Annotated in this window: 103 protein-coding genes and 2 pseudogenes (2 of these 105 only partly in view); 46 read left to right on the top strand and 59 right to left on the bottom strand. The window is 65.0% G+C overall.

What is annotated here, in order from left to right; translation table 11 throughout:
• Positions 1-902 carry the 3' portion of an MFS transporter gene (locus JY500_RS20500; protein ID WP_246479706.1) on the top strand. 466 nt of this gene lie to the left of the window's left edge, so 902 of the gene's 1,368 nt are visible here — the last part of the coding sequence; its start codon lies beyond the left edge, outside the window; its stop codon occupies positions 900-902.
• Positions 902-1,426: a single-stranded DNA-binding protein gene (gene ssb / locus JY500_RS20495; protein ID WP_172202429.1), complete on the top strand. Its 525-nt coding sequence runs from the start codon at positions 902-904 to the stop codon at positions 1,424-1,426. Before JY500_RS20500 ends, ssb begins: the two co-directional genes overlap by 1 nt.
• A gap of 105 nt (positions 1,427-1,531) precedes the next feature.
• On the opposite strand, the gene JY500_RS20490 is transcribed toward ssb, so the two are convergent.
• From JY500_RS20490 to JY500_RS20475, 4 genes are all read right to left on the bottom strand, one after another.
• Positions 1,532-2,185 (bottom strand): PEP-CTERM sorting domain-containing protein, encoded by a 654-nt coding sequence (locus JY500_RS20490; protein WP_172202430.1) that lies wholly within the window; start codon positions 2,183-2,185, stop codon positions 1,532-1,534.
• Between the two features lie 370 nt (positions 2,186-2,555).
• Positions 2,556-2,855 carry an HU family DNA-binding protein gene (locus JY500_RS20485; RefSeq protein ID WP_281391266.1) on the bottom strand — a complete coding sequence of 100 codons (300 nt, stop codon included), beginning with the start codon at positions 2,853-2,855 and terminating at the stop codon, positions 2,556-2,558.
• Positions 2,856-2,958: 103 nt separating this feature from the next.
• A complete protein-coding gene (locus JY500_RS20480) occupies positions 2,959-3,186 on the bottom strand; it encodes a hypothetical protein (protein WP_172202432.1) in 228 nt (75 codons plus the stop codon).
• Positions 3,187-3,317: 131 nt separating this feature from the next.
• Entirely contained in the window at positions 3,318-4,907 is a 1,590-nt protein-coding gene (locus JY500_RS20475) for a response regulator (protein WP_206254407.1), read from the bottom strand.
• Between the two features lie 155 nt (positions 4,908-5,062).
• Between JY500_RS20475 and rapZ the strand changes: the two genes are divergently transcribed.
• The 4 genes from rapZ to mgtE all read left to right on the top strand — a co-directional run bounded on the left by rapZ (position 5,063) and on the right by mgtE (position 8,384).
• A complete protein-coding gene (gene rapZ / locus JY500_RS20470) occupies positions 5,063-5,905 on the top strand; it encodes an RNase adapter RapZ (RefSeq protein WP_172202434.1) in 843 nt (280 codons plus the stop codon).
• Between the two features lie 15 nt (positions 5,906-5,920).
• Complete coding sequence (locus tag JY500_RS20465) at positions 5,921-6,310, top strand: NusG domain II-containing protein (RefSeq protein ID WP_172202435.1); 390 nt, start codon at positions 5,921-5,923, stop codon at positions 6,308-6,310.
• Positions 6,291-6,824 carry a Gx transporter family protein gene (locus JY500_RS20460; RefSeq protein WP_206254406.1) on the top strand — a complete coding sequence of 178 codons (534 nt, stop codon included), beginning with the start codon at positions 6,291-6,293 and terminating at the stop codon, positions 6,822-6,824. The genes JY500_RS20465 and JY500_RS20460 overlap by 20 nt, the downstream gene beginning before the upstream one ends.
• A 114-nt stretch (positions 6,825-6,938) precedes the next feature.
• A complete protein-coding gene (gene mgtE / locus JY500_RS20455) occupies positions 6,939-8,384 on the top strand; it encodes a magnesium transporter (RefSeq protein WP_172202437.1) in 1,446 nt (481 codons plus the stop codon).
• A gap of 24 nt (positions 8,385-8,408) precedes the next feature.
• Here mgtE and JY500_RS20450 read toward each other — a convergent pair whose 3' ends face one another.
• From JY500_RS20450 to thiD, 5 genes are all read right to left on the bottom strand, one after another.
• Entirely contained in the window at positions 8,409-9,173 is a 765-nt protein-coding gene (locus JY500_RS20450) for a substrate-binding periplasmic protein (RefSeq protein ID WP_206254405.1), read from the bottom strand.
• Positions 9,174-9,242: 69 nt separating this feature from the next.
• Positions 9,243-10,466: an MFS transporter gene (locus JY500_RS20445; protein ID WP_206254404.1), complete on the bottom strand. Its 1,224-nt coding sequence runs from the start codon at positions 10,464-10,466 to the stop codon at positions 9,243-9,245.
• Between the two features lie 100 nt (positions 10,467-10,566).
• On the bottom strand, positions 10,567-11,850 hold the full coding sequence (hemL, locus tag JY500_RS20440; protein ID WP_206254403.1) for a glutamate-1-semialdehyde 2,1-aminomutase: 1,284 nt from the start codon (positions 11,848-11,850) through the stop codon (positions 10,567-10,569).
• A gap of 71 nt (positions 11,851-11,921) precedes the next feature.
• Positions 11,922-12,545: a thiamine phosphate synthase gene (gene thiE, locus JY500_RS20435; protein WP_206254402.1), complete on the bottom strand. Its 624-nt coding sequence runs from the start codon at positions 12,543-12,545 to the stop codon at positions 11,922-11,924.
• A complete protein-coding gene (thiD, locus tag JY500_RS20430; RefSeq protein ID WP_206254401.1) occupies positions 12,542-13,366 on the bottom strand; it encodes a bifunctional hydroxymethylpyrimidine kinase/phosphomethylpyrimidine kinase in 825 nt (274 codons plus the stop codon). The genes thiE and thiD overlap by 4 nt, the downstream gene beginning before the upstream one ends.
• A 104-nt stretch (positions 13,367-13,470) precedes the next feature.
• Between thiD and JY500_RS20425 the strand changes: the two genes are divergently transcribed.
• The 6 genes from JY500_RS20425 (at position 13,471) to JY500_RS20400 (ending at position 23,823) form a co-directional block, all read left to right on the top strand.
• Complete coding sequence (locus JY500_RS20425; protein WP_206256560.1) at positions 13,471-13,623, top strand: rubredoxin; 153 nt, start codon at positions 13,471-13,473, stop codon at positions 13,621-13,623.
• Positions 13,624-13,784: 161 nt separating this feature from the next.
• Positions 13,785-14,141, top strand: coding sequence for a response regulator (locus JY500_RS20420; RefSeq protein ID WP_172202666.1), 357 nt, complete (start codon positions 13,785-13,787; stop codon positions 14,139-14,141).
• A 26-nt stretch (positions 14,142-14,167) separates the two neighbouring features.
• The gene (locus tag JY500_RS20415; protein ID WP_172202444.1) at positions 14,168-14,533 is read left to right on the top strand and encodes a response regulator transcription factor; all 366 of its coding nucleotides are present in this window, start codon (positions 14,168-14,170) and stop codon (positions 14,531-14,533) included.
• A gap of 16 nt (positions 14,534-14,549) precedes the next feature.
• Positions 14,550-15,071 (top strand): chemotaxis protein CheW, encoded by a 522-nt coding sequence (locus tag JY500_RS20410; protein WP_172202445.1) that lies wholly within the window; start codon positions 14,550-14,552, stop codon positions 15,069-15,071.
• Positions 15,072-15,135: 64 nt separating this feature from the next.
• Positions 15,136-17,289, top strand: coding sequence for a methyl-accepting chemotaxis protein (locus JY500_RS20405; protein WP_172202446.1), 2,154 nt, complete (start codon positions 15,136-15,138; stop codon positions 17,287-17,289).
• A 24-nt stretch (positions 17,290-17,313) separates the two neighbouring features.
• Positions 17,314-23,823 (top strand): hybrid sensor histidine kinase/response regulator, encoded by a 6,510-nt coding sequence (locus JY500_RS20400; protein ID WP_206254400.1) that lies wholly within the window; start codon positions 17,314-17,316, stop codon positions 23,821-23,823.
• An 80-nt stretch (positions 23,824-23,903) separates the two neighbouring features.
• Here JY500_RS20400 and JY500_RS20395 read toward each other — a convergent pair whose 3' ends face one another.
• From JY500_RS20395 to JY500_RS20370, 6 genes are all read right to left on the bottom strand, one after another.
• A complete protein-coding gene (locus JY500_RS20395) occupies positions 23,904-25,343 on the bottom strand; it encodes a cryptochrome/photolyase family protein (RefSeq protein WP_206254399.1) in 1,440 nt (479 codons plus the stop codon).
• An 83-nt stretch (positions 25,344-25,426) separates the two neighbouring features.
• Positions 25,427-27,499, bottom strand: coding sequence for a transglycosylase domain-containing protein (locus JY500_RS20390; RefSeq protein WP_206254398.1), 2,073 nt, complete (start codon positions 27,497-27,499; stop codon positions 25,427-25,429).
• 3 nt (positions 27,500-27,502) lie between these two features.
• The gene (locus tag JY500_RS20385) at positions 27,503-28,594 is read right to left on the bottom strand and encodes a tRNA nucleotidyltransferase/poly(A) polymerase-related protein (RefSeq protein WP_206254397.1); all 1,092 of its coding nucleotides are present in this window, start codon (positions 28,592-28,594) and stop codon (positions 27,503-27,505) included.
• On the bottom strand, positions 28,594-29,238 hold the full coding sequence (locus JY500_RS20380; RefSeq protein WP_172202451.1) for a glutathione S-transferase family protein: 645 nt from the start codon (positions 29,236-29,238) through the stop codon (positions 28,594-28,596). The genes JY500_RS20385 and JY500_RS20380 overlap by 1 nt, the downstream gene beginning before the upstream one ends.
• A 15-nt stretch (positions 29,239-29,253) precedes the next feature.
• Positions 29,254-30,216, bottom strand: a complete 963-nt coding sequence (locus JY500_RS20375) for a complex I NDUFA9 subunit family protein (protein ID WP_206254396.1) — start codon at positions 30,214-30,216, stop codon at positions 29,254-29,256.
• Between the two features lie 14 nt (positions 30,217-30,230).
• The gene (locus tag JY500_RS20370; RefSeq protein WP_206254395.1) at positions 30,231-32,186 is read right to left on the bottom strand and encodes a lytic transglycosylase domain-containing protein; all 1,956 of its coding nucleotides are present in this window, start codon (positions 32,184-32,186) and stop codon (positions 30,231-30,233) included.
• 119 nt (positions 32,187-32,305) lie between these two features.
• Between JY500_RS20370 and JY500_RS20365 the strand changes: the two genes are divergently transcribed.
• The 3 genes from JY500_RS20365 (at position 32,306) to JY500_RS20355 (ending at position 34,632) form a co-directional block, all read left to right on the top strand.
• A complete protein-coding gene (locus JY500_RS20365) occupies positions 32,306-32,941 on the top strand; it encodes a 5-formyltetrahydrofolate cyclo-ligase (protein WP_246479704.1) in 636 nt (211 codons plus the stop codon).
• A 66-nt stretch (positions 32,942-33,007) separates the two neighbouring features.
• Positions 33,008-33,640: a lysophospholipid acyltransferase family protein gene (locus tag JY500_RS20360; RefSeq protein ID WP_172202454.1), complete on the top strand. Its 633-nt coding sequence runs from the start codon at positions 33,008-33,010 to the stop codon at positions 33,638-33,640.
• Positions 33,637-34,632, top strand: coding sequence for a phosphatidate cytidylyltransferase (locus JY500_RS20355; protein ID WP_246479702.1), 996 nt, complete (start codon positions 33,637-33,639; stop codon positions 34,630-34,632). Before JY500_RS20360 ends, JY500_RS20355 begins: the two co-directional genes overlap by 4 nt.
• Positions 34,633-34,696: 64 nt before the next feature.
• On the opposite strand, the gene JY500_RS20350 is transcribed toward JY500_RS20355, so the two are convergent.
• A complete protein-coding gene (locus tag JY500_RS20350) occupies positions 34,697-35,872 on the bottom strand; it encodes an NAD(P)H-dependent flavin oxidoreductase (protein WP_246479701.1) in 1,176 nt (391 codons plus the stop codon).
• A gap of 169 nt (positions 35,873-36,041) precedes the next feature.
• On the bottom strand, positions 36,042-36,227 hold the full coding sequence (lptM, locus tag JY500_RS20345) for an LPS translocon maturation chaperone LptM (protein WP_206254394.1): 186 nt from the start codon (positions 36,225-36,227) through the stop codon (positions 36,042-36,044).
• A gap of 95 nt (positions 36,228-36,322) precedes the next feature.
• On the opposite strand from lptM, the gene cyaY reads away from it, so the two are divergent.
• On the top strand, positions 36,323-36,643 hold the full coding sequence (gene cyaY / locus JY500_RS20340; RefSeq protein ID WP_172202456.1) for an iron donor protein CyaY: 321 nt from the start codon (positions 36,323-36,325) through the stop codon (positions 36,641-36,643).
• A 38-nt stretch (positions 36,644-36,681) separates the two neighbouring features.
• A complete protein-coding gene (locus JY500_RS20335) occupies positions 36,682-38,130 on the top strand; it encodes a cobyric acid synthase (protein ID WP_206256557.1) in 1,449 nt (482 codons plus the stop codon).
• On the opposite strand, the gene JY500_RS20330 is transcribed toward JY500_RS20335, so the two are convergent.
• Positions 38,120-40,489, bottom strand: coding sequence for a penicillin-binding protein 1A (locus tag JY500_RS20330; protein WP_172202457.1), 2,370 nt, complete (start codon positions 40,487-40,489; stop codon positions 38,120-38,122). The two genes, JY500_RS20335 and JY500_RS20330, sit on opposite strands and share 11 nt — an antisense overlap.
• A gap of 170 nt (positions 40,490-40,659) precedes the next feature.
• Here JY500_RS20330 and JY500_RS20325 point away from each other — a divergent pair, with 170 nt between their 5' ends.
• From JY500_RS20325 to JY500_RS20270, 12 genes are all read left to right on the top strand, one after another.
• On the top strand, positions 40,660-41,739 hold the full coding sequence (locus tag JY500_RS20325) for a pilus assembly protein PilM (RefSeq protein WP_206254393.1): 1,080 nt from the start codon (positions 40,660-40,662) through the stop codon (positions 41,737-41,739).
• The gene (locus JY500_RS20320) at positions 41,736-42,359 is read left to right on the top strand and encodes a PilN domain-containing protein (RefSeq protein WP_206254392.1); all 624 of its coding nucleotides are present in this window, start codon (positions 41,736-41,738) and stop codon (positions 42,357-42,359) included. Before JY500_RS20325 ends, JY500_RS20320 begins: the two co-directional genes overlap by 4 nt.
• A 2-nt stretch (positions 42,360-42,361) precedes the next feature.
• Positions 42,362-43,036, top strand: coding sequence for a type IV pilus inner membrane component PilO (locus JY500_RS20315; protein WP_206256556.1), 675 nt, complete (start codon positions 42,362-42,364; stop codon positions 43,034-43,036).
• Positions 43,036-43,554 carry a pilus assembly protein PilP gene (locus JY500_RS20310; RefSeq protein ID WP_206254391.1) on the top strand — a complete coding sequence of 173 codons (519 nt, stop codon included), beginning with the start codon at positions 43,036-43,038 and terminating at the stop codon, positions 43,552-43,554. Before JY500_RS20315 ends, JY500_RS20310 begins: the two co-directional genes overlap by 1 nt.
• On the top strand, positions 43,551-45,680 hold the full coding sequence (locus JY500_RS20305; RefSeq protein ID WP_206254390.1) for a type IV pilus secretin PilQ: 2,130 nt from the start codon (positions 43,551-43,553) through the stop codon (positions 45,678-45,680). The genes JY500_RS20310 and JY500_RS20305 overlap by 4 nt, the downstream gene beginning before the upstream one ends.
• Before the next feature lie 69 nt (positions 45,681-45,749).
• Entirely contained in the window at positions 45,750-47,135 is a 1,386-nt protein-coding gene (locus JY500_RS20300) for an Ig-like domain-containing protein (protein ID WP_206254389.1), read from the top strand.
• An 81-nt stretch (positions 47,136-47,216) separates the two neighbouring features.
• The gene (locus JY500_RS20295) at positions 47,217-47,741 is read left to right on the top strand and encodes a shikimate kinase (protein WP_206254388.1); all 525 of its coding nucleotides are present in this window, start codon (positions 47,217-47,219) and stop codon (positions 47,739-47,741) included.
• Positions 47,711-48,805 carry a 3-dehydroquinate synthase gene (aroB, locus tag JY500_RS20290; protein ID WP_206254387.1) on the top strand — a complete coding sequence of 365 codons (1,095 nt, stop codon included), beginning with the start codon at positions 47,711-47,713 and terminating at the stop codon, positions 48,803-48,805. Before JY500_RS20295 ends, aroB begins: the two co-directional genes overlap by 31 nt.
• Positions 48,802-49,923, top strand: coding sequence for a deoxyguanosinetriphosphate triphosphohydrolase (locus tag JY500_RS20285; protein WP_206256555.1), 1,122 nt, complete (start codon positions 48,802-48,804; stop codon positions 49,921-49,923). Before aroB ends, JY500_RS20285 begins: the two co-directional genes overlap by 4 nt.
• Positions 49,924-49,932: 9 nt before the next feature.
• Positions 49,933-50,628 (top strand): transposase, encoded by a 696-nt coding sequence (locus tag JY500_RS20280; protein WP_206254386.1) that lies wholly within the window; start codon positions 49,933-49,935, stop codon positions 50,626-50,628.
• A 200-nt stretch (positions 50,629-50,828) separates the two neighbouring features.
• A complete protein-coding gene (locus JY500_RS20275) occupies positions 50,829-55,511 on the top strand; it encodes a glutamate synthase-related protein (protein WP_172202462.1) in 4,683 nt (1,560 codons plus the stop codon).
• A 22-nt stretch (positions 55,512-55,533) separates the two neighbouring features.
• On the top strand, positions 55,534-57,018 hold the full coding sequence (locus JY500_RS20270; protein ID WP_206254385.1) for a glutamate synthase subunit beta: 1,485 nt from the start codon (positions 55,534-55,536) through the stop codon (positions 57,016-57,018).
• 83 nt (positions 57,019-57,101) lie between these two features.
• Here JY500_RS20270 and JY500_RS20265 read toward each other — a convergent pair whose 3' ends face one another.
• On the bottom strand, positions 57,102-57,974 hold the full coding sequence (locus JY500_RS20265) for an AraC family transcriptional regulator (protein ID WP_206254384.1): 873 nt from the start codon (positions 57,972-57,974) through the stop codon (positions 57,102-57,104).
• 144 nt (positions 57,975-58,118) lie between these two features.
• Here JY500_RS20265 and JY500_RS20260 point away from each other — a divergent pair, with 144 nt between their 5' ends.
• From JY500_RS20260 to JY500_RS20245, 4 genes are all read left to right on the top strand, one after another.
• The gene (locus JY500_RS20260) at positions 58,119-58,772 is read left to right on the top strand and encodes a protoglobin domain-containing protein (RefSeq protein WP_206254383.1); all 654 of its coding nucleotides are present in this window, start codon (positions 58,119-58,121) and stop codon (positions 58,770-58,772) included.
• Between the two features lie 55 nt (positions 58,773-58,827).
• Complete coding sequence (locus JY500_RS20255; RefSeq protein WP_206254382.1) at positions 58,828-59,373, top strand: carboxymuconolactone decarboxylase family protein; 546 nt, start codon at positions 58,828-58,830, stop codon at positions 59,371-59,373.
• A gap of 54 nt (positions 59,374-59,427) precedes the next feature.
• On the top strand, positions 59,428-59,991 hold the full coding sequence (locus tag JY500_RS20250) for a peroxiredoxin family protein (protein WP_206254381.1): 564 nt from the start codon (positions 59,428-59,430) through the stop codon (positions 59,989-59,991).
• Positions 59,992-60,151: 160 nt separating this feature from the next.
• Positions 60,152-61,585, top strand: a complete 1,434-nt coding sequence (locus tag JY500_RS20245) for a M48 family metalloprotease (protein ID WP_206254380.1) — start codon at positions 60,152-60,154, stop codon at positions 61,583-61,585.
• A 9-nt stretch (positions 61,586-61,594) separates the two neighbouring features.
• Here the strand turns inward: JY500_RS20245 and JY500_RS20240 are convergent, their stop codons facing one another.
• The gene (locus JY500_RS20240) at positions 61,595-64,531 is read right to left on the bottom strand and encodes a bifunctional diguanylate cyclase/phosphodiesterase (RefSeq protein WP_206254379.1); all 2,937 of its coding nucleotides are present in this window, start codon (positions 64,529-64,531) and stop codon (positions 61,595-61,597) included.
• A gap of 92 nt (positions 64,532-64,623) precedes the next feature.
• Positions 64,624-65,025: a DUF488 domain-containing protein gene (locus JY500_RS20235; RefSeq protein ID WP_206254378.1), complete on the bottom strand. Its 402-nt coding sequence runs from the start codon at positions 65,023-65,025 to the stop codon at positions 64,624-64,626.
• Between the two features lie 264 nt (positions 65,026-65,289).
• Here JY500_RS20235 and JY500_RS20230 point away from each other — a divergent pair, with 264 nt between their 5' ends.
• The gene (locus tag JY500_RS20230) at positions 65,290-65,904 is read left to right on the top strand and encodes an MliC family protein (protein ID WP_206254377.1); all 615 of its coding nucleotides are present in this window, start codon (positions 65,290-65,292) and stop codon (positions 65,902-65,904) included.
• 52 nt (positions 65,905-65,956) lie between these two features.
• On the opposite strand, the gene JY500_RS20225 is transcribed toward JY500_RS20230, so the two are convergent.
• A complete protein-coding gene (locus JY500_RS20225; RefSeq protein ID WP_206254376.1) occupies positions 65,957-66,997 on the bottom strand; it encodes a S66 family peptidase in 1,041 nt (346 codons plus the stop codon).
• 136 nt (positions 66,998-67,133) lie between these two features.
• Between JY500_RS20225 and JY500_RS20220 the strand changes: the two genes are divergently transcribed.
• Entirely contained in the window at positions 67,134-68,141 is a 1,008-nt protein-coding gene (locus JY500_RS20220) for a sensor domain-containing diguanylate cyclase (RefSeq protein ID WP_206254375.1), read from the top strand.
• 11 nt (positions 68,142-68,152) lie between these two features.
• Here JY500_RS20220 and JY500_RS20215 read toward each other — a convergent pair whose 3' ends face one another.
• The 3 genes from JY500_RS20215 to JY500_RS20205 are packed head-to-tail and all read right to left on the bottom strand — an operon-like array spanning position 68,153 to position 69,806.
• On the bottom strand, positions 68,153-68,410 hold the full coding sequence (locus JY500_RS20215; protein ID WP_206254374.1) for a YkgJ family cysteine cluster protein: 258 nt from the start codon (positions 68,408-68,410) through the stop codon (positions 68,153-68,155).
• Positions 68,410-69,144 (bottom strand): hypothetical protein, encoded by a 735-nt coding sequence (locus JY500_RS20210; RefSeq protein WP_206254373.1) that lies wholly within the window; start codon positions 69,142-69,144, stop codon positions 68,410-68,412. The genes JY500_RS20215 and JY500_RS20210 overlap by 1 nt, the downstream gene beginning before the upstream one ends.
• Positions 69,141-69,806 carry a YceH family protein gene (locus JY500_RS20205; RefSeq protein ID WP_206254372.1) on the bottom strand — a complete coding sequence of 222 codons (666 nt, stop codon included), beginning with the start codon at positions 69,804-69,806 and terminating at the stop codon, positions 69,141-69,143. The genes JY500_RS20210 and JY500_RS20205 overlap by 4 nt, the downstream gene beginning before the upstream one ends.
• Before the next feature lie 248 nt (positions 69,807-70,054).
• On the opposite strand from JY500_RS20205, the gene JY500_RS20200 reads away from it, so the two are divergent.
• Positions 70,055-71,668 carry a methyl-accepting chemotaxis protein gene (locus JY500_RS20200; RefSeq protein WP_206254371.1) on the top strand — a complete coding sequence of 538 codons (1,614 nt, stop codon included), beginning with the start codon at positions 70,055-70,057 and terminating at the stop codon, positions 71,666-71,668.
• A 90-nt stretch (positions 71,669-71,758) separates the two neighbouring features.
• Here JY500_RS20200 and JY500_RS20195 read toward each other — a convergent pair whose 3' ends face one another.
• The 13 genes from JY500_RS20195 to JY500_RS20135 all read right to left on the bottom strand — a co-directional run bounded on the left by JY500_RS20195 (position 71,759) and on the right by JY500_RS20135 (position 85,670).
• A complete protein-coding gene (locus JY500_RS20195; protein ID WP_172202478.1) occupies positions 71,759-72,169 on the bottom strand; it encodes a phosphate ABC transporter substrate-binding protein in 411 nt (136 codons plus the stop codon).
• A 10-nt stretch (positions 72,170-72,179) separates the two neighbouring features.
• Positions 72,180-73,424, bottom strand: a complete 1,245-nt coding sequence (locus JY500_RS20190) for a hypothetical protein (protein ID WP_206254370.1) — start codon at positions 73,422-73,424, stop codon at positions 72,180-72,182.
• A 160-nt stretch (positions 73,425-73,584) separates the two neighbouring features.
• Complete coding sequence (locus tag JY500_RS20185) at positions 73,585-75,015, bottom strand: diguanylate cyclase domain-containing protein (RefSeq protein WP_206254369.1); 1,431 nt, start codon at positions 75,013-75,015, stop codon at positions 73,585-73,587.
• 109 nt (positions 75,016-75,124) lie between these two features.
• Positions 75,125-76,324, bottom strand: coding sequence for an ABC transporter permease (locus JY500_RS20180; RefSeq protein WP_206254368.1), 1,200 nt, complete (start codon positions 76,322-76,324; stop codon positions 75,125-75,127).
• A gap of 13 nt (positions 76,325-76,337) precedes the next feature.
• The gene (locus JY500_RS20175) at positions 76,338-77,558 is read right to left on the bottom strand and encodes an ABC transporter permease (RefSeq protein ID WP_206254367.1); all 1,221 of its coding nucleotides are present in this window, start codon (positions 77,556-77,558) and stop codon (positions 76,338-76,340) included.
• Positions 77,559-77,710: 152 nt separating this feature from the next.
• On the bottom strand, positions 77,711-78,403 hold the full coding sequence (locus JY500_RS20170) for an ABC transporter ATP-binding protein (RefSeq protein ID WP_281391241.1): 693 nt from the start codon (positions 78,401-78,403) through the stop codon (positions 77,711-77,713).
• A 17-nt stretch (positions 78,404-78,420) separates the two neighbouring features.
• On the bottom strand, positions 78,421-79,212 hold the full coding sequence (locus tag JY500_RS20165; RefSeq protein ID WP_206254366.1) for a nucleotidyltransferase domain-containing protein: 792 nt from the start codon (positions 79,210-79,212) through the stop codon (positions 78,421-78,423).
• A 170-nt stretch (positions 79,213-79,382) separates the two neighbouring features.
• Positions 79,383-80,474 carry an efflux RND transporter periplasmic adaptor subunit gene (locus tag JY500_RS20160; protein WP_246479700.1) on the bottom strand — a complete coding sequence of 364 codons (1,092 nt, stop codon included), beginning with the start codon at positions 80,472-80,474 and terminating at the stop codon, positions 79,383-79,385.
• A 350-nt stretch (positions 80,475-80,824) separates the two neighbouring features.
• Positions 80,825-82,030: a PQQ-dependent sugar dehydrogenase gene (locus JY500_RS20155; protein WP_206254364.1), complete on the bottom strand. Its 1,206-nt coding sequence runs from the start codon at positions 82,028-82,030 to the stop codon at positions 80,825-80,827.
• Between the two features lie 81 nt (positions 82,031-82,111).
• Positions 82,112-82,864, bottom strand: a complete 753-nt coding sequence (locus tag JY500_RS20150) for a LytR/AlgR family response regulator transcription factor (RefSeq protein ID WP_206254363.1) — start codon at positions 82,862-82,864, stop codon at positions 82,112-82,114.
• Between the two features lie 57 nt (positions 82,865-82,921).
• Positions 82,922-83,419, bottom strand: a complete 498-nt coding sequence (locus tag JY500_RS20145; RefSeq protein ID WP_206254362.1) for a GNAT family N-acetyltransferase — start codon at positions 83,417-83,419, stop codon at positions 82,922-82,924.
• Positions 83,420-83,464: 45 nt separating this feature from the next.
• Positions 83,465-85,495, bottom strand: a complete 2,031-nt coding sequence (locus JY500_RS20140; RefSeq protein ID WP_206254361.1) for a sensor histidine kinase — start codon at positions 85,493-85,495, stop codon at positions 83,465-83,467.
• 19 nt (positions 85,496-85,514) lie between these two features.
• On the bottom strand, positions 85,515-85,670 hold the full coding sequence (locus tag JY500_RS20135; protein ID WP_206254360.1) for a hypothetical protein: 156 nt from the start codon (positions 85,668-85,670) through the stop codon (positions 85,515-85,517).
• A 224-nt stretch (positions 85,671-85,894) separates the two neighbouring features.
• Between JY500_RS20135 and JY500_RS20130 the strand changes: the two genes are divergently transcribed.
• The 4 genes from JY500_RS20130 (at position 85,895) to rlmF (ending at position 89,848) form a co-directional block, all read left to right on the top strand.
• Positions 85,895-86,350: a c-type cytochrome gene (locus JY500_RS20130; protein ID WP_172202490.1), complete on the top strand. Its 456-nt coding sequence runs from the start codon at positions 85,895-85,897 to the stop codon at positions 86,348-86,350.
• 33 nt (positions 86,351-86,383) lie between these two features.
• Entirely contained in the window at positions 86,384-88,231 is a 1,848-nt protein-coding gene (locus tag JY500_RS20125; protein ID WP_206254359.1) for a glycoside hydrolase family 31 protein, read from the top strand.
• A complete protein-coding gene (locus JY500_RS20120) occupies positions 88,228-88,806 on the top strand; it encodes a hypothetical protein (protein WP_206254358.1) in 579 nt (192 codons plus the stop codon). Before JY500_RS20125 ends, JY500_RS20120 begins: the two co-directional genes overlap by 4 nt.
• 82 nt (positions 88,807-88,888) lie before the next feature.
• Complete coding sequence (gene rlmF / locus JY500_RS20115) at positions 88,889-89,848, top strand: 23S rRNA (adenine(1618)-N(6))-methyltransferase RlmF (protein WP_206254357.1); 960 nt, start codon at positions 88,889-88,891, stop codon at positions 89,846-89,848.
• 9 nt (positions 89,849-89,857) lie between these two features.
• Here rlmF and JY500_RS20110 read toward each other — a convergent pair whose 3' ends face one another.
• Both JY500_RS20110 and JY500_RS20105 read right to left on the bottom strand, forming a co-directional pair.
• Positions 89,858-90,943 carry a threonine aldolase family protein gene (locus JY500_RS20110; protein ID WP_206254356.1) on the bottom strand — a complete coding sequence of 362 codons (1,086 nt, stop codon included), beginning with the start codon at positions 90,941-90,943 and terminating at the stop codon, positions 89,858-89,860.
• Positions 90,944-90,997: 54 nt separating this feature from the next.
• A complete protein-coding gene (locus JY500_RS20105) occupies positions 90,998-91,894 on the bottom strand; it encodes a LysR family transcriptional regulator (RefSeq protein WP_206254355.1) in 897 nt (298 codons plus the stop codon).
• A gap of 134 nt (positions 91,895-92,028) precedes the next feature.
• On the opposite strand from JY500_RS20105, the gene JY500_RS20100 reads away from it, so the two are divergent.
• A complete protein-coding gene (locus tag JY500_RS20100) occupies positions 92,029-92,490 on the top strand; it encodes a TerB family tellurite resistance protein (protein WP_172202495.1) in 462 nt (153 codons plus the stop codon).
• Between the two features lie 24 nt (positions 92,491-92,514).
• On the top strand, positions 92,515-92,772 hold the full coding sequence (locus JY500_RS20095; protein WP_206254354.1) for a hypothetical protein: 258 nt from the start codon (positions 92,515-92,517) through the stop codon (positions 92,770-92,772).
• A 9-nt stretch (positions 92,773-92,781) separates the two neighbouring features.
• Here JY500_RS20095 and JY500_RS20090 read toward each other — a convergent pair whose 3' ends face one another.
• A complete protein-coding gene (locus JY500_RS20090; RefSeq protein ID WP_206254353.1) occupies positions 92,782-94,881 on the bottom strand; it encodes a C1 family peptidase in 2,100 nt (699 codons plus the stop codon).
• 274 nt (positions 94,882-95,155) lie between these two features.
• Between JY500_RS20090 and JY500_RS20085 the strand changes: the two genes are divergently transcribed.
• Positions 95,156-96,790, top strand: a complete 1,635-nt coding sequence (locus JY500_RS20085; protein WP_206254352.1) for a methyl-accepting chemotaxis protein — start codon at positions 95,156-95,158, stop codon at positions 96,788-96,790.
• Between the two features lie 41 nt (positions 96,791-96,831).
• Here JY500_RS20085 and JY500_RS22470 read toward each other — a convergent pair whose 3' ends face one another.
• The 4 genes and pseudogenes from JY500_RS22470 to JY500_RS20070 form a co-directional block, all read right to left on the bottom strand.
• Entirely contained in the window at positions 96,832-97,137 is a 306-nt protein-coding gene (locus tag JY500_RS22470; RefSeq protein WP_425493212.1) for a glutathione binding-like protein, read from the bottom strand.
• 162 nt (positions 97,138-97,299) lie between these two features.
• Positions 97,300-97,521: pseudogene (locus JY500_RS22465) on the bottom strand (glutathione S-transferase N-terminal domain-containing protein); the annotation flags it as partial.
• Positions 97,522-97,559: 38 nt separating this feature from the next.
• Positions 97,560-97,811: a hypothetical protein gene (locus tag JY500_RS20075; RefSeq protein ID WP_206254350.1), complete on the bottom strand. Its 252-nt coding sequence runs from the start codon at positions 97,809-97,811 to the stop codon at positions 97,560-97,562.
• Between the two features lie 20 nt (positions 97,812-97,831).
• Positions 97,832-98,170 (bottom strand): hypothetical protein, encoded by a 339-nt coding sequence (locus tag JY500_RS20070; protein WP_172202501.1) that lies wholly within the window; start codon positions 98,168-98,170, stop codon positions 97,832-97,834.
• 166 nt (positions 98,171-98,336) lie between these two features.
• Here JY500_RS20070 and JY500_RS20065 point away from each other — a divergent pair, with 166 nt between their 5' ends.
• Together JY500_RS20065 and JY500_RS20060 are read left to right on the top strand one after the other, a co-directional pair.
• Complete coding sequence (locus tag JY500_RS20065) at positions 98,337-98,954, top strand: outer membrane beta-barrel protein (protein ID WP_206254349.1); 618 nt, start codon at positions 98,337-98,339, stop codon at positions 98,952-98,954.
• 6 nt (positions 98,955-98,960) lie between these two features.
• Complete coding sequence (locus JY500_RS20060) at positions 98,961-99,404, top strand: Lcl C-terminal domain-containing protein (RefSeq protein ID WP_206254348.1); 444 nt, start codon at positions 98,961-98,963, stop codon at positions 99,402-99,404.
• A 214-nt stretch (positions 99,405-99,618) separates the two neighbouring features.
• On the opposite strand, the gene JY500_RS20055 is transcribed toward JY500_RS20060, so the two are convergent.
• The 14 genes and pseudogenes from JY500_RS20055 to ilvA all read right to left on the bottom strand — a co-directional run.
• Positions 99,619-100,191, bottom strand: a complete 573-nt coding sequence (locus tag JY500_RS20055) for an imm11 family protein (RefSeq protein WP_206254347.1) — start codon at positions 100,189-100,191, stop codon at positions 99,619-99,621.
• 35 nt (positions 100,192-100,226) lie between these two features.
• Positions 100,227-101,012 carry an AHH domain-containing protein gene (locus JY500_RS20050; protein WP_206254346.1) on the bottom strand — a complete coding sequence of 262 codons (786 nt, stop codon included), beginning with the start codon at positions 101,010-101,012 and terminating at the stop codon, positions 100,227-100,229.
• A 152-nt stretch (positions 101,013-101,164) separates the two neighbouring features.
• Entirely contained in the window at positions 101,165-102,385 is a 1,221-nt protein-coding gene (locus tag JY500_RS20045; RefSeq protein ID WP_206254345.1) for a hypothetical protein, read from the bottom strand.
• The gene (locus JY500_RS20040; RefSeq protein ID WP_206254344.1) at positions 102,382-103,131 is read right to left on the bottom strand and encodes an outer membrane lipoprotein-sorting protein; all 750 of its coding nucleotides are present in this window, start codon (positions 103,129-103,131) and stop codon (positions 102,382-102,384) included. The genes JY500_RS20045 and JY500_RS20040 overlap by 4 nt, the downstream gene beginning before the upstream one ends.
• Positions 103,124-104,353 (bottom strand): ABC transporter permease, encoded by a 1,230-nt coding sequence (locus JY500_RS20035; RefSeq protein WP_216661883.1) that lies wholly within the window; start codon positions 104,351-104,353, stop codon positions 103,124-103,126. The genes JY500_RS20040 and JY500_RS20035 overlap by 8 nt, the downstream gene beginning before the upstream one ends.
• The gene (locus JY500_RS20030; protein WP_172202507.1) at positions 104,350-105,042 is read right to left on the bottom strand and encodes an ABC transporter ATP-binding protein; all 693 of its coding nucleotides are present in this window, start codon (positions 105,040-105,042) and stop codon (positions 104,350-104,352) included. The genes JY500_RS20035 and JY500_RS20030 overlap by 4 nt, the downstream gene beginning before the upstream one ends.
• The gene (locus tag JY500_RS20025; protein ID WP_172202508.1) at positions 105,039-105,581 is read right to left on the bottom strand and encodes a hypothetical protein; all 543 of its coding nucleotides are present in this window, start codon (positions 105,579-105,581) and stop codon (positions 105,039-105,041) included. The genes JY500_RS20030 and JY500_RS20025 overlap by 4 nt, the downstream gene beginning before the upstream one ends.
• Positions 105,582-105,853: 272 nt before the next feature.
• Complete coding sequence (locus tag JY500_RS20020) at positions 105,854-106,537, bottom strand: laminin B domain-containing protein (protein WP_206256552.1); 684 nt, start codon at positions 106,535-106,537, stop codon at positions 105,854-105,856.
• 109 nt (positions 106,538-106,646) lie between these two features.
• A complete protein-coding gene (locus tag JY500_RS20015; RefSeq protein WP_206254343.1) occupies positions 106,647-107,453 on the bottom strand; it encodes a glycoside hydrolase family 16 protein in 807 nt (268 codons plus the stop codon).
• A 4-nt stretch (positions 107,454-107,457) separates the two neighbouring features.
• Positions 107,458-109,041 carry a maltose ABC transporter permease MalF gene (gene malF / locus JY500_RS20010; RefSeq protein WP_206254342.1) on the bottom strand — a complete coding sequence of 528 codons (1,584 nt, stop codon included), beginning with the start codon at positions 109,039-109,041 and terminating at the stop codon, positions 107,458-107,460.
• Between the two features lie 4 nt (positions 109,042-109,045).
• Complete coding sequence (locus tag JY500_RS20005) at positions 109,046-109,963, bottom strand: ABC transporter permease subunit (protein ID WP_206254341.1); 918 nt, start codon at positions 109,961-109,963, stop codon at positions 109,046-109,048.
• Between the two features lie 192 nt (positions 109,964-110,155).
• Positions 110,156-110,596, bottom strand: coding sequence for a GNAT family N-acetyltransferase (locus tag JY500_RS20000; protein ID WP_206254340.1), 441 nt, complete (start codon positions 110,594-110,596; stop codon positions 110,156-110,158).
• Positions 110,597-110,681: 85 nt separating this feature from the next.
• Positions 110,682-111,104: an ion channel gene (locus JY500_RS19995; protein WP_172202514.1), complete on the bottom strand. Its 423-nt coding sequence runs from the start codon at positions 111,102-111,104 to the stop codon at positions 110,682-110,684.
• Positions 111,105-111,109: 5 nt separating this feature from the next.
• Positions 111,110-112,624 (bottom strand): annotated as a pseudogene (gene ilvA, locus JY500_RS19990) (threonine ammonia-lyase, biosynthetic); the annotation flags it as partial.
• Between the two features lie 105 nt (positions 112,625-112,729).
• Here ilvA and JY500_RS19985 point away from each other — a divergent pair.
• Positions 112,730-113,348 carry the start of a bifunctional glycoside hydrolase/polysaccharide deacetylase family protein gene (locus JY500_RS19985; RefSeq protein ID WP_172202516.1) on the top strand. It continues 2,273 nt past the right edge of the window, so only the first 619 of its 2,892 coding nucleotides appear in the window; its start codon is at positions 112,730-112,732; its stop codon lies beyond the right edge, outside the window.

Raw genomic sequence — 113,348 nt, 5'->3', positions numbered from 1 at the left:
TGGTCGCTTCGCCGGCGCTGTACCAGTGGATCGGCATGCACGGCATGTTCCTGCTGACCGGGGCCTTGTCGCTGCTGGCGATCCCGGTGTTGCTGCGCGCGGTGCCGACGCCGCCGCGCATCGAGACCGCGATGCCGCGGGTGCCGCTTGCCACGGTGCTGACCGAACGGCAGCTGATGCCGCTTCATTTTGGCGTGTTCGCGATCCACATGATCCAGATGGGCATGTTCCTGATCGTGCCGCGCATCCTGGTCGAGTCCGAACACCTGCCGCTGGCCGAGCACTGGAAGATCTACCTGCCGGTGGTGCTGGCTAGTTTCGTACTGATGGTGCCGGCGATCATTTACGCCGAGCGCAAACGCCAGATGCGGCGCGTACTGTTGGCGTCGATTGCGCTGCTGGCAGCCACGCAACTCGGTTTTCTGTTGGTGCAGGATACGTTCTGGCCGATCGTTGGCCTGCTGTTCCTGTTCTTTGTCGCCTTCAACATTGTTGAGGCGTCGCTGCCCTCGCTGGTGTCGCGCATCGCGCCGCCGCAGGCCAAAGGGGCGGCGCTGGGCGTCTACAACACCTCGCAGTCGATCGGCGCGGCGCTGGGCGGCGCGGCGGGCGGGGCGGTGGCCGCCCACTTCGGGCCGCATGCGGTGTTTGCCGGCACCACGCTGTTGGCCTTGATCTGGTGGCTGTGGGCGCGCAGCATGCGCAACCCGCCGCAGCTGACCGAACGCGAGATCGCGATTGATCCGCATATCGAGATCGCCAGCTTCCGCCACGAACTGCTCGCGCTGCCCGGCGTGCGCGAGGCCATCGTCATCCCCGAGCGGCGGATGGCATACTTGAAGATTAATCTTGAGCGCTGGGATGAAGCATCCCTGCGCCGTCTTACTGGAGGGAAAGCCTGATGGCTTCTGTGAACAAGGTGATCCTCGTCGGTAACCTCGGTGCCGACCCGGAGACCCGCTACGCCCCGAGCGGCGACGCGATCTGCAATATCCGTATCGCGACCACCGACACCTGGCGCGACAAGGCCACCGGCGAGAAGAAGGAAGCGACCGAATGGCACCGCGTTGTGTTCTTCGGCAAGGTCGCGGAAATCGCCGGCCAGTACCTGAAGAAGGGCTCGTCGGTCTATATCGAAGGCCGCCTGCAGACCCGCAAGTGGCAGGACAAGGAAGGTCGTGACCAGTACACGACCGAGATCCGCGCCGACCAGATGCAGATGCTCGGCGGCCGCCCCGGTGGTGAGGGCGGCGGCTCGCGCGGCGGCTACAACAGCGGCGGCGACGACTACAACCAGGCACCGGCTCCGCGCGGCGGCAATCAGGGCGGCGGCAATGCACGCCCGCAATCGCGCCCGGCCCCGGCGCCACAGGCCCCGGCCGGCGGAAACAACTTCGGCGATTTCGACGACGACATTCCATTCTGATACGCGTCCGCCGATTCGTCGCCCGAAAAGAAAAAGCCCTGAGAAATCAGGGCTTTTTGCTGTGTGGCGTCCGAGCGCCAGACTCGGCGGCCGGTTGATGAGGTATCAGCCGGTCTTGCGGCGGCGCGATGCGGCGAGTCCGACGAGCCCGAGACCGGTCAACAGCAGCGTGGCGGGTTCCGGCACCGCTGCCGATTCGGTGTCGAGCGTGAGACGGAAATCGCGGTTGAAGAACACCCAGTGATTGGCGTCCGCCCGCGCATCCGCGGTCAACGCAATGGTCAGCGTGTTGTCGGCGAGGTCGCTGCTGAAGTCGGCGGCCGAAAGATCCCAGCTGTAGGGGCCATATCCCGCCGCCGATTCGGAGCCGAGAAACGCGTTGAAACCGTGGAAGCCGTTGTAGGTCAGCGCGGGGTAGGTGTGGCCGCCCAGCGTGTCGTCGTCGACGTGGTAGGCCTTGATCAAGGAATCGCCGGCAAACGAATTGGCCGTGGCGCTCAGCTTCACGCTGCGCAGACTGGTCGAATCTGCCACGCCGCTCAGATCGAAGCGCAGATACGTCACCAGGAAGTCGGTGCCGTAGCCGTAGATCCCGGACCACAGACCCCCATAGCTGTAATGCGAGATATCGCCCATGCCGCGATGGACGCTGGTGCTGTCAGTCGCGCTCAATGTGTAGATGACACCCGCGCTGGCCGTGCCGATCCCTGCCAAAGCCAGCGCCAGCGCGAGGCTTGTCTTGCCGATCATGTGCCGCATACCACTCTCCCTTGTGACGTAGTCCAAACAAAAACGGAATTCATCCGGTCTGGAAGCAACCCAGGTGATACGGGCGTTCCGATCGTGGGCCACGTTCTGATGCGCGGCACTGCCGTCGGGAGCGATGCGTCCGCCGGAATGGTTCGGACGCGCAGTCGGAATCGCGATTCTCGCGAGGCGGTCGCGGTACGGAATTGATCTGGCGTGGGGGTGGGGCGCTGCGCGGCGGAAATATGTCACACAGATAGGCGGATTTCCCTTGTGCCGGCTTCGCAAGCGGAAACTCCGGCGGGAGCCCAAAAGAAAACGCCCCGCAGGGGCGGGGCGTTCATCCGCTCGGCCAGCGGTGGCTGGCCGATGCGACGGTCAATTACTTGTTGACCGCGGCCTTCAGCTTGGCACCGGCGCTGAACGTCGGGGCCTTCGATGCGGCGATCTGGATCGCTTCGCCGGTCTTCGGGTTGCGGCCGGTACGGGCGGCACGCTTGCTGACCGAGAAGGAGCCGAAGCCAACCAGGGAGATTTCGTCGCCGGCGGCGAGGGTTTCGGTCACGACATCCAGCAGGCCGTCGAGGGCTTTGGCGGAGTCGGTCTTGGTGAAGCCGGTCTTGGCGGCCAGCGCGTCGATGAGTTCGGATTTGTTCATGATTCGGGTTCTTTTCCGGGTTATGTGAAAAGCGTGTGGCCACGCCGGAAGGGGATGTTATCCCATGACGGCGCGGAATGGCGTTGCAAAGCTTGAAAACCTTGGGTTTGGCACGAAAAAAAGCGTGTCAACCGTTTGCCGGGCGGGCCAGCCCGCGCCAGCGGCGAATCCCTCGCACGCTCCGACGCAAGTCTATGCCAAATACGCGGCGGAACTGCCACCAGCCGCGATCGCCGCCCAACACTGCCCATTGTGCCATTTGCTGCTCGCCATCTTCGGTCTGGACCTCGTACCAGCCGTCACGCACCGGTGCGGTGTTGGCGGGGAACCATCCGGTCAGTCTGGGCTTGCGCATACATGCCTCCATGGGGCTTGCCAGCACTTGGATTCGGTTATCCAAGCGTATTTGCCGCTGCGGGCGGCTCGCAGCCGCATTTCTAGCATAGCGCCAGGCTGCGGGCGCGTGCATGAGCCCGCCATGCCAGTTCAGCTGGTGTCTGAGACGATCGCCTTGCGGGTCGTTGGCTTGTGGCGGTCGCCGCCGTTGCGCACCGCAATCCGGTCGTAGCGGATATGTGCCTGAATCACCTCGCGCTCGCGCGGTGCGGCGCTGAAGGCATCGATCAACAGTTCACGGCACGCCGTCGCGCGATCGGCATCCCAGGCGCTGTCCAGCGCATCGAGTGCCGCGGCGAGCGCTTGCAACAGCCGTGCGGTGGCCTCCGGATCCGCTTCGGTACCCGGCGGGGGCATCGCCATCGGCGGCGCTGCATCCGCGGGCGGTGCGGCGGGTTTGATGCGCCCGAGGCGGCGCCTGAGGCTCGCGTCGAGCTTTTCCGGGTCTCCCTCGATGCGCTCGGCAACCTTCAATGCATCTTCGTTGCGACCACTCTCGATGCAGACTTCCGCGAGGTCGACTGAGATTGAGGCCGCAATCTGCGGCGTCGCCGCGTGGACCGACAGCGCCCGGTCGATCGCGGCGCTCGCGGCCTCCAGCTGGCCTTCGTCGCGCCGCAACCGTGCTTCGGCGACATCGCTGGCGATGAGCCCGTCGGCCGTCTCCGCGTGGGCCTGGCGCATGGCCTTGAGGCGTTCGTCGGCTTCCTTGCGGGTGCTTTCGCCGACCAGATTCTTCAACAAGGTCAAATGGTCGTCGATCTTGGTACGTGCGCTCTTTTGCGTTCGGTCGACCACCTTGCGCATCGCGCTGGCGGCGCGTTCGCGGTCGCCCGTTTCCGAGGCGAGTTTGCCCAGGTGGCGCAGCCGTTCAAGGTTGGCGGGCGAGAGCGCGTCGGCACGCTCCAGGTAGTCCATCGCCGCGGCCAGGTCGCCGCGCTGCTCATGCGTGCGGGCGAGAAAGTCGTACACCGAGAGGTACTCAGGGCATTCGAGGTTGAGCTTCGCCGCTTCGTCAGCGGCTTCGTCAAGCTGGCCGCGCTTCTGCAGCACCATCGCGTAGCCCATGCGCGCCCAGGGCACGGCGCGCTGGGTGGATACGCTGGTGTAGATCTCGGCGGCTTCATCGATGCGATCAAGCGTGAGCAAGGCTTCGGCCTTGATCCGTTGCGCATCCAGCGTGTGGTGGCCCTTGCCCGAGATCACCTTGTCGCAGGCGGCCACCACGCCCGCGTAATCATGCTCCGCCAGCTTCGCGAAGACGTCCTTCAGGATCTTCTTCTTCATCAGCGCAGCCATCACCCGGTGGCTCAGGTCATTGGCCGAGAAGGGCTTGATCAGGTAGTCGTCGGGTGCGAACTCCACTGCCGAGATCACGCGTTTGTAGGTGCGCTCGCCGGTGACGATGAGAAACACGGACGATAGGGGCAGCAGGCTTTGGTAGCGCAGGTCTTCAAGCAGCTCCACGCCGTCTTTCTGATTGTCCAAGTGGTGGTCGCACAGCACCACGTCGAAGCTGCCGTTGCGGCACTGGCGCAGCAGGTCGGTGGCATTGGCTGCCATGCTTGCCTGCTGGATGCCGATCAGCGCCAGTTGCGTGCGTAGCCAGGTACGCACCGAGCCTTGCTGATCGGCGATCAGCACTCGAATCTGCGAGAGGTCGAGATTGGGCAACTGCAAGTGATGAGCTCCCTGTGTCGTGCCGGCGTGGGTGTGCGAAGACGCCCTCACGCCGGATAACGGCAGTTTTGCCCCAATGCTTAATCGCGACGCGCCTGACAGGCTGCCAGGCTTCCGTTATGCTCGGGACACCCCCGTGCCGACCCCCCGACACCATGCAACTGATTCTGATCTCCGGCCTCTCCGGTTCCGGCAAGAGTATCGCGCTCGCGGTGCTTGAAGATGCTGGTTACTACTGCGTCGACAACCTGCCGGCACCGCTGCTGCCTGGGCTGGTTGCCCACCTGCGCGGCGCGGGCTACGAGCGCGTCGGTGTTGCCGTGGATGTGCGCGGCGGCGCCAGCCTGCAGGCGTTGCCCGAGACCATGGCTGCGCTGCGCGGCGAGGTCGAGGACGTCCGCTTCGTTTTTCTTGAAGCACGCAACACCACGCTGATCGCCCGCTTTTCGGAAACCCGTCGCCGCCACCCGCTTGCGGACGACGGCGTGACACTGCTCGAAGCGATCGAGCGTGAGCGCGACGCGCTGGAAGCCGTTGGCGAGCTGGGCCAGCGTATCGATACCAGCGATCTGCATCCGAATACGCTGCGGGTGTGGCTGAAAGACCTGATCCAGGCTTCGCCAGCGCAGGGCTTGACGCTGTTGGTGGAATCCTTCGGCTTCAAGCACGGCATTCCGCTCGACGCCGATCTGGTGTTCGATGTGCGCTGCCTGCCCAATCCTTTCTACGACCCCGCGCTGCGGCCGCTGACCGGGCGTGACCAGCCGGTGATCGACTTCCTCTGCGCCCACGAAGACGTCGGCCGCATGGTGCAGGACATCGGCAACTGGCTCGCGAACTGGCTGCCCTCCTACATGCGAGACAGCCGCGCCTACCTGACGCTGGCGATCGGTTGCACCGGTGGCCAGCACCGCAGCGTCTACATCGCCGAAACGATTGCCGCGCGTTTCCAGGATCAGGTGCGGGTGCTGCTGCGGCACCGCGCACTCAAGTCCTGAGCCGGGCTGGCGCCGATGCGGCTCGCGGCGCGCGACTGGCTGGCCCTGATCCGGCCGGGCGACTACCTCGTGCTGCTGCTCGCCGCAGTGCTGGTCGGCATGCTCGGGCGGCATTTCTGGCGTGGCGGCGAGGCGGATCGTGCGGAAATCCGCGCCGCCGGCAAGCTGTTTGCGACGGTGCCCTTATCTGCGCCGCAGGTGATTACGGTGCCGGGCCCGCTCGGCCTGACGAAGATCGAAGTCGACATCGGCCGTGCGCGCGTTGCGAGCGATCCGGGGCCGCGCCAGTACTGTGTGCGGCAGGGCTGGCTCAGCACCGCTGGCGCAGTCGCGATCTGCGCGCCCAACGAGGTCACGCTTGCCTTGCTGGCGCGCCAACCTGCCTATGACTCGCTCGGTTATTGAACTACGGCCCGATGCGTCGGACATCCGCGTGGCGCGTTTTGCCACCGCGGCGATCGTGCTGTCGCTGGCCGAAGCGGCGATCCCGCTGCCGCTGCCGGGCGTTAAGCCGGGCCTGGGCAACATCGTCGTGCTGATCGTGCTGTGGCGTTGGGGCTGGCGCGATGCGGCTTGGGTCGCGCTGCTTCGGGTGTTTGCCGCAAGCCTGCTGCTCGGCCAGTTTCTCGCGCCTGGATTCTTCCTTGGCCTCAGCGGCGCCCTGGCAAGCCTTTGCGCACTGGGTGGTGCGGTGCATCTGCCGCGCCGCTGGTTCGGCCCGGTCACCGCGAGCCTGCTCGCCGCATTTGCACACATCGGCGCGCAACTGGTGGTGGCGCGGCTGTGGCTCGTGCCGCACGACGGCGTGTTTGCGCTGGCGCCGATCTTTGCGCTGGCGGCGCTCGTCTTTGGCCTGATCAATGGTCTCGTCGCCGCCCGCATGTTGGCCGAGCTGGAGGCCACCGGCGCGCCGACCTGAGCCGGCGCAGGCGCTCACCATACCGCTTTGCTTGCGCGGCGCCGCTAATCGTTCGCGGTTGTCACACGATTCCCGTACACTCCGCAGTCCCTCCAGCCTGCCGGCGTAGTGAAGATGGCAGAAGTCCACGAAACCCCGCATCACAGCGACGACGTACAGCAGCACCTCCGTGAGGTGCAGGCGGCGCTCGCACGTCACAAGGTTGTCGAGGAGCTGGTGCATCGGCAGGAAATGCCCAAGCACGAGCTCGTCGAGAACCTGGTGCACAAGCAGCACCTTGCCGAGCTCGCAACGCGTCTCGACAAGCTCCATCCGGCGGACATCGCCTACATCCTCGAAGCGCTGCCGCTCGACGAACGTCTCGAAGTCTGGGATCTGGTCAAGGCCGAGCGCGACGGCGAGATCCTGCTCGAAGTCTCGGATGCGGTTCGTGAATCGCTGATCGAGACGATGGACCAGGCCGAGCTGGTGGCTGCGGCCGAACAGCTCGATGCCGACGAACTCGCCGACCTTGCGCCTGACCTGCCCAAGCAGGTCATGGAGGATGTCTATCTCGGCCTCGATGCCGAGGCGCGCGAGCAGTTGCGTGCTGCGATGTCCTACCCGGAGGATTCGGTCGGCGCGCTGATGGACTTCGACATGGTCACCGTGCGCGAAGACGTCAGCCTCGAAGCGGTGCTGCGCTACCTGCGCCGCTTCGACGAACTGCCTGATCACACTGATCTGCTCTTCGTGATCGACCGCAAGGAGCGCCTGCGCGGCGTGCTGCCGGTGGGGCGCCTGCTGATCAACGATCCGGACGTCGTCGTCAGCGACATCATGCTGACCGAGCACCTCACGCTGGAGCCGGGCGACTCGGCCGACGAGGCGGCGATGGCCTTCGAACGTTACGACCTGGTGTCGGCGCCGGTGGTCGACTCGCACCACCGCCTGCTCGGCCGCCTCACCGTGGCTTCGGTGCTCGATTTCGTGCGCGAGTCGTCGGAAGCCGAGCTGCTCGGGCAGGCCGGCCTGAAAGAAGAAGAAGACATCTTTGCGCCGATCGTCGACTCGGTGAAAAACCGCTGGCGCTGGCTGGCGATCAACCTGGTCACCGCCTTCATCGCCTCGCGCGTGATCGGCGCCTTCGAAGGCTCGATCCAGAAGCTCGTCGCGCTGGCCGCGCTGATGCCGATCGTCGCCGGTATCGGGGGTAACTCGGGCAACCAGACGATCACGATGATCGTGCGCGCCATCGCGATGGGGCAGGTTGCGGCGGAACACGGCAAGCGCCTCTTCCGCAAGGAAATCGGCGTCGCGCTGTTCAACGGCATCGTGTGGGGTGGGCTGCTCGGCCTCGCGGCAATCCTGCTCTATCGCGATATCAAGCTGGGCATGGTGCTGACCGCGGCGATGACGCTCAACCTGCTGCTCGCTGCATTCATGGGCGTCGCGATCCCGATGACCCTGATGCGCTTCGGCAAGGATCCGGCGGTGGGCTCTTCGGTGCTGATCACGGCTGTGACCGACTCGGGCGGCTTTCTGATCTTCCTCGGGCTGGCGACGCTGATTCTGCTGTAGCCCTGTGGCCTACGCGTCGCTGCCTCAATCGCGCGGTGGCGCTTGCTTGAGGATGCGCTGGTAGCTGCCGTTCTCGACCAGGCGTGCCCAGGCGCTGCGCAGCTTGTCCAGCGTTTCGCGTGGGGTGGCCGGGTTGGCGGCCAGGTAGAGCGTGAGCTTCATGCCGAGCGCCACGGTCGGCTCGAACTGGCTGCAATCCAGTTGCTCGGCGCGGCAGTAGGCTTCCAGGCTGCCCGTGGCGATCGGTGCGTAGTCGACACGGCCCAGGCTGAGCAGCCGCATGGCCTGCCGGTTGTCGGTGGTTTCGATCAGTTCGGTCTGGGGCGCGAAGCCCTGTTGCTGCAGATAGATTTGACGCGCATCGCGCGGCACCACGGCGATCGTGTGTCCGCGCAGATCCGCCAGCACTTGCGGATGCAGATCGGTGCGGCGCTTGAGTTTGTAGAGTCTGTGCTCGAGCGTGCCAAGCGGTCCGATCCATTGAAACGCCGCCTCGCGCTCGGCGGTGCGCCCGATCGGATAGACCAGTACGGCATTCTGCGTGGCGGCGGTCTGCATCACTGCGTTCCAGGCGCGCAGATCGAGCCGGTATTCGAGCCCGGCCTCCTTCAGCAAGGCTTCGATGAATTCGGTCGAGCTGCCAACCACGCGGCCGTCGCGCAGGCTGCTATGCGGTTGAAGTTCCTCGGTCATCACCAGCAGTTCGCCGGCAAGGGCGCGCGTAGCCGATAGCGTGGCGACAAGCGATGCGGCGGCGACAAGCATTCGGACAAAGGCTTTGGCAGGCATGGCCACTCCGGCAGTCTGTTGGGCTTGAGTCTAGGCCCAGTCGCAAAATCCGGCGAGAGGCAGCGACAGTCAGGCCGCAGCGGTGCGCAGCACCGGCGCCTCGCGGATCGGCAGGTTCACCAGCGCCGCTGCGCCCGCCAGCGCGATATCGGCGTACCACATCGCGTCGTAACTGCCGAGGCGGGTAATCGCAATGCCACCTAGCCATGCGCCGAGAAAGCCGCCGATCTGGTGCGACAGCAAGGTCAAGCCGAACAGCGTGGCCAGATAGCGGTGGCCGAACAGCTTGCCGACCACCGCGGCGGTGGGTGGTACGGTCGCGAGCCAGGTCAGGCCCAGCCCGGCGGCGAACAGGTAGAAGGTCAGCGGCGTTTTCGGCGCGATCAGATAGAGCGCGACCAGCAGCGCGCGCGAGCCGTACATCCAGAACAGCACGTATTTGCTGCGCATGCGCTGCACTGCCCAGCCAGCGGCAAGGCTGCCGAAGATGTTGGCCAGCCCGATGATCGCCAGCGACCAGCTCGCCACATTGCCCGGCAGGCCGCACAGCTGCACTTCACCCGGCAGGTGGGTGACGAGGAAGGCGATGTGGAAGCCGCAGGTGAAGAAGCCGGCGTGCAGCAGCAGGTAGCTGCGGTCGCCCATCGCATCGCCAATCGCCGCGCGCAGGCCGCGGTCGGCTGGTGCGTGCGGTGCGGCAGGCTGTTGCGGCGCATTGCGATCGCCGACCAGAGGCCGGATCAGCGGCAGCGCCGCGAGCGAGATCAGCGCGAGCGAGAACATCGCGCCCATCCAGCCAAAGCCGCCGATCAGGCGCTGCACCAGCGGCGCGAACACGAACTGGCCGAAGGAGCCGCCGGCGTTGATGATGCCGGAGGCCATGCCGCGTTTCTCCATCGGCAGCTTGCGGGCGGCGGCGCCGATCAGCACCGAGAAGCTGCCCGCACCGGCGCCTGCGGCCGTCAGCACACCGATCGCGAGCGACAGCCCGAAGGCGGACTGCATCAAGGGTGTCAGTGCGAGTCCGACGGCCATCAGGAAGGTGCCGCCGACCAGCACGCGGCCCGGTCCCCAGCGGTCTGCGATGGCGCCCGCAACCGGCTGCGCCGCACCCCACATGAACTGGCCAATCGCCATGGCGAAGCTGATCGTGACGACACCCAGGCCGGTCGCGCTGTTGATCGGCGACACGAAGAGCCCCATCGACTGCCGTGCGCCCATCGTGATCATCAGGATCGCGGCCGCGGCGAGGGTGACGGTCCACCAGGTGCGTGCTTGGGTCGGGGTCAGCATGGCGGCTCCGTTCAGGGAAGGCGGCGATTATCGGGGCCGCGCCGTGCGGCCGCCATCCGTACCGATACGGAGGCGACAATGCCGCCCCCGTTCGCGTCGATCAGCCGAGTGTGGCGAACACCGCGTCAGCAGCGGCGATCGTTGCCGCAACGTCGGCTTCGGTATGCGCCGCCGACACGAAACCGGCTTCGAACGAGGCCGGCGCGAAGTAGTGGCCGGCATCCAGCATGCCGTGGAAGAAGCGGTTGAAACGCGCTTTGTCGCAGGCCATCACCTGATCATAGGTGCTCGGCCGCGCGTCGGTGAAGTAGAGGCCGAACATGCCGCCGACCGCCTGGGCACAGAAGGCGACACCGTGCTGCTTCGCCGCCGCGGCAAGGCCGTCGGTGAGCTGCTTCGTGCGCGCCGCGAGGTTCTCGTAAAAGCCCGGCGCGCTGATCAGGCGCAGGGTTTCGAGGCCCGCAGCCACCGCCACCGGGCTGCCTGACAAGGTGCCCGCCTGATACACCGCGCCAAGCGGTGAAATCTTTTCCATGATCTCGCGCCGGCCGCCGAAGGCGCCCACCGGCATGCCGCCGCCGATCACCTTGCCCAGCGTCACCAGATCCGCATCGATGCCGAACAGGCCTTGCGCGCCCTTCGGGCCGACGCGGAAGCCAGTCATCACCTCGTCGAAGATCAGGATGCTGCCGTGCTTGGTGCACAGCGCGCGCAGCGCGTCGAGGAAGGCGCGGCTGGGCATCACGAGGTTCATGTTGCCGACCACCGGTTCGAGGATCACGGTGGCGATCTCGCCGCCGCGGCTGGCGAACACTTCTTCCAGTGCGGCGACGTCGTTGTAGGGCAGCACGATGGTGTGCTTGGCGAAATCCGCCGGCACGCCGCCCGAGGACGGGTTGCCGAAGGTCAGCAGGCCCGAGCCGGCCTTCACCAGCAGGCTGTCAGCGTGGCCGTGGTAGCAGCCTTCGAACTTCACGATCGCGTCGCGACCGGTGAAACCGCGCGCGAGCCGGATCGCGCTCATCGTTGCCTCGGTGCCCGACGACACCAGCCGCACCATGTCGAGGTTGGGCACCAGGCGGCACAGGGTTTCCGCCATCTCGACCTCGATCTCGGTCGGTGCGCCGAACGAGAGCCCCAGCGCTGCCTTCTCCTGCACCGCGCGGATCACGTCCGGGTGGGCGTGGCCGAGGATCGCCGGGCCCCAGGAGCCGACATAGTCGATGTACTCCTTGCCGTTGGCGTCCCACAGCCGGCTGCCCTGGGCGCGGGCAAAGAAACGCGGCGTGCCGCCGACGTTGCGGAAGGCGCGAACGGGCGAATTGACGCCGCCGGGGATGCTGCGTTGGGCGCGGTCGAAGAGCTCTTGATTGCGATCGGTCATGGTTGGGACTCGGGAATGCGATTTCGAGGCCGGCGATTGTCTCACCGCCGGGCGCTCGCGTCCCGTGCCGATCAGTGGCTGGCGAACAGTGCGGTGTACGCTGCAGCGCGCTCGCGCGGCGCGGCGGATTCGTAAAGATCGCTGATTACCGCGAGCAGGTCGGCGCCCGCGGCGACCAGCGCGCCGGCGTTCTTTGCGGTGATGCCGCCAATGCAGGCCACCGGCTTGCCGAACGCACGCGCTGCGCCGAGCAGCGACATCGGTGCGGGCGGCGCATGGGGTTTGGTTGGCGACGCGAACATCGCGCCGAAGGCGACGTAGTCGGCGCCGCCCTCCGCCGCATCGCGCGCACGGTCGAGATCGGCATAGCACGACACGCCGATGATCGCGGTGGCACCAAGCCGGGCGCGCGCGGCGGCCAGTTCGCCATCGTCGCGGCCGATGTGGGCGCCGTCCGCGCCAATTGCGGCAGCAAGTGCCACATCGTCGTTGATCAGCAGCGGCACGGTGTAGCGCTGGCACAGCGCCAGCAGCGCGGTGGCCTGCGCGAGTGCGAGCGCCGAGTCGGCGAGCTTGTTGCGGTACTGCAGAAGCACCGCGCCGCCAGCGAGAATGGATTCGGTTGTCGCCAGCAGGCGAGCCGTATCGGTCCAGTCCGGCGTGATCGCGTATAGCCCGCGGCGCAAACGAGTCATGGCTGGCCCCCGAGCGGGCGATGCGGAATCCGCCGCCCCATGCCGAGCTGCTGTGCATTGGCGAGCGTCTGCCAGACATAGGCCTGCGCGCTCCGCGCGGCATCGGACAAGGCCTCGCCGCGCGCCAACCTTGCCGCAATGGCCGCCGAGAGGGTGATGCCGGCGCCGAGGTAACTCCCCGGCAGGCGTTCCCATGCATCGGTCCGCACCACGCCTCGGATGCCGTAGAGCGTGTTGATGACTTGCGCGGTGGGCTCGTGACTGCCGGTGATCAGCACATGCTCACAGCCCGAATCGAGCAGGATCTGCGCACATTCGGCGAGCGAGCGGCCGGCTGGCCCGTCGCTTTCCTGTTCGTCGGCCAGCAAACGCGCTTCGATGCTGTTGGGAATGAACAGCGCGCACTGCGGCAACAAAAGTTCACAAAGTGCGCCGATCAGGTCTTCATCGATCTGGCCATCATCGCGGCCACCGTAAAGGTCCGGGTCCAGCACGACCGGCACACTCGGATAGTCGGCCACCAGCGCCGCGACCATCGCGGCGGTTCGCGCGTCCGCCAGCGTGCCGACGTGGAAGGCCGAAACCGGCAGATCTTCAAGCACGGCGCGCGCTTGCTCGTCGATCAGCTCGGCCTCGACCGGCCAGAAACGCTCCACGTTGCGTGTGTCGCGCACGCTCAAACCGGTCGTTACGCAAGCGGCATGCGCGCCGGCTGCCGCGATCGAAAGCGCAGCACCAACGTTGCCGCCACCCCCGGAAGGGTCGCTGCAAGCGAGGCTCAACACGACTGGAAGTGCCGTGGCGTGGGGCGGGGAGGGCATTGGGGGACGGCGGGCGGGGCCGCGAAATGCGGTAAGATCGTGAAATCTTAAATGAATTTCATAAAGAAATGAGTTTGTCAGCCGATACCCCGATGCGTACCTGGATGTGCCTGATTTGCGGCTTCATCTACGACGAAGCGCAGGGCCTGCCCGACGAGGGCATTGCACCGGGCACGCGCTGGGAAGATGTCCCGCCGAACTGGACCTGCCCCGAATGCGAAGCGCGCAAGGATGATTTTGAACTCGTCGAAATCTGAGCAAGAAACAGCGCCGAAGCCGGCGCTGCTGGCGTTTTGCGGTGCCGCGCGGGTAATTTCAGTTATATTCACGCGTCACATCGACAATTCCAACAATACGGGCATGAACTGCGGAGGTATGCGTCTTGGCTGATGCTTCGACCCTCAACGGCGTGAAGGTGATGGTCATCGACGACTCGAACACCATCCGGCGCAGCGCAGAGATCTTCCTCGCCCAAGCCGGCTGTCACGTGCTGCTCGCCGAAGACGGCTTTGATGCCCTGGCGAAGATCGCCGACCATCATCCCGACATCGTCTTTGTTGACATCATGATGCCGCGGCTCGATGGCTATCAGACCTGCGCGCTGATCAAGAAGAACCCCAAGTTTTCCGGTACCCCGGTGATCATGCTGTCGTCCAAGGACGGTCTGTTTGACCGTGCGCGTGGCCGCATGGTCGGGTCCAACGAGTATTTAACGAAACCCTTTACCAAGGACAGCCTGCTCAAGGCGGTAGCCGCACACGCCGGCCGCGCCTGACCCCGCTGAGCAAACAAGGAGCACCCATGCCGATCAAAAAGATTCTCATCGTTGATGATTCGCCCACCGACCGTTTTGCCTTGATGGAGTACCTCGTCAAGCAAGGCTACAACGTCGTCACCGCTGAAGATGGCGCCGATGGCGTGCAGAAGGCGAAGGCTGAACTCCCCGATCTGATCCTGATGGACGTCGTGATGCCTGGCATCAACGGCTACCAGGCCACTCGTACGATCTCGCGCGAAGATACGACGCGCCATATCCCGATCTTCATGTGCACCTCGAAGGATCAGGAAACCGACAAGATCTGGGGCATGCGCCAGGGTGCCAACGATTACCTGACCAAACCGCTCGATCTCGATCTGCTGCTCGAAAAGATCAAGGCCCTGGGCTGAAAGCGGAGCGGCGAGCATGGCCAAGCGCATCAGTCTGAGAGAGTTCCAGCAGGATCTTTCGAACCGTCTCGCCGGCACCAAGAACGCACCGGCCAAGCCCGCCCTGCTGGCGGTGCTCGCCGGCGGCGAGGGCTGGCTGGTCGATCTTGCCGATACTGGCGAAATCCTGGCCGTTCCACCGATCGCGCCTGTTCCGCTGACGCAGGACTGGTTCCGCGGGTTGGCCAACGTTCGCGGCAATCTTTTCAGCGTCGTCGATTTCCCGGCGTTCCTCGGTTTGTCCCAGGTCGTAACCGGCAGCGAATCGCGTTTACTGCTGGTGGGCTCACGGCTCGGTGTGAATACCGCCTTGCTCGTCTCCCGCGCGATCGGTCTGCGCAACCCTGACGATTTCGATGTCGACCCGCGCTTCCACGACCCCCGTCCTTGGGTCGCGGGCGGGCTGCGTGATAGCCAGGATCGCCTCTGGAAGCGCCTGTCGGTGCGGCAACTACTCGCCGAACCGCGCTTCCTTGATGCGGCCAACGTGAATCACTGACCGCACAGCCCCTGAATACCCAAACGCTCACAACAACATAACGTCCGCACCTCGGAGTACCTGCATGGCCCTCAAACTGTTCGGCCGCACTCTCGGCCAGAAGCGCCCCGGCGCAGAGCTGTCCGGCGACAGCACGATCATGGAAGACACAGTGATGGAGGCCAAGGCAGGCGCTGCCGCGGCCTCTGGACTGTCCCGACTGCCGCTGCTTGGCGGCAAGACGGTCGCCGAGCAGCTGCGTCTGCTGGGCATCCTGTTCGGTCTCTTCACGCTGATCGCGGTGGGCCTCACGGCATGGCAGCTGCGTAGCGCCGGATTCGGCACCGCCTACGTGTCGGCGGCTGGTCAGATGCGCACCCTGTCGCAGCGTCTCGCGAAAGCGGCGCAGCAGGCACTGCAAGGTAACCCGGGCGCCTTCACGGAATTGAAGGACAGCCGTGAGCGTTTCGAGCAACTGCTTGGCGCGGTGAGCAATGGCGGTTCGGTCGACGGCACTTCGGTACCGGCCAGCGGCCGCAGCGTGCGTGAAGAGCTCGACGGCGTGACCAAGCTCTGGGAAAAGACCAACAAGGACGCCCAACAGCTGATCAGCCAGCAAAAGAACCTCTCCACCCTCGGTGCGGCGGTGACGACGATCAACTCGGAAAACCCGAAGCTGCTCGACTTGTCCGAGCAGGTCGCCGCATTGAAGCTGCAGACCGGCGCGAATGCGCGCGAGATCGCGACCGCGAACCAGGTCGTGATGCTGACGCAGCGTATGGCGAAGAACGCCAACGCGCTGCTCGTTGCTGACGCGATCGACCCGGAAGTGGCCTTCCTGCTGGGCAAGGACGCCAACACTTTCCGCGAGCTGGTCGAGATTCTTGAGAACATGACGCCGGACTCCGACCGCGACATGAAGAACAAGATCGGCGCGTTGCGCGAAGCGGGCGAAGAACACCTGCAGGGTGTTCAAAGCATCCTTGGCAACATCCAGCTGCTGGTGCAGGCGAAGCGTGCCGGTAGCCAGATCTTCAACGATTCGTCCAAGCTGCTGACCGCCACCGACGCGCTGGCGACCGGCTACAACAAGGCCTACGTCGGATTCACCGCGCTGACCGCGCTGATCATCCTGTTCGCGGCGCTGGCGCTGGTGACCCTCGCGCTGCTCGCGAAGGTCTACAACGACGACCTGAAGATGCGCCAGACCGAAGCGGAGCGTCAGCGTGCGCAGGCGGAAGGCGAAAAGAACGCCACCCAGCAGGCCATTCTGCGTCTGATGAACGAGATGGGCGACTTGGCGGATGGTGACTTGACGGTGCGTGCGACGGTTACCGAAGACATCACCGGCGCGATTGCGGACTCGGTTAACTACACGATTGAAGAACTCTCGGTTCTGGTACGCCGCCTGAACGACGCAGCAGGCCGCGTGACGGCAGCAACCGAATCCGCGAAGCAAACCTCGGATGAGCTGATCGACGCCGCTGAAAAGCAGTCGCGCGAGATTCAGCAGGCCGGCTCGCAGGTGACGGAGATGGCGCGCCAGATGACCGACGTGTCGGGCAACGCGCTGCAATCCGCCCAGGTTGCCCGCCGCTCGCTGGATGCAGCGCGTAAGGGTCAGGACGCGGTGCAGAACACGATCAAGGGTATGAACGAAATCCGTGAGCAGATCCAGGAAACTTCGAAGCGGATCAAGCGCCTTGGCGAAAGCTCGCAGGAGATCGGTGAAATCGTGGAACTGATTTCGGACATTACCGAACAGACCAACGTGCTCGCGCTGAACGCCGCAATTCAGGCTGCATCAGCCGGTGAAGCCGGTCGCGGCTTCACGGTGGTTGCGGAAGAAGTGCAGCGCCTCGCGGAACGTTCCGCGGAAGCAACCAAGCAGATCGCGGCGATCGTGAAGACGATTCAGACCGATACGCAGGATGCTGTGGCCGCTATGGAAAACTCGACCCGTGGTGTGGTCGATGGGGCCAAGCTGTCCGACGCCGCAGGTCAGGCGCTGTCCGAGATCGGTGACGTGTCGGTAGAAGTGGCCTCGCTGGTTGAAAAGATCTCGTCCGACACGCAGAAACAGGCAAACGTCGCGACCGAGGTGGCAGGCACCATGCGCGACATTCAGAGCCTGAACGAACAAACCACCCGCGGTACGCAACAGACCGCCGTCTCGATTGGCCAGCTCGCCGACCTCGCGGTCGAACTCAAGGGCTCGGTTTCCGGCTTCAAGGTGTAAGACCCGCAGGGAAAGACGCTGACGATGAATTCCGAGATGGAACTCGACATCGCCCCGCTGACTTGGGTCCGGGGCGAGATCGACGCTGCCCTGGCCCGGGCACAGGATGCTTTGACCAAGGTGGAAGCGGGCGAGGACCGCAGCGAACAGCTGCGCTTTGCCCAGAACCATGTCCACCAGGTCCAGGGGGCGCTCTCCGTCGTCGGTCTCGACGGCGTGACACAGTTTGCCGAGGCGCTCGATGCGCTGCTGGCCTCGCTCGCGGGGGGGCAGATCGAATTTGGCGATACGCATGCGCCGCTGCTGCGCCGTGCGCTGATCGCACTCGGCAACTATCTTGCGGAGCTGCAGGACGGCGCGCCGCATCAGCCGCTGCGCCTCTACCCGCTCTACGCGGAGATCGCCGAGGCCCGCGGCATCGAGGTCCCGGGACAGAGCGAACTGTTCTTCCCGAATCTGGCCGTGCGGCCATCGCAGGATTCGCACGTCAACCTAGATCCGGTGATCGCAGCCAAAGAGTTGCGCACGGCCCGCGCGCGTTTCGAGAAAGGCCTGCTGTCCTGGCTGCGCGAACCCGCGTCGGACAGCGGCCCGCGCCTGATGCTTGTTGCGATCCAGCGGATTGCAGAAATCAATCCGGCTCCTGGTGCGCAGGGCTTCTGGTGGGCATCGATTGCGTTCTTCGAGGGCTTGGCCCAGCGCGCGATCGCCGCAGACCGCGATGCGCAGCGCCTGTGCCGGCGAATCGACACGCAGATGCGCCGCCTGCTCGAAGGCTCGCATGTTGTGGCCGAGCGTCTTGTGCGCGACGTGCTGTTCCATGTGGCCAACGCGAGCATCAATACCGAGCATGCGCGTGCGGTGCGCAGCGCGTTCCGTCTTGATGCCTTGCTGCCCGCCGCAGCTGACGCGCGCATCGCAGAAACGCCCTTGGCGCCGGTGCAGCGCGCATTGCGCGAAGCGATCGAGAACGCCAAGGAGTCGTGGAACAAATTCGCGGCAGGGTCCGCCGTTGGTCTGCCGCAGTTGCAGGAGAACCTGGCCGCCGCGCGCGCGCCGTTGCAGACCCTGCATCAGCCCGCTGTTGCGCGGCTGGTTGAGGCGCTGCATGGCACCGCAGCGTGGTTGCGCAAGGATCCGCTGAAGTCGAACGACGACCTGTCGATGGATGTCGCGACGGCTTTGCTGATCGCCGAGCAGGCGGTTGATGCCGCCTCTGCGCCCAGCCAGGATCTGCTGCAACGCCAGGTCGATGCGCTGGTTGCGCGCCTTGCCGCGCGAGAGGCCGGCCGCGATCCGGGCGAACTCGACGAACAGCTGTTCGGCGATAGCTCGCGACGTGCGCAGGAGCGCTTGTTCTTCAACCAGCTGGCGCGTGAGATTCAGACCAGCTTGGGCCAGGTCGAGCAGACGCTGGACACGTATTTCCGCAATCCGTCTAACAGCGCCGCGCTGGCCGCGCTGTCGGCCCCGCTCAAGCAGGTCGAGGGTGCATTCTCGATGCTTGGCGAGACCGACGCCGCCAAGCTGGTCGCAGAGAACGCCGCGCGTGTTGCGGCGCTCGGTGGCGAAGAGCCGGTTGCCCCCGAAGTTTGCGAACAGATCGCGCATGAGTTCTCTGCGCTGGGCTTCTTTGTCGAGGCCCTGCGTTTCGGCCCGGCGCGGCTTGAGAAATTCCTCGCCCCGCAGGGTGGGGCTGTAGCGCCCGAAGCACCGGCTACGATCGAAGCGGAAGTGCGCCAGCAAAGCCGCGAGACGCAGCAGCTGATCCAGCAATTGGCGGAAGCGCCTGCCGATCAGAAGGTGCGCGAGGAACTCAAGCAGAACCTCGAAACCCTGCGCGAAGACGCAGCGTTGCTGGCCGACACCAAGCTCGAACAGCAGGCTCGGGAAGCGCTCGCGGCGTTGAAGACGGGCGATGACTCTGCGAAGGTGCAGGAAGTTGTCGCCGCTATCGCCCCGGCTGCGGCACCGGAGCCTTCGGCCGATGCGGCTCGCCTGATCTCCGCCAGCGAAGACGAGGTCGACGCCGAACTGCTCGCGATCTTCCTGGAAGAAGCGCACGAGGTGCTGGAGACGATCCGCTCGCACCGCGAGGCGGCCTCGCTTGATCCGCACAACCACGAAAACATCGTCACGATTCGCCGCGGCTTCCATACCCTCAAGGGTTCGAGCCGGATGGTCGGCCTCAACGACTTCTCCGACGCGGCCAAGGCGGTGGAATTTTCGCTCAACCGCTGGTTGCAGCAGGAGCGTGACGCGACTCAGCCCTTCCTTGATCTCGTCGCCAACGCCCATGTGCTCTTCGGCGCCTGGGTGACGCAACTGGAAGCGGGTGGCAGCACATGGCGTGACGCAAGTGCTTTGGTCGCCCAGACCGAGGCGCTTGATGCGCTGATGGAAGGCGTCTCGCCCGAAGTCTCGACCGCCGCCCCTGTGGCGCCGGTGGAAGTACCTGCGGCGGCGCCCGCGCCCGCTGCGCCCGAGGCCGACCTGGATCTCGAGCTTGAGTTCGACAGTGCCGAGCCCGAGATTGATCTTGCCTCGACCTTGCTCGCCCCGGTGCAGGACTCGGTTGCCGAAGAAGAGCCGGAAACCGTTGATCTGACCGCCACCCTGCTCGCACCGTTCGACGATGCAGTCAGTGCCGCCGAGCCCGCGAAGCCATTGATGGCTGAGCTGGATGAACTCAAGGCGGAGGCGGTTGAGCAAGAAGAAGTCTTCGATCTCACCGCCAGCCTGACCGGACCGGAAGATCTCGCGTCGCTGAGTTTCGAGTCCGAGCCGGAAGAGCTCGTCGAGCCGCCAATGATGGCGCCGATTGCGCCGTCGCCCGCGCCGACGAGCGAAGCGACGCTCGATTTCGATCTGGCCGAAGTGTCGCTGACCGACGAAGAGGCACTGCCTTCCCACTCCGGCGAGGAAGAAGTCGATCTGACGGCGACGCTGCTCGCGCCGCTGGAAATGCGCGAGGCTTTCCTTAACGCGCATGACGAACCTGCGCCTGCCGAGGAAGTGCCGAGCCTGCCGACGCTCGACCTCGATCTGGAACCGGAGCCCGAACCCGAAGAGGTGCTTGAGGCTCAAGCGCCGGTTGAGCTCGCCCCGGAACCAGAACCCGCGGCCGCCGCACCGATCGAGATTCCGGAGATCGTGTCAGTCGAGCCGCTCGAGGCGGATCTGGCGCTCGAGTCGCTGCAGGATGTCGTGCTTGAGCCGGTTCCTGAGCTCGTGCCCGACGCCGAGCTGGTTGAAACCGCTGCTCCGGTGGAATTTGCGGCGGCCGATGAGGCTGCCCCAATCGAACTCGAAATGCCGGAGCTGCTGCCGGTCGAGGAAGGCACGGACGAGGCCAGCCTTGCAGAGCTTGAAGCGCTCGACGCCGTCGCCGAGATTGAAGAGGTGGTCGACACCGCTGTGCCGGCCGAGCTGATCGAGCCGGTTGATCTCGCGCTTGAGCCCACCGGGTCCGACGCGCAAGAGCTGGACGAGCTGGATGCCATCGATGACGCCGTCGCGTCGGGCGATCTGACCCTGGAAGAGCCCGAGGCGCCGCCGCCCGAGCCGGACACCGTGCGGATCGGCGACACCGAGATTTCGCGCCAGCTCTTCGAGCTCTACATCGCCGAGGCGCACCAGCACGTCGCTACGTTGCGCGAAGAACTGCCGCGCTTCCAGCACAACCCGGTGCTGGTGCCGCAAGAGCCTGTGATTCGTGCAGCACACACGCTGGGTGGCATTTCCGGCACTGCCCGCATCGATTCGATCCGCACGCTGGCCAAGGCGCTCGAACACGCGCTTGCTCGTCTGCATCTCGCCGAACAGGCGCCGACGCCGGATCAGGCCGATCTATTCCGCTTGAGCGGCGAACGCCTGCAGGCCATGGTGGCCGAGGTGGACGCGCGGCAGATGCCGCTCGCAACGCCCGAACTGGACGATGCGCTGGAGCGTGTCGTGGCGCATGCCGAGCCGGAGGTCGTGGAAGAGACGCTTGAGGCGGTGGATCTCGCCACGCTGACCGAGACTGAAGAGCCGACCGTCGATGCCGAACACGAGGCCTCGTTCGACGAGACCCTGGTGCCGGCCGAAGCCGCTGCGCTCGAAGAGCCGGTCACCGTGGCCGAGGAGGCGCCGCTTGCTGCGCTGCCCGAAGCGCACGAAGCGGTGTTCGAGGCTGAAGAGGCCCCGATCGTTGCGGCCGTCGAGGCGCCCGAGCCCGAACGCGCGGTGGTGCACGACGATCTCGACGAACAGCTGTTGCCGATCTTCTTCGAAGAAGCCGAAGAATTGATGCGCGACCTCGCCACCGAGGCCCGCAAGCTGCATAACCCGGCTGAAGCCGAAGAGGGCGCTCAGGCGTTTGCACGCCTGTTGCATACCCTCAAGGGCAGCGCCCGGATGGCCGGCGCGATGACGCTCGGCGAGTTCGTGCATGGCATCGAGAACCGCTTGCTGCACGCACGCGCTGCCGGTGTGGACGGCACGCAGCTCGCCGACGACATGGAAAGCGGCCTCGACGCAGTGGGTCACATGGTTCAGCGCATGCAGCGCGGCGAACCTGCGCAGGCGCCAGTCCACGCTGCCGTGAGCGCCGCACCTGCGGCAGACGCCCAGGCGCCGGATACGACGGTCGCCACGGCTGCGCCCGCAGCGCCGAAGCCGGCCGCGCCCGCGATGGTCAGCGTGGAGGAGGCGGAAGCGCAGGCTGGGCCGCGTGCAACGCTGCGTGTGCGCTCCGACATGGTCGACCGCTTCGTCAACGAGGCCGGCGAAATCTCGATTGCACGTACACGTATCGAAGGCGAACTGCGCACGCTGCGCCGCTCGCTGCTGGATCTGACGGAAAACGTGATTCGTCTGCGCAACCAGCTGCGCGAAGTTGAAATCGCGGCCGAAACGCAGATGCAGGCGCGCGTTGCGCAGGCCGAACATCAGCATGCCGACTTCGATCCGCTCGAATTCGACCGCTTCACCCGCTTCCAGGAACTGACGCGGATGATGGCCGAGTCGGTCGGTGACGTGACGACGATCCAGCAGAACTTGCTGAAGAACCTCGACGCCGCCGATACCGCGCTGCATGCGCAGGGCCGCTTGTCGCGTGACCTTCAGCAAGCGCTGATGGGCGTGCGAATGGTGCCGTTCGACGAACTCTCCGATCGCCTCTACCGCGTCGTGCGGCAGACCGCGAAGGAACTCGGCAAGCGCGCCAACCTCGACATCCGCGGCGGCACCATCGAAATCGACCGTGGTGTGCTGGACAAGATGACGGCCCCGATCGAGCACTTGCTGCGCAACGCGGTGGCGCACGGTCTGGAAACGCCGGAACAGCGTCGCGCTGCGAACAAGCCGGAAATCGGCCAGATCACGCTGACGATCACCCAGCGCAGCAACGAAGTTGCGATCGAGCTGGCGGACGACGGACGTGGTCTGGACTTTGACGGTATTCGCCGACGCGCCGAGTCGAAGGGCTTCCTCACCGCGGGTGAGAACGCCTCCGACGCGCGACTGACCCAATTCATCTTTGAGCCGGGTTTCACCACCGCCGAGAAGGTGTCCGAGGTTGCGGGCCGCGGCGTCGGCATGGACGTGGTGAAGAGCGAAACCACCGGTGTTGGCGGCCGTATCGACGTTGGCTCAGTCGCTGGCCAGGGGGCACGCTTCCTGATCCACTTGCCGCTGACGCTCGCCGTGACGCAAGCCTTGCTGGTGCGTTCGGGCGAACGCACCTACGCGATCCCGTCGAACATGGTCGAGCAGGTGCTTGAGCTCAAGCAGGACGCGCTGGACGAACTGCGCACCAATGGTTTCGCGACCTGGAAGGATCAGCGTTATCCGTTCTTCTATCTCCCGCGCGTGTTGGGCGATCGCAAGTCGCAACCGGCTGCCGGCCGCTTCCACTGGGTGCTGCTGCTGCGAGTCGGTACCGACGCAATCGCGCTGTATATCGACGAACTGCGTGGCAACCAGGAAGTTGTGGTCAAGAACGCCGGGCCGCAGTTCACGCGTCTGCAGGGCTTCTCGGGCGCTACGGTGCTGGCCGACGGCGAGATCTCGCTGATCATCAACCCGGTGGTGCTGGCCGACCTGCTGCAATCCGCGACGGCGCATGCCGAGGCGGCCGCCGCTGCGGGCGAACCGGTGGCGCCGCCGCCGGTCGATACGTCCTACGTGCCGACGGTGATGGTGGTCGACGATTCGCTGACGGTGCGCAAGATCACCAGCCGCCTGCTCGAACGCGAAGGCTATCGCGTCGTGACGGCGAAGGATGGTGTCGATGCGCTGGAGCAGTTGGTCGAGACGATGCCGGACGTGATGCTGCTCGATATCGAGATGCCGCGTATGGATGGCTACGATCTGACGCGCAACATCCGCGCCGACGATCGCCTGCGTCCGCTGCCGATCATCATGATCACGTCGCGCATGGCGGACAAGCATCGCAACTACGCGTTCGAGATCGGGGTGAATCACTACCTCGGCAAGCCGTACAACGAAGAAGAGCTGCTCGGCCTGATCAAGGATTTCGTCAAGCGCTGAACGCCGCAGTCCTGAAACGAGAAACCCCGCTACGGCGGGGTTTCTTTTTTCTGACTGACGAGGGATCGCGCGATGCGCGCCTAGTCGGTTTCGCTCGTCTTGACGAGCTTGAAGCGCTGCAGCGTGCGCTCTCGCGCTTGAGCGTGATCGACCAGCGGTGGCGGATAGTCACGTCCGATGACGCATGCGTGCGCAGCCTGTTCGAGCGGGCTCATCAACCAGGGCGCATGGATCCAGCGCGTCGGCACATCTGCGAGTTCAGGCAGATAGCGCCGAATGAAGCGCCCGTCCGGATCGAAGCGTTCCGACTGGGTCACCGGGTTGAAGATGCGGAACCAGGGCTGTGCGTCGCAGCCTGTTGAGGCGGCCCATTGCCAGCCACCGTTGTTGGCTGCGAGGTCGTAGTCATTGAGCTTCTCGGCAAAGTAGCGTTCGCCACGCAGCCAGTGAATGCCGAGGTCCTTCGTCAGGAAGCTTGCGACCACCATGCGCAGCCGATTGTGCATCCAGCCCGTCTGGTTCAACTGACGCATCGCGGCGTCGACCAGTGGATAGCCGGTGCGCGCCTCGCACCATGCCTCGAACATGCGTTCGGCGTCGGGGCCTTCTTCCCAGCGCACCGCGTCGAATTCAGGGCGGAAGCTGCGCGCCACGACGTCCGGCCGGTGCCATAGCACCTGCTGATAGAAGTCCCGCCAGATCAGTTCGTTAAGCCAGGTTTCGGCACCCTTGCCTGGTGTATCGAATGCCGCGCGCGCGAGTTCGCGGATCGAGATCGTGCCAAATCTCAGGTGTGTCGAGAGGTAGGACACGCCCTTCACGGCCGGGAAGTCGCGCGCCCGGTCGTAGTCGCCCATGCGTGAGCGAAAGTCCTGCCACAGCGCGCGGGCGCCGGACATGCCACAGGGCATCGCGAGTTGAGCCAGGTTGCTGGGCTCAAACCCGAGCTCCACGAGGCTGGGAATTCGCCTGTCGTCCTTGGGCGCGCGCAGCTTAGCGGCGTAGCGTTCGACCGGGTACGCCTGCAGGAAGAACGGCGTCAGCTGGCGTCGCCACGCGTTGCGGTACGGTGTGAATACCGAGAATGGGCGTCCGGCGCCGGTCAGCACCTCGCTCTTCTCGAATATCACCTGATCCTTGAAGGTGTGGAACGCCACGCCGGCCGCGCCGAGCGCACCGCGGACCGCGTCGTCGCGTGCGAGGGCCGCGGGTTCGTAATCGTGGTTGGCGTACACCGCGCTCGCCCCGAGTTGCAGCGCGAGCGCCGGCAACGCCTCGCGCGCGGAGCCATGCAGCACGATCAAACCGCCGCCGCGCGCGCGCAGTGCGGTATCGAGCTCGACAACGCTGGCGTGGATGAACTCGACCCGGCGATCCTGGCGACACGGCAAGGCATCGAGAATCTCGCGATCGAACACGAAGCTGCAGTACACCTGTGTATGCGCCTTGAGGGCGTGGTAGAGCGCAGCGTGATCGTTGTCGCGCAGATCGCGACGGAACCAGACGAGGGCGATGGACATGGTGGCCAGCGGAGCGAACGGATGAGAATGACAGCTGCCCGGTGCGCAAGTTCAGTGCGCACCGCAGCGCCTGCGCATGAAGCCTAGCGCGGCGCCCGCACCGGCGCGCGCGGTTCCGATTGGGATGCGCCGCCGCCGGGTGCGTGCTCGCGCGTTGTGTCGTCGTCCGGGTAGCTCAGTGTGAACTCGCGGCGATCCCACACCACCCCTTCGGGCGAGCGCAACTCAAGGCGGTAGTGCCCGGCCGGCGGCGCCCACAGGATCGTTGCCCCCTCGCCGATCAGCTCGTCGTCGGCCCACCAGCGCGCGTCCGGCGTGGCTGGCGCGCTCTCCAGTACAAGCGCTTCGCCGCTGCGCAAGAGCGCGCCGGTGCTGGTGCCCTCGGGCGTCACGATCTTGTGCGCGAGCGTGCTGTCGCGGCCGGGCGCCACCGACAGCGACACTTCCGTGCCGCGCAGGAACCATTCCCGACGCGCCGGTTCCACCGGCGGATCAAAAGCGACAACACCGAGGACGACGCCGGAGGGTGTTCGCGGCGCGCGCGACGGCGGATTGCCCAGATGGTGCTGGATCGCCGCGATGGCTCGTGCCGCCAGTCGGGCGGGCTGCTCGGCGCCACTGCCGCTGCCGGCGACTTGCACCGCGATCAAATACCGCTCGCCGGCATGCATCGCAATCGCGATGTCGCGCGTGGGATCGCTCATCCGCCACACCGCCTGCCAGCCACCGTCCGGCCGCTGCAGCTCACTGGCAGCCCCTTTCTGCGTCGGATCGGCCAGCCAGTCCGCGATAATGTAGGCGGTGTCATTGCGCCACAGCCGGCGTGCAGCCGCCGCCGTGCTGTCCGCCTGCCAGCGCGCCGCCTGCCAGTTGCCGCCCGCGACGAAGGGCCGGAAGGCTTGCGCGGCCTGCAACAGGGTCAGTTCGGGAGACGCCGCGCTGTCCTTGGGCAGTTCCAGGCCTGCCTGCCGCAGTCGCTCTGCGGGAGGCTCCGCCATCGCGAGCATCGCCGCTTGGCTGCCGGATTCGGGCTGCTGCAGCGCCACGCGCATGCTGCGCCAGGGCGATTCCCCTTCGCTGCTGTTCGGGAGCAGGCTGGCCCCGGTGACCAAACGCCGTTCGATCAGATTCGCTGCGCTGAACGGGAGCCAGAGTGCCGATTGCACGCTGCGCACCGTGGTGACGGCATCGGGACTGAGCGGATCCAGGCCGCCGACCCATGCGCGCACGCTTGCGTCATTTACGTCGAGGACGAGTACCGCAGCACTGCTGACGCGTTGCGCGGCGCCTTGCAGTGCGTCACGCAGGCCGCTGCTGGCGGCTTGCTGGGCCGCGGCGTCCAGCGTTGTGGTGACGCGTTCGCCGCCTGCATGAAGTACCCGGCGCGCCAGATGCGGCGCCAGCGTGAAGCGCGGCCGATTGCGTGGCGTGTCGAGCCGCGGCGCGAGCTCGTACAGCCTAGGGCACAGGTTGCCGACGCCCATCTTCTTCGCGCGGGCGCAGGCCCGGCGAGCGGTGCGTTCGGCGCGCCCGTTCGGGCTCGGCAGCAGCGCGGTGATCAGCAGGGCTTCCGGCCGATCCAGCGCCGCGGGTGATTTGCCGAACAGCACGGCGCTGGCGGCATGCACGCCTTCAAGATCGCCCCGGAATGGCGCGAGGTTCAGATAAGCCTCAAGGATCTGTGCCTTGCTCCAGTGGGCTTCCAGTTCCTGGGCTGCGAGTCCCTGGTCCCACTTCTGGCCGACGCTTCGACGCGCGCCGGGCGCCGCGGGAATCGCGATGGCCGGGTCGAGCAGACCGGCGAGCTGCATCGTCAGCGTTGAGCCACCGCGCTTGTTGTCATGCAGCAGGTTGTGCCACAGCGAGCCGACGAAGGCGCGCCAGTCGACGCCCTCGTGTTCGTAGAAGCGGTGGTCTTCGGCGGCAATCAGGGCTTCGCGCAGCGCGGGTGAGAACTGCGCCAGTGGCACCCAGTCGAAGCGCCGGCGTGTCAGGTCGAAGCGGATGTCGGCGAGCGGTTCGCCATTCCGATCCAGCAAGAGCGCGTCGGAGGGGTGGTAGGCCGCACGCACCTGCTCAAAGCTTGGCAGTTGAGCGGCGGCGCTGCCGCTTGCCAAAGCGGCAGCCAGGACAACGCGGCGCAGCGCTTGCAACATGCCCTAGTCGAGATCCTTTGCGACGGCCGCGATGCGCGCCTCACGCACGCGGCGGGGGATCTCGCTCTTCTCCTGGCACTGCTTGGCCACCGCACCGGCATCAACCGCACGCGCACGCTCCAGCGCAGCGGCGATGCGCCCCAATTGCACCTTGGGCACCAGATGTGCGGCGCAGGCGAGCAGGTCGGCAAATCGCCGCGGGCGCCGCCAGGCGTCACAGCGGTCGAACAGCGCGATCAAGGTCGCCGCATCGAGCGTTGCGGTCTTCTCGAACACCTGCTGTTCGCACCACAGCAATTCGGCCAGCTCGCGCGGATCCGTCGGTACGCGCAAATCGATGCACAGGGCTTCGAGTGATGCCACGCTGTCGAGCGCAGCAGCGAGCAGCGCGAATCGGGCATCGAGGCCAAGTTCGCCGGCATGGTCTAGGCGCCGTCCGATCAGGCGCCGTTCCGCCTCCCAGGCGTGGTTGAGGGCAGGAGCCAAACGCGCGAGCGCGCCGCAGTCGTGCAGCAGCGCGAACATGCGCGAGGGGGCGGTCGCCAAGAGGCCGCGTGAGATCTCCTGCCATACGCGCTCGGCGACCAGGTGGTCGACTTCGCCGGCCTCCACCATCTCGCGCATCAGCGCCAGGGTCTCGTCCGCCACCGTGAAATCCGGGAAGCGCGCCGCGAAGCGTGCAATCCGCAGGATGCGCACAGGGTCTTCCGCGAAGGCGGGGCTGACATGGCGTAGCACTCGGGCGGCAAGGTCGCGCTGGCCGCCGCAGGGGTCGATCAGTGTGCCGTCCTCATCGCGTGCCATCGCGTTGATCGTGAGGTCGCGGCGTTTCAGATCCTCTTCCAGCGAGACATCGGGCGAGGCATGGAAGACGAAGCCGTGGTAGCCGGGCGCGGTCTTCCGCTCGGTGCGCGCGAGCGCATATTCTTCCTGCGTCTTCGGATGCAGGAACACCGGGAAATCCTTGCCCACCGGTCGGAAGCCCTGCGCGAGCATCTCGTCGGGCGTGGCGCCAACCACCACCCAGTCACGGTCAGCCCCCGGCAGCCCGAGCAGGGCGTCGCGCACTGCGCCACCGACCACGTAGGCGCGCATCAGTCCGGCAACTCGTCGGCAGGCACGACCTCGCTCTCGGCCAGCGCCGCGGCCTGCCACTCGCGCATCGCGGGGTGCGCCAGCATCGTTGCGAGGTAGGCGCCGGCTTCGCCGCTGGGCTCCACGCCGTAGCTCTGGAAGCGGAAGCAGACTGGCGCGAACATCGCGTCGGCGGCGGTGAAGCTGCCGAACAGGTAAGGGCCGTTGCGGCCATAGCGCTTGCGGCAATCGAGCCAGATCGCAATCACGCGTGCGATGTCGGCCTCTGACGCCGGTGTGCGGCCACGCCCCGGCAGCTGGCGGCGGATATTCATCGGCATCTGGCTGCGCAGCGCCGGGAAGCCCGAATGCATCTCGGCGGACACGGCTCGGGCGTGGGCGCGTGCGGCGGCGGTGGCCGGCCACAGCTGCGGAAAACGCTCGGCGAGGGTTTCGATGATGGCCAAGGAATCCCACACCGTAAGCGTGTCGTCGATCAGGCAGGGCACGCGGCCCGAGGGCGAGTGCTCGAGGATGCGCTCTCGGGTGTCGGGCTGATCCAGCAGCACGCGCACTTCCTCAAAGGGTTGGCCGACGGCACGTAGAGCCAGCCAGGCGCGCAGCGACCAGGACGAGTAGTTCTTGTTGGCGATGACCAGTTTCATAGGGCGAACTCCGGATTACGGGGCGCGACGGGGCTGGGTGCGCAGGCGTGCATAGCGCCCGCGTTGCGTGCGTTTGCCGAGCCAGGCCGGCGCTACAGCGTCGAGTGCGGTGGGCGTCAAGCCAAAGGGCTGTGCGGCGCCGCTTGCCACGTTGTCGCGATCCATCGAGCGAACGTTGTCTGGGCTCATCAGCCCGCCCGGCAGCCACGACAGTACGGTCGCCTGAAGCATCGCAAGGCTGCGCGGCAGCGGCACGATCAACGGGCGATGGCCGCCGAGGCGCGCGGCGTAGTCCACAAGCTGGGCGAGCGTCCAGACATCCGGCCCGGCGATTTCGTAGGTGCCGCCAATGCCGAAATCCTGATCGATCGCTGCCAGAATCGCGCGGCTGACATCGCCCACGTACACCGGCTGGAAGCGCGCGCCCGCGCCGCCGAGCGGAATCACCGGGAAGCTGCTGGCGAGCCCGGCAAAGAGGTTCAGGAAGCGATCTTCCGGCCCGAACACGACCGAGGGGCGGAAGATCGTCCAGCGCAGCGCGTCGCCCGCATCGCGGATCGCGGCCTCGCCGTCCGCCTTGGAGCGCAGGTACTCGGACGGGCCGTCGTGCGCAGCGCCAAGTGCGCTGACATGGATCAGGCGTTGCACGCCCGCTTCCCGGGCGGCGGCGACGATGCGCCGTGGTAATTCCACATGCGCCTGCGCAAAGGCCGCACCATAGGGCTTGCCCGACGGCGAGTGCAGCACGCCGACCAGATTCACCACCGCGTCGACATCGCGCATCAGGCGTCGCAGCGTCTCTGCATCAAACACATCCGCCGACACCACTTCCGATGAAGGCAGCACCAGCAACGGGCCACAGGGGGCCAGACGCCGTGTTGGCACCCGCACCGCGATGCCGCGCGCTGCGAGTCGGTTGGCGAGATGGCGGCCGAGGAAACCCGTGCCGCCGATGATCAGTACACGTTTGGGTTGCATGAGGTCCGATCGGGTCAGTTGCCGCCGTCGCCGGCCGGCATTTCGTTGAGTTCCGGAACATCCGCGCCTGCGGTGCCGTTAGGCTGCACCGTGCCGAGGCGCTGTTTGAGGGATTGCGGTTTGCCGGTCAGCACCGCCGCATAGGCGACCGTGTTGGCGAGCACCTTCTTCACATAGTCGCGGGTCTCCGAGATCGGGATCGTCTCGGCAAACACCGCACCTTCGAGCGGTTCGGCCGCCTTCCAGCGCGGTATGCGGCCGGGCCCGGCGTTGTACGCGGCCGAGGCGAGCGCCGGATGGCCGTCCAGGCGGTCGAGCACCATCTTGAGATAGGCAGTGCCGAGCATCACGTTGGTATCGAGGTCGATCACCTGGCCCTTGGTGTAGGGCATGCCGATCTTCTTCGCGACGTAGCTGGCGGTGCCGGGCATCACCTGCATCAGGCCCTGCGCGCCAACCGACGAACGCGCCGCGGTGACGAAGCGGCTTTCCTGCCGCATCAGGCCATAGACCCAGTACACGTCCAGCCCCCAGCGCCGGCTGGCGGGCTCCACCTTGTCGTAGTACGGAACGAGGTAGCGCATGCCGAAGTCGTGTTCGGCCTGGGTGCGCTCGGCGCTGTAGATCGCGCGGTCGTAGAGCTGTTCGCGGCGTGCGATTTCGGCCGCCGCGAGCAGAAAGCGGTCGTCCGCGGCGCGCATGGCCCAGTTCCATTCACGTACGCCGTCCAGCCGCCCTTCCAGGCGGAACAAGGCCAAGGCACGCCGTACCGATACGTCGGATTCAACACGGGCGATCTCGGCGCGGCTCGGCGGCTTGGCACCTTTGGGCGCAACAAACGGACGCCCCAGCTCCTCGCCGGCCAGCATGCCGTAGAAGGTCGGCGCGCCCGCGATCCGTTCGAGTTCTTCGCGGCCCTGTGCCGTGCGGTTGGTCTCGATCAGCGCGCGGCCGTACCAGTAAACCCATTCCGGCTGGCTGCGTTGTGCCGGCGGCATGGCTTCCACCGCGCGACGCACCTCGCCCCAGGCACGCGCCCGCAAGGCGGCTCGCACCTGCCATGCGCGCGATTCTTCCGATAGCGGCGCGCTGCCCGCGGCGCGATACCACGCCAGCGCTTCCGGCTGATTGCCGCGTGCCGCTTGCCAGCCCAGCACGCCTGAGAGCCACGCGCGGTCGCTCGGCGAGAGTGCCGTGCCGAGGGCTTCCACCCGCGCTGCGGCGCCGCGGTAATCGGTCTGCGCCAAGCGCGAGAGCGCTAGCACGGTGATCTCTCGCTGCGTGCGACTGACTGGCGTTGGATTCTTCGCAAGCCAGCGCAGCGGATTGTCGAGCGCCTCGGCCACCGCGGTGCCGGAAACGGCGTTACCCGGCAGTGCCTCCAGGGTGGCGCGGGCAGCGCCGTAGCGGCGCGCATCCACGAGTCGCCGTGCGCGTTGCCAGTGGGTGTCTTCGGACTTGCTGGCACTTAGCGCCGCGATCACCGGCGTGCAGGCCTCACCGGGCTCCGCCGTGCTCTCCCACTGCGGTTCGGCATCCTTGAGGGCCTGCGGGTCGCCGGTGTTCAAGCGCGCCTGCAGCACCCAGCAGTTCATCTCCTGTTCGGGCTGACGCAGCATCGCGCCTTCGCGCAAGACCACATCCCAACGCTGCGCGCGCGCGGCGGCGCGGATCCAGTCTCCGCGAGCACGTTCGGCCAGCAGGGTGCCTTCCTCCCGCGCGGTGAAGCTGGCCAGGTCGCCATCCACGTCGTCCTTGCGCGCAAGGCGAATCGAAAGCGCCCAGTAATCGATATAGGCATCGAGTGGGTCGCCGCCGCGCTGTGCGGCGAGCTGGTTGATGCGCGCGAGATCGCCATTGCGTGCGGCGTCGCGTGCGGCGAGAAAGCGCTCCTCGCCTCCGGCTGCGTAGGCGCCGGTACCCAAAGACACGGCACCAATCGCGAGCGCCACGCACAATACCTGCTTCATTCCCTAAACTCCTCAAGGCCGCGCTCGTTGCGGCGGCACGGCACCGACCCGGTACCCTCCGTGCTGCGACAGCGGCTTTGCCAGCAAGTTGCCGCGTGCCGAATGGATACGGACCATTTATGAAGGATAGCACTTTGTCGTCCCCCTCCACCGTGCCGGAAGCCGCGCCGGACAAGGCTTTGCGGCAGGAAATGCGACGCTCCGCCATCGCCGCGCGCGAGTCCCTTGCGGCGGCCGAGCGAGAGCGCCTGAGCGGGCTGCTGTGCGAGCAGTTGCGCCCGCTGCTGGCGCGTCTCTCACCGCGCAATCTGGGGTTCTGCTGGCCTTACCGTGGCGAGCCTGATCTGACCGCGTTTGTCACCGATTGGCTGGCAGCGGAAGCGGCCCGCGTGGCCGCGCTGCCGGTGGTGGTGGCTGCGGATGCGCCGCTGGCGTTCTCAGCCTGGCGGCCCGGCGCCGAACTGGCTGCCGACGCGTTCGGCATTCCGGTGCCGTCGCAGTTCGAATCGGTGGATCCGGATGTGGTGCTGGTGCCGCTCAACGCCTTCGACGCGGCGGGCTACCGGCTCGGCTATGGTGGGGGATTCTTCGATCGCACGCTGGCGGCGCGAAGCCCGGCGCCGATCTCCGTCGGGGTGGGGTTCGAGTTGGGGCGTGTCGATAGCATCCGGCCCGAGCCACACGATATGCCGCTCGATTGGATCGTGACAGAAAGCGGCACGTTCGGGCCGTTTCGCGGCAAGAACGGTATTTGATCTGGCAGCTTGCGCTAAACATCGGCGCGGTACACCATTCGCGCCTTCCAAAATGCCGTACTGCTGATGTCTCTAGCGTCTTTCGTTGCCTGGGTGATTTGCGGTTTCGCCCGCATGCTGACCGGTGTCCAGGCTCGCTGGCTCGGATGCGCGCCTGCGCCCGTCCAGCGCATCTACTTCGCCAACCACTCCAGCCACGTCGATTTTGTGCTGATCTGGGCGAGTTTGCCCAAGTCGCTGCGCCGTCGTACGCGCCCGGTGGCGGGCTCCGATTACTGGGAAAAGTCGGCCGTCCGCCGCTTCCTGATCCATCAGGTGTTCCGTGCCGTGCTGGTCGACCGTGCGCGCAGTGGCGGTTGCGATCCGTTGGAGGTGATGCGGGCCGCGTTGGACGCGGGCGACTCCTTGATCATCTTCCCGGAAGGCACGCGCAACCTCGGTGATGAGCTGTTGCCCTTCAAGGGCGGCTTGTTCCACTTGGCCGAGAGTCATCCGAAGGTGGAGCTGGTGCCGGTGTGGCTGGCCAACCTCAACCGCGTGCTGCCCAAGGGCCAGATTCTGCCGGTGCCGCTGATCTGTACCGTAGGCTTTGGCGAGCCGATCGGGCTGGCGCAGGACGAGGATCGCGACGACTTCCTTCACCGCGCGCGCAGCGTGCTGCAATCCTGGGCGCCGAAGGGTGAGGAGCCGCTCGAATGATGTCGATCGACCTCTCCAAGCTGCCGGTACCACCGTGGACCGGGCCAACGCTCGGCCCCCGCACGACCACGGCGCTGCTGTTCGCCGGCGTGTTTCTGGTGTTGATTCTCGCCACGCTGTTCGGGCGCTATCTTCGTCGCCGCGTGCGTGGCCGCCGTGTCGGCGTGATCGAGAGCTACGTTGCGCGCGTGCGCGGCTGGTGGATCATGGTGGCGTGGATCGGCGTCGCCTTCCTCGCCGGTCGAAAGGGGGTGGCGCTGCTGTTCGCCTTTGCGTCGTTCGGCACGCTGCGTGAGTTCATCACGCTGTCTCCAACGCGCCTGGGCGACCACTGGACGCTGCTGGCGGCCTTCTTCCTCGTGCTGCCGCTGCACTACCTTGGCGTGTGGCACGGCTGGCTGACCTTTACCGAGCTCTGGGTGCCGGTTTTCGCCTTCCTTTTCCTGCCTATCATTTCGGCGCTGCGCGGCGACGCCAAACGCTTCATGGATCGCGCAGCCAACGTGCAGTGGGGGCTGATGATCTGCGTCTACTGCCTCTCCAACGTACCGCAACTGCTGGGCCTTCGCATCAACGGCTATGCCGGCCGCAACCTGCTGCTGATCGCCTTCCTGGTGCTGGTGGTGCAGAGCGGCGATGTGCTGCAGAAGTTCTTCTCGGCCCGACTCGGGCGCACGCCTGCAGCGCCAGGCGTGTCGCTCACCCGGACTTGGGAAGGCCTGGTGCTGGGTGGTTTCGGCGCTGCGCTGCTGGGTGCACTGCTGGCCTGGATCACGCCCTTCGGGGTGTGGGCGGCGTTTGGCATCGCGTTGGCCGCGACCTGGATGGGCTTCCTCGGCAGCCTGGTGATGACGGCCATCAAGCGCGATCGCGGCGTGCGTTACTGGGGGCATTCGATCGTCGGCCACGGCGGCATGCTGGACCGCGTGGCGCCGGTGGCCTTCGCAGCACCGATCTACTTCCATCTGGTGCGCTACTTCTACGCCAGCTGAGGCAGAGCGCGCCCAAGAAAAAAGCCGGCGTCGCGCCGGCTTTTTTCTTGCTAAGGTGGCTTGATCAGACGGCCAGCGGACGGCGGTCGGCGAGCAGATACTCGACAAGTTCGCGGACCGAGCGCATCTCGGTGCCGAAGGGCAGGGTGCCCTTGCCGCGGAAGAACAGGCCCTTGGCGATATCGCCCTTCACCGCGTGTGCGAGCTGGTTGTCGATACAGAACTGGCCGAACTTCGCGAGCTTGTCGCGCAGGCCGCACTGGAGCAGGCAGTCCCACTTGAGCGTGCACTGGCGTTCGCCACCTTCACGCGCGGCGGCGCCTTGCAGCTTTTCCTCGCGTTTGAGGTAGTTGCTCAGCCACGGGGTCGCAACGGCGCGCGCCGGCAGGCCGGCACAGCTGGTGAATTCGACGATGTCCTCGGCGCTCGCGCCCATCAACACACGCTTGAAGGCGTCCGCCGCGTCGCCTTCTGCAGTCACTGCAAACGCGGTGCCCACCTGAACGGCAGAGCCGCCCAATTCCATCATGCGTCGCACCTTGTCGTGCGTGTCGATGCCGCCCGCGGGAATCAGCGGGATCTGCTCCGAGGCAAGCCCAAGGCCCCGAATCGCTTCAAGGCATTCCGGTACGACTTTCTCGAAATCGAAGCGCTGGTCCGTGGTGCCGGCGACGTTCGCCGCACCAAGGTGCCCACCCGCCCAACCCGGGTGTTCCAGCACGATCGCATCCGGCAGACGGTTCTTCTTCATCCAGCGCTTGAGGACAACACTGACGCCCCGCGCATCGGACAGGATCGGGATCAGCGCGATATCCGGGTGGTCGGCCGTCAGTTCCGGCAGATCCAGCGGCAGGCCGGCACCCATTACGATCGCATCTGCACCGCTGCGGCAGGCTTGGCGAACAAGGTCGGCGTACTGGCTGACCGCACGCATCACGTTCACCGCGACCACGCCCATCCCCTTGGCGATTTCTCGCGCCGCGGCGATTTCGCGATCGAGCGCGGTCAGGTTGGCTGCCTCGATCGCCGCCTTGTCGCGGCAACGCGCGGTCGCCTCTTCCAGATCCGGATGCATGCGCCGAAGATCGACGCTGGCGATGGTGCCGACGCCGCCAAGTGCTGCCACGGCACCCGCGAGGCGGTGAGCCGACACGCCGACCCCCATGCCGCCCTGCACGATCGGCAGAAGTTGCTTGCCGCGCAGGACGAGCGGTTTGAAGGCATGCTGGATCATCGACATCGGCGTGTTCCCTGAAGGCAAAGGCTTTGACTCTTGCATTGCCTGCGCAGGGGGGCCTTGATGCGACGCAAACGCGGCCGGACTATTGCAGTTGCGTGGCGGCGCTATCGGCGGCCAGGCAACAGCCCGCCGCACGGCGCGCGTGCGCCGCTCCGGTGGAGGGGCTAACTCAGGGGGCTATCGGTGCGGGGCTTTTGCTACCATCCGCGGCCGGTTGCACCGGTGCGGACTGCGTCGCTGGCGGTGGCGCCGGTTGTGCGACCGGCGCGGGGAGATACAGGGGGCCCTTGATGCCGCAGGCTGCCAGCAGCAATACGGCGGAACAAAGCAGGGCGCGGTGCAGTCGGTAGAGCATTCGGGTTCCAGGTTGCGGCATCGATGCCGGACCGCCCTGCGCCAATCAAAGCAGTGTCGTCCGGCTGGGCCGGATGCTAGCAGACAGGAACGACGATGGACGAGAAGCTCTTCAACCCGCTCGCCGAACAGGAGCTCGATCGCATCGAGCGCGCGTTCGAGGCCGCGGGCATCGACGTCGAGGTGCAGCCGGGTGGTGTGCTGCAGATCGAATTCGATGATGGTAGCCAGATGATCATCAATCGCCACAGCGCGGCGCGCGAGATCTGGGTGGCGGCGAAGCTGGGCGGATTTCACTTCCGCCCGGATGCTGGGCAGTGGATTGGTACCCGCGATGGTGTGGAACTGTGGGCGGCACTCAACCGGCTAGCGAGCGCTCAGGCTGGCGAGACAGTCACGCTGGTTCGCCCGGCGTGACGAGTGGGCCGCCGGCGCGCACACGCGCCGCGAGCCTGATGGTGCAGGGCACGACATCGGACGCCGGCAAGAGCACGCTGGTGGCGGGCCTTTGCCGCGTACTGGTGCGCCGGGGTGTGCGTGTCGCCCCATTCAAGCCGCAGAACATGGCGCTCAATGCCGCGGTGACAACCGATGGCGGCGAAATCGGGCGGGCCCAGGCGGTGCAAGCGGCCGCTTGCCGCATCGCACCGCATAGCGATATGAACCCGGTGCTGCTCAAGCCGACCACCGACGTTGGCGCACAGGTCATCGTGCAAGGTCGGGTGCTTGGCAACTATGCGGCGCAGGCCTACCACGCGCTCAAGCCGGCTCTGCGCGAAGCGGTGCTGGAATCCTGGCAGCGCCTTGGCGCGCAGTACGACGCGGTGATCGTGGAGGGCGCGGGCAGCCCCGCCGAAATCAATCTGCGCGAAGGCGACATCGCGAACATGGGCTTCGCGGAGGCGGCCGATTGCCCGGTCATCATCGTTGCCGATATCGATCGCGGCGGCGTCTTCGCGCATCTGGTCGGTACGCTCGATTTGCTGGCACCGAGCGAACAGGCGCGGGTGATCGGGTTTGTCATCAACCGTTTCCGCGGCGATATCGCTCTGCTGCAGCCGGGCCTCGACTGGCTCGAACAGCGCACCGGCCGGCCGGTACTCGGTGTGCTGCCCTACCTTCAAGGCCTGACACTTGACGCCGAAGACGCGTTGCCCGCTGCGACCGCGCCCGCCGAGGGCGCATTCCGCGTTGTCGTGCCAGCGCTGCCGCGGATTTCCAACCATACCGATTTCGACGCACTGCGTTTGACGCCGGGCGTTGCGCTTGAGTTTGTACCGGCAGGCCGTGCATTGCCCCCGGCCGACCTCATCATCCTGCCGGGCAGCAAGAACACTCGCGCAGACCTGGCATGGCTGCGCGAACAGGGCTGGGACGCAGCGATCCGCCGACACCTGCGCTATGGCGGCAAGGTGCTTGGCGTGTGCGGCGGCTTCCAGATGCTGGGAGAGGCGGTGTGCGACCCGCGAGGCGTTGAAGGCGCGCCGGGCGACACGGAAGGCCTTGGCTTGCTTTCGATGCGCACCGAGCTGTGCGCCGAAAAACAGCTACGTCGGGTGGCCGGGCGCCTGACGCTGGGGGGTGAGTGTCTGACAGGCTACGAGATCCACGCCGGCGAATCGTCGGGAACAGCCCTTGGCCGCCCCTTATGCTCGCTCGACGACGGTCGCGCAGACGGTTCGATCAGCGCGGACGGCTGTGTCGCCGGTACCTATGTGCACGGCCTCTTCGATCAACCTGAAGCATGTCGCGCGTTGCTGGCGTGGGCTGGACTGATCGCCGCCGAAACCCCCGCGATGGACGTGCTGCGGGAGACCGCGCTGGACCGGCTTGCGGATGCGATCGAGGCGCACCTGGACTTGGCGCGCCTCAATCGGATGACTGGCGTGGGTTTCAGCCGTTGACTTCGTTGTGCTGTTGCTGTGGCGGGCGCGGCACCGGCGTGGGCTGGGGTTGCGCCGGCAGCAGCGGTGCAGGCGAGGGTGTCGGAGCGCTTTGCTGAGCAGGCGCTTCGCCATCTGCTGGCACCTCGGTTTCCGGTGGCGGCGTACCGAGACGCTCTTCGTAGACGAAGTCCTCCTTGCCGTCGGCCGTCGTGATCGTCAGCAGGCCCTGCGGTATCTCCATGAGCTTCTCCGGTACACCCTGCAGTGCCTTGGCCATGAAGTTAACCCATACCGGCAATGCTGCTGCGCCACCCGTTTCGCCAGAGCCGAGCTTGCGTGGCGTGTCGTAGCCGATCCACGCAATGCCGACGAGTGTCGGCTGGTAGCCGCAGAACCATGCGTCCACATATTCGTTGGTGGTGCCGGTCTTGCCGGCCAGGTCGCCCCGCTTGAGGGCGAGCGCCTTGGTCGCCGTGCCGCGGCGCACGACGTCCTTCATCATGCTGTCCATCATCCAGGCGTTGCGCGGGTCGATGACACGCGGCGCACCGTCACCCGCACTGGTTGTCTGCGTACGCGCCAGCACGCGGCCCTGACTGTCCTGCATTTCCTTGACGATGAACGGCTGCACCCGATAGCCGCCGTTCGCGAACACCGAGTAGGCCTGCGCCATCTGCCACGGGGTCACGGAGCCTGCACCGAGCGCCATGGTCAGGTAGGCCGGATGCTTCTCCGGGTCAAAGCCGAAGCGGGCTGCGTAGTCTTGCGCGTACTGCGGGCCGATCGAGTTGAGCAGGCGGATCGACACCATGTTCTTGGACTTCGCCAGCGCGGTCCGAATCGACATCGGGCCGTCGTATTTGCCGTCGTAGTTCTTGGGCTCCCAGGCCTGGCTACCGGTCTGACCGGAAGAGAAGGAGAGCGGCGCGTCGTCAACGATGCTGCTCGGGCTGTAACCCTTCTCCAGTGCGGCGGAGTAAATGAACGGTTTGAAGCTCGATCCGGGCTGACGCCAAGCCTGAGTCACATGATTGAACTTGTTGCGGTTGAAGTCGAAGCCGCCCGCGAGCGCGCGCACGGCGCCTGTCGCCGGTTCGACGGCGACAAATGCCCCCTCGACCTCGGGCACCTGGACGATCTCCCAGCCCTTCGCGCCCTCGGCGACGCGCACGACCGCGCCACGGCGTAGGCGCTTGGCCGGCGCTGCATTGTCGGCCAGCATCGGCGCCACAAACCGCAGTGCCGGTCCTGTGAATTCCAGCACCTCACCACCGCGGCGGTAGGCGCGAATGCGCTTGGCGTTCGCTTCCAGCAAAATCGCCGGCACCATCTCGCCGTTGTCGGGAAAATCCTCCAACAACACATCGAGCTGCTCGTCGCTGTCCGAACGCACGGCGGACATATCGACGTATGCCTCCGCACCACGATAGGCATGGCGGCGCTCGTAGTCGAGCAGGCCGCGGCGAAGCGAGTTGTAGGCCGCCTCCTGATCTGCGGCCTTGATTGTCGTGATCACTCGGATGCCGGCGGTGTAGGCGGCATCCTTGAATTGCTCGACCGCCATCTGGCGCGCCATCTCGGCGACGTACTCGCCATGCACCGGGTAGCTTTCTGCGCCGCCGCGAACCACCTTGAGCGGCGTCTTCAAGGCCTGCTCATACTGCGCTGCGTCGATGTAGTTCAGCTCGCGCATGCGGCGTAGCACGTAATGCTGACGCTGCGTGGCGCGCGTCGGATTGCTGATCGGGTTGTAAGCAGAAGGCGCCTTGGGCAGGCCCGCCAGCATCGCAGCCTCAGCAACATTCAACTGTGCGAGATTTTTGCCGTAATAAATCTGCGCGGCCGCCGCGAAGCCGTAGGCGCGTTGGCCAAGGTAGATCTGATTGAAATACAGCTCGAGGATCTGATCCTTGCTGAGATTCTTCTCGATCTTGATCGACAGCAGGATCTCGTAAAGCTTGCGGCTATAGCTCTTTTCCCGCGTCAAGAAGAAGTTTCGTGCAACCTGCATCGTGATCGTGCTGGCGCCTTGGCGCTTGCCCCCCGACGTCAGATTGGCCACTGCCGCGCGCGCGAAACCGGCTACGTCGATCCCGCCGTGCTCGTAGAACCGGTCGTCTTCCGCCGCGAGGATGGCGTTCTTCATGTACGCCGGCACTTCCTGGATCTTCGCGAATGTGCGGCGCTCCTCGCCGAATTCGCCGATCAGCTGGCCATCGGAAGTGAAGACGCGGAGCGGGATGCGGGGTCGGTAGTCGGTCAGCGCCTCGAGTGTCGGCAGCTTCGGCCAGGCGAAGGCGACGGCCAGCCCGACGGTGGCGGCAGCCAGCAGGAGTAGTCCGACAAAAATCGCGAATATGTAGGTTGCGATGCGCATGGATCGGAAGGTGGGATGGGATGCGGGATTATAGGCGAGCCAAGGCCTGCGGCCCGCCGAACATTCCTAATTCATACTTTTGTCTTTACATACGCTGAAAGATGCTGCTAGGATTTCAAGTAAATTGTGGCAATTGTGCCTAATTTGTTGATTGAAAAGGGAATTTTCCCGTGATCGACTTCTCTTCGATCTTCGCCGGAAAAGCGCGCCCGTTGATCGGTCTGGACATATCCTCGTCCGCCGTCAAACTGGTCGAGTTGTCCGACGTAAACGGCCGCCAAAGGCGCCTGGAACGCTACGCCATCGAGCCTTTGCCTCGTGACGCAGTGAGTGACGGCAACATCGCCCAGCTCGACGTGGTTGCGGATGCGGTACGACGAGCGTGGAAACGGATGTCGACCACCACCCGGAACGTTGGTATGGCGTTGCCTGCGGGCGCCGTCATCACCAAGAAGATCATCCTGCCGGCCGGGTTGCGCGAGACCGACATGGAAGTTCAGGTCGAGTCCGAAGCCAATCAATACATTCCCTTTGCTATTGAAGAGGTCAACCTCGACTTTCAGGTCCTTGGCCCTGCGCCCGGGGGTGAAGAGGAAGTCGAAGTCCTGATCGCCGCGTCGCGCAAAGAGAAAGTCGAAGACCGAGTCGCCGTCGCCGAAGCCGCGGGCCTGAAGCCGCTGGTGATGGACGTCGAATCTTTTGCGTCGCAAAGCGCGCTGGATCTGATCCGTGCCCAGCTGCCCGAAGGCGGCAAAAACCGGATCGTCGCACTCGTCGATGCCGGCGCGAATATGCTGAAGACGACCGTATTCCGTAATGAGCAACAACTCTATACGCGGGAGCAGGCGTTCGGCGGTAACCAATTGTCGCAAGACATTGCCCGCCAATACGGCATGAATGCCGACGAAGCCGAGTCAGCAAAGCGGACCGGCAGCCTTCCAGAGAATTACGAAGTCGAATTACTGCGGCCGTTCATGGACAGCCTTGCCTTGGAAGTCTCGCGAGCGCTGCAGTTCTTCTTCACGTCAACGACATTCAACCAGGTCGACCACGTCATCCTCGCCGGAGGCTGTGCCGTCATACCGGGTCTTGATCAAGTAGTAGCGGCACGTACTCAAATTCCCGCGACTATCGCAAACCCGTTCTCCGGAATGGCGCTCGCTCAGCGGATTCGGCCGAAGACTCTTGCCGCGGATGCTCCGGCCTTAATGGTCGCCTGCGGCCTCGCCCTTCGGAGGTTTGACGAATGATCAGAATCAACCTCCTGCCTCACCGCGAAGAGGCGCGCAAGCTCCGTCGCCAGCAGTTCTACGCTTTCGCGGTTGCGTCGATCGTTTTGGGCGGACTAATCGCGCTCCTCGTTCATTCTTTCAACGAGTCTCGTATTCAAGCACAACAAGCAGACAACGATTTTCTCAAGAGCGAAATCGCCAAACTCGACAAAGACATCGCTGAGATTCAGCGTCTGAGAGAGCAGACACAAGCCCTGCTTTCTCGAAAACAAGTGATTGAGCTTTTGCAGAGTCATCGAGCTGAAACGGTTCATGTCTTCAACGAGCTTGCGCGACTTGTGCCGGATGGCGTCTATCTTGGGTGCGCCAAGCCCGACGGCAATTGCAAAGCGCTGAAGCAGACTGGGATGAAGATCACGCTGACTGGAGTAACTCAGTCAAACGCCCGAGTTTCGACCCTCATGCGCAATCTCGATGCATCGCCAATCTTCGAGCGCCCCCAATTAATCGAGATTAAGGCAGTAGAGACCGGGAAGAGGAGGGCTTCGGAATTCACGCTTGACGTATTCATTGAGCGCGAGAAATCGGATCCCGATAACGTCAAATCGCTGCCTTCCGCTCCGGAGAAGAAATCGTGAAGATGAAGGCCCTTCGGGAAATCCGGAACATTCGGCCGGAGCAATTGGCTCAGGATTTCAAGAACCTTGACCCCAATGATCCTGGGCTGTGGCCCTTGTTGCCCCGGGTCTCTGCCCTGCTAGGCATCTTGGCGGCTATTCTTGTTCTTGCGTGGTGGTTTGACTGGAAAAACCAAAGCGAAGACTTTGATCAACGAGTCATGCAGCAGGCTCAGCTAAAGGATGAGTGGCTATCAAAGAAGCGGCAAGCGGTGAACTTGGATGAGTATAAGCGGCAGTTGACTGAGATCGACCGGCAGTTCGGTGCCCTTCTGAAACAGTTGCCGAGTAAGACGGAGATGGAGAATCTGTTGATTGATGTCAATCAGGCGGGGCTTGGGCGAGGTTTGCAGTTCGAGCTCTGGAAGCCCAACTCCGAGTCGCCCAAGGATTTCTATGCAGAGCTGCCCATTGCAATTCGTTTGACGGGCACATACCACGATCTCGGAAACTTCGTCGGTGACATCGCGAAGCTGCCGCGCATCGTCACTTTAAACGACATCGCAATTGAAGTGGCGAAAGACGGCAATCTGAAAATGGACGCATTGGCAGTCACCTATCGATATCTTGACGAACAAGAGATTGCCAAGCAGAAGAAAGAAAAAGCAGCGAAAGCCAAAGCGGGCGGGGGGAAGTGATGCAACACTACGATCCTCGATGGTTGCTAATAGTGCTCATGTTAGCGGGATGCTCTGGGGATGAGCACTCAGGCGTTAAGCAGTGGATGGCTGAGTCGTCTCGGGACCTACGCGGCCGAGTCCCGCCTTTACCCACTATCAAGACATTCCCAGTCGTTGCGTACGAAGCCGGTGCGTTGGTTGACCCGTTTCGGCCATCAAAGCTCGAGGCTGCAAAAGGCGGTGGCGGAGGCGGCCTGCGGCCAGACATGAATCGCCGACGTGAACCACTGGAATCGTTCCCTCTTGAAAGCTTGCGGATGGTAGGAACGCTCACCATGAAAGGGCGGCCACTAGCCATCATTAACGCGGACCGTACCCTGTACCAAGTCGGCGTTGGTAACTATATGGGCCAGAATTTCGGCGTTATTACGCAAGTTACAGAGAGCGAAGTGACGCTCAAAGAATTAATCGAAGACACCAACGGCGACTGGGTCGAGCGTGTCAATACGCTGCAGTTGCAGGAGGCGACAAAATGAGAATCACGGTTCGGCTGGCGGCAGCCGCTTTCTTTACCGTCTTGGCTTGCGCGCCGATTCTCGCGGGTGCGCAGACGAGTGCCGATACATCGAACAGTATTGAAGCGATTGCTGTAGCTAAGCAAGGCGATCGTATCTTGGTGAAAATCACCTTGAAGAAACCGATCCCGGCAGTGCCGGGCAGCTTTTCGGTCGCCAGCCCCGCGCGCATTGCGCTTGACTTCCCGGGAACCGGAAATGCAACAGGTCGCAACGCGCAGATTCTCAATGAAGGAGACCTGCGCTCTGCAAATATCGTCCAGGCGGGGGATAGAACTCGCATAGTGCTCAACCTTCTACGCCCACTAGCCTACGAGGCACGCGTGGAAGACCGAAATGTTTTCGTCTCGCTGTCTGCCTTAACGGTGCAGTCGTCGAGTCCGCAAACGGCGCGGTTCTCGGACGCTCAAATGTCGGCGGGAGCGCACGCGATACGCGACATCAACTTCAGACGCGGAAAAGACGGCGAGGGGCGGATTGTCGTCGATTTATCTGACCCTGGCGTTGGAATTGACATTCGGAATCAGGGCAGTAATTTGGTTGTGGAGTTCGCAAAATCTACGTTGCCGGACCAGCTAAGAAAAAAGTTGGATGTTACGGACTTTGCGACGCCGGTCACTACCATTGCGACGTCGGTGCAAGGGCAAAACGTAAGGATGGTGATCTCTCCTAAGGGCAACTGGGAGCACAACGCGTATCAAAGTGAGAGTCAGTTCGTCATTGAGGTTAAGCAAGCTCCGGAGGATTCCAAGAAGCTCGCCGACGGTAGGCCGAAATTCTCAGGTGACAAGCTGTCTCTCAATTTCCAGAATATCGACGTTCGATCTGTGCTTCAGGTAATAGCAGATTTCACGAACTTCAACATCATTACAAGCGACTCCGTTACGGGTTCGCTGACGCTGAGACTCAAAGATGTGCCGTGGGATCAAGCGTTGGACATCATCCTCCAGGCTAAAGGCTTGGATATGCGTAAAAATGGCAACGTGATATGGATTGCTCCGCGAGATGAACTCGCAACTCGCGAGAAGCTGGAGTTTGAGGCCAAGCAGGCCATCACGGAACTTGAACCTCTGCGTACTGAGACCTTCCAAATCAATTACCACCGCGCGACAGCTGTCGCAGCGTTCTTGAAGAATCGCGATCAGACGATTTTGTCGAAACGGGGCAGCGTGGTTGTGGATGACCGTACAAATAAGCTATTTGTCTCTGACATTGGCTCGCGCCTTGAAGATATCCGGCGTGTTGTTGGTGAGATTGACGTTCCCGTTAGGCAGGTGTTGATAGAGGCTCAGATTGTTGAGGCCGCTGACACTTTCACAAGAAATCTCGGTGTGCGCCTTGGCTTCGGAGGAAGCGCTGGGGGCGTGGTCGGGACAACGGCCGATGGGCGTGCCGTCGGGCGAACCACTTACGGTGGTGGGATTGCCCAAACTGGCTATCAGGGCGGACTCATTGAGACGAAACCGGACTCGTTAGCGCAGGCGCTGGGTGTAAATCTACCTGCAGGATCCATCGCCGGATCCGCTGCTGGGGCGCTATCGTTTGTTCTTTGGAACAGCAATGCGACGCGGTTCTTGGCGCTAGAGATTTCTGCGTTGGAGGCTGACGGCAAAGGCAAGGTGATATCCCGTCCGCGTGTGATGACGGCCGATCAGATTGAGGCGCTCATTGAGCAGGGGGTGGAAATCCCATATCAGCAAGCGACCAGTTCGGGGGCAACGAGTGTATCGTTCAAGAAGGCAAATCTGTCGCTAAAGGTTAAGCCGCAGATTACCCCGGACGGAAAAATCTTGATGAGTCTTGATGTAAACAAAGACACGCCGAATACCCAGATATCCAGCAGTAGCGGCATTGCAATTGACACCAAGCACGTGAGAACGGAGGTTCTCGTTGAGAACGGGGGTACTGTCGTTATCGGCGGAATCTACACTCAAGAAACGACGAACCGTACGAACAAGATTCCGTTGCTTGGTGATATTCCGATCGCTGGATATCTGTTTCGCGACAACTCGAGAGTCGACAATAAGACAGAGTTGTTGGTGTTCATAACGCCGAAGATCGTTTCGGAGCAAACGGCCAGCAGATGACCTTAGTGCTGCGTCGCGTTGAGTTTGTGGTGTCTGTTTCCGGAGTTTCTAATGTTTAGACGAATTGCAATGCTGATCGCCGGCGCGGCGCTGTCGGTTTTCATTGGTGGGTGCGGTGGTGGGGGTGGCGCCTGTCAGTTGTCCGATTGCGGTACGGCGCAGTCAACCCCGCAGAATACGGACGCCTACGTCCTGACGTTTGAGGCGCAGCGTTCGGCTAACGCCACCCCTTACAATCAGATCAACGACGCCCTAATCTTTGGTGATGGAGGGGTGAAGGTTACACTTACCCTGAAAAGCCAAGCCGGCGTGGTTCAACCGGGCGTTGTCGTGACGACAAAAGTCAGCGATACAGCCTTGGCGACCCTGAGTACGAGCGGTGCTGTCTTGACCGACTCAAAAGGACAAGCGTCGGTTATCGTAAATTCGGCATCTCCCTCTGCTTCGGGAGCGGTTACCTTGAACGTAGAAGCGACCATTGCGAACGGCAGCTCGGCGTACACGGCTGTAGGGCAGTTGCCGTTCCGTATTAATGAGAAGATCATAACCACCAAGCCAGGAACTCCGGCGTACTTGAAGTACGTGAGTGCGACACCGACCCGAATCTTCGTGTCTGGGGGGTCTGCCGGTGCATCAAACGCGGCGGAAGAGTCCGTAGTTACGTTTAAGGTGCTCGATTCGACTAATGCAGCTGTTCCGGGTGCGACAGTCGTATTTGGTGTGACGCAGTGGACCGGTGGAATCGTGCTCAAGAAGGACCGTAGTGATCCTGGCGTTACCGGGCAGCCGGTCTCTGTAGTTGCGAATGCTGACGGGGTTGCGAGTATTACAGTGCGTTCGGGTACGGAGCCACTGAGCGTCAATGTGACGGCTTACGCTACCTATGACGGGGGGCGGACCGAACCCACACAGCTTTCCGAAGATCAGATAATCATTTCCGGGAAAAAGCCCGATCAGATGAAGTTCTTTATGTTGTGGGACCCGAGCGCGACGTGCGGAAAGAGTGCCGAGCGCGTGTACCCTTGTAAGTTTACCGTTTTCGTCGGCGACGAGAAGGGCGACCCCGTCGCTGATGGGACTGTTGTGAACCTTGTGAGTGATACAGGGCTCGTCGTTGCAAGCAAACAAGCTGGACAGCCATCAGGGGCGTGCTTAACAGTAAATAGCGCGTGTAGCGGCGACTATACTGGCAAAGACCTCACGCGCGGTAAGCACCATGTGATTGCCTATTCGGTTGGTAACTACACAGCAAGCCCCGCGGCGGCGACCAAGGGCTATACCAGTAAGCCAGTAACGTTCGATGGGAGCTGGGTGAATGTCGGTGGATTTGTAGCGGCTGGCGGTAACGTAATCATCGACTCGCCCGAGTCTGATACGTATGTTCGTAATTGTTTGCGGGACGCGCCAGCCGACGCCGATAATCCGGTTTCCAATACGTGCATGCCGGTGAACTAACGTCTGTTGCTTTGTAGCTTGCGGACTGCTCTAAACGGGGGGCTACCTTGGTAGCCCCCTTACCATGTTGGTCTTTGCCTCGTGAAGAATGTCGTTCTGGTTGGGTTGATGGGGTCTGGCAAGACGACGATTGGCCGTTTGCTCGCGCGACGGCTCTTGTTGCCTTTTGTTGACTCGGATCACGAGGTTGAACTTCGGACCGGGGTAAGGATTCCGACGATCTTCGATGTCGAAGGGGAAGCTGGGTTTCGGCGGCGCGAGGCCCTGACCATTGCTGCCTTAATGGAGGCTCCCGGAATAGTGCTGGCCACCGGTGGCGGCGCTGTGCTTGATGCTGGCAACAGGAATACGATGAAGCGCAACGGCTGGGTTGTATATCTGGACGTTCCAGTTAGGCAGCTTTATGAGCGCACCCGCAACGACCCCAATCGACCGTTGTTGCGCGTCCCAGATCCGTTAGGCAGGCTTGAGGAGCTGCGACGGCAGCGCGACCCGCTCTACCGTGAAGTGGCGGACTTCATTTTGGACGGCTCGCGGTACCATTCGTCTTCGGCTGTTAACAGGATTCTGAAGGAATGGGAGAAGCAGTCCGCGTCCTCGACGTAGCGCTCGGCGAGCGCAGTTATCCGATTTGTATTGGGTCGGGTTTGCTCGACGAGCCGTCGCACCTGATCCGTGGACTCGGCCGGAAGCGCGCGGTCGTGGTGACCAACGAAACGGTAGCGCCGCTTTACCTTGAGCGTGTTCTGGCAGGGCTGCGCGCCAACGGTGTTGAGGTGTCCGAGGTGGTTTTGCCGGATGGCGAAGCCTACAAGGACTGGCCGACACTCAATCGGATCTTCGATGCCCTCCTCGCGAAAATGGCGGAGCGGTCGACGACGCTGATCGCCCTTGGCGGTGGTGTGGTCGGCGATATGACGGGTTTTGCCGCTGCGACTTATCAGCGCGGCGTTCCGTTCATCCAGATTCCGACGACGCTCCTCTCCCAAGTGGATTCGTCCGTCGGTGGCAAGACCGCGATCAATCACCCTCTTGGCAAGAACATGATCGGAGCCTTCTACCAGCCCAAGCTGGTACTGGCCGATATCTCGACCTTGAATTCCTTGCCCGATCGGGAGCTGAAAGCTGGGCTCGCCGAGGTCATCAAATATGGACTGATTCGGGATTTGCCCTTCTTTGAATGGTTGGAGGGCAACCTGGACCGATTGCTCGCACGGGAGCCAGAAGCCCTTGCGGATGCGGTCGAGCGCTCATGCCGCAACAAGGCCGAGGTGGTTGCTGCGGATGAGACCGAGCAGGGCGAGCGGGCGACGCTGAATCTGGGGCACACCTTCGGGCATGCGATCGAAACTGGGCTGGGCTACGGCGTTTGGTTGCACGGTGAAGCCGTCGCGGCTGGAACCATCATGGCTGCCGAGCTTTCGCGCATATTAGGTTGGCTGACAGAGGACGATGTCGCGCGAATCCAGCGCTTGTTCGTCCGCGCCGGGTTGCCCGTCCGTGGCGCCCCTTTGGGTGCAGACCGTTACCTTAGCCTGATGCGACACGACAAGAAGGTTGCAGACGGGCAGCTACGTTTGGTGCTCTTGAAGGCCATCGGGCGGGCCACGATCTCGGCGGAGGCGGATGAAGCTCAGATTCGCGCTGCGATTGAGCGCTGCGGGGGCTGACGATGTTGGCACCGTACGCCGTAACGGAGATCAATTCGAAGGGGCGTCGGGTTGCCGAGCCGGCGCCGCAGGGCAGGGGCGAGTTTCAGCGCGACCGAGACCGCATCGTTCACTCGACGGCATTCCGCCGGCTTGAATACAAGACACAGGTCTTCGTCAATCACGAAGGGGATCTGTTCCGCACGCGCCTGACCCACAGCATCGAGGTCGCGCAGATCGCGCGGTCGATCGCGCGTGTGCTGCACCTGAATGAGGATCTCTCGGAGGCCATCGCGTACGCTCATGACCTTGGGCATACGCCGTTTGGGCACGCCGGGCAGGACGCGCTCAACGACTGCATGCGTGAACACGGCGGTTTTGAGCACAACCTCCAGTCGCTGCGCACCGTCGAGGTGCTTGAGGAGCATTACGCAGACTTTGACGGCCTCAATCTCGTGTACGAAACACGCGAGGGCATCCTCAAGCATTGCTCGCTTCGGAACGCTCAACAGCTTGGCGAGCTTGGGCGGCGCTTCATTGAAAAGCGCCAGCCATCGCTCGAGGCGCAGTTGAATAATTACGCCGACGAGATCGCCTACAACAACCATGACATCGACGACGGGCTTCGATCGGGCCTGATTTCGCTTGCTCAGCTTGAGGACGTGGCGCTCGTGGCTAAGCATCTCGCCGCCGTGCGTGCCGCATACCCGGGACTGGGTGAGCGCCGCTTGATTCATGAGACGGTCAGGCGTTTGATCAATGAACAAACGTTGGATCTGTTGCGCACGACCGAGGCGGCGATCGCATCAAGCGGCGTCGCCAGCCTGGATGACGTGCGTACGGCGGGCCGGCTTGTCGGCTTCAGTGAGCAGATGCACGCGGCCCTGCAGCCGTTGCGCAAGTTCTTGCGGGAAAACCTCTACTGGCACTTCCGCGTCTTGCGCGAGATGGCCAAGGCGAAGCGCGTGATCGCCGATCTGTTCGATGCCTTCATGAACGACCCCCGCCTGCTTCCGCCGCAATACCAACAGCGGGCCGCGGACGACAAGCCGCGTGCCATCGCCGACTACATCGCTGGCATGACCGATCGCTATGCGATGAAGGAGCATCATCGCCTGTTCGCGATCTCACCCATCTAGGGCGAATTGATGGCGCGGCTTGCGCGACTCTACATCCCAGGGCTGCCCCAGTTGATAACCCAGCGGGGCAACAACCGGAATCCTCTGTTTCTCGACGAGACGGACTATCAGCAGTTTCTTGCGTGGCTGCGCGACGCACTCAAGGAGTGCGATGTCGCATTGCATGCCTACGTGCTGATGCCGAATCATGTGCATCTGTTGGTCACTGCGGAAGATGCGCAGGGCGCATCACGGTTGATGCAACGCCTCGGGCGCCGCTATGTGCGTTGGTTCAACGACCGCCATCGCCGGACTGGCACTTTGTGGGAGGGGCGCTACCGCTCGACGGTGGTCGATCCCGCGCAGTGGCTGCTGCACGCCTATCGTTATGTTGAATTGAATCCGGTTCGCGCAGGGCTCGTGCCTGACGCGGCGTACTGGGTCTGGTCGAGCGCGCGCGCCCATCTGGGGCATGAAAGTGATCCGTACCTGACGGACCACGCGATGTTCTGGGCGCTGGGCAACACGCCTTTCGATCGCCAGGCGGCCTATCGAAAAACGGTCGAAGCCGGACTGTCCACGCAAGAACTTGAGGCGATTCGCTTTGCTGCGCATCGCGGCTGGATGCTGGGCGACCCGCCGGACGAACCTGGCGACCCCGCGCCAACTCGCCGTGCGAGACCGCTGCCCAAGGGGCGACCGAGCAAGGCCGTAACAGCAGACTGATCTCAATCGTCGCACCCAGCGTCGCCTCGCACCAAAGTAATATGTCCCCATTAAATGCCCGCACCTAGAGTGGGCATTTTTATATTGCACTCTGACCCCGTTTTATAGTGCTTGAGTGCACTGTTGCAGCGCGCTATCTTTCCGCCGTCCCGGCCAAGGGCCGGCCTACGCGCGCACGCGCGCCGCCAAGGGAGCAAGTTATGGAACAGCGCCAGGGTCTCTACGATCCCGCCAATGAGAAAGATGCCTGCGGTGTTGGCTTTGTCGCCCACATCAAGGGGCAGAAGAGCCACGAGATCGTTCAGGGCGGCCTGAAGATTCTCGAGAACATCGATCACCGCGGTGCAGTGGGCGCCGACCCGCTGATGGGCGACGGTGCGGGCATCCTGGTGCAGATTCCGGATCAGCTCTACCGCGAGGAAATGGCTTCGCAGGGCGTGAAGCTGCCGCCGCCGGGCGAGTATGGTGTTGGCATGATCTTCCTGCCGAAGGAGGCTGCATCGCGTCTCGCCTGTGAACAGGAGATGGAGCGCGCGGTGCGCGCCGAAGGCCAGGTCGTTCTCGGCTGGCGCGATGTGCCGGTCGATCGTGACATGCCGATGTCGCCGACCGTGCGTGCGAAAGAGCCGGTGATCCGCCAGATCTTCATCGGCCGTGGCCCGGATGTGATGGTGACCGAGGCGCTGGAGCGCAAGCTTTACGTCATCCGCAAGATGGCGAGCCACGCGATCCAGAATCTCAAGCTCAAGCACGGCAAGGAGTACTTCGTGCCGTCGATGTCGGCGCGCACGATTGTTTACAAGGGCCTGCTGCTCGCCAACCAGGTAGGCGTCTATTACAAGGACCTCGCCGATCCGCGCTGCGTGTCGGCACTCGCGCTGGTGCACCAACGCTTCTCGACCAATACCTTCCCCGAGTGGCCGCTGGCGCACCCGTACCGGATGATCGCGCACAACGGCGAGATCAACACGGTGAAGGGCAACTTCAACTGGCTGCGCGCGCGCGAAGGCGTGATGAAGTCGGCGGTGCTGGGCGACGACCTGAAGAAGCTTTACCCGATTGTGTATGAAGGCCAGTCCGATACGGCAACCTTCGACAACTGCATCGAGCTGCTGACGATGGCAGGTTACCCGCTTGCGCAAGCCGCGATGATGATGATTCCGGAAGCGTGGGAACAGCACACGCTGATGGACGAGAACCGCCGCGCCTTCTACGAATACCACGCGGCGATGATGGAGCCGTGGGACGGCCCCGCCGCGATCGCGTTCACCGATGGTCGCCAGATCGGCGCCACGCTGGACCGCAACGGGCTGCGCCCCGCGCGCTACATCGTCACCGACGACGATCTCGTCGTGATGGCCTCGGAATCCGGCGTGCTGCCGATCCCCGAGAGCAAGATCGTCAAGAAGTGGCGCCTGCAGCCGGGCAAGATGTTCCTGATCGACATGGAAGCCGGCCGCATCATCGACGACAAGGAACTCAAGGATGCGCTGGCGAACGCCAAGCCCTACCGTGAGTGGATCAAGCGCATCCAGGTCAAGCTCGACGAAGTCGACGGCCCGGAAGCCCAGCAGGAAGTGCGCGCCTCGCTGCTCGACCGCCAGCAAGCTTTCGGCTACACGCAGGAAGACATCAAGTTCCTGATGGCGCCGATGGCGGCCAGCGGTGAAGAAGCGATTGGCTCGATGGGCAACGATTCGCCGCTGGCGGTGATGTCCAACAAGCATAAGCCGCTCTACAACTACTTCAAGCAACTCTTCGCGCAGGTGACGAACCCGCCGATCGACCCGATCCGCGAACAGATCGTGATGTCGACGGTGTCGTTCATCGGCCCGAAGCCGAACTTGCTCGACCTGAACAACATCAACCCGCCGATGCGTCTCGAAGTCTCCCAGCCGGTGCTGGACTTCAAGGACATGGCAAAGCTGCGCGAGATCGAGAAGTACACCGACAACAAGTTCAAGTCCTACGAACTGAACATCTGCTACCCGGTCGCCTGGGGCCGTGACGGCATCGAGGCGCGCATCGCTTCGCTGTGCGCGGAGGCAGAGGATGCAGTGCGCTCCGGCTACACCGTGCTGATCGTGTCGGACCGCAAGGTCGACGCGCAGAACGTCGCGATCCCGGCGCTGCTTGCCACCTCGGCGATCCACCAGCACCTCGTTGGCAAAGGCCTGCGTACCTCGACCGGTCTCGTCGTTGAAACCGGTTCGGCACGTGAGGTGCACCACTTTGCACTGCTCGGTGGCTATGGTGCCGAAGCTGTGCACCCCTACCTCGCGATGGAAACCCTGCGCGAGATGGCGAAGGACATGCCGGCCGAGCTGGGCCCGGACAAGGCGATCAAGAACTTCGTCAAGGCCGTCGGCAAGGGGCTCAACAAGGTCATGTCCAAGATGGGCATCTCGACCTACATGTCCTACTGCGGTGCGCAGATCTTTGAAGCGATTGGCCTGAATTCCGACCTGGTGCAGAAGTACTTCAAGGGCACCGCGTCCAACGTCGAAGGTATCGGCATCTTCGAAGTGGCGGAAGAGGCGCTTCGCCTGCACTCCGCTGCATTTGGCCAGGACCCGGTCCTTGCCAATGCGCTGGATGCCGGCGGCGAATACGCTTTCCGCGTGCGCGGCGAAGAGCACATGTGGACGCCGGACGCGATCGCCAAGCTGCAGCACTCGACGCGTTCGAACAGCTTCCAGAACTACAAGGAATACGCCCAGATCATCAACGACCAGACCAAGCGCCACATGACGCTGCGCGGTCTGTTCGAGTTCAAGATCGATCCGGCCAAGGCGATTCCGCTCGACGAAGTCGAACCGGCGAAGGAAATCGTCAAGCGTTTCGCTACCGGCGCGATGTCGCTCGGCTCGATCTCGACCGAAGCGCACTCGACGCTGGCGATCGCGATGAACCGCATCGGCGGCAAGTCGAACACCGGCGAAGGTGGTGAGGACGAAGCGCGCTACGCCAAGGAGATGAAGGGCATCTTCATCAAGAAGGGCGAGTCGCTGGCATCGATCATCGGCAAGGAACAGATCGAGCGCGACATCGAGCTGCAGGAAGGCGATTCGCTGCGTTCGAAGATCAAGCAGGTTGCGTCGGGCCGCTTCGGTGTCACTGCCGAATACCTCGTCTCGGCCGACCAGATCCAGATCAAGATGGCGCAGGGCGCGAAGCCGGGTGAGGGCGGCCAGCTGCCGGGTCACAAGGTGTCCGAGTACATCGCGAAGCTGCGTTTCTCGGTGCCGGGCGTCGGCCTGATCTCGCCGCCGCCGCACCACGACATCTACTCGATCGAGGATCTGGCACAGCTGATCCACGACCTGAAGAACGTCAATCCGAAGGCCAGCATCTCGGTGAAGCTGGTGTCGGAAGTCGGTGTCGGCACCGTTGCCGCGGGCGTCTCGAAGTGCAAGGCCGATCACATCGTGATCGCCGGCCACGACGGTGGCACCGGCGCGTCGCCGCTGTCCTCGATCAAGCACGCGGGTTCGCCGTGGGAACTCGGCCTGGCCGAAACCCAGCAGACCCTGGTGCTCAACGGCCTGCGTGGCCGCGTGATCGTGCAGGCCGATGGTCAGATGAAGACCGGCCGTGACGTCGCAATCGCCGCGCTGCTGGGCGCCGACGAGTTCGGTTTCGCGACCGCGCCGCTGGTCGTCGAAGGCTGCATCATGATGCGCAAGTGCCACCTGAACACCTGCCCGGTGGGCGTGGCGACGCAGGATCCGGAGCTGCGCAAGAAGTTCTCGGGTCGCCCGGAGCACGTGGTCAACTTCTTCTTCTTCATCGCGGAAGAAGTGCGCGAGATCATGGCCCAGTTGGGCATCCGCAAGTTTGAAGACCTGATCGGCCGCGCCGACCTCCTCGACAAGAAGAAGGCGATTGACCATTGGAAGGCGAAGGGGCTGGACTTCAGCCGCATCTTCCATCTGCCCGAAGTGCCGGAGAGCGTGGCTCGCCGTGCCACCGACACGCAGGATCACCTGCTTGAGCGTGCCCTCGATCACAAGCTGATCGAACAGGCCAAGCCGGCGCTGGAAAAGGGCGAACGCGTTTCGTTCATCACCCCGATCCGCAACGTCAACCGCTCTGCCGGCGCGATGCTGTCGGGCGAGGTGGCGAAGCGCTACGGCCACGCCGGCCTGCCGGACGACACCATCCACATCCAGCTCGCCGGTACCGCGGGGCAGAGCTTCGGTGCCTTCCTCGCGCACGGCGTGACGCTGGATCTCGTTGGCGAAGGCAACGACTACGTTGGCAAGGGCCTTGCCGGTGGTCGTGTGATCGTGCGCAGCCCGAACGACTTCCGCGGTTTTGGCCCGGAACACATCATCGTCGGCAACACCGTGCTGTTCGGTGCCACCGGTGGTGAGGCCTTCTTCAACGGCGTCGGTGGCGAGCGCTTCGCGGTGCGTAACTCGGGTGCTGCTGCGGTGGTCGAAGGCGTGGGTGACCACGGCTGCGAATACATGACCGGCGGCACCGTGATCGTGCTGGGCGACACCGGCCGCAACTTTGCGGCGGGCATGTCGGGCGGGGTTGCGTACATCTATGACCCGGATCGCACCTTTGCGCAGAAGTGCAACCTTGCGATGGTCGACGTCGAGCCGCTGCTCTCCACTGCCGAGCAAGAGGCGAAGGGCGAGCGCGCACTGTGGCATGCCGTCACCCGTGGCGGCCAGGGCGAGACCGACGAAGCGATCCTGAAGCGCCTGATCGAGCGCCACTTCCGTTACACCGGCAGCTTCCGTGCGAAGACGCTGATCGAGAAGTGGAACGAGTCGCGCGCTGCCTTCGTCAAGGTGATGCCGAAGGAATACCGCCGTGCGTTGAAGGAAATGGCTGCCGCGCGCGAAGCTGCCGCCACCACCACCGCCTGATCGAGAACCGGAGAAAACGAAAATGGGTAAGGTCACCGGATTCATGGAATTCGCGCGCGTTGAAGAAGGCTACGAAGCCGCCGACAAGCGCAAGCAGCATTACAAGGAGTTCGTGCTCACGCTGAGCGACGAACAGGCCAAGGTGCAGGGTGCACGCTGCATGGACTGCGGTATCCCGTTCTGCAACAACGGGTGCCCGGTCAACAACATCATCCCGGACTTCAACGACTTGGTTTATCACCAGGACTGGAAGCAGGCGATCGATGTGCTGCACTCGACCAACAACTTCCCGGAGTTCACCGGGCGCATCTGCCCGGCGCCGTGCGAAGCCGCCTGTACGCTGGGTATCCACGAGCTGCCGGTCGGCATCAAGTCGATCGAACACGCGATCATCGACAAGGCCTGGGCGAACGGTTGGGTCGTGCCGCAGCCGCCGATCGCGAAGACCGGCAAGAAGGTCGCGGTCGTTGGTTCGGGCCCTGCCGGCCTCGCCGCTGCGCAACAGCTGGCGCGTGCCGGCCATGATGTGACGGTGTTCGAGAAGAGCTCGCGTGTCGGTGGCCTGCTGCGCTACGGCATTCCTGACTTCAAGCTCGACAAGGGTCACATTGACCGCCGCCTGGAGCAGATGAAGGCCGAAGGTGTCGTGTTCAAAACGGGCGTGTATGTCGGCAAGGGCGGCCTGCCCAAGGGTGTGGGTTCGGATGCCAAGCAGACGATCGACCCCGAGCAGCTCAAGGCCGAGTTTGACGCCGTGGTGCTGGCCGCGGGTTCGGAGATCCCGCGCGATCTGCCGGTGCCGGGCCGCGAGCTCGAAGGCGTGCATTTCGCGATGGAGTTCCTGCCGCAGCAGAACAAGGTGAACGCGGGCGACAAGCTCAAGGACCAGATCAAGGCGACCGGCAAGCATGTCGTCGTGATCGGCGGTGGCGATACCGGCTCCGACTGCGTCGGTACCTCGAATCGCCATGGTGCTAAGAGCGTCACGCAGTTTGAGCTGATGCCGATGCCGCCGGAGAAGGAGAACAAGATGCTGGTTTGGCCGTACTGGCCGACCAAGCTGCGTACTTCTTCATCGCACGACGAAGGCTGTGAGCGCGACTGGTCGATCACGACCAAGTCCTTCAAGGGCGAGAACGGCAAGCTGAAGGCCGTGGTGACGGCGCGCGTCGAGTGGACCAAGGACGAGAAGACCGGCCAGATGAAGATGACGGAAGTCGCGGGTTCCGAGAAGGAGATCCCGGCTGACCTCGTCTTCCTCGCGATGGGCTTCGTCAATCCGCTCGGCTCCATGCTTGAAGCCTTCGGCGTCGACAAGGATGGCCGTGGCAACGCCAAGGCCAGCACCGAGGGCGCTGGCGCCTACGCCACCAACGTGCCGAAGGTGTTTGCGGCGGGTGACGTGCGCCGCGGGCAGTCGCTCGTGGTGTGGGCGATCCGCGAAGGCCGTCAGGCTGCGCGTGCGGTGGATGAGTTCCTGATGGGTACGTCGGTGCTGCCGCGCTGAGCGCTACGGACCTCAGAACATAAACAGGGCGACCTTCGGGTCGCCCTTTTCTTTTGCGCTGCGATGGCGTGCGTGTCGTTTGCTCAGGCGGGGTCGGCGTTCGGCACCGCTTGCTTCGCCCATCCGCGCGGCGAGCAGCCCAGCGATTGCGCGAAGCGACGGGACAACGCGCTCGCGTTTGCGTAGCCAAGCTCGTTCGCGATGACCTTCAGCGGGCGACCGCGTCGTAGCTCCGCCTGCGCAATCGCAAGTCGCCACTGCGCCAGGTACTCCGCCGGCGTCTCGCCGACCACATTCCGGAAACACAGCGCAAACGCCGTGCGTGACATGCCGGCACACGCCGCCATCGACTCAAGGCCCCAGGCCGCGCCCGGTTGCTCGTGAATCGCAGTCAGCACCCGTGCGAGGCGCGGGTCGCCCAGGGCGGCCACCAACCCGAGCGATATGCCGCCCTCGCCGGGGTGATCCATCAGCCAACGCAGCACTTGTAGCAGCAGCACTTCGAACAAGCGGTCTGCCAGCAGGCGGTGCCCGCAGCGTACCCGCTCGGTTTCGCCGAACAGCAGCGCCAGCGTGTGCTCCAGCCCGGAAACCCGCGCGAGCGGCAAGACGATCACGGCGGGCAGCGCACGCGCGAGCGGGTGGGCATCACCGCCATCGAACGAAAGCGTGGCGCAGGTGAAGTCCGAACCCTCTGCGGGCGCATTGTGAAACTCATGCGCCATCGCACGCGGATAGAACAGCAGGCTCGGCTCGCTGACTTCGATGCGGCGCGCTGCGCCAGACCGTGGCCGATGGGTCACCACCATCGACCCGCTTCGCATCACATGCAGGAAGCCCCGCCCCGGTTCGGCGGCAAAGCGACTGACACCACACAGCGGCCCGTTGTGGAAGAGATGCGCACGCACCCTGAATCGCTCCAGCAGCGCAGACAGACGATCAAGGCCTTGCTCCATGGCGATCTCGGTGAACGGAATGGTTGATATCAAGAACGCAAGGATACCAATCGTACGCCGCGCTCGGTGAGACTGCAGCTGTGCTGGTTGGCGCGGTATCTGTGGCGCCGGCCAGCTTCCCGTCATCCACCGCAAGGAGTGCTTATGAAACACACCACACTGGCCTGCCTGGCCGCCATGTTGTTGCTGCAGTCACCGGCCTGGTCGGCGCCCGAGCCGACGATTCCGGGTTACAGCCTTGGCCAGCCCCAAGTCGCCCGGGCGCCGTATTCCGAGGCGGACCTGGCGGCCTTGAAGAAGGTGATGCTGTTTTCGGACGACGACGCGCTGGCGCTTCGCCAGAGCAAGCCGATCCTGGCCGATCAGGTCGACGCGATTCTTGACGTCTGGTACGGCTTCGTCGCCAGCACACCGGAGCTGCTTCGCTACTTCAGCGACGCCGCCGGCAAGCCGGACGCTGCCTATCTGGCCGCGGTGCGGAAGCGCTTCGGCCAGTGGATTCTCGACACCGCGGACGCGAACTATGACCAGCGCTGGCTCGATTACCAGTACGAAATCGGCCTGCGTCATTCGCGGCTGAAGAAGAACCGCACGGATAGCGCCAGGAGCGTTGCGCAAATCGACTTCCGCTACCTCTCCGCGCTGACGATTCCGGTCACCACCACCTTGAAACCGTTCCTGGCCAGCAAGGGCGCTTCGCCGAGCGAGGTCGAGCGGATGCACGCCGCCTGGGTCAAGGCGGTGCTGCTGCAAACCATTCTCTGGAGCCACCCCTATGTGCGCGATGGGCAGTTCTGAGCGCCAACGTTGCGCTGCGTTTTCCGACCCGACCTCACCCCGCAAGGAGCAAGACATGTCCCGCATTCCCCTCGTAGATCCGGCCGCCGCCGCACCCGCCAGCAAGGCGCTGCTCGATTCCATCACGCAGGCCTTCGGCAGCACGCCCAACATGTTTCGTGCCGTGGCCAACGCGCCAGCGGCCTTGCAGAGCATGTGGGGTGCCTTCGCTGCGCTGGGAGTTGGCGTGGTCGGCGCGCGCCTGGGTGAGCAGATCGCCGTCGCGGTGGCCGACCGCAATGGCTGCGACTACTGCCTCGCGGCCCACACGGCACTTGGGCGCCGCGCCGGCCTGAGCGCGGACGCCATGCGTGCGGCGCAGTCCGGCGAGTCGGACGATCCACGCACCGCTGCGGCTTTGCGCTTTGCATTGAAGCTGGTCGATGCGCGTGGCCGCGCCGATGCGGCCGACTTAGCGGCGTTGCGTGAGGCGGGCTTCGATGACGAGCGCATCGTCGAGATCCTCGCCCATGTCGCGCTGAACCTCTTCACCAACTACGTGAACCTGGCGTTCGCCGTGCCGCTGGATTTTGCACCGGTGCGCCTGCGTCACGCCGCCTGATCGGTGGGCGGGCGGCGCAGATGCATGCCGCCGTCCGCCTGCATGGAGCACACCATGAATGCACCCCTTACCCTGGCAGCACCCCTGCACGTCAGCCGCTGGTTCAACGTGGCGTCGCCGCTTACGCTCGAATCGTTGCGCGGCCGGGTTGTCGTATTGCACGCCTTTCAAATGCTGTGCCCGGGCTGTGTCGCACACGGCTTGCCGCAAGCCCAGCGTATTGCCCAGAGCTTCCGTACGCGAGCCGTCAGCGTGATCGGCCTGCATAGCGTGTTCGAGCACCATGCGGTGATGACCGAGGCCGCGCTGGCGGCCTTCATCCACGAATACCGGTTGGAATTTCCGATCGCAGTGGATCAGCCCGCCGCCGATTCGCCGATCCCGCTCACGATGCAGGCCTACGGGCTGCGCGGCACACCGAGCCTGATCATCATCGATCGCGCCGGGCGGCTTCGTTCGACCCTGTTTGGCCATGCCGACGATCTGCAGGTTGGCGCGCTGATCGGTGCCTTGCTGGAAGCGCCGCACACGCTCGGCGTCACTGCGTCCGCCGGGGTGGCCGGCGGCTGCCCGTCAGGTGTGTGCGCACACGATGCCGTGTCGGGCCAAGCTGGATGAGTGGGTCTGTTGGCGATCGGTGTGTCGGGCTCCCGGTACGCCTGATCGTGTCATCGGCCGTGGCGCTCGTTAAACTCACGTCTTCGAGTGAGCTCGCAAGTCCGCGTGCCAAGCGGCACATCGGATCGCGGCCAGAGTGACTACGCGCACGGAAGGCGCCATGCAAAAGAAACTGTTCGCTGCAATGTGTTCGGCGGTCGTGGTGACCGCCTGTGTCGGAATGCCCAGCACCGAGGTTGATCGGCAGATGGGGCAGCAGGCGGCCCAGTCGGTCGCGAACGACATGGGGCTGGTCGACGACCCCGCGCTGACCGCTTACGTCGATAGCGTGGGCCAGCGTGTTGCTGCGGCGCTGCCGAATCGCCAGTTCAACTACCGATTCGCCGTGGTGGATCAGGTGGAGCCGAACGCGTTTGCGGTGCCCGGTGGCTACATCTATGTGTCGCGCGGTTTGCTGTCGCTGCTGCGCTCGGAGGATGAACTTGCTGGTGTGCTCGGGCATGAGATCCAGCATGTCGAGCGTCGCCATTCGGTGCGGCAGATGAAGAAGGAGCGGCGGCTCGGTCTGCTCGCGCTGCCGGGCGAGCTGGTCGGCGGCATCATCAGCGATGACCTTGCTACGCTGGCCGGCAAGCCTTTCGAAGCGGTTGCCGCCGGATACAGCCGCGACCAGGAGCGCGAAGCCGATGCGCTCGGCCAGCCGCTCGCCGCTGCTGCCGGCTACGACCCGCAGGCCATCGCATCCATTCTCGACCGCATGGAGCACTTCATCGAAACGATGACGGAAGAGAAGCGCGCGCCGACCTTCTTCGACAGCCATCCCTCGACACCGGAGCGCGTGGCCACGCTGAGCCGCAATGCGGCGAAACTGACGCCCACCGCGGCGCCTCATGTGGCGGCCGATGAAGCGGCTTTCATGAAGAAGCTCGATGGTCTGCTGATCGGCCCGGACCCGACCGAAGGGCTTGTGCATGACCAAACCTTCGTGCATCCGGCGCTGGGCTTCCGGCTGGTGTTTCCGAAGGGCTGGCTGGTCGAGAACACGCGCAAGACGGTGAACGCGATGGCGCCGACGAAGGATGGCATCGCCGCGTTCGGCCTCGCCGGCGACGGCACGGCCGAAGATCTGCCGAAGATCGCGAAGGCGTTTTCCGAGAAGCTGGCACGCAAGTACCGCAGCACGCCGCAGCAGATCGAGGGCAAAACAGCGGGCGGCTTGCCGGCGCAGGCGCTCTACCTCACCGACAAAAGCGGCAAGGAGCCGGTGCACCTGTACTTCCTGTGGCTGGTGATGGATCACAAGATCTATCAGATGATCGGCCTCGCGCCCGATAGCCAGCGTGCCCTGGTGCGCAGCATTGCAGACAGCCTGCGGCCGCTGAGCGACAACGAGCGCGCGTCGATCTCGGAGCTGCGCCTGCGCGTGCTGGGCGCACGCAGCGGCGAAACCCTGCCCGCGGTGTCGAAGCGGGCGGGGGGCTCGGTGGCGGCCGCCGTGCTCGCCGCCATGAACGGCGTGACCGAGAGCGTTCAGTTCAAGGGTGGCGAATGGGTCAAGGTGCCGGTGCGCACCGCATATCGCGCGCCGCGCTGAGCTTGCCCGCTACGGCAGCGGCACGACCCCGCGCGTGAGCAGCGCGTCGAGTGCCGCGGCGGGCTCGGGGCGGCCGAACAGGTAGCCCTGCGCCTGATCGCAGCCGGCCGCGCGCAGGAAGCCAAGCTGTGCGCTGGTCTCGACGCCTTCGGCAATCACTTCGAGATCGAGCGCGTGGCCGAGCTGGATCATGGCCTTCACGATCGACTCGCCGTCGGCGCCGCTGAGCATGTCGCGCACGAAGGACTGATCGATCTTCAGCTTGTCCACCGCCAGCTGCTTCAGATAGGCAAGGCTCGAGTAGCCGGTGCCGAAGTCGTCGATCGAGAGCTTCACGCCAAGCCCCTTGAGCACATGCAGGGTCGTCATCGTGGCTTCCAGATCCTGCAGCAGCAGGGACTCGGTGAGTTCCACCTCAAGGAACCCCGCCGGCAGGCCGGACTCCGCCAGGGCGCCGGTCACGCAGTCGACCACGCTGCCGCGGCTGAACTGCAGCGCCGAGAAATTCACCGCGACGATTGGCGCATGTTCATGCCGGGCCCGCCACGCATTGGCCTGCCGGCAGGCTTCGCGCAGGATCCATTCGCCAAGCTGCACGATGTAGCCGCTGCGTTCGGCGAGCGGGATGAAGCGGCCCGGCGCGATCAAGCCGTCGACCGGGTGCTGCCAGCGCACCAGCGCCTCGACGCCGACAATGCGCCCGCTGTGGAGATCGACCTGCGGCTGGTAGTGCAGCAGGAACTCGCGGTTCTTCAAGGCGCCCGGGAGTGCGCCGGTGATGCGCATCTGTGCCAGCAGATCCGGGTTCATGTCGCGCTTGAAGAAGCGGTAGGTGTTGCGCCCGGCTTCCTTCGCGCTGTCGACCGCGGTGTCGGCGCGCTTGAGCAGCGTGTCGAAGTCCTGCCCGTCATTCGGGTACAGGCTCACGCCGATCGAGAAGCTGACGGTCAGCGGGTTGCCGTCGATCGTTACCGGCTCGGCGAACATGTCGTGGATCGCATTCGCGAGGGTGCCGACATCGGTGGCGTCATGCAGCGTCGGCAAGAGAATCACGAATTCGTCGCCGCCCAACCGGCTGATCGTTGCCGCAGCGGGCACGCAATGCCGCAGACGCTCGACGGCCACACCGAGCACCTTGTCGCCGGCCTCATGGCCGAGGCTGTCGTTGATCTGCTGGAAGTGATCGAGATCGAGGTACAGCATCGCGAGCGCCGTGCCGTCCCGCTCGGCGAGCTGCGCGGCCTGCTCGAAGCGATCGCGCAGCAGCATGCGATTGGGCAGCTGGGTCAGCGGATCGAAGTTCGCGAGGAATTCGACCTGCTCTTTGGCTGCGGCGTGATCTGCGCGGGTGCGCAGTGTCACGATGCCGTACGCAAGATCGGTGGCGAGCTCTTCCAGCAGCGATACCTCTTCCTTGTCGAAGGCGTCTCGCTCGCGGGAGTAGATCGTCAGCGCGCCAAGCAGGTGCGTGTTGCCGATCAGTGGCAGGGCGATGCTGGAGCGGTAGCCGCGCTGGATCGCGGCTTCGCGCCAGGGCGCAAGACCGGGATTTGTGAGCACGTCCTGATTGACGCAGGTCTTGCCGGAGCGGATCGCGGTGCCGGTCGGCCCGCGGCCGCGCTCGTTGTCCGCCCAACTGATGTTCACGCCGTCGAGGTAGCCGTCTTCGTAGCCGGACTGTGCGATCGGTCGCACGCTCTTCGCGTCGTCATGCTCGGCATAGCCGACCCAGGCCATCAGATAGCCGCCGCGATCGACACACAGGCGGCAGACCTCGGCCAGCAGCTTGTACTCGTCGTCGGCGTGCACCAGCGTCGTGTTGCAATCGCTCAGCAGGCGCAACGCACGGTTGAGCCGGATCTGTGCAAGGTTGCTCGCGCGCAGTTCGTCGGTCATGTTGCCGGCAAGGGTCAGTGCGCGCACGCGCCCGGTTGCCAGCAACCACACGACGAGGGCCAGCAGTGTGCTGCCGCAGGTGCCCGCAATCGCAAGGATGTTGGCGGCCTCGCTCGCCAGCCGGGCCTCAAAGGCGGGCAGCGAACTGACCTGTATTGTCCAGGGCTGACCGAATAGCGGGATCGTCTTCGTCGAGCGAAAGAGTGGTGCAGCCACCGAAGCGGCGTGATGGTCCGAGTCGTACATCAGCGCGGGGGCGTCGACGCGATCGCCGTCATAGATTTCGAGATCCAGCAGCTTGCTGACTTCGCCCTGCTCGGCGCCGAGAATGCCAGCCATCAGGTCGTACATGCGGAACGGCGCGTAGACCCAGCCAAGGTGATTCGCGCGGCGCTCGTCGAGCGTCTGGTGCGGGGCATTCGGGCGATAGACCGGCAGGTACATCAGGAAGCCTGGCTGCACCTGATCCTTGGTTTCCTGCACCAGCGTGACGCGGCCGGAGATCCGCGTGCGTTCCTCGTCTCGTGCGGCGGCCATGGCGGTCCGGCGCACCGGCTCTGCGTACATGTCGTAGCCGATCGCGCGCTGGTTGCGCCAGTTCGCGGGCTCCAGATAGACGATGGCGGTGTAGCGCTCGCGCTCGCCGGCGGGTCGGATGTCGTAGTCCGCAATGCCCGATGCGCGCATCGCCGCGACATGCCGCGCTTTGTCCTGCGGCGCAATCAGTTGCGCAAAGCCGACGCCCTGGATGCCCGGATACTTGCCTTCGGGCTTCAGCGCGCGGACGTAGGTGATGAACTGCTCGCGTTCGACCTGCGGTGATACGGCAAACAAACCGCTGGCGCCTTCCAGCACCTGCTCGTAGGTGCGCATGCGTCGCTGGATATCGTCGACGATGCCTGCGGCGCGCAATTCGAACTCATCGTGCAGCTCATGCCGGCTCGCTTCCCTGGCGTTGTGCTGCAGCGCATAAGTCAGCGCCAGCCCGAGGACAAGAATGATCCACGGCACGAAGAGCAGGCTGCGGGGCGATCGGTGTTGATCCGACATGTCTCCAATCTAGCAAACCCGGTTTTGCGCAATGCGTCGTGCATCAAGAAAGGCGCCGGGGCTGCGCGGCGTGGGGTGCCGGCGCCCGCGGCTCAACCGTCAGGCGCGTCCGCCAGCAGCGCCCCCTTTTCGGCCAGCAGTTCGCGCAGCACCGAGCGATGGCAGTGGGCTTCGTCCTCGCAATAACAGCCGACCGAGAAGTCGCTCTGGCGCGAGAGCGCGGCGAGCAGGGCGAGCGCGTGGCTCGCTTCGGGCGCAGTCATTTCGGCGCGATACTTCTTGATGAAGGCCGCCCATTCGGCCGGCGTCGAGGCTTGTTGGCCGAGCTTCATGGTTTCGACGCTGGGTGCCAGATTGGGGAACCACACGTCGTACCAGTTCTGCGACGCGAATTCAGTTTTCGGCACGCCGCGTGGCGGGCGACGCACGGTGCCGATGCGGATGCCTTCGTTGGTGCCGCGTGGGCTGCCGAGTCTGACGATGCGTACGGCCATGATGCGGCGCTCCCTGGGTTGGCGATAAGCGATTGGCCGCATTCTGCGCTGCACTCGCCAGCAAAGTGAAGGTGGCCCGCGCGGGCTTTTGATCCGACAATCCAGCTTCAACGCGAAGACGCGCCGACCGCGCTCGCGATGGCGCGCAACGCAAAACCGATGGCCCCGAAGGGGCTGGTTCGCCAGCCGCATCGTGACAGCATGCAGCGCTCGTCACCAAATTCAGAGCGGGCGACGGTGCCCGCCTTGTGAAAGGAGTCAACGATGTCTTCGAAACACGGAAAGGTTCATCTCGGCGCATGTCTGGCGTTGCTGGGTCTTGTTGCAGCGGGCAACGCTACGGCGGCGCAGGGGCCGTCGTTCTCGTGCACGAACGTCAAGGCGGGCAGTATCGAAGCCATGGTGTGCGCAGACGCAGCCTTGTCCGCGCTGGATCGAAAGCTGGCTTCGGTCTATGCCGCCGCCGCGGCCAAGGCCAAGAACCAGAAGCCGAACACCCTCAAGGCTGAGCAACGCGGCTGGGTGAAGGGGCGCGACGACTGCTGGAAGAGCGACAACGCGCATGCCTGTGTGGAGAACGAGTATCAGCGGCGCATCGCCGAACTGCAGGCGCGCTACCGCCTGGTCGACAGCATCGGGCCGCTGCGCTTCGCCTGTGACGGGAACCCCGCCAACGAGCTGGTCGTGACCTACTTCAAGACCGAACCGTCGACGCTGATCGCAGAGCGCGGTGACAGCAGCTCACTGATGTTCCAGCAAGTCAGCGGCAGTGGCACCCGCTACCAGGGACGCAATGAAACGCTCGCCGAGCATCAGGGCGAGGTGCGCGTGGTCTGGGGCTACGAGGCGCCGGAGATGGTCTGCAAGAAAGCGAACTGATCCTCGGCGGCAGAATCCGCGGCCGCGCTGCAATCACTGACGGTGGCGGCGCCTAGACGAAGCGTTGCTCGATCTCCGCGGCGCCCTCGGCGTAGCGCACTTCGGCCAGCGCGCCGTTCACCAGCAGCCACTGCGGCGGCATGTGGCCGATGTCGCAGCCGATGATCACCGGGCAAGGCAGATCCGCCAGCCCGGCAACCAGTGCTTCGCGCTGGTTCAGCCATTCCGCGGTGCGTACGTCGCCGGCGCTGCTGCGGCCCACCAGCACGCCCGCAAGCCCGTCGAACCAGCCGGCGAGCTTAAGCCCTTGCAGCACGCACAGAAACTCGCTCGGGCGCAGGTTGCAGTTCTCGAAATACAGGATTGCGCCGGCATCGCCGGCATCCCGCACGAAACGCGGTACATCGCCGCAGGGGCTACCGGCAAGGTTGCGGACGGTGTCCAGGCAACCGCCGATCAGGCGCCCGGAAAAACGCACCGCACGGCCGGGGTTTACATCCAGCAGCGCGAGCCGGGTGGGGATCTGCGGTGCGAATACACGCTCCGGGTGGATCGTGTAGTCACCCCAGTCGGCTTGCCACGCAGTGGAGCTGCGTTGCGTGAAGCGCCCGCCCGGCGCGGTGGCCAGCGCCGGCAGCAAGCCGCCGATCAGCGGATCATGCTGGCCCGGCACCAGATCCATCAGGCAGGCACCGTGTGCGGTAGCCCAACGCAGCCTGAGGGTCAGGGCCATCAGCAGGGTCGATGTATCGGAGTAGCCAAGCAGCCAGGTTGGCGCTGCGGCATCGAGCACCGCCCAATCGAGGCGGGGCAGCACTTCGATCGCGAGCTCGCCGCCCCAGGGCGGCATCACGGCGGCAATCTCCGTCGCGAGCAGGCAATGCATCAGCTCGGCGGCGCGATGTGGTGCAGGCGCACTCGCCTGCTTGTGCTGGGTGCGCAGGCAGTGGCCTTCGACCGGCACGAGGCCCTGCTGCCGCAACCAGGCGAGCGCGAGATCAAGCCGGCGATGGCAGTCAGCACCAACGCCGGACGAGGGGGCGGTCACCGCGACACGCGCGCCGGCGCGCAAGGGGGAGGGATAGCGAATCATGGGCGTCACTCTGCCATGTGAGCCGCGCGGCCGACATGTGCCAAGTCAGGTGATCAGTGCCACCCGTCCTTGCCGCAATCCGCTATAAACGAAGAAGAGGCGGAGCGCATCGGTCGGCCAAATCAAAGGGGGAAGGATGTTCTCAACGGGCAAGCTGCTGGAGATCATCGCGATCCAGACCGAGATCGCGCGCCTTGGCGCCGACTTGGGCAGCGTCATGCAACATGCGGTCGAGCGCACGCTCGGCCTGATCGGCGCGGACGGCGCGGCCATCGAGCTCGCCGAGGGAGACGACATGGTCTACCGCGCGAGTGCGGGGATTGCGCAGCGCTTTCTCGGCCTGCGCCTGGCGCGTGGGCAAAGTCTGTCGGGTGCGTGCGTGGCGCTCGGGCAAGCGGTGCGCTGTGACGATACCGAGCTCGATTCGCGTGCCGACAAGGCCGCCTGCCGGCGCGTCGGCTTGCGCTCGATGATCGTGCTGCCGCTGCGCTATGGCGATAGCACGGTGGGGGTTCTCAAGGCGATGTCAGCCCGCGTAGCGGGGTTCACGGAATCCGATCAGCGCTTGCTCGACCTGCTTGCCGAACATGTGGCGGCGGCGATGTTTCATGCCGCCAAGTACGACACCGACGCGCTGTTCTACCGCGCCACCCACGATGCGATGACCGACCTCGCCAATCGGTCGCTGTTCATGGACCGCCTGCGAGGGATCGGCGTGCGCGCAGGTCGCGAGGGCATGCGCGCCGGCGTACTGGTGGCAGACCTCAACGGCCTCAAGCAGATCAATGATGGCTTGGGCCACCGCGCGGGCGATGCGCTGATCGTCGAGTTCGCGCGTCGCCTGAAAGCCTGCGCACGCCAGTCGGATCTGGCGGCGCGGCTGGGGGGTGACGAATTTGCTTTGATCCTCGATCCGGTCGATTCGCCCGAGGGCGCAAAGGCCGCCGTGGCGCGGCTCGAGTCTGCGCTCGGCTCGCCGCTGATGTTCGAAGGGCGCGTCATCGAAGTGGGCGCGAGCATCGGGCATGCACTGATGCCGGACGATGGTTGCGACATCGATGCATTGGTCGACCTTGCCGATCGCCGGATGTATGCCGCGAAGCGCCAGCAGCGTGGTGCGGCGCATTCGGGCCGGACCAACTGACGCCGACGCGCTCAGTCGCCGCGCGTGGCGACTTCCAGGCGGGTCAGATACTGCAGCGCGTGGGCGCGGTCGTCGCCACACATTTCGCCAGAAGGCTGTAGTCCGCCACAGACGGCCGGGCGGCGCGGGTCACCGAAGAGTTTGCACCGCAGCTGCGCATCGAGCTGCACGCAGGGTACGCCGGCTGGCTTGCCCGCAGGCATGCCGGGAATTGCCGACGAGATCGACGGCGCGATGCAACACGCGGCGCAGCCTGCGCGGCAGTCCATCAGTCGGCCTCCGGCTGGTGGCTGACCCAGCCCACCAGATGGTGCTGGCCAGGGCGCAAGACCCAGCCAACACAGCGGAAGGAGTCGCCGCCTGCCAGCGTGAGGCTGCCGTGGTCGCTGACCGTCAGCGTGCCACCACGCCAGAATCGGCCGAGCAGGGCGTCGAACCCGGTATGCGCGGGAACGAGTTGTTCGTCAGGCGCGTCGATCGCCCGCGCTGACGATGCGATGTCGTGCCAGCTGGCCCATGCGAGTGGTGCCAGCGTGGCGCGCAGCTCGGCGCACCAGGCCGCGCTTTCTTCGTCCGGAGCGAGCTGGCCGAGCACGTTGCAGAACAGGATCGCATGGTCGGCGTAGCGCTCACGCAGCGCGGCAAGCCCGCCCGGCGCAAACGCATCCAGCGTGTCGAAGTGCGGCCTGCTCGATGCGAGGCGCCGCGCCAGCACCAGGCGTGCAAGCGGGTCGGGTTCGAGTACGCGGACTTCACGAAAGCGCTGCACGAACGCTTCGGGCAGTGTCCAGCCGGCGCTGGGGCCGACCAGCAGCAGCTTGTCCTGCGCCGGCTGCCAGCCGGCCAGCCAACGCGACACACACGCACAGAACGGCTGCCAGGCGCGGCGTCGATGGCGCAGCGCTGTCAGGTGCCAGCGCAGGCCGCCGCTGGCGTGCAGCAGCTGATTGGCCAGGCGTGGCGCGGCTAAGCCGGCCGGCAACTCGTCCGAGGGGCAGATCACGCCGCGTCGTCGGGCGATTCGCCCAGCTTCTCGTACAGGCGTGCGAGCTGTTTGCGCAGCGTTGCCACTTCGTCTTCAAGGCGGGCGACGCGGTCGGCCAGCAAGGGGTCGCGTCCGGCGCCACCGCTCGCGGGGGTCGCGCTTGTCGTGGGCATTGCCGGCGTGCCGGAGAGCAGGTGCGCCCAGCGGTTCTCGCGCGCGCCGGGGGCGCGTGGTAACTCCACGACCAAGGCGCCGGCCGGGCGCTCGGCGAGTTCGGCGAGGAAGGCTTCGACCGACGACACATCGGCAAAGCGGTGCAGGCGTTCGCAGTTGGCACGCAGCTCGGCGGCCGTCTGTGGCCCGCGCAGCATCAGCGCGGTGAGCAGCGCCACGGCTTGCGACGGCACTTGCAGCACGCGGGCGATGTTGTGGCTGTAGCGGCTGACGCGGCCGCCGGAGTTTTCCATGATCAACGTGTGGCTGCGCAGGCTGTCGAGCGCTTCGAGCACGTCGGCGTCGCTGGCGTCGATCACCGGGTCACGGCTGGTCTTCTGGTTACAGCCTGCGACCAGCGCGTTGAGCGAAAGCGGGTAGGTGTCGGGAACCGTATGTTCCTTTTCGACCAGCACGCCGAGGATGCGCGTTTCGAGCAGGGACAAGGGGGGTAGCGGGTGCGACATGCGAACCATCCTGACGGTTAGGGATTTGGATTGTGCCATCGCGCGCAGCGGTGTTCGTTTCTGCCGCTAAAGTTGTTGCAGCATCTGCCGTGAAAGGGCGTAAGCGGTCTGGGAAGGGGGTGGGTGCGCCCGGGCTGTTCGCGTGTCGCCACAGGCGGCGCGCCTTGAGGGCTTTGTCGCGCGGGTGGGGGCCCGGGCGGCAAGCACATGCCTGCCCTGCATCGCTTGATTCCACGACGGACCAAAACATGTCGATTACAAAACGGCTGATGCTGATGCTCGCCATCGCGGTGGCGTCGCTGCTGACGATCGGGGGGATTTCCTTTGCGTCGTTCGCGAAGATCCGCGGCGAGGTCAACCTGCTGACGACCAATGCGGCGCCGAGTCTGATGCTGATCGGCGACATCGGAAACAACTACCGCGACCTGCGCTCGCAACTGCTCTCGCTGCTGATGGAGCAGGACGCAGACCTGAAAAAGGCCTTCGCCGAAAAGGCAAAACTGACCGAAAACGAAGGCGCGAAGCTGATCGCCAAATACGAGCCGCTGGTCAGCGATGAGCAGGATCGAAAGCTCTACGACAAGCTCAAGGCAGACTTCAAGGCGTACATCGATGCCTACCACGCAACCGCAGAGGCGTCGGTGGGCGGCAAGGCAGACGAAGCCACCACGCTGATGTTCAGCAAGGTGATGCCGACGGCGGCGGAGCTGGAAGCGACGCTGGCGAAGATCACGAAGTACAACGGCGACAGCTTCCGCGAATCTGAAGCACGGGTGAACAGCACGCAGCAGACCGCGCAGATGGTGAGCATCGGCGTGAACCTGGCGGCAATCGTCGTGCTGCTGGCCTTCGGCGTGTTCGTGATTCGCGCGGTGAAGATTCCGCTGGCCTCGATGGAGCGAACCGTGGAGGCCATCGAGCGCGAACTCGATTTCACCCGCCGCGTGCCGGTGCGCAGCCACGACGAGATCGGGCTGACCGTGCAGGCCTTCAACCGCCTGCTGGACAAGCTTCAGGTGAGCTTCCGCGAGATTCTTTCCGCCTCGGAGGGTGTGACGCGGCAGGCTGGCGACGTCGCCCACGCGGCGCAGGAAATGCTGGATGGTGCGCGGGTTGCGAGCGATGCGTCGAGCGCGATGGCGGCGACGGTCGAGCAGGTGACGGTGAGCATCAACCATGTGGCGGATCGCGCCAACGATGCGGCGGTCGAATCGCGTCAATCCGGCGAGCGTGCGCAGCAAGGCGAAGGCGTGATCAACGGCACGGTCGGCGAGATCAACGGCATCGCGGATCGGGTGCACGAAGCGGCGCAGAAGATCGAGGTGCTCGCGTCCGAGGCGCTGAGCATCAATGCGGTCGTCACGGTGATCAAGGAAGTGGCCGATCAGACCAACCTGCTGGCCTTGAACGCGGCCATCGAGGCCGCCCGCGCGGGCGAGCAGGGCCGGGGGTTTGCCGTGGTGGCAGATGAAGTGCGCAAGCTCGCCGAACGCACCGCGCATTCGACGCAGGAGATCAGCACCTTGATCGGGCGGATCCAGAGCAGCGCCGAGGGCGCGGTGGATCAGATGCGTGGTGTCGTGGATCGCGTCGAGGTCGGAGTCAAGCAAGCGACTGAAGCCGGCACTGCGATTCAGGAAATCCGCAGCAGTTCGGCGCAGGTGGTGAATATGGTGGGTGACATTTCCCACGCCATCCGCGAGCAGAGTGCGGCGTCGACCAACATCGCGCAGCAGGTGGAGCGGATTGCCCAGGTGTCCGAAGAAACCAACGCGTCGGCAGCGCAGACATCGGAAGCAGCCCATGCGTTGAAGTCGCTCGCTAACCAGATGCAGGAGGCGGTCGCGAAGTACCGCATCTGAAACGGTGTCGTCCGTGGGGGCTGTGCCGGCCCCCGAAAAAGGGAAGGCCCGCAATCTGCGGGCCTTCTTCTTTGTGCTTCGCGGCGCGGCTTACGGGAACACAGCCTTCAGCGAACCGTCCATCTGACCCTTCTCAAGGTAGATCAGCACCGAGGGGTCGTCCGCCGCCATCTTCTTGGCTTCCGCCAGCGAGCCGACTTCCTTCGGGGCGCCACCGAGGCCGGTGAACTGGAGTTTGGCGTAGTGGGCCTTGAGCTGGTCCGGCGTCTTGCCAATGATGCCGTTGGCGAACTCATCCTTTGGCGAACCGTTGTAGTCGATGGGCTTAGCGGGGTTGCCGCCAACGCTTTTCGCCTTGCCCATGAAGACATCCGCTACCTGTGCCTTGCTCAGGCCAGCAAGCGGCGACTTCGCGCCAGCGGCGACAACCACCTCGGCATTGGCGACCCACGGCAGACCGGCCAGCAAGGCGGCGATACAGAGCTTTCGCATGCTTGTCATGGTCGGCCTCCTAGAACACGAAATCGAGCGCAGCGGTATAGAGGTTCACCTTGCCGTCGTAGGTTGTCCCTGCGACACGCGGCCATGAACCACCCATTGCCTTGTTCTCGTACTCGTGCTGCACGAACTCGGCCTGCAGCTTCAACGCCACGTTGCGATAGAAGTCCCAGCGGGTGCCGATCGTGATCACCGAGCGATCGGTCGCGAAGCTATCGTAGATGCCGTTCACCGCCGCCGCGAGGCCTTTGACTGACACGGGCGATGCGCTCGCCACGGTGAGCTGTTGGCCCTCGGGCGCCGAGGTGGTGTAGTACGAATAGCCGATGTAGGGCGTCAGCGTCTTCCAGCGGTAAGCGCCGAGCAGCATCAGGCCGGAGGTGTCCGGGATCACCGCGCTGCCGTTGCGGATGCCGTACTCGGCCTGCGCGAACCAGTCGCCCTCATCATAGGTCGCGGCCAGGCCAAAGAAGCTGCCGCCCGAGCCCTCGACGATGTCCTTGAACTTCTGCGATTCCTCGGCGCAATTCGCGCAGAGTGCTGACGGTACCGCCGCGAGGCCGTTGGCCACCGCGGTGAGGTTGTCGGCACCTTGTCCGGTGACCTTCAGATTGACGCCGGTGCCGCTGGCACGGAAAGTCCATGGGCCGATGCTGTAGGTGGCGGCTGCGCCGTAGATCGCGTCGGCCTTGAAGTCGAACGCGGCGGTGCTGTACTTCGTGACCCCGCCAAAGGCCTGGACTTGCAGGCGCCCGGCACCGACTTCGCGGCCGTAGATGACCTCGGCACCGTCATGGCGGCTCAGCGGGTAGTTGCCCAGCATCTCTTGCGTATAGCGGGCGGGGATCATCGAGTAGCCGACGTTCTGCGAATCGGACTGCAGGAACACCGGTGTCACCATGCGACCTGCGCGTACGCGCCAGTTCTCGTTGATGGTCCACATCACGTTGGCCCATTCAACTTCTGCCTCGTACTTGCCCTCGTTGCGTTGCGCGCCGATCACCTGCAGCACGCCGCTGATGGTGCCGCCGCGGTTGAAATCAAGCTGCACACCGAGTTTGGAATCGATGTCGGTGGCCCATTCATCGGCTTCGACGTTCTTCTGGGTCGGCAGCCGGAATCCGACAGCCTTGTCGTCGGTCATCGATGCGCCCAAGGTGCCGAAGCCCGAGAACGATAGCCAGTCGAACTGGCCATCTGCGGCGCAGGCCGGCCCGGCGAGCGCCAGCGCGACCGCCGTTGCGATGCGTTTTTTCATGTTTCCCCCTAGATTGATACCGGGCAGCCCCCGCTACCCGCTTTGTCCGGCAAGTCCCGCCGGTTAAAGATCCCGAGCTCGCGCCGCTGTGCGGCTTTGCTTGCCGTAACGATTAGCGGCAAGCGCCTGCAAGACTTGAGCGTTGTCCAGGGAGGAAATCTCAGCGGTTGTGCGCGATGCGCCGGCCACCCGCGTTCTTGGCCACGTACATCGCGCGGTCGGCAGCTCTCAGCAAGGGTTCCACGCTGGTGGCGTCATCTGGCGCGAGCGCCACGCCGATGCTGGCGGAAAGGGGAACGCTGACCTCCCCGAGGGCGAGCGGTTGCCCCAATGCGTCGAGCAAGCGTGCGCCAAGGGCGTCCAGTTCGGCGCGGTCGTCCAGATCGCAGAACACACAGACAAACTCGTCGCCACCCAGGCGGGCCACGGTGTCACCCGCGCGCGCGCAGGCCGCCAGGCGCTGCGCCACGGCTTGCAACACGCTGTCGCCCACCGCATGGCCGTAGCGGTCGTTGATCGGTTTGAAGCCGTCGAGATCGACCATGGCGACGCCGACCTTGTGTTTGGCGCGTTGGGTTTGCGCCAGGGCAATCTGCAGCCGGTCGTCCAGCATGCGCCTGTTGGGCAGGCCGGTCAGCGCATCGTGCAGCGCGAGCTGACGCAGCCGGTCTTCGGCGCTGACCCGTTCGCTCATATCCAGCAGGGTGACCAGCGGAATCCGCCCCTGCTCGGTGCTCACCTCGCCGTAGCTGAGCGCGACGTGAAAGGGCGTGCCGTCCGCACGTTCGCCGCGCCAGAGGTCGGCATCCTCGTGCAGCGTGTGGTCGACCCGGCGCCCGACGATCTCGTCCGCGTGGCGGCCTAGTATGGTCGTGGCCGCTGCATTGGTTGCGGTGACGTGTTGCCGTGCATCGAGCAGGCATACGCCTGCTGCGATCTGGTCGATCATTGCTTGCAACTGCTCGCCGCGCAGGCTGGCGGCGCGATAGCGTGCGATCAGCAGCACGATCACCAGCACGAAGTTGCACAGCGCGAGAACGAAGGCGCCGGTCTGGATGCCGCGCAAGACCCGTGTGCGCTCCAGCGATACCGTCTCGATCCGCGTCGTGAGCCGGTTCATCAGGTTGAGCAGTTCGCCCTCGTGGTCGGTCAGCGCCTGAGCGATCCGCTCCCGCGCCGGCGCCGCACCTTCGAGGCCGAGGCTGCGGATCGTCTGCATGATCGGGCGCCACAGCGTCCGGGCCTGGGTCACCAGTTCGGTCGCAACCGGATCCTCCATGGCCTGCATGCGGATGCGGCGGCCGTCGCCGGCGGTCAGCTCGCCGCCGTCGGCAAAGGTTTGCAGGGTCTCGTCGAACAGCACGGCGGCATCGAGCAATTCGACTTCGCTTGCCGCAATGCGTGAGCCGTCAGGCGCTGAGACGTTCTTCAAGGCCGCCTTGGTCATGCGCTGCGACAGCATCCGCTGGCGCCCGGCGAGGTTGATCTCGATCGAGGTCTGGTCGAGCTCGTGGGCGATCCACAGGTTGATCGCCAGTACGCTGATATCCAGCACGACGAACAGCGCCACGGCGGCGGCGATCGCGGACATTGGATTTCGGCGCAGGGCGAGCAGCAGCATCGGCGGCCTCGCAAGGCAGGGGTAGCCCATGCTACCGCGATCGGCCGGGGCTAGACAGTATTCGCGGCTCTCGGTGTGGCTATTCCGCCCGCAGTGCGTCGAGCGGATCGAGCCGTGCCGCGTGGATCGCCGGTGCCACGCCGGCCGCCAGCCCCACGCTCACCGCCACGCCCTCGGCCAGTAGCGCATACAGCCACGGCACGCTCACCGGCAGCGCCGGCACCGCCAGTTTCAGCAACGCAGCGATGCCGCCGCCCAGCACCAGCCCGGCGACGCCGCCGATCGCCGCGAGCAGTGCCGCTTCGGCGAGGAACAGCCACAGGATGCGCCGCCGTGTGGCGCCGATCGCGCGCAAGAGGCCGATCTCCGCCGTGCGTTCGGACACCGCGATGGTCAGGATCGTGAGGATGCCGACGCCGCCCACCAGCAGTGAGATGCCGCCGATCGCGGCCACGGCGAAGGTCAGCGTGTCGAGGATGGTGCCGAACACGTCCAGCATCTGTTGCTGCGTGATGATCGTGAAGTCCTCACCGCCGTGCCGGGTCGTCAGCAACTGCTTGATGCTCGCCACGACGTCGTCCACCGGTGCGGTCGGCTCATACACGACGTGGATCTCCATCAGCCCGTCGCGGTTGAACATGTCCAGCGCGCGGCCGACCGGGATGTAGGCGGTGTCGTCCAGATCGAAGCCGAGCATCTGGCCCTTGGGCGCCATGACGCCGACCACGATGTAGCGCTCGCTGCCAACGCGGATACGCGCGCCCAGCGGCTGCTGGCCGGGGAAAAGTTCGCGAGCCACCTTGGCGCCCAGCACCGCGAAGGCGCGTGCGTTGCGCGGATCGTCATCCGGCAGGAACTGGCCGCTCGCCACCTTCATCTGCAGTGCATCGGGGAACCGGTGGCCGACGCCGTACAAGGCCACGCGGCGCGTGCGCTTGCCGAACTCCAGTTCCGCGTTGCCCTGCACCAGCGGATCGGTGACCCGCACCCAAGCTGCACGGCGCAGCGCGATCGCATCGTCGATCGACAGCGGGCGGGTCGTGTTGATGCCGCCGAGCGGCGCCCCGTGCGTCTGGCTCTTGCCCGGCTGCACTGTCAGCAGGTTGGTGCCGAATTGCGTGAATTCGGCGATGACGAAGTGATGCAGCCCCTCGCCGATTGCGGTGAGCAGAATCACCGCCGCAATGCCGACGGCCACCCCGAGTGCCGACAGCGCGGTGCGCATCCGGTGCGCAGTGAGCGAGCTGAGTGTGAAGCGGGTGAGGTCGGCGGTACGCATGCTCAGGGCTGCCTCATCGCCTCGACAGGGCTTGCACCGGATCGAGCATCGCTGCGCGGCGCGCGGGCATCACGGTGAACACGACGGCGGTGACGACCGCTGTGACCGGCGCGGCAATCAGCGCCCACCAGGGTGCCGAGAAAGGAATGTTCGGGAAGGCGGCCACCAGCGCTTGCTGACCCAGCAGCCCCACCGCCACGCCCGCTGCCGCGCCGCCCAGCGCGAGCAGCACCGCTTCGCTGAAGAAGATGTGGCGGATCTCCGCTGCGGTGGCGCCGAGCGCTTTCAGCAGCCCGATCTCGCTGCGCCGCTGCGCCACCGAAATCAGCATCACGTTCATCACCAGGATGCCCGCTACCGCGAGGCTGATCGCCGCGAGGCCGCCGATCGCCAGCGTCAGCGTGCCGAGGATGCGGTCGAAGGTCGCCAGCACCGCATCCTGCGTGATCACCGTGACATCGCGCTCGCCTTCGTGCCGCTGCATCAGGATCGCCTCGGCATCGGCCTTGGCTTGCGGCACCTGATCGCGATGTTTGGCTTCGACCAGCACGCGGAACAGGCCCTCGGTGTTGAACAGCGCTTGCGCGGCCGCCACCGGCACGATCACCACTTCGTCGGTGTTGAACCCCAGCGAGGTGCCTTGTTTGCCGAGCACGCCAATCACGCGGAACCGCCGGTCGCCGATGCGCAGCCACAGGCCCAGCGCGCTGCGGGTGCCGAATAGCTCCTTGGCAAGATCGCGCCCGATCACGCAAACCGGTTGTGCATGGTGCGGGTCGCCCGCGGGAAGGAACACGCCCTGCGCGAGCGTCATGTTGCGCACCGCGAGGAAGTCCGAGGTCGAGCCAAGCACCGGCCCTTCGCGCACGCGGGCATCGGCGCCGTCGGCCGCCCGCACCGCGCCAAGGCCGACGATCAGCGGCGCAAGGCGGCGTACCGCGAGGCTGCGCGAGAGCGCCAGCGCGTCGTCCAGCGTGATGTCGCGGGTCGTTTCGCCGCTCGCGATCGCAGGCCCGGCGCCGGCGGTTTCCGAGCGTCCCGGCAGCACGATCACCAGATTCGTGCCGAGTGCGCCGAACTGGTCGGCCACATAGCGCCGCGCGCCCTCGCCCAGCGCGCTCACCAGCACCACCGCCGCCACGCCGATGCCCATCGCTAGCAGCACCAGCGTGGTCCGCACCACACCACCGCGCACCACGCGCGCGGCGTACTGCAGCAGATCGCCGTTGCGCATCTCAGCGCCGCCCGGCCGCCCGAAGGCGCTGAGGCGCCCCCTTGGGGGGGTGGAGCGAGGACTTCGCGAAGCACTGCTTCGCGCTCGCGGAACGGGCCGGCTGTGCAAAGCCGGCGCTGGTGCGGTGACGTGAGCGTGGGGGCTGTTTCATCTCAGTTCCCGTCCTGAACGATCTCGCCATCGACCATGTGTAGCTGCCGATGCGCACGGCGGCCGAGTTCCGGGTCGTGGGTGACAACGATCAGCGTGGCGCCCGCAGCCTGCAGGCCTTCGAGCAGGGCGATGACATCCTGCCCGGTGTGCCGGTCGAGGTTGCCGGTGGGTTCATCGGCGAGGATCAGTGAGGGCCGCATCGCCATCGCGCGCGCAATCGCCACCCGCTGGCACTGCCCGCCAGAGAGCTGGTTAGGCCGGTGGTCGGCGCGCGGCGTAAGGCCGTAGTCGCGCAGCAGCACCTCGACGCGCTCGGCCCGCTCCGCCGGATCGACGCCGGCCAGCACCATTGGCAATTCGATGTTCTCGCGCGCCGACAGCCTCGGCACGAGGTGGAAGGACTGGAACACGAAGCCGATCTTCTCGCGCCGCGCCAGCGCCAGCGCGTCGTCATCCAGCCCGGTCACGTCACTGCCATCGAGCAGGTAGTGTCCGCTGTCGGGCCGGTCGAGTAGGCCCAGCACGTTCAGCAGCGTCGACTTGCCCGAGCCCGACGGGCCCATGATCGCGATGTACTCGCCCTGTGCGATGCTGAGGTCCAGCCCCCGCAGCGCCTGCACTGTTTCGTCACCGACGGTGAAGCGGCGGGTGATGGCAGAGAGGTTGATCAGCGGGGTGCGTGGCGACTGCATGGTGGGGGCTTTCGGGCCTAAAGATCGTCGACGGGCGTAAAGCCGTGGCGCCAGTTCAGTTCGCTGTCCTGCATGAACTGCATCGGCCACGGTTGCGCCGCTTGCGGCCAGTCGCGGAAGGCTTTGATCGTTGCGTAGAACGCATCGACCGCGGGTTTGCCCGGCGAAGTGAAGAGCGCATCGAAGCGCTCAAGCAAGTCATCCGGTATGTCTGCGCAGCATTCGAGCTCGCGACGCAGCCACTTGTGGAACGGGAACAGGCGCTGCTGTTCATTGAGGATCAGGCGTGCGCCAAACAAGGCGAGCTTGCTGTTTGCAAGTGCGCAGAGGTAAGGGTTTCGCTGGGCCAGCGCTTCGTGCGCGTACCAATGCCAGGCCTCGAACTGGGCCAGAAAACGGTCGCGGCGCGCGCTGGCGAGTTCCGCCGGGAAGCGCGCTGCTGCCGCCAGCAGCGCAGGAAGACCCTCTACACGGGAGTGGAGGATCTGCGCGTCTTTGAACGCATAGCGGGCGGCGTCACTACCTCGTGCCGCGACATCGCGGATGAATGCCTGGTCGACGAACTTGCCATCGACATAGCCGCCCTCGTAGGTGCTCAGTGTTGGGTCGTACAACGTGAGCTCGCTCCGTGCGACACGCTCGGCATAGTGCGCCGAGTCGACGACCACCATGATGTCGACGTCCGACTGCGGGCGGGCGAAACCGTGGGCAATCGAACCCGCGAGCAGGATGGCCTCGACTTCAGGGAGCGGCGCGAAGTGAGCGATGACCTTATCGATCGTGGCAGCGTGGTGAGGTAGATATTCCATGGCAGGCATTCGGGGATGAAGATGCCGAGGATTATCGATTCGCCGGACGTTGCGTCCGCGCGTGTGGCGCAACTGCGCAATCGGAGCATGGCTTAGCACGGCAGTTCCTGTCGCGGGGGACGGGCAGCGGGAGGCTCGATGTCGGTCCGTCACGTCGTGAGGACGCCGCATCATTTCTTCCCCACCTCAACTTCCGCCTTCGCGCCCGCCTTCACGCCGGCCCGATCCAGCGAGGTCACGATGCGATCGCCCTTCGCGAGTCCGCTCGCGACTTCGGTGAACTCCCAATTCGACAGACCGGGCGTGAAGCTCACTTCCTTCAGCACGCCGTCTGCGCCGAGCGCCAGCACCCGGTTGCCGGGCATCACTGCGGCGGTCGGTACGCGCAGAACGGGGTCGTGGGTGGTGACGATGATGTCGACATCGGCGCTGTAGCCGATGAGCAGCGCCTGCGCGTCGGCGGTGTCGGTGAAATGCACTTCGACTTCCGCAGTGCGGGCCTGTTTTTCAAGTGCGAGCACATAGGGTGCGATGCGCTTCACGGTGCCATTGAAGTGGCGGTCGCGGAAGGCGTCCAGCGTGATGCGCGCGCTCATGCCGAGCTTGAGACGCGCGGCATCCACTTCATCGATCGGCGCGCTGACGTAAAGGCAGCTGTCGTCGATCAGGTCGACTGCTGGCAGCGTCGGGATGCCGGGTGGCGAGGGGGTGAGGTACTCGCCGACTTCGCCGTTGAGTTCAGCGACGATGCCGTCGAAGGGTGCGCGCAGCACGGTCCGTTCGGTATCGGCGCGTGAGGCACCGATGCGCGCCTCGGCCTCGGCAATCTGTGCGGTGGCGGCGCCGCAGGCGGCGGCGGTGGATTGGGCTTCGGACTGGCTGCGCTGGATGCCCTCGGGTGACAGGAAGCCCTGGTCCCGCAGCTGTTGGGCGCGATGTGCATTGGCGGCGGCGGTATTGGCGACAGTGCAAGCCTCGCGCGCATGGGCGCGGGCGCTCTGGAGCTGCTCGCGCGCGACCCGTTCGCGGGCGACGAAGTCGTCGTTCCACAGTTCCAGCAGCAACTGGCCGGCCTTCACCCGCTGCCCCTTCTTCACCGCCAGCGTGCCGATGCGCCCGCCCGCGGGCGGCGCGAGCTTGGCGCGGCGGCAGGCGGTGACTGACCCGGCGCGCGTGTTGGAGACAGTCGCCTCGACGCGACCGGCTTGCACCTCGGCAACGGTGACCGCGATCGGCTTGGGCCGGTTAAGCAACACGGTCATAACCGCACCAGCGACGATGATCGCAAGCACAATTGCAATAGTGCGTCGGCGTGTGCCGTTCGGTTTCCGGCCAGCGGATTGGGGCGAGTCCATCAGGGCCTCGTAGGCAGGGTTGGCGTGTTAGTGACACTACACCCCTCGCGGGCGCCTCAGGTGTTGCGGAAGGTCAGCGCTTGTCCGGAATCTTGCCCGATTGGCATGCGCCGGTTCGCGGTGGCGGGGCGGGACGAAGCTGCAACGCGACGAAGCGCGCGTCGCAGTCGGCTAACGATCTGATCAGAGCGTTCGACCTATGGACTGGTGGGTGCGAGACGGAGCCATCAGCCCTCAAGGCTTGCTGCGAACCTGGCTCAGCGTTCAACCCGAACCAGTTGCCCGCCGTCGGTCAGCAGGTAGAGCCAGCCGTCCGGGCCTTGTTTGACGCAACGGATGCGTTGGCCGAGCGTTTCGAAGAGCTTCTCCCGTGAGGTTTCCTGGCCGCTGGTCAGGGCGACGCGCCACAGTGCGGTGCCGGCCAGTGCCCCGAAGAAGGCGTTGCCGCGCCATTCCGGGAAGCGGTTGCCGGTGTAGAACATCAGGCCGGCCGGGGCGATCGACGTGGGCACCCAGTAGCTGACCGGTTCGGTGTAATCCGGCGCATGGGTGCCCCCGCCGATGCGGCAGGTGTCGCCGATCGGGTCGCCGTAGTTGCAGCCGTAGCTGCGGATTGGCCAGCCGTAGTTGTTACCCGCGCGGATGATGTTCAGCTCGTCGCCGCCTTGGGGGCCGTGCTCGGTTTCCCACAGTTCGCCAGTGTCCGGGTGGATCGCCGCGCCCTGCGGATTGCGGTGGCCGTAGCTCCAGATCTCGGGGCGTGCACCGGCGACGCCAAGGTTCGGGTTGTTGCCGGGAATGCTGCCGTCCCGGTTGATGCGGATGACTTTGCCGAGGCTGGTGGTCAGATCCTGTGCCGGGCTGCCCTTCTGGCGTTCGCCGAGCGTGACGAACAACGTCTTGTCGCTGCGGAACGCCAGGCGTGAGCCGAAGTGGCCGCTGCCACTGACCTTGGGCACCTGACGGTAGATCACCGTGATGTCCTGCAGGACATCGCCGACCAGGCGGCCGCGCGCCACGGCGGTGCCGGCAAGGCCGGCTTCGGTGCCGCTGCCCGGCTCCGAGTACGTCCAGTAGATCCAGGGGGTGCTGGCGAAATCCGGGTCGAGTGCAACGTCGAGTAAGCCACCCTGGCCTGCGTTCGCCACGGCGGGCAGGTTGTTGAGCGTGGCCTGCACGGTGGCGCCGTCTGCGCTGAGAATCACCATCGACCCCGCCTTCTGCGTGACCAGCATGCGGCCATCGGGCAGAAAGGCGAGTCCCCACGGCGCACTCAGTGCGTCGTTCAATACGACGGCCTTGGGCGCCGTCGTTGGCGGTGGTTCCGGTGGTGTTGGGGGCGTAGGGGCGGGCGCATCGCTGCCGCCGCCCCCGCAGGCGAGCAGCAGGATGCTGACGGCGAACGCAGCGACGTAGCCGCGGCGTGCGGACGACACGGCAGACGAGTCGATCAATGTGTTCATGGCAGCCCCCCGGCAGCCCCGGCCCCGAGCGGAGCGGGTACACCATGATGCGGCGCCGGGCCGGCAGCCGCAATATGCCGGTTACATCTGCTTGAACAGATGGCCGAAGCTGCGGCTGACTTCGAGCTTCTCCGGATTACCGCGTACCGACACCATCAGATGACCACGCTCGTCGCGCGTTACCGCTGCGATGGCATCCACCTTCACCAGTGTCGCGCGATGGATCTGCCAGAACTCGTCCGGGTCCAGTTCGGCCACCAGTTCGCGGATCGGCTTGCGGATCAGCGCCTCGAACTCGCAGGTCTGCACCCGGGTGTACTTTTCGTCAGCGGTGAAGAACAGGATTTCGCGCGTGGCGATCATGCGGATCGCGTTGCCGACGCTGGCCTGAATCCACTTCAGGTAGCTCTTCTGCGTGCCGCCGTTCATGCTGCCGGCGAGCTTCATCAGCATCTGGTTCAGATCCGGCGGAGGCTCGACCAGGCGAGCTTTCAGGCGCTCGACGGTGCGCGCCAGCCGATCCTGCTCGACCGGCTTCATCAAGTAATCGACGGCGCCGCGCTCGAAGGCCTCTACCGCGTACTGGTCGTAGGCGGTGACGAACACCACATGGGCGTGCTGGCACACCTCGCGTGCCGCCTCCAGGCCGGTACGGCCGGGCATGCGGATGTCGAGGAAGGCGATGTCCGGCTTCAGGGTCTCGGCCATCTCCACGGCTTCGTCGCCGTTCTTGGCTTCACCAACAATCTGAAGCTCCGGCCAAGCCTCGGCCAGCGCGAGGCGGATCTGGTCGCGCATCAGGCGCTCGTCGTCGGCGATCAGGGCGGTGGGCATGGTTGAACTCTCGTCGGTGAGCCAGTCGGGAATGGTCAGAATTATCGCGGAGAGCGCTCACACCTTGAAGCGGAACAGGACACAGGCTTCGCCATGGATCGTCCTGGCAGATGATTCCAGTCGATCCACCGCACAGGCCGCCAGCACGCGTTGCCAGAAGGCGCCGGCAGCGTGGTTGGCCGCGAGGTGATAGATCTCCCAGTTGCCCCGGTGCAGGCGGAACAGTTGGCGCACGGCGGCGCTGCCGAGCCCGCGGCCGCGGAAGCGCCGAGCGATGAAGAAGTAACCGAGGTTGAAGTCGCTGTCTGCATGCTCGCATTCCGCATCGACGATGGCGAAGCCGGCAAGCTCGCCGTCAACCCGCATCAGGTAAGCACTGGTGCCGGGCTGCGCAAGGTAATCGCGCTTTGGGCGGATTGCGTAGCTGCCCGCCTCGCTGAAGCGGACTTCGCAGGTTTCGCTCAGATCGTAGTTGTAGAACTGCATCAACGCTTCGATGCGTTCAACGTCGTCCGGCCCTGCGGCGACGAGTTCGAGTTGGGGCGCTGTGGGCATCGTGGCCTGATTTGTTGGCCCACCCTTTCGGGTGGGCCGGTGGTGTCAGCAAACCTTCGTCTGCTGCGCGTCGTCGTCGCGGTAGGGCAATTCGATCGTGGCGACGGTGCCGCCGCCTTCGTTCGGTGTGAGCGTCAGCGATGCGGTGTTGCCATACAGCAGGCGCAGGCGCTCGCGGATGTTGGCGAGGCCGACGCCGTCCTTGGCATCTGCGGTGAAGCCGACACCGGTGTCGCTGACTTTCACGCGCAGCTTGCCGCGGGCGACTTCCGCCTTCACGTCGATACGGCCACCCTCCGGTTTCGGTTCAAGGCCGTGCTTGATGCAGTTCTCGATCAGCGTCTGCAGCATCATCGACGGAAACTCCGCGCAGCTTAGGCCTTCCGGCGCATCGAAGCTGAACGCGAGCCGCTCTTCCATGCGCACCTGCATGATCTCCAGATAGGCCTGCGACATCTTCACCTGGCGGCCGAGCGTGCTGCGTTGGGCGTCGTCGCGCATCTGAGGAATCGCCGCACGCAGGTATTGGATCAGCGTTTTCTGCACCTGCGAGGCGCGTTGCGGATCGGTGCGGATCAGCTGGTCGACCGAGGCGAGGGTGTTGAACAGGAAGTGCGGTTCGATCTGCGCCTGCATCGCGTGCAGCTTGGCGTCGGCCGCCTCGCGTTCGAGCCGCGCCATATCGGCGGCGACGCGGGCGCTGCCGGCATCGAGCTCCGCACGGCGTTTGCCGCCGGCGAGCAGTTTCATGATGGCAAGGCTCACCACCACCAGAAAGGCGATCGGCGCGAAGTCGATTGTGCGCTGCGTGTCTTGTGCGCGCTCGGAGGCCGCTTCAACCTCGTTGCGGATGCGATCCTCGATTTCCTTCGCCTTCTCCGGCGTCAGGCCCGGAATGCTGCGCAGCTCCGGCACGCTGATGTCCACGTCGGTGTTATCCCCGCCGTCGGTGACTTTGATGCCATCGATGCCGATCTTCACATGCTGTGACACCTTGCCGTCGGCATCGCGTTCGATTACCTCGATGCCGCGCGGCCCGATCTTCACATCCTGCGAGTCCTTGTTGCGATGGGTTTTCGGCGTGGATTGCCCGGCCACCGGGGCGCTTGCGTCGGCGGCGTCGGCAACTGCGTCTGCAGCGTCCGCAGCTGCGTCGGCGGCTTCGGCCATGGCATCGGCGCGGGCCTCCGGCGCGGGTGACGGCATCGGCGCGTTGGGGGCCATCGGTGCCTTGGGGGCAACGGGCGCTTTGGGCGGGGCCGGCATGCTGGCGCTGCTATCAGCGTTGTCACTGCGGATGATTTTGACGACCGAATGCTTTTCCGGCTTGATCAGGCTGTTGGCAATGCCGGCGGCGATCAGCAGTAGCAGGCCGATCAGCATCAGGCGGCCCCAGGTCAGGCGCTGCAACCAGCTGCGCGTGCTGTCCTCCGTTTCGGCGGCGCCAACGTCTGCGCCATAGGCTGACGCGCTTGCAGGGCCGGCGCCGCGCTGCACCGAGACGCCTTCTACGCCAATCTTGACCTGCTTGGCGATGCTGCCGTCCGGATGGCGTTTGACGACGTCGATGCCGTGCGGGCCGATCTCGACCGACTTCGCCTCGTCGCCGGCGCGCAGCACGCCGGCTCCATTGCGCGGCTGGGCGCCACGCGCAATCTTGGTGGCGATCAGTACCAGGATGGCGGCGAAGACGAGCCCGATGAACTCGCCGTGGCCGGACAGTGCATCCGAAGCAATGCCCGCCGCAATGAAGCCAAACAGGCTGACAAAGATCAGCCGCCACCAGCCGACGACGGCGAGCCAGTCAGACAGCCGCTGCCAGCGCTCGCGGAACTCGGTCTTGAGGCTGTCCGGGCCAACCAGCCAGAGCTTCCATCCGAAAAGGGCCATCGTGATGGCGACGGCGGTGATCACCGATACCCAGGCGCGCATGCCCAGCGTGGCACCGATCAGGCGGTGGGCAATCAACACGCCGAAGCCTGTCAGCAGCAGTGAGCTCCAGTTGGTCCGGCGGATCCAGCCCTCCACCCGTTTGTGGGCGTCAGTGCTGCGGGTGTCCTTGGCTTCTTCAGTCATGTTCTGTTCCGTACGTGTTTCAGCAGGCCTTGTGGGCCAGGCTCGGCGCGGCCGAGACCACGACGATACCGGAGAGCGTTCCGGGGAAGGGGGGCAGTTCGCCGCCGAAGGCGACTGCCGCGAACAGCAGGATCGCGCCGGCGGTAAGCAGGGCAATCAGGGTGGAGCCTTTCATTTTGTGGCCTCGCGCTTGGGGCGGCCGGGGTGTTGGCCGTTGCGGCGCACTGTAGGGTGCGGCGAGGCAGGCTGCAGCCGGGCTGCGATGAACTGCAGCCCGCTCGGCGTGGAATGCAGAAACGGGGGGTGATCGGTTGGCGCCGAACGCGTTCCTCGTCGGGCTGGCATCATGGCGGGAGGGAAGCAAGATGCTGCGCCCAGCCATTCGTTTGTGGAGTTCCGATGTCTTCGTTTCGCCTGTCGTCCTCAGTTCTTCTTGTTTTGATGCTGGCCGGCGTCGCTGGCTGTGACCGCGTCGATCCCAATTCTCCCGTGGCGCAGCGGCGCAAGGTCTTCAAGGAGATGACCAAGGCGCGCGAACATCTGCTCGCCTATGTGAAAGAGAAGCAGGACTACGACGCCGATGCGGCGATACGCGATGCCGAAGCGCTGCAGCGCCTCTCACGCCAACCCTGGCCGCTGTTCCCGGAGATGAAGCAGGCGAGCGAGGTCGGGCGCGCGAAGGACGCCGTGTGGCAACAGCCCGAGGCCTTCCATCAACTGGCCAAGCAGGTTCAGGATGATGCCGATGCATTGCTTGAGGCGTCGCGCAAGCGCTCACTCGACGCCATCAAACCGGCGGCGAGCCGGCTTGAGCAAACATGCACCCGCTGCCACGATCAGTTCCGTCAGTCCTGATTGTTGCGCGAGGGCGCTGACGGAGGCCGCACCATGACAGGCAACCCGCCGCTTGACGCCGTGACACTGCGGCCCCACGGCCCGCATGCAGCGCTATACCGCTACGGCAGCGTGCTGGCGGACTTGTCGGCCAGCGGCACGACCCAGCGTATCGAACTGGTCGAGGCCGGCGACACGCGCACTCATGCCGCTGCCGTGCTGGCCGTGCCCGAAGGCGGATCCTGGCGACTCCACTTGCCGGCCGGCGCGACACTGAGCATCGAGATCCCTGCCCACGCCCACTGGTACGGGCAAGGCAGCTTCGTCCGCCAGGTGTTTCCGCTCGACCGCATGAGCTTGGCGCCGTCGCCCTTGATGAGCTGGGACAACGGCCCGGCCGGACACGGCTGCATCCAGGAAGCGCTGTGGCTGACGTCGAGCGGCATCGCAGTGCAGTCCGAAGTGCTCAGCGAGGCGTTGCACGCCGGCATCAACCCGATGGGCGATGCTGCTGCGGGCGATGCCGGGCGCGGCTGGGTGTCCGTGTTCGAGGCCGACGGTGTGCGACCGACGCTCAGCGCCGATCCGACCGCGCGCCGGCTTGTGTTGCACGCTACGCAGCCGACAAGCCTGCGCCTGATCTGCGCGGGCGACCTGCCCGGCGCCTATCGCGAGGCGCTCGGTGTGTTTGGTCACCCCAAGGCGATCCCGGCCGAACCCTTGCTCGCTGCGCCGATCTGGACCACCTGGGCGAAGTACAAGGCCGATATCAACGCCGAGCGGGTGCTCGAATTCGCGCATGCGATCCGCGCTCACGCCTACCCCGGCGCGACGCTGGAAATCGACGACCGCTGGCAGGCCGCCTACGGCGCCACTGAGTTCGATCCGCAACGCTTTCCCGACGCCGCCGGGTTGGTCGCCACGTTGCAAGAGCTGGGCTTTGCCACGACGCTGTGGATCACGCCCTTCCTTGCCGACGGCGCCGCGAACACCGCCGAGGCGCAAGCGCTGGGCCACGTGGTACGCCATGCAGACGGATCGCCGTACCGGGTGCGCTGGTGGCAGGGCGAAGCCTGCCTGCTCGATCTGACGAGCCCTGCCGCACGAGACTGGTGGGCGGCGAAGCTCAAGGCGCTGCAGGTCGCCACTGGCATCGCGGGCTACAAGTTCGACGCCGGCGAAGCCAACTTCCTGCCCGCCGATGCAGTCACACACACACCGATCGAGCGCAGCGAATACAGCCGGCTGTGGGCGGATTTCGCCGCGGAGCACTTCCCCTACGGCGAAGCCCGCTGCGGCTGGCGCGGGCAGCGCAACGCGATCCTCTACCGCCAGTGGGACAAGTTCAGCACCTGGGGTGAGGACAACGGCCTGGCGTCCGTCGTCACGCAGGCACTTGCACTGGGTCTGGTCGGCTACCCCTTCGTATTGCCCGACATGGTCGGCGGCAATGCCTACGGCAACACCGTGTCGCCCGAGCTGATGATCCGCTGGACCCAGGCCTGCGCACCGATGCTCGCAATCCAGTTCTCGATCCCGCCCTGGGAATTGGGCGAGGCCGTCGACGCAATCTGCCGGCGCTATGCCGACCTGCATGTCGCGCTCGCCCCGCGGCGGCTCGCCGCTGCACGGCAGGCGACTGTGGATGGCACGCCACCGATCCGGCCGATGATCTGGACTGCGCCGGATCGCGCCGAAGCCGCCGCGATTGCCGACCAGTACCTGCTCGGCGACGACCTGCTCGTCGCGCCGGTGCTGGTCGAGGGCCAGACCGCGCGCGACATCTGGCTGCCGCCGGGCCGCTGGCGCGACTATTGGAGCGAAGCCGAGTTCGCCGGCGGCTGGCTGCGCGCCTACCCCGCGCCACTCGAGGTGTTGCCGATGTTCCTGAGGCTTGCGTGAGCACGCGCGGTCGGTGCCGCGCGTTGCTGTGTGCAGCGCTGGGCCTGGCCGGCTGCCATACCTGGGCGACGTATCCGCAGCTCGACCGGCCGCGCGACGAGATCGCCAGCCTTGAAGGCTACTTCCGCGAGTACCTGATCTACAGCGGCGAGATCTTCATCTCGGCGGTGGATGGCGAGCGCATGGCCGGCTTCCCTTGGGCCGCGCGACGCGCCGAGTTCGCGCCGGGTGACCACTGGATCGAGTTCACCGATGCACGTGCGATCGCCTACTCGGCGCCGCAGTCGGTGTGCGTGCTGCAATACCGGTTCGAGGCCGGCCACGCGTACCGCTTCAAGGCTCACTCGCGCGCTACCGATGTGCCCTGGTTCGATCGGCGCTCGCCGTATCGCGGCACCGTCGTGCTGGTGGACGAGTCCGCCGGGACGCCCAGTGAAGTCGTCGTCACCACGCTGTGCGCCGATGGTGGCGGTTCATTCTGCTATCGCAAGGAGCATTGCAGCCCGCATCCCGATCTACGCTGCTTGCCGACAGCGGATTTCGATATCGGCATGTGCGGCTTCCCGCCCGACTGAGCTTCGCCACTGCCAGGGTCGTCCGCGCGGATTGGCTTACCATGCCGGCTTGCCGCCGCAAGGCGGAAACCCTGGTTACCCGATGCGCCACACGCCAACCCCTTTCACGCCCCTGCCGCCCAGCAAGAGCGGCCTGCACCCGCGCAACCGCCAGCGCGGCCGCTACGACTTTGCGCAGCTGATCGGGTGTAGCCCGGATCTAGCCCGCTTCGTGGCCCGCAACGCGTATGGCGACGATTCGATCGACTTCGCTGATCCGGCTGCAGTGCGTGCGCTCAACCGGGCGCTGCTTAAGCTCAACTACGGCATCGCCGGCTGGGATCTGCCGCCGCAATACCTGTGCCCGCCAATTCCCGGCCGTGCCGATTACCTGCACTACCTCGCAGACCTGCTGGCAGAGCGTCATGGTGGCGAGATTCCCACGGGCGGCGCGGTGCGGGTGCTCGATGTCGGCGTCGGTGCGAACTGTATCTACCCGCTGATCGGGCATGGCGAATACGGCTGGCACTTTGTCGGCTTCGATATCGACCGTGATGCGCTGGCTTGCGCGCAGGCCGCGCTGGACGCAAACCCGCGCTTCGGCCAGGCGATTGAGCTGCGCCTTCAACCGACCGCGCGCGCGATCTTCCGCGGCATGATCGGCGAGCGCGAACGCTTCCACCTGACGCTCTGCAACCCGCCTTTCCATGCCTCGCTGGCCGAAGCGCGTGCGGGCAGCGAACGCAAGTGGCGCAACCTTGGCAAGGCCGATCCGCAGGGCGCAGCGCCACGACTCAACTTCGGCGGGCACGGTGCGGAATTGCACTGCCCCGGCGGCGAAGAAGGCTTCATCCGCCGCATGATCGCGGAGAGCGCTGATTACAGCGAACAGTGCCTTTGGTTCAGCTCGCTCGTCTCGAAGGCGACGACCATCCCGGTGGCGCAACGGGCGCTGCGCGCGGTCGGTGCGCGCGAGCACCGCGTGATCGAGATGGCGCAAGGGCAGAAGCGCAGCCGCATCCTCGCCTGGACTTACTTCGACGAGGACGAGCGGCGCGCCTGAGCGGCCCGCTCAATCCGCCGCCAACAGGCGTTCGACAAAGGGCGCGAGCCGCTCGAGGTCGAAGTCCATCGCCGGCGCCCAGCAGTGGATCTCGGTGCGGGCGAGGCCGGGCACCACGGTGGGCGATAGCGCGTGAAACAGGAAGATGCCGGTTTCCTTCGCCAGCGCGTGGTGTCGCTCGGTGAGTGCGGCGGCGTCGCCACGGATATAGAGCTGGAAGAAGTTCACCTGCGGCACGGTCGGGTTGACCGTGATTGCATCGAAGCGCGAGAGGATCTCCGCCGCCGCTTGCGCGCGGGCCACCCACTGGTCGATGTGCGGCAGCGTCCGCTGTAGGCCGGTGCGCGCCGCCGCCACGAATGGCCCCTGCGTGCGCAGCCGACCGCCGTGTCGTACCTGCCACACCCGCGCCTCGCGGATGAAATCCGCGCTGCCCAGCAGCATCGCGCCGCTGAGGCCGCCGAGGTCCTTGTAGAAGGAGACGTAGACGCTGTCGAACAGCGCCGCGATCTCGGCGTAGGTCTTGCCGTAGAACGGGCGGCAGGACCAGATCCGTGCGCCATCCAGATGCAGCGGCACCCCGCGCGCCTTCGCCCAGTCGCGGGTGGCGACGAGGTCGTCCCACGGCGGCAGCTGACCCCCGAGCGGCCGGCAGGGCAGTTCCAGCAAGGCACACCCCGGCGTCTGGCCGAGGGCTTCGAAATCCTTGGCGGTGGGCATGCGCTCGGCAGCGAACTCCGGCGCGCCGAACTGCAAGCGCTGCATGCCGTGCAGGAAGTGATAGCCGCCATGCTCGGCGAACTCCGGATGCGCGCTCGGGTGCATCGCAACGCTGAAGTTGCCGCGCCGCCCGCACCACACCCGTAGTGCGATCAATTGCGCCAGCGTGCCGGAGGGCAGGAAGACGGCCGCCTCCTTACCGAACATATGGGCGACTTCCGCCTCGAAAGCGGCGAGGTATTCGCCCTCGCCGTAGTTGTCGAGGTAGGCGCTGTCATCGAGTGAATCGGCGAGTTCGCGCAACACCTCGCGCATCGGCCGCCGTGGGCCTGCGCCAGAGAGGACGTCGGTGAAGTTGGGGGGCGCGGAAGACATTGGGGTCCCTCTTGTTGGATGTTGTGCGGCGTGGCCCGCAAGGGCGTCGTCCGATTAGGCGAGCCCGGTATGCAGCAGTGCGTCGAGAAAGGCCTGCGCCGGCAAAGACAGGAGTTTGCTGCGAAGGTGGACCACCGTCCATGGTCGCTTGAGCACAAAGTCCGTAACGTCGAGTACCGCAATCCCGGCCTCGGCAGGTTGCCCGCCGAGCGCGTGGCGCGACAGGATCGCCAGGCCCATGCCACTGGCGACCAGTTCGCGGATTGCCTCGTTGCTGGCCAGCGATAGCCGCACCTTGAGCGCGATGCCGGTCTCCCGCAGATGCTGGTCCACCGCGAGTCTGGAGCCCGAGCCGGTTTCGCGCAGCAGGAAAGGCTCGTCCGCCAGATCCCGCAGCGTCACGCTTTGGCCAACGGCATGGTGATTGAGTGGCGCGATCACGACGTATTCGTTATCGAGGAACGGGTAGCTGACGATATCGATATCGGCCGGCGGATGCGACATCACGTAAAGGTCATCCTGGTTGCCGCGCAGGCGCTCGATAATCTTGTCGCGGCTGGCGATCTCGAGCTCGATGTCGATCTCCGGGTAGCGCTTGCAGAACGCGCCGAGCATCCGTGGCAGAAAGTACTTGGCCGTGGTGACCAGGGCCACCCGCAGTTTGCCGCGCCGCAGGCCCTTGATGTCGTCGATGGCCGATTCAAACCGGTTCCATACATCGTCCAGGCTGCGCACCGTCTCCAACAGCTCTTCACCGGCGCTGGTCAGCAGCACTTCGCGCCCGTGCTGTTCGAACAGCGGCAGGCCGATCGCATCCGCGATCTGGCGGATCTGGATCGATACGGCCGGTTGCGTCAGGTGCAGCGCATCGGCTGCACGCGTGAAGCTCTGCAGGCGGGCGACGGCGGCAAACGTTTCGAGCTGGCGGAAGGTAATGCGGCGGCGCGGCATGGATTAGTCGGAGCAAATGCGAGATAACAATTAGTTTAATTGGTGCTAATGCGCTGCGCTTGGCAATCTTGCACCCAAGACGCTGCGATGGTTGGCAGCGAACCCAGGCCGATTCATGCGAACAGGAGAACACCATGCGCCACTACCCCTCTGATAGCCCCGAAGCAAAGGCCCGCGTTGTCGCCCTTGCACTGCTGGCCGACGGCGCGATCGATCTCAACGAGATCGAGGCGCTCGAGCGTCATGAAGTCGTTTCGCGCCTCGGTCTGGATCACCCTCGCTTCGATCGCGTGGTGCGCGAGTTCTGCGAGGACATGCTGGTCTCCGCAAACCGTGGCGAGTCGGGTCAGATCGAGCTGGACGAAGACACGATCGACGCGCTGCTCGCGGATATCCAGGACCCGCTGACGCGTAAGCGCATGCTGCGTGCGGTACTCGACATCGTGAATGCCGACGGGCGGCTTGCCGACGGCGAGGCGGTACTGGTGAACCAGGCGATGAAGGCCTGGAATCTCGATCTGTACGACGTGGCGAACGGCGCGCGCCTGCGGCGAAGTGAGCGCAGGCCGCTGGGTATGCCGAGCGCGGACTGCTGAACGCAGCAGAGCGGAGTACATGCCATGTTTGCGCAAGACCGCTCGACCGGCGTTGCCGCCACCAGCCTGGCGCGTTCGCCCTGGCTGCGGGATCTTGCGGTGCGCCGCGATCGCGTGCCTGTCGATGAGCGGGCCGACATGCCCGAGGTGGAGGAGTCGGCTCGCGTCAGCTTCAGCGATGCGGTGCGCGGCGGGGCCGTCGCCGCTGGGCGTGATGCTGCGCAGAGGGGCGAGCCGTTGGATACACGCTTGCAGCGCTATCGCGAGATCGCCCGCCTGTAAGGCTGCGGATTAGCCCGTGAGCGGCCCGAACGGCGCGGTGGCGGGGCTGCCCGTCATGCGCTCTATCGTGGCGCGCACGATGTCGACGCTGTTGTCGAAGCAACCGTGCGCAGTGGCGATCTGGCGCGCACCATTGCTGACCTGCGCAGCATCGAGCAGATGCAGGCGCCCGTCTGCCAACTTCGCAGGGTCGTCGGCGAACCCGCTTGGTGCGGTTGTGCCCCACCAGAACGCCTGCCACGCAGTGACGCTCCCGAGCGCATCGCGATGCCAGTACTCGCCGCTGTTGCAGGCAGGGTCGAAGGCGCTCGCCATGCCCAGCAGCGGCGTCTTGTGCCAGCGCTCCAGCGCGCGGCTCACCAGGTAGAGCAGCGATTTGCGATACGGGCCGACGCTGTCGTCCAGTTCGCGCCGATCGGACAAAGCATGGATATCAAAACGCGCCGCCGGTAGCTGGCCGCTGTCGATCGCCGCCTTGTAGTGCGTCAGTGCGAAATCCAGATCGCAAGCGGGCGCGTAGAGCGTGCAGCTTGCTGCACTGACCGAATGCTTGGCCAGTTCGCTCAGCAATCGACCGCAGACGAAAGACCCTGCCGAGTGGCCGACCAGGTGGAGTTCGAAACCCTTGCCGGCATCCTTCGCCAGCGCGGCGATCTGAGTAGCCAGCGCGTCGAGGCCTTGGCCGTCGTACTCGGCTCGGGCGACGTTTTCCTTCATCTCGCTCCACATCGCGCGCACCAGCAGCTGGCGACACAAGGCCTCCAGTGCCCGGTCCGTTGCGTCGACAATGCGGTCGCCAAGACCGCGTGCGGGTTCATCCTCGCCGGGGAAGTTCTTGCGGAAGCCGTCCGCCAGCATCTGGCCGATCACCTCCGCCCAACCACTCTTCCAGGTTACGAAAAGCGGATGCAGGCCGTTGTCATCGAAGGCGGGGCCAAGACTGCGGATGCGCTTGATCGAATCGGCTTCACTGTTGAGCCCGCCATGCGCGTACACCACCAGCCGCCGCGGGCTGCCCTTGGCCTGCGCCTTGAAGCGTGCGAGCGGTTGTTCGTAGGCGACGAAGCGTGCGTTGTCGGCACCGTCCGCAACCTGCGGCAGCCGGCGCAGCACGGTGCCATCGTTGCCGGTGACCAGGGTGTGCCAGTAAGCGGCCTCTTCACTCCACGTGTTTGCGGCAGTGGCCTGTGCATCGTTCGACGACGACAGCAAGCCGCTTCCACCGCTGCGTGAAGCCACGAAGAACTGGCGGCTTTTCGCCGGTGTGCCGCGCCCGCCATTGGCGCCGCCGATCGCCAGGGGCACGCCCAGCCCGGCGACCCATGCATCGAGCCCGTTGTCGGCCCAGTCCTCGTAGGGCAGCAGTGCGAAACCGCCGGCGCCCCAATCCTCACCCCAGGAGTTCTGCACGACGAAGCCGTTCTCGTTGTAGCCGACCAATGCGAAGGCATGGCCGCCCATACCCGGCTGGCGTGTGATCGCCGGCAGGCTGGCATGTGACACACGGGCGCTGCCCTTGCGTGGTTTGAGATGCCAGCCGGCATGGACGTTCGCCGCGACATACACTGCACCTGCCTGCGAGATAGCTGCTTGCAGGTCGACCACTGACTGCCGATCGACCCGGTAGTACACACCGAGCGGCCGCGTGACCGCATCCTCGGCCCATTTCGAATTCGGCCGTCGCCCGCGTGCGCCCCACAGCGTCTCGAGGCACACCCCGTGACGGTGCCAACCCTTCAGCGCGCCGCGTGCCGACGACCCTTCGTAGCGCTCGCCCGGCCACTCATCGTAGACGCGGGCGAGTTGGTAGAACATCCAGGGGCTCACGCGCTGCGAGGCGTTCAGGGTAAAGCCGCTGGCACGCCAGCGCAGGAAGTTCACCACCGCCGCCAGGCCAAAGCCGGTGCAGGCGCCATCCTTCTTCTGATCCAGCACCAGCCCGGCCTTGCGATACGCCGGCAAGAGCTTCGCTACCGCCGCGTCATCCGGCCAGCGCTGCGGCAAGCTTGTCACCGGCGGGCGGTAGGGCAGGTCGCGCAGATCGAGCCGATCAGGCCGCGCATCCAGCAGGATCAGGCGACTGCCAAGTTTGAGCGTGCGTTCGGGCATGGCGGTGGGCTCCTGAAAGTATGTCGCTAGCCTTCAGGCTAGCAGGCGAGCGTGCCTCGCGGGAGATGAACCGTGCGAGCGCGCTTGCGTCGGCGCTCTGCGCGCTCAGGCGCTTTCGGCTCCGCTCCTCTTGATTGATCCATCTCAATCGTCATGCTGAGTGGAAAATCCACTACGTAGAACTACGCTCCAGCGGACAGTGCGCCGACCGTAATGCCCATCGTGAGTGCTTGCCCCCAACTCGGGCAGGCACGTACTTGACTGGGAAACAGCAATGCTCGACGCACTTAAACTCAAGACAAAGATCCTCGTCATGCTCGGCAGCGCCTGTGCTGCCGTATTCCTGCTCTTGATCGCCTCGGCGATGGAGCAGCGCAGCACCATGATCGAGGGCCGTAAGGCGACGATTCGCGCCGTCGTGGAATCCGCCCACCATGTATTGGCGTTCTACGCGGCCAAGGAAGCGGAAGGTATGCCGCGAGAGGCTGCGCAAAAGGCGGCGCTGGAAGCGATTGCACTGATCCGCTACGGCGGCGATGACCACAAGACCGAGTACCTCTACGTCTATCAGATGGACGGGGTGAACGTCTATCACGTTCGCAAGGAGTTGATCGGTACAAACGTGGCGCAAACGCTGCGCGATGGTCGCGGGCGCTACCCTGTCCAGGACTTGATTGATGCCCTCAGTGGTCGCGCGGATGCATTCGTCGACTCGATGTTCCCCCGCAAGGCAGGGGCTGAGCCTGTTCCGAAGCTGCAGTACGTGATGCGGTTTGATGGCTGGAACTGGTTCGTCGGAACCGGCGCATGGATGGACGATGTCGAACGGCAGATGCGCGACGAGTTGATTGCCGGCGTCGCGTTGTTCGTCGCTGTCTTATGTGTGGTTGGCGGTATCGGATGGGCGGTCTCACGCAGTGTGCTGCGTCAGATTGGCGGCGAACCGGCGAGTGCCATCCAGGTCATGGCGCGAGCCGCTCAAGGTGATCTCACTGCAAGTGTCGGCAAAGCGGCGAGCGGGAGTGTCCTTGCTTCCTTTGATGTGGCGCGTACCGCGATCCGCGAGGTGCTGGCGCAGATTCGCGGCGAGTCCGCACGTATGCGCGACGGCGCGTCGAACATCGCGGCGGTGTCGGGCGAGGTTGCGGAACTGGCGCAACAGCAGGTGGACGCCACGTCCAGCATGGCCGCCGCAGTCGAAGAGATGACGGTGAGCATCGGGCATATCTCGGATTCGGCTCATGACACGCAGACCTACTCGGCGGAGGCTGCGCGGCTGGCACAGGAAGGCCAGAACCAGGTGGAGCGCGCACGCGAAGGCATCCAGGCGCTATCCGGCACGGTGGCGAACGCGGCGACGCGGATCGAAGTGCTCGCACAACGTGCCGGCCAAATCGGCGGAATCGCGTCGGTGATCAAGGACATTGCAGGGCAGACCAATCTCCTCGCGCTTAACGCAGCGATCGAAGCCGCGCGTGCCGGGGAACAGGGGCGCGGTTTCGCCGTGGTTGCGGATGAGGTGCGCAAGCTCGCCGAACGTACCGCTGCGGCGACCGTTGAAATCGAGACGATGATCCAGTCGATCCAGAGCGAAACCGGTGCGGTGACCGATGTCATGCAGGCCGCGATGCCACAGGCCGACGAAGGCGTGCGGCTGGCGAGTGGTGCCGCTGAGGTGCTGCGTGCGATTCGCGACGGCGCGACCCACACGCTTGAGCGCATCCGTGACGTCGCCGACGCGACCCGTGAGCAGAGCGAGGCCTCGACCAGCATTGCTCAGCGGGTTGAAGAGATTGCGCGGATGATCGAGCAGACCAACGGCCGCATGCAGGACACCGCGGGCACCGCACGGATGCTGTCGGCCATTGCCGACGCGCTGGATGCGCAAGTGGCCTACTTCAAGACCTGACGCGAACTCGCGGTGGCTTCGGCGCTGGCGGCGCGTGGCGGCTAGTCCGTCAGCAACACCGGCCCGCCCTTGGCGAGTGCGCGTTGATAGGCGGGGCGGGCTGCGACTCGCTCCTGGAACGCCTTCAGCTTGGGATAGCGGTTGGCGTTGCCGGTTCGCGCGAGCGCGGCTTCGACCGGGAAACACATCTGAAAGTCCGCAATGCTCAGTTGTTCGCCGGCGAACCAGTGGTTCTTGGCGAGATGCGCTTCCATGAGGTCGAGCCCGGTGCGCAGGTTCGGGTCGACCAGTTTCTTCAACACCTGATCGCAGATCGCGCGCGCGATGGGGCGTACGAAAAAGGGCATCGGCTGCGTCGGGATCTTCATGAACACCAGCTTCATGACCAGCCAGTTCATCAGCGAACCTTCTGCGTAGTGCATCCAGAAGCGGCACTGACGGTGCGCCTCCGAGCCCGGGGCAGGTTGTAGCTCGGCGAGGTCGCCGGTCTGCGCGGGCCCGTAGCACTCAGCCAAGTATTCAAGAATGGCGCCGGATTCGGCGATCGTCAGTTCGCCATCGGTGATGACCGGCGACTTGCCGAGCGGATGCACGGCCTTGAGTGCCGGCGGCGCGAGCCGGGTCTTCGGGTCGCGTTTGTACAGCACAAGTTCGTATGGCAGGCCAAGTTCTTCGAGCAGCCAGAGGATGCGCTGCGAACGCGACATTTCAAGGTGATGTACGGTGATCATGTGCTTGGGCGCTCGCCTTCCGATGGTGTGAGTCGTGGCTACTTCTGATAGCACTGCGGGGTAACGGATCCCGTGGTGCAGGCGCTGTTGCGTGGATCGAGGTGGTAGCCGCGTTCGCTCATACAGGCGGCGATGCTCTGTTCGCGTTCGGCGATATCCGTGGCCGAGCGGCCGGCGTTGTCTTTCTGCACGGCGAACTGGCAGTCCCACAGATCCGCGTCCGGATTGCGCGCGCAAGCGCCGGCCGCCAGCGCGCAGAGGGCGGCGAAGATGCTGACCGGGCGTCGCATCGGTGCGCCAGTCCGTGTGCTCAGCGGCCCATGCGCCGTTCGTAGGCTTGCGAGAAACGATCCGGCAGTTGCGGGTCGTTCTTTGTTTCGCCCTTGCTGTCGAACTGCACTTTCACCGCGCCATCGGGCAGGCGCGTGACGGTCACCGTTACGTCGATCCCGTTCTTCGTGCCGCGGATCAGTCCGCTGTTCGGTTCCGCGTGCATGATCGTCACGCCGGCATCCTGTACGCCGCCCAACGCGGCATTCCAGGCGCGCTCGTACTTCGACGGCGCTGGCGGTGCCGGGTAGCTCACGCATGCGGCCGCGAGGCACAGTGTGGCGAGTATGGCGATCCAGGTGCGAAGGGCGAGGCGCATGGCGGTGCTTCCTGTAGCGAAGAGGTCGCTGCATTCTAGGGCCGCGGGGCAAGGGGCGCGAGCGCTGGATTTGGGTTGGCGCAAGGCGGGCCCACTCGCGCTCGCCAGCAATGCGATTCGCACGGCAGAATCCGGCTGCGGAATGGCCGCGCTGACAGGCAACATCATGAAGATCAGACTCTCCTGCATCCTGCCGCTGGCTATGCTCGCCCTGGCAGCCCCTGCTCATGCGACCGACAGTGCCATCACCGCGTATGGCGCGTTCCGAAGCGGCGGCGATTTCCAGAACGCCACCACCGGCGAGAACTTGAAAGTGGAAAGCTCCGGCACAGGTGCGATCGCGCTGGACTTGCCGTATGACGGCAGCCGGCAGCTGCAGCTCTTCCTGTCGCACCAGCGCTCCCACCTCGATTACACGCAAAGCGCAGCGCCGAAGACCACCGCGACGATGCCGCTGTCTGTCACCTACTTCCATCTTGGCGGCACCTACTTCTTCGAAGGCCCGGTTGGCAGCGGGCCCTATGTGGTCGGCGGTATCGGTGGCACGCTGCTGGCGCTGGACGGCGAGGGCTATGGCAACGAACTGCGGCCCTCGATGAACCTGGGCTTGGGCTACCAGTTCATGCTCGGCAAGCACGCCGCGCTGCGCCTTGAAGGCCGCTTCTATTCCACGCTGATCAACAGCAGTGGCGGCTTGTTTTGCTCAGGTGGCTGCGTGCTGCAGATTCAGGGGGATCTCTTCTCGCAGGGCGAGGGCATGCTCGGGGTGTCGGTGCCGTTCTGATCCGTCGTGAGACACGGGAAGTGGTCGCTGCGCGGGGCGCTGTTCATCGCCTGCCTGGGTTTCGCCAACATCGCGTCACCTGAACGCTACGCCCAGCACGATGGCATCGTGACTGACCCGCGCAGCGGTTTGGCGTGGAGCCAAAGTGACAACGGCACCGAGATTTCCTGGCCCGATGCTGTGAACGAGTGTGCTGCGCGTGGCGATGGATGGCGGCTTCCGTCCATCGACGAACTCGAAGCGTTGTACGACCCTGCCGAGTCCGTCGCGTGCGGCGGAAACTTCTGCCATGCCGCGTCAGTCTTCGCGCTCAGTGGTGGCTGGTTCTGGAGCGGGGAGGGTAGCGGCACGTCGCAGGCTTGGGGCTACAACCTCGACATCGGTCGGCGCGATCTGAGCGCGATCACAGGCAGCAGTTACGGCCGCGCGCTGTGCGTGCGGGGAGGGTGACGGTCGTTCGTGGCCTGCTGGTGTGCAGCGCGCCGTGAAGGCGCCGATTGGTCGGGCGACGATGATCGTCGAACCGCAACAATGCTGAATGTGCACCCCGCAGGCGGCTGCGCGCTGCCGATTCAGGGGGATCTCTTCTCGCAGGGCGAGGGCATGCCCGGGGTGTCGGCCCCGCTCTGAATTGGTATTTCCTGCCCCGAGCGAGGCGCTACGATCACCCGATCCACTCGCTTGGCGGCACGAAGGTCAGCATGTCGAATCCGTTGGCTTGTAGGTAGTCTTTTACTGACTCATGCACGATAACGGCGCTTGTGTTCTCCGCCAGGCGGAACATCAGCGCCCCCTGCGCCTTGCGGTCATCCAGTGCGACGGACTCGAAATCGGTGTCAATCAACCCGTCAGGGCTTGATCCGATAATTCTCGACTTGGCCGCATCGACCGCCGAGACCAGCCCGATCAGGTTGCAAGCGACATAGTCGTCCGTTTCAAACGGGCGGCTGCGGTGTCGGATGATCGTGGGGTAGGCATCGAGGTTACTCACTCCAGCGTCCAGAAGGGCTTTGTGTAGGCGCTTTGTCATGAGCAGGGTGTCAACGTTGCGTAGCTCTTTGAGCTGGATGCCGTAGTCGGCATGAAGACTGACTTCAATCGGTCGCGTCGGCGGATTGAGAAACCGCCGCCCAAGCCGCCATGAATCCTCACCCGTGGGCGGAGCGATCCCCTCGACCAGAGCGGGATCATCCCAATCTTCCGGCGCAATGCACTCAAGCATGTAGTAACTGCTCATCCAGACCTCTCCCGGGTTACTCCGTCGACCATCTGCTACACCTCGCGCGCCTTCTTCACGAGTTTCGAGGTGTAGAAATAGTTGGTCGGTGTCGCGCTGGTTTTCAGGTAGCCGCTCAGGCGTCGCGTTACACCGTTGAGTCGATTAACCAGCGCATATGGCGGCTTGTAGCGAGTGTTATGGCCCTTTTCAACCTTGAACGGACATTTTGGATCCTGAGCTTGAAGGCCATTCATCCGATCCGCAATCTTGTTCAGAATCTCCTGTACGAATTCCGAGTAGGGGTCGATATGGCGGTCGTGAAACAACCCGCCAGAGACTTTCATCGCGGACTTCGCATACTTCGCTTTGCGAATGATCTGGGTATCCCCGCTCCACCATGAAACGCCACGCATGGAGTTGTTGCTTGGTAGCCAGATACCGTTTTCGCCGTTGTTAACGTCGTAACCGATGTCGTTCTCGATCTTGCTCTTGTCTTCAAATATCCAGGACAACAATGTACGTACCTGCTTCAGCGCTTCATTGCCCGGGATAAGGTGGTGCGGGTTCGGCGTGATCTTGTGTGGCGTCGCGATATTCAGTTCGCGTGCGACTGCGTCTTCCAGATACCACTTCTGCGGTCTGGGCGTACTCATGTTGTTTTCAAGTTCGCCTGCGTCATTGCCTATCAGCTTGTCGGCGTCCTCTTCCCAGCTAGCTTCGCCCTTGCTCACGGGCACCGGATTGGGCTTCGCCTTCTCGTTACTGACACAGAACGGGCAGTCGTTCTTGTCGTGCTCGAGCACCATTCCGATCAATACGCCCTCAACGAGTTCAGTCATGTCTCTTCTCCGTTAGCTCGATTGGTGTGACACCCGTGCTAAACGCAGGCAATAGCGCCTGGCGGAAGGCTATCCTGCTGTGGACCCGAAATATAACGCAAGCATTGAGAGCAATTCGTATCGTCGAGGCAAGCAGGTTGGGGGCGGTTGCCTCAGAAAGGCAGCGTCGCCATCAGATACGCGTTGCCGCGATCCGGTAGTTGGCGGTAGAGCGAATCGGCGGGGCCAAGGTAGGTGCGCAGGCCGGCTTCGATGCGCAGGCGGTCGCCCTGCCATGCGAGTGCCGCGCTCAGCACGCTGCCGCCGTCAGCAGGCGTGAGCAGCCAGTCGATCTCCGGTTGCCAGGTGTCACCGCCGTACGCGGCACGTAGCAGCAGGTTGGCGCGCTGCAGGTTAACCTGGCCGAGTGCCTGGGCGTTCCACGCGAGATTGCCGGCGCGGGCGATTTCAGGCGCGTAGGTAAAGCCGCCGATCGCGGCGTTGCGTGCGCGCCAGGCGTCCCACTCGGACTCGGTGGGGGCGGTGCCGTCGTACCAGGCTTCGGCGAGCACCGAGATCTTGTTCTCACCGGTCCATTGCGCGCCGATCAGGGCTTGCCAGAAAGCCCCGCCCACCTCGTCGCGCCACGGCGACGCGGTGGCGAGCGGGATGGCCGAGGGCCAGGTTCCGACCAGGCGCGTCGCGCGCTGGCCCCAGCGGGCTGAACCGTGCACTTCGAGCGAATCGAGCGGCACCGCCGAGAAGCCGGCGCCGAGGCTCGCGCGCTCCTGCGCACCCCAACGGGCGAGCAGATGCAGGTCTGCCATTGACGTCTGTGCGAAGCCGCGCCAGGCGAGCGCCTGCTCGTCGCGCCGCAGGGCTTCGTCACTTTGGCCGGGGTTGGCGAAGACCAGGGTCGAGGCCAGGTGCGAGCTGAAGTGTTCCAGCATCACGACCGGCACGCCTTCAAGCTGCTGGTCGATCAGCGCGCGGCGATTCTCGCGCTGCACCACGTCGAGCGGGCGAAAACCGAAGCCTACGTCCCAGCTCACCACCTTCTTTCCCAGAGTGAAGTGCAGCGGGCCGGCCTCGCCCTCCCAGAACAGCTCGTCGACGCGGCCGTCGCGGTCGACGCCACCCGGGTCGCAGCTTGCCGCCCAGGCCTGCCCGGCAAAGCCCACTTGCCCGACGCGGCCACGCAGCCGCACTTCGCCGGCGCCACAGTCCCGCCCTGCGCCGAGCATGTGCGCGGCGGGCGCGAGCGACGAATCCGGGTTGGCGCTGCGTGCCTCGGCCTGCGCCCGCAGTGTCCAGTCCAGCGTGGTCTCCGGCCAGTCGGCGGCGCTCACGCCACCGCTCAGCAAAGCAGCGGACAAGGCGAACAAGAGCTTCATGGCGTGACCGTGTTGCGCGTCAGGTACATCGGGTTGAACCACGCTTCCGGCGCTTCGTACGCGGTGCGGCTGCGGTAATGCAGCACGGTACGGCGATTGGTGAGGATCTCGTCGTCGATGGTCATGCTGGTCACCTGCGGCTTGCCGGACACCGTGCCGACTTCGAAGCTCGCGCGCTTCGCGAGTTTTTCGGACACGACGAACAGATCGGCCTTCAGCGGTTGCGCGGTCTTCGTGTCGACCCAAAGCTCGATACGCGCGTAGGTCACCGACGCCTGCTTTGCCTTCAGCGTGAGATGGGTGCAGGCGCCGCTGTCGCACTTCTCGGCTTCGGCCTGCGCCGGCGTGTAGTCCTCGGACCACGACAGCGTCGCCACGTCGCCGGCCGCCGCATCGCCGATCAGCTTCTGCGTCGGCGTGATGCGGATCGGGCGCTGGCTGCCGGGCAGGATCATCCAGAAGTCGTCGGCCTTCATCAGCACCTTCTGGCCCTTCTCGGCCGGCGATTGCATCAGCACCAGCGACTCGCGGCCGGGGCGCAGGAAGACGAGGTAGTCGCGTTCCTTCTCCAGCGCGCCGTTCTTCATCACCTCGATGCGGGTTTCCACCTTCATGTTGTCGGCCGACAAGCGCCAGGCATCGGCGCGCTTGAGCAGAGCCTCGGGCGATTCGGCGTATGCCGCGCTGGCGCAAAGGGCCAGTGCGCCCAGTGCCAGACCGCGTTGGATGAAGTTCAGATCAAACATGGCCCAGTGCCTCCACAATCGGTTTCTTCACCGCGATGCGTGCGACCACGGCGGCCGAGATCATCGCCAGCACACTGACGGCTGCGAGCGTGATCAACGCAAGCTCGGGCGAGAAGGTGATGAACAGCGGGTAGCCGACCGAGCGCCCCGGCGGTGGTGGCATCTGCAGGCCGGCGAACATCAGCGCGATGGTGACGCCGCCCGCGACCAGCGCGCCCAGCAAACCCCCCGCTGCACCGAGTGCCGCACCTTCGATCGCGAAGGCCCGTACGAGCTGCCACGGCGAGGTGCCCATTGCCCGCAAGGTGCCGATCTCGCGTGTGCGCTCAACGATTGCCATCGCCATCGCACCGGCCACGACCCCCACTACGATCAGCCCGATAACGAGGCCGAGCCCGCCGAAAATCCGGTCGTACAAGCCGCGCACTGCCTTGTAGAAGAAAGCCTCCTCTTCCCAGGTGCGCATTGCGAGCGGCGCGATCTGCGGCGTGAGCTTGGCGCGCAGGGTGGCGGTCTGTTCCATATCGGCGAGATACACGCCGACGCTGCTGACCTTATCGGTTGCGAGCAGGCCTTGCGCGGTCGCGAGGCTGGTCAGCACGAGACGCTTGTCGATGTCCGGCACGCCGCTGCTGACCACACCGCGTACCTTCACATCCACCGCATTGAGTGCGCCGGCGGTGGTCGAGCCGAGCAACGTCAGTGCGCTGCCGGGGCCAGCTTTGAGGCTCTTCGCGAGATCCGCGCCAATCAGCACATCTGGCCCCTTGGCGGCATCCTCGTTGAGCAGCTTGCCCGCCTTCAGCTGCAGGAAGGGGCCGCGCACCGAGAACTCGGCCTGCGGGTCGACGCCGCTGCCGATCATCACAACCGACTTGTCGCCGTTGCTGATGAGGCCGGAGAAGTGCAGCCGCGGCAGCACGTAGCGCACTTCACGATGTGCCAGCAGGGTGTCGCGCAGTTGATCGAAGTGTTCGATGCCGAACTGCATCGGCGTGTCTTCCTCTCGATCGAAGAAATCCTTCGTGGCGACGATCAGGTGGCCGGTGTCTCGCGCGGCGGCTTGCTGCAAGGATTCATAGGTGTAGAGCGCGAAGCCGCCGCCGACCAGAATCGCCGCGCTGCCGAGCGCGGTGAGGGTGACCGTGGCGAGCGAACGGCGCCGGTTGCGCAGCGTGTTGCGCAGCGCGAAGCGGATCCAGCGGATGAGCGATGTGGTCATTGCAGCACTCCGTCACGCAGCGCGAGCACACGGTCGCAATGCGCGGTGAGGCGGTCGTCATGGGTAGCGATCAGGCAGGCGGTGCCGGCTTCGTGGCACAGCGCGCGGATCACCGCGATCACCTCGTCCGCGGTGTGCGAATCGAGGTTGGCGGTCGGCTCGTCGGCGATCAACAAACGCGGTTGCTTGACCAGCGCGCGTGCAATCGCCACACGTTGGCGCTGGCCGCCGGAAAGTTCGTCGGGCCGGTGCTTGGCGCGGTCGGCCAGTCCGACACGTTCGAGCATCGCGGCGACGCGCTCGCGCGCCTCGCGACGCGCCACACCGTCGAGGAACAGCGGGTATTCGACGTTCTCCGCCACCGTCATTACCGGCACCAGGTTGAAGCTCTGGAACACAAAGCCAATCGCGTTGCGACGCAACTGCGTGCGGCGCGCTTCGTTGAGCTGCGTGGTGGCCGTGCCAGCGAGGGCGTAGTCGCCGGTATCGGCGGTGTCGATCAACCCGGCGATGTGCAGCAGGGTGCTCTTGCCGCTACCGGAGGGGCCGGTGAGCGCGACCATCTCGCCGCTGCTCACGTCGAGGTCCGCTGCATGCAGCGCGGGGACCTGCACTTCACCGAGCCGGTAGGCCTTGCTGACGCCACGCATGGCGACCACTGGGGTGCTGTCGCGCAGGGCGGTGTTCATTGCTTGGCCTGCGCGGTGAGTTTGAGCACGGCATTGCGATAGCGCTCCGGCATCGTCGCGAAGCCCGGCTGGTTCGCCAGTTCATGCGCGAGTTTGGCGCCGGCCTCGGCGCGGTTGAAGAAGCCGGGCAGGCCGAGGAAGGTGCTCGCGGCGGTGACCTTGACCTCGTTGGCAATCGAGACGCCGCCGGCCGGTGCCTGGGCATGTTCGGGTTTGAGCAGGGCGAGTGCGCGGTCAAGGTCGGCGATGCCGGCCTCGGCGAACTTCATCTTCTTCCACGGGAAAGTTGCGTCGCGCCCCTGCATCGATTCGGCGGAGCCGAGATAGGCAAGCAGCAGCGGGTTACCCGGTTCGGCGGCGACGAGCTTGGCGAACTTCTCCGCGGCTTCGGCTGCAGCCCCCGATTCACCGGCGTTGGCGCGCTGGAAGTCTGCCTGTGCGGCCTGCCAGGCGCTGGCGTCGTACGCATGAGCCTGCGGCATGGCGAGGCAGCCGACGAACGTGAAGGCGACGAGAATCGAGCGAAGCGGGGTCTTCATGGCGCATCTCCTGGGGTGTGAGGGAATGGCGCCAGTGTCGTGAGCCGCCGCGCCGCGCGCAGCACGCGAGCGACGAATCGACAGTGAAGGGGGGCGAAATGCGGCTGTGCTGCGCGAGTCGCGGTGTCAGCGCATGCGCTGCGGTGGCGCAAGCGCGACGCGACGTCGCCGTAGGAAACCGCATGCGCCGCGACCTACGGCGAAATGCCGCGTGCGCCTGACCGTGTTGGCCAGCAGGCGGACGCGGTCGCCACCGTGTCCGCCCAGCGGCCCTAGCCGCGCCGCCGGCGCAGCGCCAGCATCCAGAGCCCGGTCAGCAGCATCAGTGCGGCAGTGGGTTCCGGTACGGCGCTGATCTGCACCTTGTCCAGCGCGGTCGTCTCGACGATGCCGTTGATGGTTTCGCCGCGCAGGTAAAGCGCGGAGACCTTGCCCAGTGCAGCGGCGAAGGCGGTGTCCGACACCGCCGGGCCGCCGAGGCCGCCAACGGTCCAGCCCGTGGCACGCAGCGTGACCCGCTCGGTGCTCCAGTCTGCACCCGGGTTGGCCGGCCCACGCCAGACGTAGGACTGGCCGCCCGAGACGATCACGACGTCAGGGTCGTCCCGCCATTGCACCGAGCCCTCCGGCACAGTGACCTTGCGGGCGAAGCCGAGCGTGCCGCCGAGGTAGGCCGAGAGGTCGCCGGTGAAGGCGCTGGATGCGGCGAAGTAGAACGATCCGCTCGACGGGTCGGCGAAATCGATGTAACCGCCGGGCGCGCCGCCGGCGGCGTGCCAGTTCGCCGCGAAAAACGTTGATGGCGTGACGTAGTCGGTGCTGCAACAACCGAAGTCGACGACGCTCCAGCCTTCCGCGCCGGAGTCGAAATGCGCGGCTGGGGCGGCGATTGACAGGATCGGGGCGGCGGCGACCAGCGCGACGAAGGCGCGGCGCATCGCTGTGGCAAGGGGCATGGCTCTCTCCGTTGGTGTTGTGGGCGACAGGACGTCGCGCAACGGAGTATGTCGCCGGCATGGTGCTGACGGCAAGGCGATTCATGTAAATGTCATGTATCCAATTCGGCTAACCGGCTCGCCGCCACGCGCGCACGTAGTCGATCGCGAACTCGGTCGGGTAGTCCGGCGCGGCGTCCGGTCGGTCGTCCGTCGGCGGCAGTTCGTAGAGGTTCAGCATCAACTGCATCGGGTACGCGGGTGACTGCGACGTGCGATGAATCAGCTGGTTGTCGAGATAGAACGCGACGCCTTCCGGAGACCAATCCACGGCGTAGAGGTGGAACTCGGTGGCGTCGATCGGGAATTCGCGCTCGAAGAACTCGTCGCGAATCGTCGGGTCCCCGAAGGGGTGCAGGCCGAAGCCGAGCGTCGCACGCTCGCTGCCCGCATTCCAGCCTTTCAGCTCGAAGGGGCAGATTTCGGCGGAACGTTCCGGCGTGTCTTCGAAGCCGATCATCCAGAAGCCGAATACGTTGCGCAGCCCGCGCCCGCCGCGGCAGCGGATCTCGATGTAGCCGTACTGCGGGCAGAACAGCTGCTGCGGCGTTTGTTCTTCGCGCACCCGGCAATCGGCGGAGAAGCGGTGCTGGCCTTGCGCACTGCCGAGCAGCCCGGCATGCACGCCGGTCTGCAGATTGCTGACCTTCACGCCGCCGTTGAATTCGGGGCACCACGGCTGCTGGTCTGCAGTGATTTGAAGCACCAGCTGGCTGTCTGCGATGCGGTAGTTCGGCCGCGAGCGCGCGCGCGAACTCCATTGCGGCAGGTAGAGCGGTAGCCAATGCGTGGTGTTCAGCGTGGCGGCGTCGAAGTCGTCGTTGAAGACGAGTTCGTAGCCGGGTTTGTCGAGTGGGTTGCGCGGGGTGTCGGCCATGGGGTCAGTCGATGCGTCCGGTATTTCGGGTAAGCCGCAGGCTCGCGAGGGCGAGCAAGGCGACAATCAGGAACAGCAGCACGGAGATCGCCGCAGCGAGTCCGAAGTTGCTGCCCCCGGTGAAGGCCATTCGAAACGCCGCAGAGGCGAGCAGATCGGTCATGCCGATCGGATCGCGCGTATCGAGGTACGAGGGGTCGCCGCCGGTCAGGTAGCTAATGAGTCCGGCGTTGTTGAACGTGCTCGCGAAGCTGGCAACCAGCACCGGCAGGATCGGCCGCGCAATCAGCGGCAGCGTGATGTGCGTGAAGTTCGTCAGTGGCCCCGCACCGGCGAGCGCCGAGGCTTCGTACAGCTCGGCGGGGATCGCGCGGATCAGGCCCAGGCACAGCATCATCATGTAGGGGAAGTAGAGCCATACGCTGACGATCACGACCATCGTGCGGGCGAGCATCGGCGACTGGAACCACTCCGGCCGGATGCCGAACACGGCGTCCAGCACGGCATTCACTTCGCCGGTGTTGGTGAAGAACATCATCTTCACGATCAACACCGCAATCATCATCGGCACCGCGCTGGGCAGGTAGAACAGCAGCTTGTAGGTTTCGCGCCAGCGCAGTTCCTGCCAGCTCAATACCGTCGCGATTGCGAGGCCCGCCGCGAAGGACAACAGTACCGTCAGTGCGCTGTAGGCGAGGGTCCAGCCGAATACCTTCAGGAAAGGCTCGCTCATGCCCTCGTCGGCCAACAGTTTCATGAATTGCGCCGCGCCCACGGAAACGGTGAAACCCGGTGCCACTTTCTCGCCACCGGCGGTTTCGTAGTAGCCGCTAACGTGGTTGGGGCGCAGTACCGTGTGGTCCTGCTGGTTGATCAGCGCGCCGTCGGCACGCCGTATGTACAGCGGTTTGCTGGTGTCGAAGCTGCGCAGCGATGACATCTGCGCCGCGCTGCCGTCGGGCAGTTGCAGCACCAGGGCCTTGAGCACCGCCACGCTGCGCACCAGCGTTGCGGTGTCGGCTTGCGCATCGAGCGGGGCATCGACGACCCGCTTCATGGCCAGCGGTTTGCCGGCCTTGCCCGGCGTGAAGGCCTCGCTGAGGAAAACCTCGCCGGCTTCGCTCTCCAGGCGCGCGCGGTAGCGTTTGCCATCCGGCAGCAGCGCGAACGCGTATCGCTGCGCGCCCTCCGGCATGTACCGCGTCGTCAGCAGGTACTCGGTCGCACGGCTGAAGGTCAGCAAGTTTTGTGATGAATAGTTCGACGTGCTGAGCGACACGGTGTAGCCGATCGGCAGCAGCACGAACAGCAGCGCCGCGAGCAGGCCCGGAAAGAGGAATCGCCATGCACTGCTGCGCGCCTGCAGATACACGAAGCAGCCGGCGCAGACCGTCACCAGCACGACTACGCCAAACAGCCATTGGCCGCTGACGTAGAGCTTCAGCACCACGGCCAGGCCGACGAGCAGCGCCGCGATGCCGATGGCGCGTGGCCCCCAAAGCGCGGCATGCGCCCGCCAACGCGAATGCCTGACCCGTGTGCGTGGGGCCGGTGCGGCGGTGAGTACTGCCTGTGATGCGTTGTTCATCGCATCATCCCTTCACCGAGCCGGCGGTCGATTGATCCATCCAGCGTTGTGCGAAGACGAATACGACCACGCCCGGTAGCGACGCGAGCAGGGCCGCCGCCGCGAATTCATGCAGCGCGACGGCGCTGCCATTGCCGGCACTGCCCGCAGCGATCGTGAAGCGGTTGAGCCCGATCGGCAGCGTCGCGGTGTCCGATCCGGTCAGCAGCGCGGCACTCAGTATCGGCTCGTACATCAAGCTGGTGACCAGCAACAGCACCATCACCACGATCATCGGGCGCGCCAGTGGCAGCGCGATCGCGCGAAACGTTTGCCAATCCGTCGCGCCATCAATGCGCGCGGCCTCTTCGATCTCCAGCGGCAACTGTTCGAAGTAGCCCTTGAAGGCCCATACCATGCCCAAGGTGGCCTGCCCCGTCAGCGCCAATACCAGGCCACCATGCGTGTCGATACCGATGACCGGAAAGGTGTCGCCGATGCGGTCGAAGATGCTCCAGTACGCCACCGCGAGCAAAAAGCCGGGGAAGAAGTGGCTCATGTAGAGCAGCTTGTCGAGCGACGCACGGCCACCGAAGCGCAAGCGTGCAAAGGCGTAGGCGGTGGTCAGCGCGAGTGATGTGGCGATCGCGGTCGTGATTACCGCCACTTTCACCGAGTTCCACATCCACAGCCAGAACTCGACCCGCGCCGCCAAGCGGCCGCCGTACTCATCCAGTTGATCACGCCATCCGAGCACCATCAGCAAATGATCGGCCGTGAACTGCGGCCACCAGTGCTGGCCGTCGGCCGCGCTGGCATGCGCCGTGACGGCTTGCCACAACATGTTCGCGAACGGGTACAGGATCAGGGCCAGCGCGAGCCAGATCCCCACATGCGCCACGCGCCTGCGCCAAACCACTTCCCGCCCGACCACCATGCCCATGAGCACCCGCCCTCAGTTCAGAACCCCGCCGCGGGCTGGCCCCGAGGCGGCGTCATTCTAGTGGCCGCCACGGGGCGCTGCATTGATGGTTTCTGCGTTCGACGGATACGAAGGCGGAATGACGCCAGCACAACCGCGGTAGCTTGCGACGCGGTCGCGTTTGGCGGAGTGCGGTGATGGGCTACCGCTGGCTCAGTGCCCCAGCAGCTTGCCCATCGTCACCAGCGGCATCTCGCTGAATCCGAGCTTGGCGAAAAAACTATGCGCGGGGGCGTCGAGGCCGGTTTGCAGGTTGATCGAGCTGATGCCTTCTTCCAGCAGGTCGGCACACATTGCGTCGATCAGGCGGCGGCCGACGCCTTCGCGCTGTCGGTTGCGGGCGATGCAGAGTTCGCGCAGCGAGAAGAACCAACCGTCGTTCCAGCGCTCGCGTGCGCCGAGCGCGAAGCCCAGCGGCTGATCCTGCTCCCAGATTGCGAAGCCACGCGAATGCGGATTGGCGGCGAGGGCTTCCAGCCGCTCGATGGCGGTGTCGAGCGTCCAGCCGTCTTGCCACGGCGGAGCGTTGAACACCTCGACGAAGATGGCAGCGAGCCGCGGGATGTCGGCAGGCGTGATCGGGCGGGTCTGCATGGTGGCGGCCTGTACCGGCGTGGCCGGCAGTGTTGGGGGGAGCGTCGAGTATCGGCGGCTCAGGCGGATGGTTGCCTGATTCGCATCAATGCTCGGTGCCCTGGATCACCCGCAGGGCACTGACCAGCACACCAACCGCGATACCCAATGTGAGGTTGCCGCAGATTGCTTCGAGTGGGCCGAGGATGCGCCACGGCGCCTGCATCACGATGTCGCCATAGCCGAGCGTCGCGAAGTTCACCGCGGAGTGGTAGACCGCGGTTTCCATGTCGTCGAACTGGTGCAGCGCGCGGAAGATGCCGGCCCAGATCGCGATCTGGATGAAGAAGGTCAGCAGCAACGAGAAGCTCACCGCCGACAGCGTCTTGATCGCACCGCTCAGACGTTTGCGAGCCAGCCAGCGGGTGCCGGGGCCATTGACCATGCGGACAATCAGCACGCCGGCAGCGATCTGGATCGCAAAGTTCGACACGAAGCCGCCGCCGGCGACAAGCAGGAGTTTGAACATGGCGCTTAGCCGAGGAACATCTTGTAGGCGGGGTTGCTGGTTTCGTCGACGTACTCGTAGCCGAGCTTGTCGAGGAAGGCCGAGAACTCCGCGTCGTCCTGTGGCGGTACCTGGATGCCGACCAGTACGCGGCCGTAATCCGCGCCGTGGTTACGGTAGTGGAACAGCGAGATGTTCCAGTCCGAACGCATGTGGTTCAGGAAGGTCATCAGCGCGCCCGGCCGCTCCGGGAAGATGAAGCGCAGCACGCGTTCGTGGTCCGCGGCCGGCGCGTGGCCGCCAACCATGTGGCGCACATGCAGCTTGGCCATCTCGTCGTCGGTCAGATCGAGCGTGTCGAGATCGTGGCGGCGAAGGGTTTCGACGAGCTTCAGGGATTCGGCGCGCGAATGCACCTGCACGCCGACAAACACATGCGCGGTATCGCTGTCGCCGTAGCGGTAGTTGAATTCGGTGATGTTGCGGTTGCCGAGCAGGGTGCAGAACTTGCGGAAGCTACCGGCCTTCTCGGGAATCGTCACTGCCAGCACGGCTTCACGCTGCTCGCCGATCTCGGCGCGCTCGGCGACGAAGCGCAGGCGGTCGAAATTGGTGTTGGCGCCTGATGCCACCGCCACCAGCGTCTTGTCGCGCAGCTTGTGCTGCGCGGCGTAGGCCTTGGCGCCGGCGATCGCGAGCGCGCCGGAGGGTTCCAGGATCGAGCGGGTGTCTTCGAACACATCCTTGATCGCCGCGCAGATCGCGTCGGTGTCGACCAGGATCACCTCGTCGACCAGATCCTTGCAGAGGCGGAAGGTCTCTTCGCCAACCAGCTTCACTGCGGTGCCGTCAGCGAAGAGGCCGACGTGGTCGAGCCGGACCCGCTCACCGGCAGCCAAGGAGCGCGCCATCGCGTCGGCATCATAGGTTTCGACGCCGATGATCTTCGTCTCCGGACGCAGGCGCTTGATGTAGGCCGCTACACCGGCGATCAGCCCACCGCCGCCGATCGCGCAGAACACCGCGTGGATCGGCTTCGGGTGCTGACGCAGGATCTCCATGCCGATCGTGCCCTGGCCGGCGATCACGTCCGGATCGTCGAACGGATGCACGAAGGTCAGCTTCTCCGCTTGCTCCAGCTCTTTTGCGTGGCCGTAGGCTTCGTCGTACGAGGTGCCGTGCAGCACCACCTCACCGCCGCGCGCGCGCACCGCATCGACCTTGATCGCCGGGGTCGTGGCCGGCATCACGATCACGGCGCGGATGCCCATCTTGGCGGCCGACAATGCAACGCCCTGCGCGTGGTTGCCCGCCGAAGCGCAGATCACGCCGCGCTCACGCGCCTTGGCCGAGAGCTTCGCAATCTTGTTGTAGGCGCCGCGAATCTTGAACGAAAACACCGGTTGCATGTCTTCGCGCTTGAGCAGCACACGGTTGTGTGCGCGGGCCGAAATGTTCGGCGCATGCTCCAGCGGCGTTTCGATGGCGACGTCGTAGACGTTGGCGTTCAGGATGCGTTCAAGATAGTCGGTCTGCATGGTGGATTCTGACGATGTGCGCCCGTCGGGGGGTGACGGAACTGGTCAGGGTAGCAGGCGCTGCTGCAGTGCGCAAAGCCCGCGCCGTGGCCGACAGCCTTGCAAACAATGGCCAAATCAGTGGTCATCGGCCGCGGCGCGGCGCCAGGGCTCGCTATACTCGGCAAAGGGCTCGCCAACGCGCGTGGCGTCTGGGTGCGGGCCGGGAGCGTGATGAAGGTGCTGATCGGCAAGCGGTTCTGGGGACTCGTGCTCGCGGCATTGCTGTCGCAGCCGGTGCTCGCCCTCTCGTCGATCGCGTTTCACTACGGCGCCGATGCGCCACTCGATGAACTCAAGGCCTTCGACGTTGCCGTGGTCGATCCGGATCATGGCTTTGACCCGGTCGCCTACCGCGGCGCGGATGGCGCGCGCAGCGGCAGCGAGCTTTTCGCCTATGTCAGCGTCGGTGAAGTGCAGCCCTCGCGTGCGTTCGCGAAAGATATCCCCGCCAGCTGGCAGCTTGGCACCAACACGACCTGGGCTTCGATCCTGATCGATCAGCGCGCCGCGGGCTGGCCGACCTTCTTTGCCGATCGCATCGTTGCGCCGCTGTGGGCAAAGGGCTGGCGGGGCTTCTTCCTCGACACGATGGATTCCTACCAGCTCGGCGGCCCGCAGGCGGACCCGGTTGCCCAGCAGCGCGGCATCGTGAGCCTGATTCACACCCTGCGCAGCCGCTTTCCGG

The sequence above is a fragment of the Niveibacterium microcysteis genome (assembly GCF_017161445.1).
Lineage (GTDB): Bacteria > Pseudomonadota > Gammaproteobacteria > Burkholderiales > Rhodocyclaceae > Niveibacterium > Niveibacterium microcysteis.
This window is presented reverse-complemented; position numbering and strand designations above follow the sequence as displayed.

Excerpts from the sequence above, each read along its gene's own strand:
- ssb (WP_172202429.1), top strand. The coding sequence starts at position 902 with ATGGCTTCTGTGAACAAGGTGATCCTCGTCGGTAACCTCGGTGCCGAC.
- JY500_RS20490 (WP_172202430.1), bottom strand. The coding sequence starts at position 2,185 with ATGCGGCACATGATCGGCAAGACAAGCCTCGCGCTGGCGCTGGCTTTG.
- JY500_RS20480 (WP_172202432.1), bottom strand. The coding sequence starts at position 3,186 with ATGCGCAAGCCCAGACTGACCGGATGGTTCCCCGCCAACACCGCACCG.
- rapZ (WP_172202434.1), top strand. The coding sequence starts at position 5,063 with ATGCAACTGATTCTGATCTCCGGCCTCTCCGGTTCCGGCAAGAGTATC.
- JY500_RS20465 (WP_172202435.1), top strand. The coding sequence starts at position 5,921 with ATGCGGCTCGCGGCGCGCGACTGGCTGGCCCTGATCCGGCCGGGCGAC.
- JY500_RS20460 (WP_206254406.1), top strand. The coding sequence starts at position 6,291 with ATGACTCGCTCGGTTATTGAACTACGGCCCGATGCGTCGGACATCCGC.
- mgtE (WP_172202437.1), top strand. The coding sequence starts at position 6,939 with ATGGCAGAAGTCCACGAAACCCCGCATCACAGCGACGACGTACAGCAG.
- JY500_RS20450 (WP_206254405.1), bottom strand. The coding sequence starts at position 9,173 with ATGCCTGCCAAAGCCTTTGTCCGAATGCTTGTCGCCGCCGCATCGCTT.
- JY500_RS20445 (WP_206254404.1), bottom strand. The coding sequence starts at position 10,466 with ATGCTGACCCCGACCCAAGCACGCACCTGGTGGACCGTCACCCTCGCC.
- hemL (WP_206254403.1), bottom strand. The coding sequence starts at position 11,850 with ATGACCGATCGCAATCAAGAGCTCTTCGACCGCGCCCAACGCAGCATC.
- thiE (WP_206254402.1), bottom strand. The coding sequence starts at position 12,545 with ATGACTCGTTTGCGCCGCGGGCTATACGCGATCACGCCGGACTGGACC.
- thiD (WP_206254401.1), bottom strand. The coding sequence starts at position 13,366 with ATGCCCTCCCCGCCCCACGCCACGGCACTTCCAGTCGTGTTGAGCCTC.
- JY500_RS20425 (WP_206256560.1), top strand. The coding sequence starts at position 13,471 with ATGTGCCTGATTTGCGGCTTCATCTACGACGAAGCGCAGGGCCTGCCC.
- JY500_RS20420 (WP_172202666.1), top strand. The coding sequence starts at position 13,785 with ATGGTCATCGACGACTCGAACACCATCCGGCGCAGCGCAGAGATCTTC.
- JY500_RS20415 (WP_172202444.1), top strand. The coding sequence starts at position 14,168 with ATGCCGATCAAAAAGATTCTCATCGTTGATGATTCGCCCACCGACCGT.
- JY500_RS20410 (WP_172202445.1), top strand. The coding sequence starts at position 14,550 with ATGGCCAAGCGCATCAGTCTGAGAGAGTTCCAGCAGGATCTTTCGAAC.
- JY500_RS20405 (WP_172202446.1), top strand. The coding sequence starts at position 15,136 with ATGGCCCTCAAACTGTTCGGCCGCACTCTCGGCCAGAAGCGCCCCGGC.
- JY500_RS20400 (WP_206254400.1), top strand. The coding sequence starts at position 17,314 with ATGAATTCCGAGATGGAACTCGACATCGCCCCGCTGACTTGGGTCCGG.
- JY500_RS20395 (WP_206254399.1), bottom strand. The coding sequence starts at position 25,343 with ATGTCCATCGCCCTCGTCTGGTTCCGTCGCGATCTGCGCGACAACGAT.
- JY500_RS20390 (WP_206254398.1), bottom strand. The coding sequence starts at position 27,499 with ATGTTGCAAGCGCTGCGCCGCGTTGTCCTGGCTGCCGCTTTGGCAAGC.
- JY500_RS20385 (WP_206254397.1), bottom strand. The coding sequence starts at position 28,594 with ATGCGCGCCTACGTGGTCGGTGGCGCAGTGCGCGACGCCCTGCTCGGG.
- JY500_RS20380 (WP_172202451.1), bottom strand. The coding sequence starts at position 29,238 with ATGAAACTGGTCATCGCCAACAAGAACTACTCGTCCTGGTCGCTGCGC.
- JY500_RS20375 (WP_206254396.1), bottom strand. The coding sequence starts at position 30,216 with ATGCAACCCAAACGTGTACTGATCATCGGCGGCACGGGTTTCCTCGGC.
- JY500_RS20370 (WP_206254395.1), bottom strand. The coding sequence starts at position 32,186 with ATGAAGCAGGTATTGTGCGTGGCGCTCGCGATTGGTGCCGTGTCTTTG.
- JY500_RS20365 (WP_246479704.1), top strand. The coding sequence starts at position 32,306 with ATGAAGGATAGCACTTTGTCGTCCCCCTCCACCGTGCCGGAAGCCGCG.
- JY500_RS20360 (WP_172202454.1), top strand. The coding sequence starts at position 33,008 with ATGTCTCTAGCGTCTTTCGTTGCCTGGGTGATTTGCGGTTTCGCCCGC.
- JY500_RS20355 (WP_246479702.1), top strand. The coding sequence starts at position 33,637 with ATGATGTCGATCGACCTCTCCAAGCTGCCGGTACCACCGTGGACCGGG.
- JY500_RS20350 (WP_246479701.1), bottom strand. The coding sequence starts at position 35,872 with ATGTCGATGATCCAGCATGCCTTCAAACCGCTCGTCCTGCGCGGCAAG.
- lptM (WP_206254394.1), bottom strand. The coding sequence starts at position 36,227 with ATGCTCTACCGACTGCACCGCGCCCTGCTTTGTTCCGCCGTATTGCTG.
- cyaY (WP_172202456.1), top strand. The coding sequence starts at position 36,323 with ATGGACGAGAAGCTCTTCAACCCGCTCGCCGAACAGGAGCTCGATCGC.
- JY500_RS20335 (WP_206256557.1), top strand. The coding sequence starts at position 36,682 with ATGGTGCAGGGCACGACATCGGACGCCGGCAAGAGCACGCTGGTGGCG.
- JY500_RS20330 (WP_172202457.1), bottom strand. The coding sequence starts at position 40,489 with ATGCGCATCGCAACCTACATATTCGCGATTTTTGTCGGACTACTCCTG.
- JY500_RS20320 (WP_206254392.1), top strand. The coding sequence starts at position 41,736 with ATGATCAGAATCAACCTCCTGCCTCACCGCGAAGAGGCGCGCAAGCTC.
- JY500_RS20315 (WP_206256556.1), top strand. The coding sequence starts at position 42,362 with ATGAAGGCCCTTCGGGAAATCCGGAACATTCGGCCGGAGCAATTGGCT.
- JY500_RS20310 (WP_206254391.1), top strand. The coding sequence starts at position 43,036 with ATGCAACACTACGATCCTCGATGGTTGCTAATAGTGCTCATGTTAGCG.
- JY500_RS20305 (WP_206254390.1), top strand. The coding sequence starts at position 43,551 with ATGAGAATCACGGTTCGGCTGGCGGCAGCCGCTTTCTTTACCGTCTTG.
- JY500_RS20300 (WP_206254389.1), top strand. The coding sequence starts at position 45,750 with ATGCTGATCGCCGGCGCGGCGCTGTCGGTTTTCATTGGTGGGTGCGGT.
- aroB (WP_206254387.1), top strand. The coding sequence starts at position 47,711 with ATGGGAGAAGCAGTCCGCGTCCTCGACGTAGCGCTCGGCGAGCGCAGT.
- JY500_RS20280 (WP_206254386.1), top strand. The coding sequence starts at position 49,933 with ATGGCGCGGCTTGCGCGACTCTACATCCCAGGGCTGCCCCAGTTGATA.
- JY500_RS20275 (WP_172202462.1), top strand. The coding sequence starts at position 50,829 with ATGGAACAGCGCCAGGGTCTCTACGATCCCGCCAATGAGAAAGATGCC.
- JY500_RS20270 (WP_206254385.1), top strand. The coding sequence starts at position 55,534 with ATGGGTAAGGTCACCGGATTCATGGAATTCGCGCGCGTTGAAGAAGGC.
- JY500_RS20265 (WP_206254384.1), bottom strand. The coding sequence starts at position 57,974 with ATGGAGCAAGGCCTTGATCGTCTGTCTGCGCTGCTGGAGCGATTCAGG.
- JY500_RS20260 (WP_206254383.1), top strand. The coding sequence starts at position 58,119 with ATGAAACACACCACACTGGCCTGCCTGGCCGCCATGTTGTTGCTGCAG.
- JY500_RS20255 (WP_206254382.1), top strand. The coding sequence starts at position 58,828 with ATGTCCCGCATTCCCCTCGTAGATCCGGCCGCCGCCGCACCCGCCAGC.
- JY500_RS20250 (WP_206254381.1), top strand. The coding sequence starts at position 59,428 with ATGAATGCACCCCTTACCCTGGCAGCACCCCTGCACGTCAGCCGCTGG.
- JY500_RS20245 (WP_206254380.1), top strand. The coding sequence starts at position 60,152 with ATGCAAAAGAAACTGTTCGCTGCAATGTGTTCGGCGGTCGTGGTGACC.
- JY500_RS20240 (WP_206254379.1), bottom strand. The coding sequence starts at position 64,531 with ATGTCGGATCAACACCGATCGCCCCGCAGCCTGCTCTTCGTGCCGTGG.
- JY500_RS20235 (WP_206254378.1), bottom strand. The coding sequence starts at position 65,025 with ATGGCCGTACGCATCGTCAGACTCGGCAGCCCACGCGGCACCAACGAA.
- JY500_RS20230 (WP_206254377.1), top strand. The coding sequence starts at position 65,290 with ATGTCTTCGAAACACGGAAAGGTTCATCTCGGCGCATGTCTGGCGTTG.
- JY500_RS20225 (WP_206254376.1), bottom strand. The coding sequence starts at position 66,997 with ATGATTCGCTATCCCTCCCCCTTGCGCGCCGGCGCGCGTGTCGCGGTG.
- JY500_RS20220 (WP_206254375.1), top strand. The coding sequence starts at position 67,134 with ATGTTCTCAACGGGCAAGCTGCTGGAGATCATCGCGATCCAGACCGAG.
- JY500_RS20215 (WP_206254374.1), bottom strand. The coding sequence starts at position 68,410 with ATGGACTGCCGCGCAGGCTGCGCCGCGTGTTGCATCGCGCCGTCGATC.
- JY500_RS20205 (WP_206254372.1), bottom strand. The coding sequence starts at position 69,806 with ATGTCGCACCCGCTACCCCCCTTGTCCCTGCTCGAAACGCGCATCCTC.
- JY500_RS20200 (WP_206254371.1), top strand. The coding sequence starts at position 70,055 with ATGTCGATTACAAAACGGCTGATGCTGATGCTCGCCATCGCGGTGGCG.
- JY500_RS20195 (WP_172202478.1), bottom strand. The coding sequence starts at position 72,169 with ATGACAAGCATGCGAAAGCTCTGTATCGCCGCCTTGCTGGCCGGTCTG.
- JY500_RS20190 (WP_206254370.1), bottom strand. The coding sequence starts at position 73,424 with ATGAAAAAACGCATCGCAACGGCGGTCGCGCTGGCGCTCGCCGGGCCG.
- JY500_RS20185 (WP_206254369.1), bottom strand. The coding sequence starts at position 75,015 with ATGTCCGCGATCGCCGCCGCCGTGGCGCTGTTCGTCGTGCTGGATATC.
- JY500_RS20180 (WP_206254368.1), bottom strand. The coding sequence starts at position 76,324 with ATGCGTACCGCCGACCTCACCCGCTTCACACTCAGCTCGCTCACTGCG.
- JY500_RS20175 (WP_206254367.1), bottom strand. The coding sequence starts at position 77,558 with ATGCGCAACGGCGATCTGCTGCAGTACGCCGCGCGCGTGGTGCGCGGT.
- JY500_RS20170 (WP_281391241.1), bottom strand. The coding sequence starts at position 78,403 with ATGCAGTCGCCACGCACCCCGCTGATCAACCTCTCTGCCATCACCCGC.
- JY500_RS20165 (WP_206254366.1), bottom strand. The coding sequence starts at position 79,212 with ATGGAATATCTACCTCACCACGCTGCCACGATCGATAAGGTCATCGCT.
- JY500_RS20160 (WP_246479700.1), bottom strand. The coding sequence starts at position 80,474 with ATGACCGTGTTGCTTAACCGGCCCAAGCCGATCGCGGTCACCGTTGCC.
- JY500_RS20155 (WP_206254364.1), bottom strand. The coding sequence starts at position 82,030 with ATGAACACATTGATCGACTCGTCTGCCGTGTCGTCCGCACGCCGCGGC.
- JY500_RS20150 (WP_206254363.1), bottom strand. The coding sequence starts at position 82,864 with ATGCCCACCGCCCTGATCGCCGACGACGAGCGCCTGATGCGCGACCAG.
- JY500_RS20145 (WP_206254362.1), bottom strand. The coding sequence starts at position 83,419 with ATGCCCACAGCGCCCCAACTCGAACTCGTCGCCGCAGGGCCGGACGAC.
- JY500_RS20140 (WP_206254361.1), bottom strand. The coding sequence starts at position 85,495 with ATGACTGAAGAAGCCAAGGACACCCGCAGCACTGACGCCCACAAACGG.
- JY500_RS20135 (WP_206254360.1), bottom strand. The coding sequence starts at position 85,670 with ATGAAAGGCTCCACCCTGATTGCCCTGCTTACCGCCGGCGCGATCCTG.
- JY500_RS20130 (WP_172202490.1), top strand. The coding sequence starts at position 85,895 with ATGTCTTCGTTTCGCCTGTCGTCCTCAGTTCTTCTTGTTTTGATGCTG.
- JY500_RS20125 (WP_206254359.1), top strand. The coding sequence starts at position 86,384 with ATGACAGGCAACCCGCCGCTTGACGCCGTGACACTGCGGCCCCACGGC.
- rlmF (WP_206254357.1), top strand. The coding sequence starts at position 88,889 with ATGCGCCACACGCCAACCCCTTTCACGCCCCTGCCGCCCAGCAAGAGC.
- JY500_RS20110 (WP_206254356.1), bottom strand. The coding sequence starts at position 90,943 with ATGTCTTCCGCGCCCCCCAACTTCACCGACGTCCTCTCTGGCGCAGGC.
- JY500_RS20105 (WP_206254355.1), bottom strand. The coding sequence starts at position 91,894 with ATGCCGCGCCGCCGCATTACCTTCCGCCAGCTCGAAACGTTTGCCGCC.
- JY500_RS20100 (WP_172202495.1), top strand. The coding sequence starts at position 92,029 with ATGCGCCACTACCCCTCTGATAGCCCCGAAGCAAAGGCCCGCGTTGTC.
- JY500_RS20095 (WP_206254354.1), top strand. The coding sequence starts at position 92,515 with ATGTTTGCGCAAGACCGCTCGACCGGCGTTGCCGCCACCAGCCTGGCG.
- JY500_RS20090 (WP_206254353.1), bottom strand. The coding sequence starts at position 94,881 with ATGCCCGAACGCACGCTCAAACTTGGCAGTCGCCTGATCCTGCTGGAT.
- JY500_RS20085 (WP_206254352.1), top strand. The coding sequence starts at position 95,156 with ATGCTCGACGCACTTAAACTCAAGACAAAGATCCTCGTCATGCTCGGC.
- JY500_RS22470 (WP_425493212.1), bottom strand. The coding sequence starts at position 97,137 with ATGCCCTTTTTCGTACGCCCCATCGCGCGCGCGATCTGCGATCAGGTG.
- JY500_RS20075 (WP_206254350.1), bottom strand. The coding sequence starts at position 97,811 with ATGCGACGCCCGGTCAGCATCTTCGCCGCCCTCTGCGCGCTGGCGGCC.
- JY500_RS20070 (WP_172202501.1), bottom strand. The coding sequence starts at position 98,170 with ATGCGCCTCGCCCTTCGCACCTGGATCGCCATACTCGCCACACTGTGC.
- JY500_RS20065 (WP_206254349.1), top strand. The coding sequence starts at position 98,337 with ATGAAGATCAGACTCTCCTGCATCCTGCCGCTGGCTATGCTCGCCCTG.
- JY500_RS20055 (WP_206254347.1), bottom strand. The coding sequence starts at position 100,191 with ATGAGCAGTTACTACATGCTTGAGTGCATTGCGCCGGAAGATTGGGAT.
- JY500_RS20050 (WP_206254346.1), bottom strand. The coding sequence starts at position 101,012 with ATGACTGAACTCGTTGAGGGCGTATTGATCGGAATGGTGCTCGAGCAC.
- JY500_RS20045 (WP_206254345.1), bottom strand. The coding sequence starts at position 102,385 with ATGAAGCTCTTGTTCGCCTTGTCCGCTGCTTTGCTGAGCGGTGGCGTG.
- JY500_RS20040 (WP_206254344.1), bottom strand. The coding sequence starts at position 103,131 with ATGTTTGATCTGAACTTCATCCAACGCGGTCTGGCACTGGGCGCACTG.
- JY500_RS20035 (WP_216661883.1), bottom strand. The coding sequence starts at position 104,353 with ATGACCACATCGCTCATCCGCTGGATCCGCTTCGCGCTGCGCAACACG.
- JY500_RS20030 (WP_172202507.1), bottom strand. The coding sequence starts at position 105,042 with ATGAACACCGCCCTGCGCGACAGCACCCCAGTGGTCGCCATGCGTGGC.
- JY500_RS20025 (WP_172202508.1), bottom strand. The coding sequence starts at position 105,581 with ATGAAGACCCCGCTTCGCTCGATTCTCGTCGCCTTCACGTTCGTCGGC.
- JY500_RS20020 (WP_206256552.1), bottom strand. The coding sequence starts at position 106,537 with ATGCCCCTTGCCACAGCGATGCGCCGCGCCTTCGTCGCGCTGGTCGCC.
- JY500_RS20015 (WP_206254343.1), bottom strand. The coding sequence starts at position 107,453 with ATGGCCGACACCCCGCGCAACCCACTCGACAAACCCGGCTACGAACTC.
- malF (WP_206254342.1), bottom strand. The coding sequence starts at position 109,041 with ATGAACAACGCATCACAGGCAGTACTCACCGCCGCACCGGCCCCACGC.
- JY500_RS20005 (WP_206254341.1), bottom strand. The coding sequence starts at position 109,963 with ATGGGCATGGTGGTCGGGCGGGAAGTGGTTTGGCGCAGGCGCGTGGCG.
- JY500_RS20000 (WP_206254340.1), bottom strand. The coding sequence starts at position 110,596 with ATGCAGACCCGCCCGATCACGCCTGCCGACATCCCGCGGCTCGCTGCC.
- JY500_RS19995 (WP_172202514.1), bottom strand. The coding sequence starts at position 111,104 with ATGTTCAAACTCCTGCTTGTCGCCGGCGGCGGCTTCGTGTCGAACTTT.